This window comes from Azospirillum lipoferum 4B (assembly GCF_000283655.1).
GTDB classification, from domain to species: Bacteria; Pseudomonadota; Alphaproteobacteria; order Azospirillales; family Azospirillaceae; genus Azospirillum; species Azospirillum lipoferum_C.
Window position 1 is genome coordinate 391,752 of record NC_016587.1, and the last position, 110,499, is coordinate 502,250.

The window sequence follows — 110,499 nt, forward strand, 5'->3', positions numbered from 1 at the left end:
ACCAGTCCGCCGCACCGTATTCGGACGCCGCGCTCATGGGGCGGGGGCCGTTTCCAGGCCGACAAGGCCGATCTTCAGATAGCCGGCGCCGCGCAGGCTGTTCATGACCTCGGTCAGCGCGCCGTAATCCACCGTCTTGTCGGCGCGCAGGAAGACGCGCTGGCTCTTGTCGCCATGGGTGGCGGCGTCGAGCGCTGCGCCCAGCGACTCCCTGGTGGTCTGGGTGTCGCCCAGCGACAGCGTCTTGTCGGCCTGGATGGTCAGGAACAGCGGCTTGTCCGGCCGCGGCGTCGGCATTGCCGTGGACGCCGGAAGGTCCACCGGCACGTCCACCGTCGCCAGTGGTGCGGCCACCATGAAGATGATCAGAAGGACGAGAACGACGTCGATGAAAGGCGTGACGTTGATCTCATGCGTTTCGGTCAGTTCGTCGTCGTTGCTGCCGGAGCCGAGGCGCGCACCCATCGCCGTTACTCCGCCGCGCGGGAATTGCCGTGGGCCGGCGCGGCATGGGCTTGTGCCCGCGGCAGCGCATGGCGGTCGATGTCGCGGCTCAGCAGGCGCAGCACAGCCGCAGACGCGTCGGTCAGCTGGGCCTTGTGGCCGCCGATGGCGCGGGTGCAGGCATTGTAGACCACCACCGCCGGAATGGCGGCGACGAGGCCGATGGCGGTCGCCAGCAGTGCCTCGGCGATGCCCGGCGCCACCACGGCGAGGTTGGTGGTCTGCGCCTTCGAGATGCCGATGAAGCTGGTCATGATGCCCCACACCGTGCCGAACAGGCCGATGAAGGGGCCGGTCGACCCGATGGTGGCGAGGATGCCGGTGCCGCGCGCCATGCGCCGGCCGGCCGCCGCCTCGATCCGCTCCAGCCGCGAGGCGGCGCGGTCCATCAGCCCGTCGCGCGACGGCGCATCGGCCGACAGGTGGGTCTCGGCGATCACCGCGCGGACCAGCGCCGCCGCCGTGCCCTGGCTGAAACCGACCCGCTCCGCCGCCTGGGACAGCGACCGCGCCTCCTCCAGCATCGCCAGGGCGCCGCGCGCCTTGCGCTTGGCCGAGGACAGCTCGACCGCCTTGGCGATGGCGATGGTCCAGGTGACGACGGAGGCGAGCGCCAGACCCACCATCACCGCCTGCACCACCGGGCTGGCGGTGACGAACATGCCCCAGGGCGACAGGTCGTGCGGAAGAGTGGCCAGGGCTGCGGCCGCATCCGCGGCGCTCTGGGCGGCGGGAGCCACGCCCTGTACCGCACCTTGCACCGCCTCCGGCACCGCCGGCGCGACGGTGGCGGGTGCGGCAGCCTCCTGCGCACGGGCGGCGGCGCCGGCCATCAGCGTCCCGGCGCCGGCAAGGACGGCAGCCAGAACAGGACGGTGGCGAAACGATGTCGGCATGGCGGTCCAACTCCCCTCGACGCGTGTCCGGCACGCGCGATGCAAAAACCCGATGACACTCCAGAGCAAAGCCCCCACCGCGGTTATAGTGCGAATGAGTCGCACTCGCACGGAAAATCGACCTCCGCCGCACGCCATCGGGTCATTTTTTGTGGGGATTTCAAACAGCTTGCGCGCCGTTCCGTTTGCCTTGCGAACTGTTCAAAGGCCATAAACGGTGCAGACTGGATGCTGCGACTAAGTCTCAGTACCACCAAACCGTCGCCCTGTCGCGGGAAAATCGCGAACTTTTCAATCGGCGGGACCGGCTGAAATAAACCGGAACCGCGCAACAATCGGGCGGCGCTCCGGGTTGAACCCTCGGTCGATACCATCCCGGGGAGGAAGCCGATGGACCGCGTTTCGGTTGTGGAGGAAAAGGGCAGCTTCCGGCTGGTCGCCTGCGACGGCCGTTTCGCCGTGGTGGAGGCGCGGGCCGGACAGGTCTTCGGTATGCCGCAGGACCGCGACGGCGGTCGCGATGGTGCCGCCGACAGCCCCGAGGGCATCGAATCGGTTGCACAATGGACCGGCGAGGACGAGGCACGGGCGCTGTTGCGCGATTTGTCCCAGCGCGGCGACGGACTGGCCCGCCGCATCTGGTAGGGCCGAAATGGGGTGATCCGCCAAGCTCCCGGCTGCGTAGGAGAGTGCGCAAAGCTGCGGAGCGCACCATGCATGGCGAGGGAAACGGCCAGGAGGCCGATCCGAATGGCGGGCTGCCATTGACCTGGATCACCGGCGCCAGCAGCGGCATCGGCCGGGCGCTGGCGATCCATCTCGCCAACGCCGGCGAACGGGTGGCGCTGTCCGCCCGCAACGCCGAGGAACTGGCCGCGACCGCCCAATTGTCGGTGGATCGCATGCGGATCTTCCCGCTGGACGTCACCGACCGCAAGGCGACCGCCGCCACCGTCGCCGCCATCGAACGCTGGCTGGGCCCGATCGACCGGGCGGTGCTGAACGCCGGCACCCACACGCCGATGTCTCTGGAGGATTTCTCCGCCGACACCGCCCGCCGGCTGATGGAGGTCAACTATATGGGCGTCGTCCATGGGCTAGAGGCGCTGCTGCCGCGGATGCGCGCCCGCGGCCGTGGGCATGTGGCGGTGGTGGCCTCCGTCGCCGGATACCGCGGCCTGCCCACCGCGGCTGCCTATGGCCCGACCAAGGCGGCGCTGATCAACCTGTGCGAATCGCTGAAGCCCGACTGCGACCGCGCCGGCATCCGGCTCCAGCTGGTCTGTCCCGGTTTCGTCGACACGCCGCTGACCGCCCGCAACGGCTTCGCCATGCCGGACCTGATGCCGGTGGAGGATGCCGCGCGCGAACTGGCCGACGGGCTGGAGAGCGGCGGATTCGAAATCGCCTTCCCGAAACGCTTCATCCGCAAGCTGAAGCTGGCGCGCCTGCTGCCCTATCGGGCCTACTTCCCGCTGGTCCGCAAGGTGACGGGGGCATGATGGCGGGGAACATGACGGCAGGGATCATAATGGACGAAGCGAGAGCACGCGGGCTCGACGCCTGGGCGACCTTCTTCGAGACGCTGAGCCACGACACGCTCGACCGCCTGACCGCGCTGACGGTGCCGGAGGTGCGCTTCCGCGATCCCTTCAACGACGCCCATGGGCGCGACGCGGTGCGCGCGGCGCTGCTCCACACGCTGAACGGCTGCCGGGATTTGCGCTTCACCGTCACGCACCGGCTGCCGGCCGACGATCTGGCGATCCTGCGCTGGCGGTTCGAGGCGACGGTGACCGGCATCGGCCGGATGGACGTCATCGGTACCAGCGAGGTCCGGCAGGCTCCCGACGGCCGGGTGGCCGAGCATGTCGACCATTGGGATTCCGGCGAGCATATCTACCTGCGCCTGCCGCTGCTGGGCGCGCCGCTGCGCCTCATTCGGCGGCGGCTGGGGGCGGCACCGCCGCGTTGACGGCGCCCGGCTGGATCATCCGCCCTTCGGGCAGGAAGAACAGGCTGACGGTGCCGATCCACAATCCCCAGCGATAGACGTTGGCGCGGTTGATCAGCGCATCGCCCGGCTGCAGCCACATCCAGTCGTCGAAGCGCACGCGCCAGCGGCCGCCACCGACCTTCAGCGCCATCTCGTAGGTCCAGTTCAGCGCGTTGCCGGCCGACCGGCCGACCGCCTTGCCGATCACGTCGTCGGCCTGCCCCTCGTAAAGGCCCTCCCCGGTCCTGGCGATGCGCCAGACCCGGCGGTCGGTCTCGCCGTCGGCATAGTCGAACCGTTCGTCCAGCGTCAGCTCCCGCCCGTCCCAATGCCCGTCGATGACGACGGTGAAGCTGCGGCGCAGGGTGCCGAACCGGTCCTCGAAAAGACCCCAGGCGCGGGTGCGGCCGGCGAAATAACGCTCGATCCGCAACTCCGGCCCCGTTCCGGCGAAATCCTCGACCTTCATGGCAGGAATCCCCCCGTTCAGGGTGCGGAGCCGGGCCGGCGGAAGCGCCAGAGCCCGACATCGATGGTGCCGGCGCGGAACCCCGCCTCGCAGTAGGCGAGGTAATAGTCCCACAGCCGGCGGAACCGCGGATCGAAGCCCATGGCGGCGACCCGCGGCGCAGCCTCGTGGAACCGGCGGCGCCACTCGGCGCAGGTGCGGGCATAGGAGGCGCCGAAGGTCTCGACATGCTCCACCGCCAGCCCGGCCCGCTCCGCCTCGGCGCGCAGGGCCGACGGGCAGGGCAGCAGGCCGCCGGGGAAGATGTGGCGCTGGATGAAGTCGCATTTGCGGCGGTAGTGCGGGAAACGGGCATCGTCGATGGTGATCGCCTGCACCACCGCCGCCCCGCCGGGAACCAGCCGGTCGCGCAGGCTGGCGAAATAGCGCGGCCAATGCTCCTCCCCCACCGCCTCGATCATCTCGATGGAGACGATGCGGTCGAAGCTGCCGCCGGCATCGCGATAATCCATCAGCCGCAGGTCGACCTTGCCGGCCAGTCCGGCTTCCTCCATGCGGCGGCGGGCGAAGGACAGCTGTTCCGCCGACAGGGTGAGCCCGACGACCGAAGCGCCGCAGCGGCCGGCCAGATGCTCGGCCATGCCGCCCCAGCCGCAACCGATCTCCAGCACCCGGTCGCCGGGGCGCAGTTGCAGCAATTCGGCGACGCGGCCGATCTTGGCGTCCTGCGCGTCCTCCAGGCTCTGCCCGTCATCCTCGTAAAGGGCGGAGGAATAGGTCATGCCGGGGTCGAGCCACAGCCGGTAGAAGTCGTTGCCGAGGTCGTAATGGAAGGCGATGTTGCGGCGGCTGCCGCGGCGGGAATTGGCGCGGCTGCGGTGGAACAGCCGGTTGATCGCGGACGCCGCTAAGGTGCCCTTCAGCACGCCCTTCAGCGCCGCCTCGTTGCGGATCGCCAGTTCGATCAGGGCCGGCAGATCGCCGCTGGTCCACAGCCCATCGCCATAGGCCTCCGCCATGCCGATCCCGCCGCCCAGCAACAGCCGCCGCGCCGCCGATCCGTCGAGCAGGGCCAGATCGGCGCGGGGACCGGTCGCCCCGTCGCCGAACCGCAGCGTCCGCCCGTCCGGCAGGCGCAAGGTCAGCTCGCCGACGCGGATGCGGGCGGCCAGCCTCAGCAGCGCGCCGGTCCACAGATCGTCTCCGGTCACCAGCCGCAGCCATCGGGGTTGACGGCGAAGCGCGGGCGCAGCGATGTCGGTCATGCGGGGAAGCCTTCTCAGGAACGGTCAGAAGCGGGTCGAAGCGGTGGGGCCGGCGACGACGGTCACCGGATGCGCAGGCGCGGGCGGGCGCGGGCGGATCGCCAGCCCCTTGCGCCAGAGATGCAGCGCCTCCCAATGGATGCCGGCGACCACCTTGGCGGTCATCAGCGGGTGCCGGGCCCAGGCGCGCAGGATGGCGCCGTCGGTCAACTCCACCCGCCGCAGGGCGAGCGACGCATGCAGGACCGGCCCCGCCGCGTCGGTCTGGCGGATCGCGACGGCCAGCGGCTCCCCCTGCTCGCCCGAGGGCGGGCGGATGCGGAAGTGATAGGCGGTCTCCATGTCCATGAAGGGCGACACGTAGAACCGCTTGTCGCAGCTCTGGCGCACCAGCCCGTCCGCTCCGCGCTCCGCCGGAATGAGATAGGCGTGGCGCTGGCCGAAGGTGTTGCTGACCTCATGGATGATGGCGGCGAGCGTCCCGTCGGGCCGATGACAGAACCAGAGGCAGAGCGGGTTGAAGACGAAGCCCAGCACCCGCGGAAAGCACAGCAGCCGCACCGGCCCGCCTGCCTCGATCCCGGCCGCCGCCAGCTGCGCCCCAGCCCAGGCCTTCAAGCCCCTCTCCCCTTGTGGGAGAGGGGTTGGGGTGAGGGGGTGGAAGCTTTGATTTCCAACGGCCTGCGGCCGGCCGTACCCCTCATCCCAACCCTTCTCCCGCAAGGGGAGAAGGGCATCCGAGTCGAAGCGCTGCTGTTCGCGCGCTTCCCCACGCGAAGGGTTGCTTTCCAACGGCCCGAAATCGCCGTCATGGAAACCGGTCAGGCCGAATCGGTTGTGGGCGAACAGCCGCAGCTCGCGGTCCATCCGGGGAAGCTCGTCCAGATCGATCAGCAGGCTGAACACGCGGTAGGACAGCCTGTGGCGCACCGGCTTCACCCGGTTGTGCATCACCGTGCCGACATAAAGGCCGGAGGCGAAGCGCCGCTCTTCCCGATGGTGCTCCATCACACGGCCTCCAGCCGGGCGGCGCGGGCGGCCGGCGCAGGCGACGGGCCGAGATGGATGCGGCCGGACTCGTTCGGCACGCTCCAGGGCCGGCGCAGGCCGCCCAGCGCCTCCGCCACCGCCAGCCCCGCCTGCACGCCGTCCTCATGGAACCCGGCGCCGAAATAGGAGCCGGCGAACCAGGTCCGCCGTTGGCCCTGAAGGGTCCACAGCCGCTTCTGTGCCGCAAGCGCCTCCATCCCGAAGATGGGGTGGTCGTAGAGGACGCTGCGCAGGATGCTGCCCTCGCGCGGCGGATGCGACGGGTTCAGCGTGACGAACAGGTCGCGCTCCCGCGGCAGGAAGCCCTGCAGCCGGTTCATCCAATAGGTGACGCAGACGGCGTCGCCATCCTTGCCGCCGTCGCTCTGCCGGCTGAGGTAGTTCCAGCTCGACCACACGGCGCGGCGTTTCGGCATCAGGGCGGCATCGGTGTGCAGGATGGCGAGGTTGCGCTCGTAGCCGAAGGCGCCCAGCAGATGCCGTTCCTCCTCGCCCGCATCCTCCAGCAGGGCGAGCGCCTGATCGGCGTGGGTGGCGATCACGACATGGTCGTGGGCGCGGACGGCGCCGCGGCGGTCGCGCACCAGGACGCGCCCCTCCTCTCGGGCGATCCCCTCCACCGCACAGTTCAGGCGCAGCGCGCCGGGCATGTCCAGCAGGATGCGGTCGACATAGCTGCGGCTGCCGCCCTCCACCGTGCGCCAGAGCGGTCGGCCCTTGATCTTCAGCAGGCCATGGTTGTCGCAGAAGCGGATGAAGGCGGCGGCCGGATGGTCGCGCATCGCCTCGGCCGGGCTCGACCAGATGGCGGCGGCCATCGGCAGCAGATGGTCGCGGACGAAGGCGTCGGAATAGCCGCCGCGGTCCAGCACCTCGCCCAGCGTCAGCGTCTCCGCCAGGGGATCGGACAGCAGCGCCGGCGCCTCGCGGTAGAAGCGCAGCAGGTCGGCCAGCATCCGCCAGAAACGCGGGCGCAGCAGGTTGCTCTTCTGGGCGAACAGCGTGCCCAGCGAGCTGCCGGCATATTCCACCCGCCCGCCGTCGAGCGAGGCGGCGAAGCTCATGTCGGTGGCACGGGTCCGCACGCCCAGCCGGTCGAACAGCGCCACCAGATTGGGATAGCAGGGCTCGTTGTAGACGATGAAGCCGGTATCGACCGGGCCGGCACCGTCGGCCTCCACCGTGTTGGCATGGCCGCCCGGCCGGTCCTCCTTCTCGTAAAGCGTGACGCGGTGCGCCTTCGACAGCAGCCAGGCCGCCGACAGCCCGGCGATGCCGGCGCCGATCACGGCGATGTCGAGCGGACCCGATGGCGGAAGGGCGGGTTCGGAAAGCGGCATGGCGGACGGCCCTTCTCGGGGTCTTGGGCGTGATCGGGACCGGACCCCATTCGAAATGGGTAGCTCCGGCGCGAATGATCCAGATACGGCTGCCGGCCGCGGTTGGATCATGCCACGCTCGCGCTTTCCGGCGCTCCGGTCGAGTGGACGAAACGCGCATCGACAAATGTCTCACGGGGCGGTGATCCGAAGCGGGAGCGTTGGCGTATCCTGGCCATGATCGCACCGCTGGCCTCACTTCTCTCGCATGCCACCGGCCCGGACCGGACCAGGACCGGGCCAGCCCGGCACCTGCCTGCCCGGCCTCCCGCCCGATGTCCGGACGATGCGCTGGCGGCGCGGCTGTCGGAGGATCTGGTCGCCGTGGCCTCCGGCGACCGGGCGGCCTTCGCCCGGCTGTTCGGCCACTTCGCCCCGCGGGTGAAGGCCTACATGCTGAAGCTGGGCATGCCGGCCCAGCGGGCGGAGGATCTGGCGCAGGACACCATGCTGTCGGTGTGGCGCAAGGCCTCGCTCTACGACCCGGCGAAGGCGGAGGCGGCGACCTGGGTCTTCACCATCGCGCGCAACCTGCGCATCGACGCGCTGCGCCGCGAACGCCACCCGGAGGTGTCGGACGACGAGTTGCTGGAGCATGAGGACGACCGCCCACGCGCCGACGAGCTGCTGGACGGCGACCGCCGCGCCAGCCGCCTGCGCGGCGCGCTGGCCTCGCTGACTCCGGAACAGGCGGAGGTGGTTCAGCTGTCCTTCTTCGCCGACCTCGCCCACCCGGCAATCGCCGAACGGCTGGATGTGCCGCTGGGCACAGTGAAATCGCGCCTGCGTCTGGCCATGGCCAAGATCCGCAAGGCGCTGGGAGACGACGACCGATGACCGCCCGCCAACCCACCTCTGCCCAAGCCGTCCTGCCGAACCACCATCCCAGCGACGCTCTGCTGGTGGCATACGGAGCCGGCAGCCTTGCGGAAGGGCTGTCGCTGGCGGTCGCCGTCCATCTCGCCCACTGCCCCGACTGCCGCGCCGCCCTGGCGGAGGTGGAGGCGCTGGGCGGAGCCCTGCTGGAGGAGTTGCCGCCCTCTCCGCTCGAAAGCCTGTCGCTGTCGGCCACGCTGGCCCGCCTGGATCTGGAGGAGGCCCCCGTCAACCCGTGCAAGGCCGGACGGGCTTCCGCGCAGTGGGGCAGCCGCCGGCCGGCCCGTCCGGGGCCGCGGGACGGCACGGCTCTTCCGGCACCGCTGCGGCCCTATGTGCCCCGGGCGGCCGAACTGGACGGGCTGTCATGGCAGCGTCTGGCGCCCGGCGTCCGGCGGGTGGAACTGATGCCGCGCAGCGCGGCGGGCGGTGCCGCCCAGCTTCTGCGCATCGCCCCCGGCACCGCCCTGCCCCACCATGGCCATGGCGGGCTGGAGCTGACCGTGGTGCTGAGCGGCCATTTCGCCGATGAACTCGGCCGCTACGGTCCCGGCGATCTGGCCGAGGTCGACGGGGATACCGACCACCAGCCCATCGCCGACAGCCATCGCGACTGTATCTGCCTGATCGCGACCGATGCGCCCCTGCGCTTCACCGGGCTGATGGGGCGGCTGATGCAGCCCTTCATCGGGCTTTAGATCGGATCGCGTAAAATCGGAATCGATTTGGAGCGTGAATCCGATCGCCAAACATAAAGCTACAGCGTCGTGCGTTTCATATTAAACGCACGACGCTGTAGAGAGGCGCCCCCTCACGCCACCGCTTCCAGCGGCGTCAGGCCGCGGGTCAGCCGTTCGACCTCGCGGTCGAAGGCCGCCTGATCGGCGTCCGACAGGTCGAACTTCACATGCAGGCGGCCCTGCTCGCTGGATTTGATGCGGGCGGCGAGCGGCCGGGAAACCCCATCGATGCGCAGCACCAGCGGCGCACCGGCCGGCCGGTCGGGAGCGCCGGTCAGCATGGCGCCGCCCGATGACAGGTTGGCGACGATGGCGCGGACAGGTGGCGTGCCGGCGCTCTCGACCGTGCAGCCGATCGACACGGCGAAGCGCGGGCGCTGGCGGCGGTCGACGTCGGTGGTGGCGGTGCGGACGACACGGATCAGCACGTTGCGCAGCGTGTCGATGCCTCCGGCCACGTCGACGGCGACGGTCCGCACCTCGCCGGCGCGGTCCTGGGTGGAACTCGCCTCGGCGGACACGCGGCGGATGCGCAGCGACACCTCCTTCGCGGCCTCGCTCGTCTGGCCGACGGACCGGGCGATCTCGTGGGTCGCCGCCGCCTGCTCCTCCACCGCCGCCGCGATGGAGGAGGAGATGCCGGCGACCTCGTCGATGGTCTCCGACACCTCGCCGACGGCACCGACGGCCGACGCCGTCACCGCCTCCACCTCCGCGATCAGCGAGCCGATCTCCTCGGTGGAGCGCGCGGTCTGGCTGGCGAGGTTCTTCACCTCGTTGGCGACGACGGCGAAGCCGCGCCCGGCTTCGCCGGCCCGTGCCGCCTCGATGGTGGCGTTCAGCGCCAGCAGGTTGGTCTGGCTGGCGATGTCGCCGATCAGCCGGGCGACGGCACCGATGCGCTCCACCGAGGCCGACAACCGTTCGATGGTGGAGCGGGCGAGACCGGCACGGTCCACCGCCCGGCCGGTGACCTCGGCTGCGGTGGATACCTGCATCCCGATGTCGGCGATGGCGGCCGACAGCTCCTCCGTCGCCGCGGCGACGGCTTCGGCATTGCTCAGCGCCTGCTGGGCCGCAGCCGCGACGGTCTGGGCATTGTCGCTGACCTGCACCGCCGATTCGGCCATCGCGCCGGCATTGGTGCTCATGCGGGAGGTGCGCTCCGCCACATGGTCGACGGCGACGCGGGTCTCCTGCTCCACCTTCTCCGCCATCGCCTCCAGCGCATGGCGCCGATCCTCCTCGCCGCGGCGGCGGGTCTCCTCCTGCTCGGCACGCAGCCGGGCGTTCTCCTGCGCGCTCTGCTGGAAGACACGCACGGTGTCGGCCATGTGGCCGATCTCGTCCCGGCGTTCCGTCAGCCCGATCTCCACATCCAGGGTGCCGCCGGCAAGCGCCACCATGGCGCGCCGCAGCCGCTCCATCGGCCGGATCATCGCCGCCTCCAGGAACACCACGCAGGCGGACGCCATCACCAGGATGGTCAGGCCGGCGCCGATCAGCGTCAGGCGCAGCCCGTCCGCGGTCGCCCGCACCTGCTCGATGTCGGCGGTCAGCTCCGTCAACCGGTCGGAACTGACGGCGACCACGCTGGCGCCCAGCGCCTCCAGCCTGGCGCCCATCGTCTCGGCGACGCTGTCGAACTGTCCCATCATCGGATTGCCGGCCGCCGGCCCGCCGGCGACATAGGCCTTTGCCATGCGCTGGCCCATCTCATAGAAGGGTCCGAAGGCGGTGCGGGTCTTCTCGATCTCCGCGACCACCTGCGGAAGCTCCAGCTCGCGCGCCAGATCGGCGGCCCTGGCGGTGTGCTCCCCGAAGCGGCGGGCAAAGTCGGCCGCCTTCGCCTCGCCGTCGTCCAGGCCGTCCAGCCCGCGCGTGGCCGACAGGTCGGTCAGCCATTGCTGGGTCTGCACCACGTCGTACCGGATCTCGGCCACCAGCGATACGAGCGGTATGACCCGGCCGACCACGTCGCCGGTTTCACGCTGGACGTCGGACAGATGCTCGGTCTGCAATCCCATGTCGCGCATGGTGAGGACCGAGGACAAGCCGACCGCGGCGAACACGAACACCGCGACCGCCACAACCTTCGCCCGGATTGAAATGACGTGGAGAATATTTCCGGCAGCGACCATGATCTGGCACTTCATACGTTAAGAGTACAAACGATTTACGTCATTCAACGTATGAGCACTCTAAACCGTTTCGCCACATTCGTCACGGCAAACAATTGAAATTGCGTGAACCTTGCGCCGATCGACCGACATTACTCTCGGGTTGTTTGATATCCGCGATCGGGCAACAAAAATCCTGGCCGATTGCCTTTCGTTGCCTCAAACCATCTCGATCCGGCTTTCGGGGCTTTCCGCAGGCTGCGGGCGCGACGTCAGCGCCTCATTGGTGGCGGCGGCGACCTCCCCCAGCGCCTCGAACAGCGGGTCGTCGGGCGGGCAGGAGGCGGACGACTGCAGCCGCTGCTCCAACAGCGAGGCAAGCCGGCTCAGGCGGACGGCGCCGATGTTGGCTGCCGTCCCCTTCAGCATGTGGGCGATGCGTGGAAGCTGGGCAGGGGAATTGCCGGGTGCATCTCCCGCCGCGCCCTGCCCGGCCAGCCGGTTGGCTTCCCGGATCGCGGCGATGCTGTCATCCACCGTCTGCCGGAATGCGCTCACCGTTCTCGTCCAGGTCTCGTCGCCGATCACCGCGCGCAGGGACTCCGCCTGCCCGGCGTCGAGAAGCGGTGCGGTCCGCCACAGTTCGGCACCCGCCGGAGCCGGTGCCGGAACCGGCGACGGGCGCGTCGGCGCGGGGCCGGACTCCCACGCTTGCGCGTTCGAAGACGGCTGCTGCGGACCGGCGGCGCCGGTGCCGGATGGCTCCGTCCGGGACGCCGACACGCTGCTCAGTATCTCGAACAGGTCGGCCGAAACGATGGGCTTGGTCAGGTAGGCGGTCATGCCGGCGGCGAGATACTCGGCACGGTGGCCCGGCATGACGTTGCCGGTCAGCGCCACGATGGGCAGGCGGGATGCCGGACCGGGCATGGCACGGATATGGCGGGTGGCGGTGACTCCGTCCATCACCGGCATCTGCACGTCCATCAGCACCAGATCGAACCGGTCCTCCTCCACCAGCCGCACGGCCTGCAGACCGTCCTCCACCGCCGTCACCCGGTGGCCGCCCCGGCGCAGCATGGTGACGACGATGTCGCGGTTGATCTCGTTGTCCTCGGCCACCAGCACGCGCAGGCCGCCGGTCTCCTCCGTCCCCGGCCCGCCCTTTGGCGCCCCTTGCGGCGCCCCCTGCGGCGCCGCTTCCGGAGCGCAAGGCGCGGTCGGAACGTCGTCGCACGGGTCGGCGGCCGGTTCGCAGCACACGGTGAACCAGAAGGTGCTGCCCTTGCCCTCGGCGCTGACGACACCGATCCGCCCGCCCATCAGCGTCACCAGCTCGCGGCTGATCGCCAGCCCCAGCCCGGTTCCGCCGAAGCGCCGGGTGGTGGAGCTGTCGCCCTGGGTGAAGCGGCGGAACAGGGTCGGCTGTACATCCTCCGGAATGCCGATGCCGGTATCGGCCACATCGAACCGCAGGAAGAAACTGTGGCCGGGCACGGCCTCCCCCTCCAGCCCGACCCGCACGGCGACACCGCGGCGCTGGGTGAATTTCAGCGCGTTGCCGACCAGATTGACCAGCACCTGCCGGATGCGCCGCAGGTCGGCGCGCACGCGGTCCGGCACCGCCGGAGCCACCTCCCGCGTCAGGATCAGGCCGCGTCCGCCGGCCGTCGGTTCCAAGAGGTCGATGCAGTCGCGCATCACCGCGCGCAGTTCGAAATCCACCGGTTCGACCTCCGCCTTGCCCGCCTCCAGCTTGGACAGGTCGAGGATGTCGTCGATGATCTGCAGCAGCGCCTTGCCCGACCGGTTGGCGACGTCCAGGAGCTGGCGCTGCTCCTCGTCCAGGTTGGGGCCGTCCACCAGGGCGAGCGCGCCCAGGACACCGTTCATCGGCGTGCGGATCTCGTGGCTCATGGTGGCCAGGAACTCGCCCTTGGCGCGGTTGGCCTGGTCGGCTGCCTCCTTGGCGCGGCGCAGGCTGGCCTCGATCTCGCGCTGGGCGGTGACGTCGCGGAGCGCGCCGGTGACATAGCGGCGGTCCCCTTCCCGCCAGCCGGCCAGCGACGCCTCCAGCGGGAACTCGCTGCCGTCCTTGCGCCGCCCGGTCAGCTCCCGCACCTCCGACCGCGGGGTGTCGCCGCCGCCGTCGCGATATGTGGCCAGCAGCCCGTCATGGACCGCGCCGACCGCGGCCGGCATCAGCCGGGTCATCGGCCCCCCCAATACCTCCGCCGCCCGGTAGCCGAACAGCCGCTCCGCCGCCCGGTTGAAGGCATCGACGGTGCCGTGCTCGTCGATGGTGACGATGGGCTGGCCGACCGCCTCGAACATGGCGCGATAGCGCGCCTCGCTGGAGGCAAGCCGGTTGGCGGCCGTCTCCCGTTCTGTGATGTCGGTGGCGGAGCCGCGATAACCCTGGAATTCACCGCGCCTGTCGAAGATCGGCCGGCCGCTGACACTGAAGTAACGCGGCCCGGCCGCCGTCATCACCCGGTAGCGGAAGTTCCGGAACGGCTCCCGCCGCTCCATGACGCGGCGATGCTCCTCCCATTTGGCGGCATCCCCCGTCTCGCGCAGGGCGACATCCTCCCGCCGCAGGCCGAGGGGCAGAGAGCCGTTGGCGATATGGGGGACCAGCGGACCGGCCAGGCCGGAGAAGCGCAGATCCGCATCCATCTCCCAGAACCAGTCGGAAGCCGTCTCCGCCTGGTCGCGGAACCGCTCCTCGCTTTGGGCGAGGCGGCGGGCGAGTGCGGTGAGCCGCGCCGTCTGCCGCGTCGCCAGCAGCGCCAGCCCGATCAGGCCGACGCTGCAGACCGCGGCTCCCAGCAGATAGATCCGTTGCCGCCGCCGGGTATCGGCCATGAAGGACGCTTCGTCGAAGGCGGTCGTGACGATCAGCGGATAGGTGGATAGGGTGCGGTAGGATTGCAGGCGCAGAATGCCGTCGATCGTGCTGACGGTGCGCAGGAAGCCGGTGGGCTGGCTGCGCGCCATGGCGAGCGTCGCCGAATCGCTCACATCGCGGCCGATGATGCGGTCGTTCATCAGGGAGCGGGCGCGCAATATGCCGTCCGTGCCGATGATCGCCACGGCACCGTTCGGGCCGACGTCCAACTCCTCCAGCGAGCGGCTGAAATAGAAGGGATCCATCGACGCGACCAGCACGCCGGCGAAGCCGCCGTCCGAGCGGTCGATGCGGCGTGTCAGCTGGATCGACCATTTGCCGGACGCCCGGCCGAAAACCGGCTTTCCGATGAACAGGCCGGCGTTGGGATTGTTGGCGTGAACGCGGAAATGCTCGCGGTCGGCCAGATGGACGCGGGCGGGGGCGTCCTCCACGCTGGTGTAGGTGAGGTCGCCATGTTCGTCGATGATCGCGAGCTGGACCAGGATCGCCGAACGCTCCACCGCCTGCCGCAGCATCTGGGAAACGCCCTGGCTCCAGACATCGCCATGCTCGCGGAAGTCGTCGATCAGGAACAGCAGGATCTGGTCGGCCTCGGCGATGGTCCTGCTCGCCTGCTCGGCCACGACGCGGGCAAGATTGCCGCCGTCGCGCTCGGCCCGCTCCATGGCCTCGGCATCGTCGTAATGGACGAGCATCAGGGCCGCTGCCCACAGGCCGGCGGCGATCACCAGGGTCGCCGCCCAGATAGCGGCGATGAAGCCATGCTGCTGAAGCCGCCCCGCCATCAGCCGCGCTCTCCGCCCGCCCGGCCTTCGCCCGCCCTGCCTCCGCCCGCCCTGCCCGCGGCCAGTGCCGCCACCCCGTGCGCCAGCCGCGGCAGGTCCACCGGCGTCGGCAGCACGAGGTCGGCTGGCCCGGCAGGTCCGCACGGGGGTTCCCCGCCGTAGAGCACGCAGGGCAGATCGCCGCGCAATTCCTTGAGACGGCCGGCCAGCGCACTACCGGCGGGCAGCGCGCTCAAGCCCGGCCCGATCACCACCGCATCGAAAAAGCCGGGCTCCTCGGCGACCACGTCCAGCGCATCGCGCAGATCGTCGCAAACCGACACCTCGAAGCCCTGCTGCTCCAGACCGGTCTGGAACCGGTCGCCCGACGCCGGATCTGCCTCCACCACCAGAACCCGGAGCGCCGGATCGTTGCGCCGCTGCGATGACGGCGGAGGGTCTGCCGGCGCGGGCACCGGCCGGGAGGCAGGGACGGCGGGGATGTAGAGGCGGATGGCCGTGCCTTCGACGGGATGGGTCAGCAGGCTGAGGCCGCCATCGTGGCGCCGCGCCGTCGACAGGGCCGTCGGCCAGTCGCCATCCTCCCGCACCGGCTGGCCGCGCCGGTAGCGCGTGCGGACGGACAGCAGCGGGTCGACCAGGGCGAACAGCAGGTCATCGGCCAGCGGCGCGCCGTCGACGCGCAGTTCGAACAGCGTATGCAGGCCATCACGCGGCTGAAGCAGCCGGCGCACCTGCCAGCCGGCGCCCGCCGCGTCCTCACCCTCACCCTCACCCTCACCCTCACCCGGATCCGGGTCTCCGCCGGCACCCTCCCCGTCGAAGCCCCCCCAAGCAAGGCCGGAGGGGGCGGCACGCAGGCAGAACCGCAATTCGGTGCCGCCGCCGGCCGCGAGAACGATTTCCGCCGCCAGCCCGGCCAGCGTCCGCGCCAGCAGCCCGGCATCGCAGAGGGGATCGGGTGTGGCGGGGGCATGCCGGACAGCCAGGCCGGCCGGCGTCGCCGTCGCCGTGCGCAGAAGCTCCGCCGCCTCGTCCAGCACTCTGGCCGCCCGCTCCTGGACGACGACGGCCGGTTCCAGCCTTGCCGCCAACGCCAGACGGCGGAATTCCGGCCGGGCGCGATGAACGGCGATGAGAATTCTCTCGGCATAGTCGGCCTGGGGCGAGCCGGCCGGCAGGTCGGCGGCAAGGAAATCGGCATAGCCGGCAACGGCACCCAGCGCGTTGTTGAAGTCGTGGACGATGGTGCGGGCCAGTTCGGCACGGGCATCCATCGCCGCCATCTGCTGGGCGCGCAGCTGGGCCGACAGCCGGCGTTGCGTCTCTTGCAGCGCCTCCTCCAATTCGGCGATCCGGGCGGCGGCGCTTCCCGCCTCTCCACCCCCGCGCCCGGCCGGCGGGGAAGCGGCGGGCGACTCGGCGGATGCCGGGTGCTGCGGCTCCGCCCCTGCAGACCGGCGACGCGCCGCCCAGGCACGGAAAAGCGCCAGCCCGGCCGCCGCACCGGTGCCGGCGGCAAGCAGGGGAAGCGCCCAGGGGGCAGCGGCGCCCAGCGGGTCGAGCACGGGCAGGAGCAGCACCGCCGCGCCGGCCAGCGCGGCCAGCGCCGGCGCGACCACCGCATTGCCGGACGCCTCCCGCCCGGCAGGAGCATGGGCCGGTGGAACGGCCGGCCGTGGCAGGGAATGGTCGGATGGGCTCATCGGCGACTCGGGAGTACGGCCATTTGCGATTGCTCTCCCGCCTTGCGGCGGACCTGACCGCGGGCGGGGCAGGAAACGCGACCGGATGGAGGAAGGACTATACCAGAAGGTTTGGGATCGCGCTGCTGGGACCAGCCCTATGCGTCACTCGCCATGCGACACCCCTTAGGCGACACCCCTCAGGCGGCGCGGCCTGTCAGGACGAGGCCTCGTCCATGCTGCGCGACAGCAGTCCCGCCTGTTGGGCCCGGCGGACGGCGTCGGTGCGGTTGCGGGCACCCAGCTTGCGCAGGATGCGGCGGGTGTGCAGCTTGACCGTCACCTCCTGCAGGCTCAGATGACGGCCGATCTCCTTGTTGGTCGCCCCGGTGGCAAGCATGGACAGCACCTGCTGTTCCCGGTCGGTCAGGGGGGACGACAGCGCTCCTTCTCCCTCCGCCACGGGATCCTCGGCATCCTCCGCCTCGTCGATGTCGAGCGACAGGTCGGTCATCTGCATCAGGTCGAGCGCCACGCATTTCGGCACGAAGCTGCCGCCCTCCGCCACCAGCCGGAGGGCCTGCGCCAGGACACGGCGCGGCGTGGTCTTCGGCAGATAGGCTTCGGCACCGCAGCGCAGCACCTCCAGTGCCGTGACAGGATCCTCCGCCCCGGTCACCACCGCGACCGGTCCCTGGATCCCGGCCCGGCGGAGCACGCTGACCGGGTCGCTTCCCTCGGCACCCGGCATGCGCCAGTCCAGAACGATCAGGTCGTAACGAAGAGCCTGGGCAGGAGCACCGTCGGAAATCTGCCGCACCGCCGGCAGTTCCAACAACGAACCGATGCAGCCAACCTCGGCATCCGGCCAAGCCTGCCGGACCGACAGCTCAAGCGCATCCCGGAACAGGGGATGGTCGTCTGCCACCAGGATCTTCATCAAACAGCCTCCGCCACCCTCGGCACCCGCCCGATGAGTTATACCAGCGGCTTTGAAGTGTGACTCGTCACGGTGGATTCCCTTTTGGTCCGCCCTGTGATTCGCTGCCAGCTCTCGGAAGGAGGCGGGTATGGCGGCGATTGCGATCACGCGGCTGGAGCTGAGTTCAGCGGAGTTGCGCCAGCGGGCGGTGCGTTTTGGCGATCCGGATGTAGCGCGGCGCCTTCTCGCCCTAGCTCTGGTTTTGGAGGGGCGATCTCGCGAGGACGCCGCGCGGTCTTGCGGGATGGATCGGCAAACGTTGCGGGATTGGGTTCACCGCTACAACGCCCAAGGCGTGGCGGGGCTGCGGGATCGTAAGGCACCGGGAGCCAAGCCGAAGCTGTCGGCGGAGCAGGAAGCGGAGGTGGCGTCCTGGGTCCGCTCCGGTCCGGACCTCGCCGAGGATGGCGTGGTTCGGTGGCGGCGGTGCGATCTGGCCCGCAAGATCGAGCGCCGGTTCGGCGTGGTGCTGGCCGAGCGCAGCGTTGGCGGGCTGTTGCGCCGTCTGGGGTTCCGTCGCCTGTCGGTGCGCCCCCAGCATCCTCAGCAGGATGGCGAGGCGCTCGAGGCTCACAAAAAAACTTTGCCGCTCTGGTTGCCGGCGCCCTCCCCGACACCGCCCGCGGCAAGCCGCTGGAGCTCTGGTGGCAGGACGAAGCCCGGGTCGGCCAGCAAGGGACCCTGACCCGGGTGTGGGCCGCCAAGGGCAGCCGGCCACGCGCGCCCCGCGACCAGCGCCATAGCTGGGCCTACCTGTTCGGCGCCGTCTGCCCGAGCCGTGGCGCCGCCGCGGCCTTGGTCCTGCCCAAGGCCAACGCCGCGGCAATGACCCTGCACATGGCCGAGATCAGCGGCCAAGTGAGCGACGGCCACCATGCGGTGCTCATCCTCGACGGCGCAGGCTGGCACCAGCCGGGCGACAAGCTGGTCGTGCCCGAAAACATCAGCCTTCTGCATCTCCCGCCCTATTGCCCGGAACTCAATCCGGTCGAAAACATCTGGCAGTTCCTGCGACAGAACCACCTCAGCCATCGCGTCTTCGATTCCTATGCCGCCATCGTCGAGGCCTGCTGCGAGGCGTGGAACGCTCTCGCCCAGGCACCCGAAATCATTCGCTCAATCGCCTCACGCTCGTGGGCAGCGGTCAATGTCTAAAGCCGCTGGTATTATATCAGCATTCCCCCTTATGTAGTCCGAAATCTTAAGTTTTCGTGGCTTCCGTACATTTCACGTCGGTCACACTGGAACGACGCTCCACCGGGCCACTCCTTGCCGCCCGCGGGATAATATCCCCACTATCCCATTTCCCGATCCTGCTATCCCACACTCAACCGCCGCGGGGAGCCCGATCCGGTTATGGTGATGCTCAGCGATCCCTATCCAGCGCAGCCCGCCAATCTGGTTGCGGACGACGGAAGCGGCGACCATGGACATGACCCTTTACGAGCTCCGGGCCAAGCCCGTCACAGTGTCCGCTACCATCCTGCTGGTCGACGACGATCCCGACTTCCGCGGGATGGCCCGCATCGCCTTCACGCGCGCCGGTTACGCCGTTCACGAGGCAGAGAACGGCAACACCGCCCTGGCGATCCTGGCCAGCCGGACCGTCGATCTGGTCGTGACCGACATCATCATGCCCGAGGCCGACGGATACGAGGTGATCCTGCGGCTGAAGGAACAGCCGTCGCGCCCGCCATTGATCGCGGTCACCGGCGGCAGCCTGCGGCTGCGCATGGAGCTGCCGGGAATGGCCCGCCTGCTGGGAGCCGACGCGGCGTTCGAAAAGCCGGTCGACCTGTCGGCCTTGCTGGCGGAAGCCGGCCGGCTGATCGCCGCCCGCAAGGGGGATGCCGCCGGATGAACATCCTCATCGTCGACGACGACCGCACCAACCTGTTCATCATGGGCGCCATCGTCCGCCGTCTGGACGATGCGGAGCCCATCGCCATGGAAAACCCGCTGGACGCCATGGAGTGGCTGCGCGGGAACGAGCCGGACCTGATCCTGCTGGACCAGATGATGCCGGACATGGACGGCATGGACCTGCTGCGCCACATCCGCGATGATGCGCGGCTGGACAATGTTCCGGTGGTGATGATCACCGCCAACACGGCGGTGGACATCCGGGTGCGGGCGCTGGACGAGGGCTGCAGCGATTTCCTGACCAAGCCGATCGTGGTGCCGGAGGTGCAGGCCCGCCTGCGCAACCTGCTGGCCCTGCGCCAGAGCCGCGCCCTGCTGCGCGACCGCGCCGCCCTGCTGGCCGACGAGGTGGAACGGGTGACCGCCGCCCTCCAGCGCCAGGGGGAGGAGCTGGTCAACCGCCTGTCGCGCGCATCCGAATACCGCGACCCCGAAACCGGCGCCCATATCGAGCGGATGGCGCTCTATTCGCGCCTCGTCGCCGAAGCGGCGGGCTGCGGCGGCGCCTATGCCCAGGAGTTGATGAAGGCGGCGCCGATGCACGACATCGGTAAGATCGGCATCCCCGACATGATCCTGCTGAAGCCGGGGCGGCTGACTTCGGAGGAGTTGACGGTGATGCGCCAGCACGCCACCATCGGCCATCGCATCCTGGCCAACAGCGACATTCCGCTGCTGCGGCTGGCGGCGGAGATCGCGCTCAGCCATCACGAGAAGTTCGACGGCAGCGGCTATCCCAATGGATTGGCCGGCAGTGCCATCCCGCTGTCCGGCCGCATCGTCGCCGTCGCCGACGTGTTCGACGCGCTCACCTCCACCCGGCCCTACAAACGGTCGTGGACGCTGGAGGAGGCGCGCGGCTACATGGTCGAGCAGCGCGGCCGCCACTTCGATCCCGCCCTTCTCGACGCCTTCCTGTCGCGCTGGGACGAGGTCTGCGCCATTCACCACGAGAATGCCGACGAATTGCCGGTGCTCTGTCCGACAGAGCATTAGATCGGATCGCGTAAAATCGGAATCGGTTTGGAGCGTGAATCCGATCGCCAATCATAAGGCTACGGCGTCGTGCGTTTCATAGTAAACGCACGACGCTGTACAGCAGGGATGCGTTCCAGCCGCGGACCGCGAGCTCTCAGTTGACGATACGCCAGGAGCCGTCGGGTTGCAGGCAGGCGGTGCCATAGACCGGCTGAGACCGGCCGCCGACCATGGCGCGGCTCTGGTATTCGCGGCACTGCTGGCCGCTGCGCGAGTAATAGACCGGGCCGGCCGGATCGACGCCGATGGCGGCCGGAGGCGGGTTGTAATACTGCACCACCGGAGGCGGAGGGACATAGACCACCGGCGGCGGCGCGTAATACTGCACCACCGGCGGGGGCGGCGCGTAGTAGCGGTAGGGGTGGTAATAGCCGTGGCCGGGAAAGACCGGCCCGAAACCGAAGCCGACCGACACCGACGTGCGCGCCTGCGCCGGTCCGGGAACCACGGCGACCGCAGCGGCAGCCGCGGTCGCCAGCATCGCAGCACCCAGGGCAAACGCCACCCGCACCGTCTTCATCATCCGTCTCCCGGTCGCGACACCCGGCGGCGGCCCCGCCGCCGACATGTCCGACGAACCATCATACACCTCTCCTGCGGCGCATCACAGAGGCTGCGCGCAGGACCGGATGGGATCAGACAGGATCGATCAGATGTCGAGCGGCAGGTTGTCGGGGTCGAAACCCAGCTGTTCCACGATGGCGCGGGCAAGCGGAATGCTGGTCTCGAACCGCCATTCGGCCATGCCCGGACGGTATTCCGACACGTTGGGACGGCCGTTGGCGAAACGGCGCGGGTGCAGCTCGTACCAATAGATGTCGCCGAGCGCCACGCCCTGCTCCTTCGCATAGGCTTCGGCGATGCCCGGCCAATCGTTCACCGCCGGCTGGGGCGACCCGGCCGCCTTGGCGATGTCGGTCTGTTCCAGGAAGGCGACGATACGCTTCCCCTCGCGCTCGAAATCGGCGACCCGGATGGTGACGGGCTGCTTTCCCTCACGCTGATAGGTCCACTCGCGGTTCTTTTCGACCAAGGCCTTGTCCACGGCAAATGCTCCGGTTCACTCCAGCAAAGGCTAACCGACCGGCCCGCCTTAAGCCAACTGTTCCGTTGCCTTATCCGAACGAGCCCTCAGCCCTCGCGACCCCGTGCCCCCCGGCACGGCGGATCGAAGGTAACCAAAGCACGGCGCTTTTTCTTTGTACACGGGAATTGTAACGCCCGGCCTCCGCCGGGCGTCCTTCTTTCCTTGCGGCTCATGCCATCCGGTCAATCCGCCTCTCGGTATCCGCCTTTTCAGTATCCAAGCGCCATGCCGTCGGGGTTGCGGGGGTCGGAATAGCCATACAGTCCGTCCGCGCGCAGCTGGATGGTCTGGGTGCGGCCCATCGTCGGCTTCACCGCCACCTTGTGGCCCATCTGCTCCAGCAGCCGGATCGTGTCGGGGCTGAGGCCCTTCTCCACCCGCAGTTCGTCGGGGGTCCACTGGTGATGGACGCGCGGCAGGGCGGCGGCCTCGGCCGGGTTCATGCCGAAGTCGATGTGGTCGATCACCGTTTCCATGGTGGTGGTGATGATGCGGCTGCCGCCGGGGCTGCCGGTGACCAGCCAGGGCTTGCCGTCCTTCAGCACGATGGTCGGCGACATCGAGCTGAGCGGACGCTTGAAGGGCTGGATGGCGTTGGCCTCGCCGCCGATCAGCCCGAAGGCGTTGGGCACGCCCGGCTTGGCCGAGAAATCGTCCATCTCGTTGTTCAGCAGGATGCCGGTGCCGGCGGCGACGATGCCGCTGCCGAAATTGAGGTTCAGCGTATAGGTGGTGCTGACCACGTTGCCGCGGCTGTCCGCCACCGAATAATGGGTGGTCTGGTCGCTCTCGTAGGGCGCCGGCTTGCCGGGCTTGATGCTGCTGGCCGGGGTCGCCTTCTCCGGATCGATCTTCGCCGCCAGCTCGTCGGCATATCTGCGCGAGGTCAGGCCCTTCACCGGCACCTTGGTGAAGTCGGGATCGCCCAGATATTCGGAGCGGTCGGCATAGGCGAGCTTCATCGACTCAGCCATCAGATGGATCGACCGCGCGCTGGCCGGGCCGTACTCCTTCAGCGGCCAGCGTTCCAGCATGGTCAGCATCTGGATGATGTGCGTCCCGCCGGAGCTGGGCGGCGGCATCGACTTCACCGTATAGCCGCGATAGCTGCCGCTGACCGGCTCGCGCTCCACCACCTTGTAGGCCTTCAGATCCTCCTTGGTGATGGCGCCGCCATGCTTGGCCATCTCCGCCGCGATCTTCTCGGCGATCTCGCCCTCGTAGAAGGCTTTCGGCCCCTGGCGGGCGATCGTCTCCAGCGAGTTGGCGAGGTCGGGATTGACCAGAATCTCCCCGGCGGTCAGCGGGCGGTCGCCCTTGAAGAAGATGGCGCGGGTGGCCTCCCACTTGGCCAGATGGTCGCGTTCGACCTCCAGCAGGCCGGCCAGCTGCGGGGTGACGGTGTAGCCTTCGCGCGCCAGCCTGATCGCCGGGGCCATCACGTCGGCCAGCGTCATCGTGCCGTATGTCTCCAGCGCATGGGCCAGCCCGGCGACGGTGCCGGGAATGCCCACAGCCAGATGGGTATAGAGCGAGCGGTCGGGCACCACCTTGCCCTGCGCGTCCAGATACATGTCGCGGAAGGCCTTGGCCGGCGCCATCTCGCGGAAGTCGATGGCGACGTCCTTCCCGCTGGCCGCGTCATGGACGATCATGAAGCCGCCGCCGCCGACATTTCCGGCGTTGGGCAGCACCACCGCCAGCGCGAAGCCGACGGCGACCGCCGCATCGACCGCATTGCCGCCGCGCTTGAGGATGTCGACCCCGATCTCCGTCGCCAGCCGGTGTTCCGAGGCGACCATCCCGTTCTGCGAACGGACGGGATGGAAGATGTCATAGCCGATGTCGTAGCGGACCGACGCGGGGGCCGAGGTGCTGGCGGGCGCGGCTGCCGGGGCCTGCTGCGGCGCCTTCTGGGCAAGGACCGGCGCCGGCAGGACCAGGGGCAGGACAAGGGCCGAGCCGACGCAGAGCGCAGCCACCGCCGCGACGGAGGAACGGGACCGTAAAGCGGGGAACCACATGCGGTGAAACTCCTGAGCGGGACGACAGGTCGGGGGCTGCAGCCCGGGTCCCGCAGGATGTCACACCCGCGGCGCCCGGTCTTCACTCCGTCGCTGGTCTGCCCAACAATTCACCATCGGGGTTGATGGCGTCGCTCATCCCCGTGAATGGCCTGTGACGGCCGGTGAATGGCGTGCGACGCGGAGCGGGGCGGGGCATCGCTCCTGTCAGTAGGTCTCCGCCATCCGCGACCGGCTCATGCTGTCGGAACCGCCGTCGAGGGAGTTGTGGGAGCCGTGATGGCCAAGCGCGTCCTGGTGGCCGCCGGGCAGGCGTTCCTTCACCGGGCAGTGGCCGCTCATGCCGCGGGCGACCAGGGCGGCCCCGACCAGCCCCATGATGGCGCCCGGAATGCTGGCGCCCTTGCGCAGACCGCCCGCCGCGACGGCGAGGCCGAGGCCGGTCGAGACGATGCGCTCGCCCATGCCCATGTTGGCGTGGCCTTCGAAGACGCTGTCATAGGCATGGCGGATCGAGGATTGGGCGTTCATGGCTGCTCCGGGGGACGATGGGGGGTGGAATGCCCCTTCCAACGCGGGACATCCCCGTCTGTTCCCTCCCCTGCCGTCGTCTCGAAGCCGGCCGAAGCCGCCGCGGCGCCGGATCAGGCGCGCGCCCGCACGGCCCCCGGCAGCTTCAGCACCGACAGGGCAAGGCCGGCGAAGACCAGCAACCCGCCGGCCAGCTTGACCGCGGTGAAGGTCTCGCCCAGCAGGAGCGCGCTGGAACTCATGCCGAAGATGGGCACCAGCAGCGAGAAGGGAGCGACGAGGCTGGCCGGATAATGCCGCATCAGGAAGCCCCAGGCGGCGAAGCCGAACAGCGTCGCCCCCGCCGCGATGTAGACCAGCGAGCCGACGCCGACGACCGTCAGGGTGGTGAAGGCATGGACGATGCGCTCCGGCCCCTCCAGCGCCAGCGACATCGCCAGCAGCGGCAGCGGCGGGATCAGGCTGACCCAGACCATCAGGCTGAACAGGTCGGGCGCCTTGGCCTGCTTCATCACGATGTTGGACACGCCCCAGGCCGCCGCCGCCGCCAGCGTCAGGGCAAGGCCGAGCAGCGAGTCGCCCGCCGGCATCTCCAGCGCGATCAGGCCGACGCCGGCAAAGGCGACGACCATGCCGGCGATCTGCCGCGGCCCCGGCCGGTCGCCCAGCATCAGGGCGGCGAAGATGGCGGTGAAGAAGGCCTGCGCCTGCAGCACCAGCGAGGCGAGCCCGGCCGGCATGCCGACATCGATGCCCAGGAACAGCAGCGGGAACTTCACCACGCCCAGCATCACGCCGATGCCGATCACGAACCGCCAGGGCACCGGCGGCCCCTTCGCCCAGCCCAGCACCAGGACCGGCAGCGCCGCCAGCGCGAAGCGCAGGCAGGAAAAGAGCAGCGGCGGGAAATCGCGCAATCCGACCTTGATCGCGACGAAGTTGAAGCCCCAGACGGCGGCGACCGCCACCGCGAGCAGAATGTGGGAAGCACGCATGATGGCAGGCTAATTGGGCGCCGACCGGCCGGTCAACCGGAGGACGGGTGTTCCCGCCTACGCTAGGCCGATGGGCCGCTCAGCCGCCCCCTGGCCAGAAAGCCCTTCTCCCCTTGTGGGAGAAGGGTTGGGATGAGAGGTACAGACGGCGACAGGCCGTTGGAAACCCTGGATTTGCGCCCCCTCACCCCAACCCCTCTCCCGCAAGGGGAGAGGGGCTTTTACCTCGCTCTCCGCACGAATGGTGTTGCAATGAGGTGCGCGGGGCGCGGGGCTGACCTGCGCCGTCCCGTCAGGGATCGGCATGCAGAATCCGGCATTCGTCCGACGCGTTGATCGCCCAGGACGACCCCGACAGCACCATCGCGCCGATGTCGCCCAGGCCGCTGCTGCGGAAGCTGACGCGGCGGGCACGGGCGAGCGGTTCCAACTCCTCCAGGTAGCTCTTGGTCGGGATGGCGACATAGAGGCTGCCGTTGGGCAGGCCGCGGGCGCTCAGCGACATCCGCGATCCCTGGTCCAGGCTGGCCGTCAGGTCATAGCGTTCGCCGGGCTTCACCGTCGCTCCGCTGTCCGACGGGGTGAAGCCCGACAGGATGAAGCCCGATTCGGTCGAGGCGGTGCGGAAGGTCAGGCGCGGAGCGGCGTCCTGGCCGACCGCAATACCGCGCTCCGCAACGCAGAAGGCCTTGCCGCCGGGGGGGGTGTGGATGGTGACGGTCCAGCCCTTGCCGGCGCTGAATGGCTTGGCCGGTCCGTCCGGCAGCCCGGCGGCGGCCGGCGGCGGGGCCGGAGGAGGAGGCACCGTCTCGCAGGCGGCAAGCGCCAGCACGAGGCCGGTCAGCAGGGCCAAAGGCGTCGCCGCCCGGACGGCGCGGCGGCTCATGAAGGCCGGCCGCAGTCGGACGACGGGTGCAAGGTGCGGCCGATCCATCGCGGCGTCCTCCCCATCCCTGAACGTGATGCGGCGATCTGCATATCACGTTCGCATGCATCCGGCGACCGTCGCGGCGACCGCCCCGCCTGTGCTAGAACCGGAGGCCCTGTTGCAGCAAGCCCGCGGTTGCCATGCCCCACGCCGACTTCATCCACCTGCGCGTCCATTCCGCCTATTCGCTGTCGGAAGGTGCGATCAAGGTGAAGGAGCTGGTCAAGCTCTGCCTCAAGCAGCAGATGCCCGCCGTCGCGGTCACCGACACCGGCAACCTGTTCGGCGCGCTGGAATTCGCGCTGGCGGCATCCGATGCCGGCGTTCAGCCGATCATCGGCACCGTGCTGGGCATCACCCGCGTCGGCCCCGCCCAATTTGGTCCGGGAGGGGCCAAGCCCGGCCTGCCCGGCAAGGCGGCGGCCACCCCCGACCAGATCGTCCTGCTCTGCCAGAACGAGGAGGGCTATCGCAACCTGACGGCGCTGGTGTCCAAGGCCTTCCTCGAATCGGACCCGCTGGCCGGCCCGCAGGTGACGCTCGACGCGCTGGAGGGGCGGTCCGCCGGGCTGATCGCGCTGACCGGCGGCCCCGGCGGCTCCATCGGCCGGCTGCTGCACGAGGGACAGAAGGACTTGGCGCTCGACGTTCTGGAGCGGCTGAAGCGCCTCTTCCCCGGCCGCCTCTATGTCGAGCTGCAGCGGCACGAAGGCGGGCGCGGCCATTTCGCCACGGTCGAGAACGCCATCGAGCCGGCGCTGATCGACCTCGCCTATGCCCACGGCCTGCCGCTGGTCGCCACCAACGACTGTTATTTCGCCACCGCCGACATGTATGAGGCGCACGATGCGCTGCTCTGCATCGCCGAGGGCGCCTATCTCAGCCAGGAGGACCGCCGCCGCCTGACCCCCGACCATCGCTTCAAGTCGGCGGAGGAGATGCGGCTGCTGTTCGCCGACCTGCCGGAGGCGGTTGACAACACGGTCGCCATCGCCCGGCGCTGTTCCTTCCTGCTGAAGCCGATCAAGCCGATCCTGCCGCCCTTCGCCTGCGAAGGCGGCCGCACCGAGGATGACGAGCTGCGCGCCCAGTCGCGCGCCGGCCTGGAGATGCGGCTGGAGAAGGTCGTCTTCACGCCCGACATGACGCCGGAACAGCGCGAGGAAACCCGCAAGACCTATTTCGAGCGGCTGGAGTTCGAGCTGGACGTCATCGTCAAGATGAAGTTTCCCGGCTACTTCCTGATCGTGTCGGACTTCATCAAATGGGCGAAGAACCACGACATCCCCGTCGGTCCGGGCCGCGGTTCGGGTGCCGGCTCCGTCGTCGCCTGGGCGCTGACCATCACCGATCTCGACCCGCTGCGCTTCGGCCTGCTGTTCGAGCGGTTCCTGAACCCCGAACGCGTGTCGATGCCCGACTTCGACATCGACTTCTGCCAGGACCGCCGCGAAGAGGTCATCCGCTACGTCCAGAACAAGTACGGCTACGACCGCGTCGCCCAGATCATCACCTTCGGTAAGCTGCAGGCCCGCGCCGTGCTGCGCGACGTCGGCCGCGTCCTGCAGATGCCCTACGGGCAGGTCGACAAGATCTGCAAGATGGTGCCGAACAACCCGGCCAACCCGGTGACGCTGCAGCAGGCGCTGGACAGCGAGGAGATGCTGCGGCAGGCGCGCGACAGCGACGACACCGTCCGCCACCTGATCGACATCGCGCTGAAGCTGGAGGGCCTCTACCGCCACGCCTCGACCCACGCCGCCGGCGTGGTGATCGGCGACCGGCCTTTGCAGGAGCTGGTGCCGCTGTACCGAGACCCGCGCTCGGACATGCCCGTCACCCAGTTCAACATGAAATATGTCGAACAGGCCGGTCTGGTGAAGTTCGACTTCCTGGGATTGAAGACGCTGACCGTGCTGAAGACGGCGGTCGATTTGATCCCCGAGAAACCGGACCTGACCACCGTCCCGCTGGACGACGAGAAGAGCTATCAGCTGCTCAGCCGGGCCGAGGCGACCGGCGTGTTCCAGCTGGAAAGCTCGGGCATGCGCGACGTTCTGCGCCGGCTGAAGCCGAACCGGCTTGAGGACATCATCGCGCTGGTGTCGCTCTACCGCCCCGGCCCGATGGACAACATCCCGAAATACATCCGGGTGAAGAACGGCGAGGAAAAAGCCGACTACATGCATGACAGCCTGGAAGGCATCCTGAAGGAAACCTTCGGGATCATGATCTACCAGGAACAGGTCATGCAGATCGCCCAGGTGCTGTCCGGCTATTCGCTGGGCGGCGCCGATCTTCTGCGCCGCGCCATGGGCAAGAAGATCAAGGAGGAGATGGACAACCAGCGCAAGATCTTCTGCGACGGCGCGGAGGCGCGCGGCGTGAAGGCCGATCTGGCAAGCATGATCTTCGATCAGGTCATGAAGTTCGCCGGCTACGGCTTCAACAAGTCCCACGCCGCCGCCTATGCCCTGGTCGCCTATCACACGGCCTATCTCAAGGCGAACCACCCGGTGGAGTTCATGGCGGCGTCGATGACGCTCGACCTCGGCAACACCGACAAGCTGAACGTCTTCCGGCAGGAGCTGGCCCGCCTTCGCGTCAAGCTGCTGACGCCGGACATCAACAAATCCGACTCCATCTTCGGGGTGGAGCAGCTGCCCGACGGAACCAAGGCGGTGCGCTATGCTCTCGCCGCGGTGAAGGGCGTCGGCCTGCCCGCCATGAAGGCGGTGGTAGAGGAGCGGCGGAAGAACGGTCCGTTCAAGAGCCTGTTCGACTTCGCCCGCCGGCTGGATTTGAAGACCATCAACAAGCGCCAGCTCGAAAATCTCGCCTGCGCCGGTGCCTTCGACGGGCTGAACCCAAACCGCGCCCAGGTTCATGCCGCGCTGGAAACCATCATCCGCTACGCCCAGGCGGAGGCGGCTGAGCGCGACAGCGGCATCGGCAACCTGTTCGGCGGCGGTGGCGGCGGCCTGCCCGAACCGGATCTGCCCAAGGTCAAGGATTGGGAACCGCTGGAGAAGCTGAAGCACGAGTTCGGCGCCATCGGCTTCTACCTGTCGGCCCACCCGCTGGATGCCTATTCCGGCCCGCTCGGCCGCATGAAGGTGGTGCGCTCGGCGGAACTCCAGACCGCCGTCGCGAAGGGCGGCTCCACCCGCTACAAGATGGCGGGCATCGTCGTGTCGAAGAAGGAGAAGACCGCCAAGTCCGGCAACCGCTTCGCCTTCGTCGAGCTGTCGGACGCCACCGGCGGCTATGAGGTGACGCTGTTCTCCGAGGTGCTGGCCGCCAACCGCGACCTGCTGGAGCCCGGCCGCCCGGTGCTGATGACGGTGGACGCCCAGCTGAACGGCGAAGAGGTCCGCCTGACCTGCCAGGAGATCAAGCCGCTGGAGGAGGCCGTCGCCTCGGTCAGCGCCGGCCTGCGCGTGGTCCTGCGCGACCCCACCCCGATCGAGCATCTGCGCGCCACGCTGGACCGGCTGTCCCGCGGCAAGAGCCGGATCAACGTGCTGGTGGAGATCGACCCGCTGAAGGAGGTCGAGATCGAACTGCCCGGCAGCTACACCATCACCGCACAGAGCCGCTCGGCCCTGAAGGCTGTGCCGGGTGTGGTCGAGGTGGCGGAATTGTAAGGACCGGCGGAGGCGCCAGCGGGGCACTCACCCGCCGGCCGCTTCCTCCTCCTCCGCCTGACGGCGGCGGAAGCCGACCAGGGCGGTTTCGTCCAGCATCGCGGCATCCTTGCGCTTCTGCTTGTCGCGTTCGCGCTTCTGCCGCTCCTCCTCGGCCAGCTCGTAGCGTTTCAGCTCCTGGAAGGCTTCGGCCATCTCGTCGGTGGCGATCTCGATCTGCGCCTCGACCTGGGCCAGCGATTCGCCGAGCTTGCGGCCGCGCTCCAGCGCCGCCTGGGCGAAGTTGGAATAGGTGAAGGAGACGGAGAAATCGTCGCGCACGGTATCCTGTTCGTGCACGATCTCCTGCTTCACCTTCTCGATCTCGTTGCGCAGCCGGTCGGCCAGCGTGTGGAGTTCCGCCAGGACGCGACGCTTCTCGTCCAGTTGCAGCTTCTGCAGGCGGATGATCGTCTTCAGGCTCATTGCGGCCACTGCACCCCAAAGATTTCAGCCAGCATGGCGTAGCTGGTCTCCAGATCGGTGGCTTCGCGCTTGCCCTGCTTCAGGAAAGCCTCCAGCGCCGGCTGAAAGTGGATCGCCTCGTCCACCTGGGGGTCGGAGCCGCGGCGGTAGGCGCCGAGCCGGATCATCTCCGCCATGTTGTCGTAGGACGACAGCAGGCGCCGGGCATGGCCGACCAGCTCGTTCTCGTTCGGCGTGTTGCAGCCGGGCATGGTGCGCGACACGCTGCGCAGGATGTTGATGGCGGGATAGCGCCCGCGCTCGCCGATCTGGCGTTCCATCACGATGTGGCCGTCCAGGATGCCGCGCACGGCGTCGGCGATGGGTTCGTTGTGGTCGTCGCCGTCCACCAGCACGGTGAACAGGCCGGTGATGGTGCCCGCCCCGACCACCCCCGGCCCGGCGCGCTCCAAGAGGCGCGGCAGCTCGGCGAAGACGGTCGGCGGATAGCCCTTGGTCGTCGGCGGCTCGCCGGCCGACAGGCCGATCTCGCGCTGGGCCATGGCAAAGCGGGTGACGCTGTCCATCATGCACAGCACGTCGCGGCCCTGGTCGCGGAAATGCTCGGCCACCGCCAGCGTCATGTAGGCCGCCTGCTTGCGCATCAGCGGCGCCTCGTCCGAAGTGGCGCAGACGACGACGCTGCGGGCCAGACCCTCCTCGCCCAGATCCTCGGTGATGAATTCCTGCAATTCGCGCCCGCGCTCGCCGATCAGCCCGATCACCGCAACCTCGGCGGCGGAGAAGCGCGCCAGCATCGACATGACCGACGATTTGCCGACGCCGGAGCCGGCGAAGATGCCCATGCGCTGGCCGCGGCAGCAGGTGAGAAAGGCGTTGATGGCGCGGATGCCCAGATCCAGCTTCTCTCCCACCCGCGCGCGGGAATGGGCGTTGGGCGGGTTGTTGCGGATCGGCGTGCCGTGCGGCCCCTTGGGCAGCGGCCCCTTGCCGTCGACCGGCTCGCCCAGCGCGTTGACGACACGGCCGAGCCAGGCGTCGGTCGGGTAGATCATCGCCTGGTCGCCCGCCACCAGCGCCCGGCAGCCCAGCCCCACCCCGTCCAGCGCGCCGAAGGGCATGGCGAGCGCCCGGCCCTGGCGGAACCCGACCACCTCGCAAGGAATCCGGCGGCGGTCGCGCGTCTCCACGATGCAGCGGCCGCCGACCGACAATTCCTTCTCGATGCCGCCGACCTCGACCATCAGGCCGGACACGGCGGTGACGCGGCCATAGCGGCTGCAATCGGGAATCGAGTCGATGTCGCGGATCAGCTGGTCGAAATCGAACGGCATGGGTCGGATACCGACATCCCCAAGACGGGACGCGCTCCTATTAAGTGGTAGTTCTGTGGACGGAGGCGACGTTAACCACCATGATCGCATCTTGCGATGGAAGGATTAACGTTGTGTAAGCGCTTGGCACTGGCGTTAAGCTGAATCGTCTGTTAACTTGTGTAAACGGGATGGTTGAAATCGGTCATCAAGGATCGGGGACCATCCACGGGGTCGGGTAGCGAAAGCGCGCCATCAAACGTCGGGATATCGCCATGAGGGTTCTGCTGGTTGAAGACGATTCCTCCGTCGCCAAAAGCATCGAGCTGATGCTGAACACGGAAGGATTCATCGTCGACTCTACCGACCTGGGTGAGGACGGGCTGGAGATCGGCAAACTCTATGACTACGACATCATCATTCTCGACCTGATGCTGCCGGACATCGACGGGTACGAGGTTCTGCGCCGCCTGCGCGCCGCGCGCGTGACCACGCCGATCCTGATTCTGTCCGGCCTGACCGAGATGGACAACAAGATCAAGGGGCTGGGCTTCGGCGCCGACGATTACCTGACCAAACCGTTCGACAAGCGCGAACTGATCGCCCGCATCCAGGCCATCGTCCGCCGGTCGAAGGGCCATTCGGACAGCATCATCCGCACCGGCCGCCTGACCGTCAATCTCGACACCCGCACGGTGGAGGTCGACCAGTCGCCGCTGCACCTCACCGGCAAGGAATACGGCATCCTGGAGTTGTTGAGCCTGCGCAAGGGCACGACGCTGACCAAGGAGATGTTCCTGAACCATCTCTATGGCGGGATGGACGAGCCGGAGCTGAAGATCATCGACGTCTTCGTCTGCAAGCTGCGCAAGAAGCTGGCCGCCGCCACCCAGGGCGACAACTACATCGAAACGGTGTGGGGCCGCGGTTACGTGCTGCGCGACCCGCACGAGGAAATCTCGGAAGCGAATCCGCCGCCGCCGCCGCGCGTGCCGCAGCAGCAGGCGGCCGGCTGACCGCCAAAGAAATCGGGCGGCACCGTCGCTCTCACAATCGAACGCCCGGCCGGTCTTTCGCCTTGAAAGACCGGCCGGGCGTTCCCATGTCAGACAGGTCATTCTGCTACGGACTGCGGGACGTTCAAACGCCCCCACGCTCAGCCCCCCTTTTTTCGCCGATGCGAGCATGCCTTTGCGGGCATTCGGGGGCCGCCAATCCCACATCCAGTCTGATGCGCCGCACCGGTGGTGCGGCGCCCTTCGCGTTATGGGAGACAGACATGCCCGTCGGCACCGTCAAATGGTTCAACAGCACCAAGGGCTTCGGTTTCATTCAGCCGGAAAGCGGCGGCCCGGATGTGTTCGTTCACATCTCCGCTGTCGAACGCGCCGGGCTGCGCAGCCTGGTCGATGGCCAGAAGATTTCCTACGAGGAGCAGCGCGATCCCAAGCGCGGCAAGACCTCGGCGGAAAATCTGAAGGCGGTCTGACCGCCTGACCGCCGACCTGCGGAAAAAGGGGCATCGGGAAACCGGTGCCCTTTTTCCGTGTTGCGCATTCAGCACCGCCCATACGCCGGGCCTATGCCCCGCCGGGACCTGCCCAGAGGAGAACCGCTATGGCTTTCAAACCGAACTACAACCAGCAGCGGGCCGAGCGTAACCGGGCCAAGGAACAGAGGAAGCAGGAAAAGCTTCAGCGTCGCGAGGAAGAGGTCGCCGCCCGCCGTGCCGGCACTCAGACCGACGGCGAACAGGGTGGGCAGGACGATGCGGACGTACAGGATGACGCCGTCTCGACCGACACCGATACCAAGACCGATACCAACAATGCTTGACCGCAAGGCCGATCCCACGGCCGACTGCGACCACACGGAGGACAGGCCATGGCCCGTCAGAAGAAACAACCCGTCGAAAACGCCTTCGCACTGTTCGATGTGATCTACCAGGACGGTGCGCGCACCTCGAACCGCAAGGTGCCGACGTCCGACATCGACCAGTTCGACCGCGAGAATTCCATCCGCGCCTTCATCGAGGCACAGGACCGCAAGATCGCCGAGATGTCCGGCAACCCGCGCGGACCGATCAAGTCGATCACGCCGTCGGCGTGAAGCTGCTGTAATCGAGTGGGGGCGGCTCTCCCGCCCCCGTCGCTCCCCAACGGGCCCTCACGCCACCCTGGCGCCGGCGGCGGAGAAGCCGCCCAGGCTGTACAGGCCGCGCTGGCCTTCCACCGGCTTGAACTTGTCGGTGATGCCCAGCACCGTTTCCGCACCACCCAGATACAGAACGCCGTCCTGCGGCATCTGGCGCGAGATGGCCTCCAGAACCTTCGCCTTCGTCGGCTGGTCGAAATAGATCAGCACGTTGCGGCAGAAGACGATGTCGAACTGGCCCAGCGCCGACAGATCGCCCAGCAGGTTCCATTCGCGGAACGACACCATCTGGCGCAGCTGCTGGCTGATCTGCCACTTGTCGCCGTTCTGCTTGAAATGCTTCACCAGCATGGTGATGGGAAGGCCGCGCTGCACCTCGAACTGGGTGTAGATGCCGGACTTCGCCCGCTCCACCATTTCGGCCGAGATGTCGGTGCCGACGATCTCGATGCGCCAGCCCGCCAGCTTCGCCGCGTCGTCGTTCAGGAGCATCGACAGCGAATAGGCTTCCTGCCCCGACGAACAGGCGGCCGACCAGATGCGCAGACTGCGCTTGGCCGCCCGCGCCTCCATCAGCTTCGGCAGCACCAGCTGCTTGAACTGGTCGAAGGGCTTCTGGTCGCGGAAGAAGGACGACTCGTTGGTCGTCATCGCTTCCGTGATGTCGCGCAGCAGCGCCTCGTCCTTGCGGGTGCGGACGGTGGTCGCCAGCTCCTCCAGGCCCTTCATGTTCCACTTGCGCGCCACCGGCATCAGCCGGGATTCGAGCAGGTAGGCCTTGTCGCGGGTGAGGACCAGGCCGGAACGCTGCTTGAGCAGCGTGGAGAACATGTCGAAATCTTCGACTCTCATGCTGCCCTCGAAGCGAGCTTGCGGATGTGGGGACCGATTTCCTTGAGCGGCAGGATGGCGCTGCAGATGCCGGCTTGCGCCACGGCACCCGGCATGCCCCAGACCACGCTCGACGCCTCGTCCTGGGCGATCAGCATGCCGCCGCCGTTGACGACGTCGGTGCAGCCCTTCAGCCCGTCCTGCCCCATGCCGGTCAGGATGCAGGCCAGGATCTTGCGGCCGCCGAAGGCCTTCAGGATCGACCGCATCATCGGATCGACGGCCGGGCGGCAGAAATTCTCAGGCGGATCCTTGCTGAGCGTGATTACGTTGGCCCCGCCGCGCTGCGCCACCAGCATGTGGAAGTCGCCGGGCGCGATGTAGCAGCGGTTCTGGACGATCGGCTCGCCGTCCTTGGCCTCGCGCGCATCGATCCCGCATTGGCGGGTGATATGCTCGGCCAGGATGGTGGTGAAGGTCGCCGGCATGTGCTGGGTGATCAGGATCGGCTGGCTGACGCCGGCCTTCAGGTGCGACAGCACCTCGAACAGCGCCTGCGGACCGCCGGTGGAGCTGCCGATGGCAATCACGTCCGGCTTCACCGCCATGGTGCCGGCCGGGGCCGGGCGGGTGACGATCGGCCCGACCTCGCGCTTCAGCAGCCCGACCGGAGCCGCCGGGGTCAGCGGGCGGATTTCACCGCGCGAGCGCGACCCGGCGCGCCTGGCCGCGGCACCCAGCGCCTTGACCTTGGCGACCAGCTCGCGCTTGAAGTCCTCCGCCCCGCCGATCTCGCGGGTTGAGGTCGGCTTCGGGATGTAGTCGGCGGCACCCGCCGACAGGCAGCGGATCGACACGTCGGCCCCGCGCAGCGTCAGCGTGGAGGCCATGATGATCTTCACCTGCGGCGCCACCGCCAGCAGCTTCGGGATGGCGGTCAGCCCGTCCATCACCGGCATCTCGATGTCCAGAACGATGACGTCGATCGAGTTGCGCTGCAGCGAATTGACCGCCATCTGGCCGTCGCCCACCGAGGTGACGACGCGGATGTCAGGGTCTCCTTCCAGCGCGCGGGTCAGCAGGCCGCGGATGACGGCCGAGTCGTCCACCACCATGACCCGGACGGGATCCGGATTGGCCGGTCGCGCGGTGGTGAGGGGGCCTCTGCCAAAACTGTCCGACATATCGGCGATTCGCCTTTCAACTCGACTGGTTCAACGCGGCGGGTTCCCGAACCCGGATAGGCTGCCAACCATCCGGTTGCACTCCATCCCGGTCAAGACATGCCGTCACGGCGGGAGAGCGCGGCAGGGATCACAGCAGGCCGACTTGCGCGAACTTGGTCTGGATGATGTCGCTGTCGAACGGCTTCATGATGTATTCGTTGGCTCCGGCGGACAGCGCCTCCTGGATGTGGGCGAGGTCGTTCTCGGTGGTGCAGAAGACCACCTTGGGCTGCTCGCCCCCGCTCATCTTGCGCAGCCGGCGCAGGAACTCGATGCCGGTCATCACCGGCATGTTCCAGTCCAGCAGGATGGCATCGGGCATCTGCGCCGCGCAGGCCTCCATCGCCTGTTTGCCGTCCTCCGCCTCGGTGCAGGTGAAGTTCAGCTCTTCCAGGATCTTGCGTGCGACCTTGCGGACCACGCGGCTGTCGTCGACCACCAGGCAGGATTTCATTGCGGCAGGGCCTCAGGTCATCTGTTCGTCGGCGGAAAAGCCGGCCGGCCGGAACGGCGCCCTCCCCCGGGGAAGGCGCCGAAAGCCGTCAGGCCGTCTCGATGGTTGTGAAGTTGAGCAGACGAGGGACGTCCAGCACAACCATCAACTGGCCGTTCAGCCTATAAATTCCGGTCGATACCTCGCGCCAGCGCGGATCCAGCGTCGCCGGGTTCCGTTCGAAGTCCTCCTTGGTCAGGCTCAGCACCTCGCCGACCGAATCGACCATCAGGCTGTAGAGCTCGCCCCTCAGATCGACGACGATCGACATGCCGGGCTTGTCCTTCGGCCGGCCGGTCAGGCCGAGCCGCAGGCGGACGTCGATGGCGGTGACGATGCGGCCGCGCAGATTGAGCGATCCGGCGACCTCGGGCGGGGCCAGCGGGATACGGGTGATCCGCTGATGGCCCAGCACGTCCTGCACCTGAAGGACCGGGATGCCGAACATCTGGTCGGCGATCGTCATGGTCACAAAGTCCTGGTTGCCGGATACGACGAGATCGTCGCCCTTCGACTTCCGGACGGTGGACGGCAGCTTGGCGTTGCTCATGCGGCACCTTTCTGTTCGGTCAGCGTCTGCTGCAGCGCGAAGAGCAGCGCGTCACGGTCGAACTTGGCGACATAGTCGTTGAAGCCGGCGATCCGGCCGCGGTCGAGATCGCGGGCACTGGCGTGGCTGGACAGCGCCACCATCGGCACACGCTGCCAACGGCTGCCGTGACGCACCGCCTCGGCGAAGTCGAAGCCGCTCATGCCCGGCATCTCGATGTCGGAGACGATGACGTCGAAGTCCTCGCCCGCCTCGCAGAGCGCCAGCGCGTCGCCGGCATTCTCCACCGCCGTCACGTCGTAGCCGGCGACCGACAGCAGCGGCGTCAGCAGGTTGCGGAAGAAGGGGCTGTCGTCCACCAGCAGTACGCGCTGCAGCTTCTCCTCCTCGAACCCCTCCTGGGTGGAGGAGCCGAACCAGTCCTTGTAGGCCTGGGTCAGGAAGAAGCCGGCGTCGATCACCTCGGTCGCCTTGCCGGCGATGATGGCCGAGCCCATCAGGCCCGGACGCTCCGCGGCCAGCTGGACGTTCAGCTTCTCCTCCACGATGTCGACGATCTCGTCGACGATCAGGCCCATCGAGCGGTCGCCGTCGGCGAAGACCAGGACCGGCTGGCGGCCTTCCTTGCCCAGCATGAAGTTCGGATCGATCGGCACCAGAGGCATCAGCTTGCCGCGGTACTGGACCACCGGCAGGCCGTTCGACATCTCGACCGTGGCGAGATCGACGTCCTCCAGGCGGGCGACCAGCGACAGCGGCACCGCCTTGGGCGCGCCCTCGCCGGCGCGGAACAGCAGGAGCGCCATCTTGTCCTCCTGGCGCTGGGTCTGGACCGCGGTGGTCTCCTTGCCGGCGGCCTCGCCCATCGCCATCTCGCCGGTGGCCGACGCGATGCCGTTGGGGTCCAGGATCATGATGACCGAGCCGTCGCCCAGGATGGTGTTGCCCGAGAACATCTCGATGTGGCGCAGGATCGGCGCCACCGGCTTCACCACGATTTCCTCGGTGTCGAACACGCGGTCGACCATGATGCCGAAGGTGTAGGTGCCGACCTGGGTGACGACGATGAAAGTCTCGTCCGCCGGCTTCTTGGCATCCTCGCTGTCGTCCAGCCGCAGCAGCTGCTGAAGCGAAACCAGCGGCAGCAGGCGGTTTCGCAGGCGCAGCACCGGCGTGCCCTTCAGGCGCTCGATGGTGTGCTCGCTGTCGGATGCTGCGCGCACCAGCTCGACCACGCTGATCTGCGGGATGGCGAAGCGCTCGCCCGCACACTCCACGATCAGGGCGGAGACGATGGCCAGCGTCAGCGGGATCTTGATGACGAAGGTCGACCCCTTGCCCTGGGCCGACTTGATCTCGATGGTGCCGCCGATCTTCTCGATGTTGGTCTTCACCACGTCCATGCCGACGCCGCGGCCCGACACGTTGGTGACCTTGGCGGCGGTGGAGAAGCCCGGCTTCATGATGAACTGGATGATCTGCTGGTCGGTCATCGAGGCCAGCTCGATCTCCGACGCCATCCCGTTCTGGATCGCCTTCTGCTTGATCCGGTCGATGGCAAGGCCCTTACCGTCGTCCTGGATCTCGATGATGATGTGGCCGCCTTCGTGATAGGCGTTCAGCGTGATGCGGCCGGTCTCCGACTTGCCGGCCTTCAGGCGCTCCGCCGGGATCTCCAGGCCATGGTCGGCGCTGTTGCGCACCATGTGGGTCAGCGGGTCCTTGATCAGCTCCAGCACCTGGCGGTCCAGCTCGGTGTCGGCGCCGAGCATCTGGAGGTCGATCTTCTTGTTCAGTTCATGCGCCAGATCGCGCACCAGGCGCGGCAACTTGGCCCAGGCGTTGCCGATGGGCTGCATGCGCGTCTTCATGACGCCTTCCTGCAGCTCCGACGTCACATGGTTCAGGCGCTGCAGCGGGGCGGCGAACTCGCTCTCCTTCTGCGACCGCAGGATCTGCAGCAGCTGGTTGCGGGTCAGCACCAGCTCCGAGACCATGGTCATCAGGTTTTCGAGCAGATCCACGTTGACGCGGATGGTCTGCGCGGCGACCGCCGATTCCTTGGTCGCAGCCTCCGCGCCAGCATCGGCACCGCCCGCATTGCCGCCGGCCGAACCGGCGGAAACGGGGACGACCGGCGCCGGCACCTTGGCGGCGGCCGGCTCGGCCTCGGGAACGACGAGGTCCTGCGACGGGGCCGGCTCCTCGGCCGGCTCGGGCGCGCGGGTGGCGACCGCCGTGCTGGCCGCCGGGGCGGCGGCGGCGGGCGCGTCGTTCGGACCGGGGGTGGAGTTCCACAACGCTTCCAGCTCGTCCAGCGTCACCGGCCGTTCTTCCGCAGCGGCGACCGCAGGGGCGGTCGGCGGCGGCGGGGGCGGCGGCGGAGCGGCGGCGGCCGGAGATGGCCCGCCCAGCTTGCCCTCGGCGCACAGGTTCAGCCGTTCGATCAGCGGCAGGTCGTCGCCGGGCGGTTCCGCCTCGGTCGCCTCCAGAACCGCCAGCAGGCTCTTGATGGTGTCCAGAGCCTGCAGGATCAGCGAAACCGCTTCCGGATTGATCGTCAGCTCGCCGTCACGGAACTTGCCCAGCACGTTCTCCGACGCGTGCGCCACCTTTTCCAGGCGGGGCAGGCCGAGAAAGCCGCAGGTTCCCTTGATGGTGTGAACGAGGCGGAAGATGTTCGACAGCAGTTCCGGATTGTTGGGATTCTGCTCCAACCGGACCAACTCGACGTCGAGCACCGAGAGGTTTTCGTTGGTCTCCGTCAGAAATTCGGACAGCAGATCATCCATGTCGCATTCCCCAGGCCCAATGTTTATGGTCCGCACCGGCCTGCGGCTCGAACGGGCAGCATCGAAAGGCCGCCGGTTGCGCTCCAGTCCAGGTAGGGCGGGAGCCTGTCAAACACTGATTAAGAGAACCTTACCTCTTCCGATAGGGAGTCTTCCGGAAGCTTCCACCGATAGGATCAAGGGACCGATTGTCACAAGGAGGATCGATGACCGACGCCGAACTCGCCCAATCCGTGCGCACCGCCGTGGAAAAGCTGAACTCCGCGCTGGCTGAGGCCGCACGCCAGAATCTGGCCGTCACGCTGCGCACCACGGCCCACCAGACCACCGGCGGGGTGGAGCAGGTCGTGGTGGAAACGCGCATCTTCAAACAGCTGTAGAGAACCTCACCACTCCGCGGTGAAGACCAGCCGCTCGCTGCTTTCGGTGGCGACGGCGATGCGGAAGCCGTCGCTCTCCGCCAGCCGTCCGGCCAGATAGGCGTGGACGGTGCGGGGCGTCAGCGCCTCGGGCGTCGCCGTGCCGGCCAGGGCCGCGGCGGCATCCGCGTTCAGGGTGCCGGGGCGGCCGGCGGCGGTCACGGCGATGCGGCCGGCCGTTTCGTCGCCGTCGGCCGCGACGGAGACGAGGCCGCCATGGGTCAGCGCCTCGTCCGCCAGCAGGATGAGGTTCAGCACCAGCTTCACCACGCCGCGGCGCTGGGCCGTCATGTCGTGCGGCACCCGTTCCGGCCAGTCCAGCCGGGTGCGGCCGCCCTCGACATAGCCGGCGGCGGCGTTGCGGGCATCGCCGAATCCCTTCTGGTCGCGCCCGGCCACCCCATAGGCCAGCCGGAAAACCCGCAGCCGGCGGTCCGCCTGACCGGAGGAATGGTCGATCAGCTTCACCGCCTCGCCCAGGAAGCCGCCGGCAAACCCACCGGCCCCGCCGCCCTCCTCGTCCTCCTGCATCTCCTCGATCAGTTCCAGCCCGTTGCGGATGGCGCCGACCGGGCTGACCAGATCGTGGCACAGCTTCGACGCCAGCAGTTCCAGGACGCGGATGTCGACGCTGACGGGGTGGGAAGGCGATTCGGTCACGAGACGGTCTCCGGTGGAAAAAGGAGCGGCGACGGCGCGGTGCCGGCGATTCTATACTCTCGGGGCGCCGCCGCACAGGCGGTCGCATTTCCTATGTACATTAGACTGACGGATGGGACGCGACATGGACGATTCGCTGGTGCCCGGCGCCTGGGTGCGCCACCCGGACCGGCCCGACTGGGGGCTGGGGCAGGTGCAGTCGGCCATCCGCAACCGCATCACCGTGAATTTCGAGCATGCGGGCAAGGTGCTGATCGACAGCGACGTGATCTCGCTCTCGGTGGTCGATCCCGACGAGATCTGACACCGGCCGCGACTTCGATACCCCGATTCCGGGAAAGCGCGGATTGCGCCTTCGGGGCCGCTTTGCTTTTATGCACCGAATACGAACATGCCTTAGCCAGAAGATGGGAGACACGAGATGAAGGCCATGATCCTCGGCTTTGCCGCCGCCGCGGTGATCGCACTGGGTGCCGCCGTGGCGCTGAACTCCCTCGGCCATTCCACCGCAGAGCGTTTCTCCAGCTCCACCGTCCGGCTTTAAGAGAGCGGCGCCACCCAATTTTCTACGAAAAGGCGACTTCCGGCGCCGCGGCTCGCGGTGTAGCATCGGTCGATCCATGACCGGACACGGCGGGCCGTCGGTTGATCTCGCGTCTCAAAGGGGGAATGGGCGCCTTCGGTTTGGCGCTGATCGTCGGCTTCAATGCCATGATCGGCTTCGACCTTCTGCATGAGCGCACCGAGACCATCGCCCGCGCGCGGGAAGAGAACGGGGCGATGGCGCTGGTGCTGGAGCGCCATGCGACCGACAGCTTTTCCGGCGTGTCGAAAATCCTCGCCGGCGCGGCGGAGGTTCTGGCCGTCCGCGGCGACCGCTGGGAGCGGGGCGATGCCGACGTACACGCCCTGCTGCGCCGTCAGGCCAGCCAGTCGCCGCTGATCCGTGCCATGCTGGTGGTCGCCGCCGACGGCAGTCTGGTTCACGATACCCAGACGCTGACCCCTGCCACCCTCGACCTGTCGGACCGCGATTACCTGATGGCCCACCGCGACGGGCTGGTTGCCGGCGGGGCTGACGGGGTGTTCGTCGGCAATCCGGTGCGGGGCCGCACCTCCGGCACCTGGTTCATCGGCATGAGTCGGCGGCTGAACGCGCCCGACGGGCGATTCGCCGGCGTGGTGGTCGCGGTGCTGGAGCCGACGGCCTTCCGCGGCTTCTACCGGACGCTGGCGCTTCCAGGCGACGCGGTGGTGACGCTCTACCATGCGGACGGGCCGGTGATGGCCCGCTTCCCCGACCACGATACCCATATCGGCCGCTCGGCCCGCCATCTGCCGCTGTTCGCCCGGCTGCTGAAGGAGGCGCCGGCCGGCACCGAACTGCTGGACAGCCCGGCCGACGGGCCGCGGCGCATCCTCAGCTACCGCGCCTCGGCCGAGATGCCGCTGGTGGTGACGGTGTCGTCCTCGCGCGACATGGTGCTGGCCCCCTGGCGGTCCAAGGCCGTCATGCTGTCCGCCGCCGGCCTCGCCGGCACGCTGGTGCTCGGGCTGATGATGCTGGCCCTGCTGCGCGAGGCGGGGCGGCGCGAACGGGCGATGGCCGACCTGCAGGGCAGCGAGCGGGCGCTGCGCGACAGCCAGCAAAGGCTGATCCAGGACATCGCCGCCCGCCACCGGATCGAGGCGGAACTGATCGCCGCCAAACAGGTCTCCGACGCCGCCAACCGGGCCAAGACGCAGTTCCTGGCGAACATGAGCCACGAGCTGCGCACCCCGCTGAACGCGGTCATCGGCTTCGCGGAGGCGCTGGAAAGCGGCATCTTCGGCGTGATGACGCCCAAGCAGACCGAATATGTCGGCGACATCCGCCGCTCCGGCCAGCATCTGCTGAGCCTGATCAACGACATCCTCGACACCACCAAGATCGAATCGGGCAAATACGTCCTGCATCAGGAAGAACTGGCGGTGGAGGACCTGATCGGCGAGTGCCTGCGCCAGATGGAGCCGCTGGCGCTCGAAAAGGGCGTGACCCTGACGGCGATGCTGGACGATCCCCTGCCCATCCTGTACGCCGACGCCCGCGCGGTGCGGCAGATCCTGTTGAACCTGCTGTCCAACGCCGTGAAGTTCACGCCGCCGGGTGGCCGGATCGCGGTGGAGGCGGATCGGGCGGCGCGCAGCCTGCGCCTGCGGGTCACCGACACCGGCATCGGCATTCCCGCCGCCGAGCTGGAGCAGGTGATGGAGCCTTTCCATCAGGTCGACAACTCCCACACCCGGCGCTATGCCGGGACCGGGCTGGGGCTGCCGCTGGTCAAGTCGCTGGTGGAGATGCAGGACGGGCGGTTCGTGCTCACCAGCATGCTGGGGCGCGGCACCGCCGCCACCGTGCTGTTCCCGCCGGGGCGCCTGCGCAGCCGACCCGCCGAGCTCATGGCGCTGGAACGGACGCAGACGGTCCCCGTGTGAAGGGCCGGCGGGAGGGCTTCAGGCCCGCCGCTTTCCGACGATCACCAGCGCGATGCCACCCAGCACCGCGACGGAGGAGACCGCCAGCGTCGGCGTGATCCGCTCGCCCAGCGCCAGCACCGCGGCCAGCGCGGTGATGACCGGGACGCTCAACTGGACGGAAGCGGCACGGGCGGCGGTCAGGGCCGGCAGCGCGGCGTACCAGATCGCATAGCCCACCCCCGACGCCAGCGCTCCCGACAGGATTGCATAGAGCAGCCCGCCCGCATCCCAGCGCAGCCCGCCGCCGGTGAACGGCCCGGCCAGCGCCGACAGCAGGGCCAGCGCCGCCGCCATCGGAACGGCGCGCAGGAAATTGCCGGCGGTGGTGGCGATGGGATCGCGGCTGGCCCGCCCCAGCAGCGAATAGACGCCCCAGGCCGCACCGGCCGCCGCCATCAGCAGCGCCCCCAGCGGGTCGGGGGCCGACAGGCCCGGCGCCAGCAGCAGCGCAAGCCCGCAGAGCGCCAGAGCCAGGCCTCCCCACTGCAGCGGCACCAGCCGTTCGCCGCGGTACAGCCCGACCAGGATCATGGTGGCCTGCACCGCCCCGAACAGCAGAAGCGCCCCGGTTCCCGCGGTCATGGTCAGATAGGCGAAGGAGAAGGCCGCCGCATAGGCCAGCAGCGCCGCCGCGCCACGCCAGCTTCCCGCTCCGGGCTTCGCATGCCCGGTCGCGCGGGCGATCAGCCACAGGCTGGCGGCGCCGGAGACGATCCGCACCAGGGTGAAGCCGGCCGGGTCGATGGCGGTCTGGCTCAGCGCCAGCCGGCACAGGATGGAGTTGGCGGCGAAGGCCAGCATCGCCAGCAGGGTCAACAGCGCCGCCTGCCTCAGCCCGGGGATCGCCGCCGGAACCGCCGGTGCGGCGGCGGCCCGCCCCGCCCCCAGCTTATCGCTCGCCACCATGATTGTTTCCTCTGCAAACACCTGGGGCAGCTAGCCGGAAGGCTGCCGCGCTGTCAAACCCGCAGCCGGCTTCGCCCCGTCCGACTTTGGTCGGACAGGGATGGCGGGTCAGGAGGACGGCCCGTCCAAAACGAACTGCAGCAGGTAGGTGCGCTGGAGCGAGCTGAAATTGTTGTCGGAGAGCAGGTAGACCAGCGTTTCGCCCGCCGGTCCTGGGCGCGTGGCGATGCCTTCGAAATTGTCGTTCACCAGGGGCGATTCCAGCCGGGCGAGTTCCTCCCCCGCGACGACGGCGCCGGCCCTCAGCTGTTGCGGCGCCACCCGGACCAGACGCGACGACCAGCCGCCCAGCAGCGACACCCGCCGTTCCAGCACCAGAACGCCGCCGTCGGGCAGCGGGGCGACGCCGGTCGGCCGATAGCGGGGTGCCGCGCGGTAGGTGAGAGGCTGCCAGTCCGCCGCACTGCGCGGCACGGCCTCCTTCGGCGAGCCCATACCCGAGATCCAGGCGCGGCGCTCCTGCCGGCCGTCGTCCCCACCCTCCTCCAGGACCAGAAGCCGGCCGTCGGGAAGACGGGTCAGCGCCTCCAGCCCGCCATTCTCCGGGCCGTCCTTCGCCTCCGGCGGCAAGGGGATCGGCGTTGGCGTGCCTTCCGGTCCATGGTCGCCGGCGGAATAGCGCAGGATGCGGTGGTCGCGCTCCAGCAAGACCAGCCAGCTGCCGTCGGCCAGACGCGTCAGATCCTCCCCATCGGTGCGGTGCTTGCGGCGGGAAACCCCCTCCTCCACCGGCAGCGGGCGGGCGCCGACCTCGGCGACCCCGGCCAGGCGCCCTGCGGCGTCGGTCCGCAGCCGGCCGTCCACCACCAGCCCGGTGTCGCCGACGGCGACGAAGCGCTCGCCGGCCGGGTCGACCCACAGGCCGGACAGGCCGCCGACCCGATCCCCCCCGGCGATCTCAAGGCCGCCCAGGAATCGCAGCGGCCCGACCGCCGCCTTCTCCGGCCGGCCGCGGTCGAGCGGCACCTCCCTGGCGGTGACGATTTCAGCGCCGGCGGAGCCGCCGGCGGCCCCGACCACAGCGGCGCAGCCGCCCGACAGGGCCGTCAGCAGCAGGCCCCACACCATCATCTTTCGCATCGTCATGCCGCCACTCTTGCCAGTGCAACCGAGGGATACAACCTATCTTTCGGCAGGCCCCGCCCGCTCCCATCCGCATGCCCATCCGGGACCGGCCGGTTGCGGAACGGCCGTCACGATGCTTCGGTCTTAACGGTTAGGCGCGGCGGGTTACTCCCTCAGAACCGGTGGGGCCTGCCGGACAAGCGCTTAGATTGACGACTGTTTTCGACGATGCTTACCTGCCGATGACCGAGCCGAGTCCGTCCCCATGCCGATGCTCCCGCGGTCCCAGGCCGCCTATTCTCCTCCGGACCAGCCGGGCGACGGTGTCGCGTCGGGGGCGTCCCCGGCCGACCGGCTGACGGCGCGCATCCAGGAGCTGGAAGCCGAGCTTCGGGAACTCCAGCATCGCGCCAAGAACAGCCTGCAGTTGGTGATCAGCCTGCTGAAGCTGCAGGCCGGCCGCATCCGCGACCCCGACGCCCGCGCCGCCTACGAACAGACCATGGTGCGCATCGAGGCGCTGGCGATCCTCTATCGCCAGCTGCATGAGAGCGGTGCCGGCACCCATGTCGACCTCGGCCGCTATGTCACCGCCCTGTGCGAGGCGGTGCGCGAAGGCACGCCGGGCGCTCTGTCCCGCGTGCCGGTGACGGTGGACTCCGACCCGATCCAGATCGGCCTGTACGAGGCGATGCCGCTCGGCCTGATCATTGCGGAGTTGGTGACCAGCTGCCTGCACCACGCCTTCCCCGACGACGGCTGGATCCGCATCACCGCGCGCCAGCAGGGCGACAGCGGCCGCGCCCGCCTGACGGTGGAGGACAACGGCCGCGCCCTGCCCGCCGGCTTCGACACCACCGCCGAGGACGGCCTGATGCTGGCCGAGGCGCTGGCCGGCCAGCTGGGCGACACGCTGTCCACCGACAGCGACGCCGCCGGCACGACCGCCAGCGTCAGCTTCCCGGTCTGAGTTGGTCTCCCACCGCCTCAGTGGCGGTGCCCGTCGCCGTGATGGTGGCCGTCGTGATGCTCATGCGGGTGTTCCGGCTCGGGTGCCGGTTGCAGCGTGCCGGCGAACCAGCCGCGGATGGCGCGGACCGGATCGGTTTCCGTCGTCGTCACCGGTTCGATGCCGCGGCGCTTCATGTGCGCGACGAATCCGGCGCCGGACGATCCGGTGACGACCACCCGCACCGCGTCGATCGGGTGCGGCCGGCCGTCGCCGCAGAGATGCAGGACCTCCTCCTCCGCCAGTTCGATCCGGCCGGTCTCGACCGGGTCGGCCCCGGCCTCCGCCTCATAGACCAGGAAGCGGCGGGTGCGGCCGCCATGGGTGGCGATGGTCTCGAAATCCTTGGTGCCGACGGCGATCTTCATGGCATGCGGTTCCCTTGCGATGGTGCCCGGCGACCGCTCGGTCCTGCCACGCTTCCGCTTGCCGCGCACTGAGGGAGGTCAATCGGCGGGCGCGCCCGGCCCGATACCCGACCGCCTTGCTTGACTTTCAGCACCGATTTTGTACTATATGCCTGCCTGCTCCGCCGGAGAGGCCTGGGCTCGCCGTTTTGGGAGTCCTGCACCGGTCATATCGCTTTGCACGAGGATGTGACATGAGCACCGCCATCGCCCTCCGTTCGCCCGATTCCGGCGAATCGCTGTCCCGCTACATCAACGACACGCACCGTTACCCGGTCCTGACGGCCGAGGACGAATACATGCTGGCCAAGGCCTGGACCGAGCATGGCGACGTCGATGCGGCGCACAAGCTGGTGACCAGCCATCTCCGTCTCGTCGTCAAGATCGCCGGCGGCTATCGCGGCTACGGCCTGCCGCTGTCCGACCTGATCGCCGAGGGCAATCTCGGCCTGATGACCGCCGTCAAGAAATTCGAGCCGGAACGCGGCTTCCGCCTGTCCACCTACGCGATGTGGTGGATCAAGGCCTCGATCCAGGATTACATCCTGCGGTCCTGGAGCCTCGTGAAGATCGGCACCACCGCAGCGCAGAAGAAGCTGTTCTTCAGCCTCGGCCGCCTGAAGCGGAAGCTGGGCGAGTACGGCAGCGGCGACCTGCAGCCCGACAGCGTGACCCGCATCGCCACCGACCTGTCGGTGCCGGAAGACGACGTCGTCGCCATGAACCGCCGCCTGTCGGCGCCGATGGCTTCGCTCAATGCCCCGATGAGCGCCGATGGCGATTCGGCCGAATGGCAGGATCTGCTGGCCGACGAGCGTCCGTCGGTGGAGGAGTCGCTGGTCGAGCGCGGCGAGGCCCGCCAACGCAGCGCCCTGCTGCACCAGGCGATGAGCGTGCTGAACGACCGAGAGCGCGACATCCTGACCAGCCGCCGCCTGTCGGACAGCCCGCTGACCCTGGAAGACCTGTCGGTCCGCTACGGCGTCAGCCGCGAGCGCATCCGCCAGATCGAGGAACGCGCCTTCGAAAAGGTCGCCCGCCAAACTCGCGTCCTGGCCGCCGCCGTGGCCTGAACGGGGCCGGTGCGCCCCTCGAAAGCCATGACCTCCTCTTGCAGGAAACCGCCCCTCGGCAACGAGGCGGCGGCTTTCGGCCTGACTGCGTGTCCGGTGGAACGTGCGCCGGGATATCCTGCGCCAGGATATCCTGCGCCAGGATTCCGGGACGGCGCCGTGTAACCCCTCCATCGACGCCGGCGGTCTCCGCCGGCCATTGCGGAGGCGGCCATGTCGACGACCATTTCGCGGACCTCGAAGATCGAGATCATCAAGGACGCCCTGACCCTGTATGAGGGCAACAAGATCAGCCGCTGGCAGGTGATCAACCGGCTGGTCCATCTCGGCCTGTCCGCCGACGACGCCAACATCATCGCCGACCATGGCAGCATCCCGCCCCACATCCTGAGCGGGCTTGGGGTCATGCGCAGATGAGCGCACCCGCCGCCCCGGACGACACCGCCCCTGAGGATGCCATGGCAACGGCCCTGCGCCTGCACCGCACCGGGCGCTGGGCGCAGGCGGTCGCGGTCTATGACAGGCTGCTGGGCGATCCGCGGCTGGAGCCCGCGCGGGCTGCGCACGCCTATGCCAACCGTGGGGCGGCGCTGCGCCGGCTCGGCCGGCCCGACGAGGCGGTGGCGTCCTGCATCGAGGCGGTGCTGCGCCGCCCCGATCTGGCGGAGGCCTATGCCAACATCGGCGCGATCCTGCAGGAGAACGGCCATCCCCTGGCGGCGCTCGACGCCTGCAGTCGGGCGGGCGCGCTGTCGCCCGGCCTCTACACCGGCTATCTGGCGATGGCCAATGCCCACCAGGACTGCGGCGACCATGCCCGCGCCCTGACGCTGCTGCAACGTGCCGCCACCCTTGCCCCGGCAATGCCCAGCGTGCGCTACAATCTGGCGGAGGCACTGCTGCTTCACGGCCGGTTCGCGGAGGGCTGGCTGGCCTACGAGGCGCGCTGGCAGGCGCAGGAGCTGGCCCTGACCCGGCCCGCCTGCCCCAAACCCGAATGGACCGCACAGGACATCGCCGGCAAGACCCTGCTGGTGGTGGAAGAGCAGGGGTTCGGCGATACCCTGCAATTCATCCGCCTGATCCCGCTGGTGAAGGCACGCGGCGCGCGGCGGGTGGTGGTGCGATGCCGGGCGCCGCTGGCCCGGCTGCTGGCGGGGATGGAGGGCGTCGATGCGGTGGTGACAGCCCTGCCCCAGCCGGACAGCTATGATTTCTGGGTTCCGCTGATGTCGCTGATGCAGCGGCTGGGGGTGGCGCCGGACCGCATTCAGGCAACCGCGCCCTATCTGCGCCCACCGCAGGAGGCGGTCGCCCATTGGGCCGGAACCTTGCCGGCAACGGGAGGGTTGAGGGCCGGTCTGGTCTGGGCCGGCGACCCGCGGCTGGGCCATGCCGCCGCCAGCCGCACCGATTCCCGCCGCAGCCTGCCCCTCGCCCGGCTCGCCCCGCTGCTGGCGGTGGAGGGCGTGTCCTGGGTCAGTCTGCAGAAAGGGCCGGCGGCGGCGCAGCTTGGACAGGTCAACGGCGCGGCCATCTTCGATCCGATGGCGGAAGTCACCGACTTCGCCGACACCGCGGCCATCGTCCGGCAGCTCGACCTCGTGATCGGGGTGGACACCGCCGTCGTCCATCTCGCCGGAGCCTTGGGCGTGCCGGTGTGGGTGCTGTCGCGCTTCAGCGGCTGCTGGCGCTGGCAGCTCGACCGCGACGACAGCCCCTGGTATCCGACCCTGCGGCTGTTCCGGCAGGACCGCCCCGGCGATTGGGCGCCGGCGGTGGAGCGGGTGCGCGAAGAGCTGTTGCACGCGGTGCGGCTCTCTCGCCATGATCGCCGTCCGGCCTGACGCCGGGGAACCGCCGAGGAGACCAGGATGCCCAGCTATCCCGCCGCCTATCAGGCCAGCAAAGGATCTGCGCTCGACGTCGACCGCGCGTTCTACGGGCGCATCGGGTCGCAGACCGATGGGCGGGAACTGGTGGACAGTTTCGTGGTGCCGATCCGCTCCGGCCGCGCCTGGACGGTGCCGGCGGGCCATGTCTTCCGCATCGTCACCGTCGAGGGGCCGCAGGTCGCCGACCTGAACATCTGGAACCGTCACAACCCGCGCGAATGCTTCTGGGCCTCGCGCACGCGGCAGCTCCAGCAGGCGCATGTCAGCAATTTCGACCGGCTGTGGTCGACGCTGCCCTATCTGCGGCCGCTGGCAACGATCACCCATGACACGCTGGCGGATTACGGCATCGACGAGTATGGCGGCCGGGTCCACGACCTGCTGGGCACGCGTTGCGATCCCTACGTCAACCGCATGCTGACGGGCGAGGATTTCCACCACCACTGCCATTCCAACCTGACCCGCGCCGTCGCCCCCTACGGCCTGACCGAGTTCGACGTGCATGACGTGCTGAACGTCTTCCAGGTCACCGGGCTGAACGCCGAGGACAAGTATTTCATGAAGGCCTGCCCGGCCAAGAAGGGCGACTTCCTGGAATTCTTCGCCGAGATCGACCTGCTCTGCGCCCTGTCGACCTGCCCCGGCGGCGACCTCAGCGTGCCGCTGTGGGGACCGGACGCCCGCGACCCGCTGGAGGTCTGCCGCCCGCTGGGCGTCGAGGTCTACCGGCTGGACCCGGCTTTGCTGGAAGGCTGGTCGTCGCCGGAGGTCGCGGCCTATCGCGGCAACCACGGCATGACGCTGCCGACGCCGTCCTGGGAGAAAGACCCGGCCTGACCTGAGGGGGCTCGATGCCGACGATCCTGCTCACCGGGTTCGAGCCTTTCGGCGGCGAGGCGGTCAACCCGTCCTGGGAAGCGGTGCGGCGGCTCGACGGCTGGGAGTGCCGTGGCCACCGTGTCGCCGCCCGCCTGATGCCCTGCGTCTTCGGCGCGTCGCTCGACGCGCTCGACCGTGCGGTGGCAGAAACCGACCCGGTGGCCCTGCTCGCCGTCGGGCAGGCGCAGAGCCGGGCGGAGTTGTCGCTGGAACGGGTGGCCGTCAACCTGGACGACGCCCGCATTCCCGACACTGCCGGCAACCGGCCGGTCGACGCGCCTGTGGTGGCGGGCGGCCCGGCCGCCTATTTCGCCAGCCTGCCGGTGAAGGCCATCGCCGCCGCCCTGCGCGACGCCGGCATTCCCGCCGGCCTGTCGCACAGCGCCGGCAGCTTCGTTTGCAACCATCTGTTCTACGGCGCCTGCCATCTGCGGGCGGTGCGGCGCCCGGCCCTGCGCGTCGGCTTCCTGCACATCCCGCTGGCCCCCGAGCAGGCGGTGCGCCACCCCGGCGTTCCATCGATGGCGATAGAGCAGGTGGTCGCCGGCCTGCGCATCGCGGTGGAGACCATCCTGACGACGGCGGAGGACCGGCACGAGCCGGCGGGAACGCTGGAATAGCGCCCTACCCCACCTCGGTCAGCAGCCACTCCTTGAAGCGGCGGACGCGGCGCGCCCGCTCGGCTCCCGGCGCGTGGGCGATCAGGTAGCAGCCGCGCGGGCGCAGGGTCTCCGGCATCGGCTGGACCAGCCGGCCCGACGCCACGTCGTCGCCCACCAGGAAGACCGGCAGCAGTGCCACCCCCATGCCGGCCGACGCCGCTTCGATGATCATGAAGAAATGCTCGAAGGCCAGCGAGAGCGCTGCCTCCGGCAGGGTCAGTCCGAAGGCGGAGAGATAGACGCGCCAGGAATCGGGTCGGGTGGTGTGCTGCAGCAGCCGGTGCTGCGCCAGATCGGCCGGTCGGCGCAGCGGCGGCCCCTGCTCCAGCAGCGACGGCGCGCAGAAGACGCCCATCGTCTCCGGCATCAGCGTCGCCATCTCCGCCCCCGGCCAGTCCTCCACGCCATAGCGGATGGCGACGTCGATGCGCTCCTTGGCGAAATCGACGCGATGCTCGCCGATGCCGACCTCGACCTGGATGTCGGGATTTTCCGCCTGGAAGCGCTTCAGCCGCGGGATCAGCCAGCGCTGGGTCAGGGTGGGCAGCGCGCTGACCCGCAGAACCCCGCCATCCTGCGCGCGGGCCGCCCTGGCCGCCGCCGCGATGCGGTCGAGCGCCGCCGACGCCTCGCCATAGAAGGCGGCCCCGGTCGGCGTCAATTCGATGCCGCGGCCGACGCGCCGGATCAGCTCCACGCCCAGATCGGCCTGCAGGGTCTGCATCATGCGGCTGACGGCGCCCTGGGTCACCGCCAGTTCGTCGGCCGCCTTGGTGAAGCTGAGATGGCGGGCCACCGCGACGAAGCTGCGGACGGCGTTGAGCGACGGCAGGACGCGGTCTGGCATAGGGCGAACCGACTCATGAGTTGAACTCATAAATCTCCGCCCGAGAACTCGTTTGTCAAGTCCGGAGGGATCGGGTCTGCTGGGGACACCAACAGCCAAGTGCCAAACGGTCCCGAAAGGCCACGCCCCCAATGACGACGCTGACGCCCTTCCACATCGCCTTCCCGGTCGACGATCTGGCCGCCGCCCGCCATTTCTACGGCACCGTGCTCGGTTGCCCGGAGGGGCGCAGCAGCGACGAGTGGATCGACTTCGACCTGTTCGGACACCAGATCGTCGCCCATCTGAAGCCGCGCGACCCCAACGCCGCCCCGGCCCACCGCAATCCGGTGGACGGCCACGACGTGCCGGTGCCGCATTTCGGCGTCGTGCTGCAGCCCGCCGATTGGGACGCGCTGGCCGAAAAGCTGAAGGCCGCCGGGGTGACGTTCGTGATCGAGCCCTACACCCGCTTCAAGGGGCAGGTGGGCGAACAATCCACCATGTTCTTCCTCGACCCCGCCGGCAACGCGCTGGAGTTCAAGGCCTTCGCCGACATGTCGCAGCTGTTCGCGAAGTAAAGGGCAAAGCAAACGGGAAGAACCCTCCCCCGGGATGGCGGGGGAGGGTCAGGTGAGCGCAATGGACAGGCGGGTTACTGGTTCGCCGCGGCCGCGACCGCGCCGGCCCCGGCCAGCTCGCCGCCGATGCCGTTGTTCAGCGCCCAGATGGCGGCCTGGGTGCGGTTCGATGCGTTGATCTTGCGCAGCAGGCTCTTCAGGTGAACCTTCACGGTGGCTTCCGTGATGTTCAGGTGGTTGGCGATCATCTTGTTGCTGTCGCCGTTCAGCAGGCAGCGCAGGATCTGCACCTCGCGCTGCGACAGGCCCTTGCGCGACACCGGCATCTCGGTGCCGTTGCCGTTGACGCGGCCGGAGATCAGCAGAGCCGCCAGATGGGTCGGGAACACCTTCTCGCCCATCATCACCAGCTTCAGCGACTGGGCGAGCGCGTCGGACGACAGATCCTTCATCAGATAGCCGTCGGCACCGGCCTCCAGCGCGTTGGCGAGGCGGCGGGTGCAGAGATCGCTGGTCAGGATGACCATGCGGGTGTCCGGCAGCAGGGCGCGCAGGCGGCGCATCCCTTCCGCTTCCTCGTCACCGCCATTCTGCAGGTCGAGGAGAAGGAGCTGCGGCTTCAGGCCGTTCTCGACCGACCCCAGCGCCTCGCGCAGGTTTCCCGCCTCGGCCAGGATCTGGAAGGGCGAATCGTCAAGGAGGCGCTTCAGCCCCTCGCGAAACAGCTTATTCGAGTCGATAAGAAAAGCGCGCACTGTGTCCATTGTCCGCTCCCGCAATTTTGAACCGAGCATCATCAGGTGATGGCCGATGGTGTGGCCGGTGGTGGCCGCTGCACGAAGGAAGATCCCGACGCATTGGCGACTGACCGATTACCCCTCGGCAGCTTCGGCAGGCCGTTATTTAGGGGGAGGTTACCCCCGTGTCGCGTCCTACGGTACCACTCTCCGGAGTTAAAAGAAGAACGCATTGGGCATATGCGCAAAGCCTCTCCAAGATTTCCGGATCCAAAGATATCACAGCAGCGAACATTGCAGTGTTCGAAGGCGTTAACTGTTCCGTTAACCACCACTTATTTGCGTCTGGCTGCGCCTCATAAGCGATCCATGCCGCAGTTTTCTCACACGAAGTTGAAGTCATGGCCTCTGCCGTGGTGATGCCGACGGATGACCCGAAGGGAGGCCCCCTCCATTCGATATAGGGAACAATCCCGCCATCGTCGTACGGCTTGACCCTGCCCGGTCAGGCATGCGCTTTTCCATGCCGCCGCCCCGATGGCGGGGATGGGCCGAAGACGATGTTGAGCAAGGTCGGAACTGGAATGGGCTGGCAGATCATCGCCGCCGCGGTGGCGGGCTATCTGGCACTTCTGGGGCGCAGCGCCTGGAAACAGGGGGAGTTCCGCCAGTTCCTGCGCAGCCTCGCCATCGTCGCCATCCTCTGCGCCCTGCTGGCCGGCACGGTCGCCGTGGCGATGATGCTGGACAGGCCATAGACGCAGGCGGCGCGCGCCCCCGGACACAGTCGACCCCGTGCAAAGGAAAAGGGCGCCGGCGGTTTCCCGCCGGCGCCCCTGATCTTCGCCCGCAGCCGGATCAGCTGAGCGGGATCGCCACGAAGCGCAGGTCGCCCTTGCGGTCGACCAGGAGCAGGACGGACTTCTTGCTCTGCTCCTTGGCCTTCTGGACCTTGGCGGTGACGTCCTCCGGCTTGCGGACCTCTTCCTGCCCGACTTCTAGGATGACGTCGCCGGCGCGCAGACCCTTCTCGGCGGCGGTGGAGCTTCCGGCAACCTCGGTGATGACCACGCCCTTCAGGTCGGGCTTGATCTCGAACTGCTGGCGCAGTTCCGGGGTGATGACGGTCAGCTTCATGCCGAGCGATTCCGTCGGCTTCTGGGCCGGGGCCTTGTCCTTCGGCTGCTGCTTCTCGTCCGGGTTGGCGGCGAGCAGGCCCTGCTCCTCCGCGGCTTCCAGTTCGCCGACCTTGACCTGCACGGTCTGCGCCTTGCCCTTGCGCCAGACCTCGACCGGGACGGCCCGGTCGATGGAGGTTTCGGCGACGACGCGCGGCAGGCGCCGCATCTCGTCGATCTCTTTGCCGTCGAACTTCGTCACCACGTCGCCGGCCTGGATGCCGGCCTTGGCGGCCGGGCCGTCAGGGGTGACGGAGGCGACCAGCGCACCCTTGTGGCCGGGCAGGCCGAGGCTCTCGGCGATTTCCGGCGTCACCGCCTGGATGCGCACGCCCAGCCAGCCGCGGCGGGTCTTGCCGAATTCCTTCAGCTGCGCCACCACCTGCTTGGCCAGGTTGGACGGAATGGCGAAGCCGATGCCGACCGACCCGCCCGACGGCGAGAAGATCGCGGTGTTGATGCCGATGACCTCGCCGTTCAGGTTGAACATCGGGCCGCCGGAATTGCCGCGGTTGATCGAGGCGTCGGTCTGCAGGAAGTCGTCATAGGGACCGGCATCGATGTTGCGCTGGCGCGCAGAGATGATGCCGGCGGTGACCGAACCGCCCAGGCCGAACGGGTTGCCGATCGCCAGCACCCAATCGCCGACGCGCATGGCGTCGCTGTCGCCGAAGGGCACGGCGACCAGCGGGTGGCTGGTCTTGATCTTCAGCAGCGCAAGGTCGGTCTTGCTGTCCTTGCCGACCAGCTCCGCCTTGATGTTGGTGTCGTCCTGCAGGATGACGGTGATCTCGTCGGCGTCCTGAACGACGTGGTTGTTGGTGACCACATAGCCGTTCTTGGCGTCGATGACGAAGCCGGAGCCCAGCGAGGTCGCCTTGCGCTGCGGCTGGTCCTGCTGCTGCTGACGGTCGAAGAAGTCCCGGAAGAAATCCTCGAAGGGCGAGCCCGGCGGGAATTGCGGGATCTCCGGCCGCGGCCCCTGCGGACGCTGCGGCGCGCTCTGGCTGGTGGAGATGTTGACGACCGCCGGCAGCAGCTTTTCCGCCAGATCGGCGAAGCTGCCGGGCGCGTTGCGGTTGGGCGTCGCCGCCTGGGCCTGGGCCGGTGCGGCGCCGGCGAAGGCGCCGATGACGGCGCCGCCGCCGATGACCGACGTCATGCCCCAGACGATGGCGGCGACCAGCGGCCGGACGCCCGCCTTACGCGGCCGGGCCCCGGCCACGGCACCCCGCGCGGCGGGTTCGAATTTGGGTATACGAATCAACGTGGTCTCCCTACCAGACGTCCGGCCGGTTCCATGGACGGGAGCGGCCGCCCAGTTCTGGGCCATATATGTGTTGGTCCAAGAGTATGGCCGCAAGATGGCGTGCCGGTCCAGTCGGCACCAGCGGAAATCACAGGCCCGCCGATTTCCTCCCACGGCTGCCGCGCCCCTCGAGGCCGGCAAAGCAACGGCCGGATCGGGGAAACCCCCAACCCGGCCGCTTGCTGCGTCGTCTGCGGACCTTCGGCCTTACTGCGCCGGAGCGGCGGCAGCGGCAGGCGGAGCCGCCTGAGGAGCCGCTTGGGGAGCCGCCTGCGCGGCGGCCGGGCCGCCTCCCGCCTGCGGCCCCGGGCCGCTGAAGTAGCGGAAGAACTCGCCGTTCGGCGACAGCACCATGGTGGTGTCGTTGCCGTTCAGCGACTTCCGGTATGCCTCCAGCGAGCGGTAGAAGCCGTAGAAGCCGGGGTCCTGCGACGTCGCCTCGGCGATCAGCTTCAGCGCGGTGTTGTCGCCTTCGCCTCGCAGGATCTGCGCGTCGCGCTGGGCCTCGGCGATGATGACCGTGCGTTCGCGTTCGGCGCGCGACTTGATCTGCTGCGACTGCTCCTGGCCCTGGGCGCGCGCCTCGGACGCCTCGCGTTCGCGTTCGGAGCGCATGCGGGCGAAGATCGACTGGCTGGTCTCCTCCGGCAGGTCGGCGCGGCGGATGCGGACGTCGACGATCTCGATGCCGAAGCGCTTGGCCTCGTCGTTCACCTGCGACTTGATATCGGTCATGATGCGGGCGCGCTCGTCCGACAGGACCGACAGGACCGTGACGTTGCCGAGCACGCGGCGCAGCGCCGAGTTGACGATGGAGTTCAGGCGCGTCTCCGCCACCGCCTCGGTCCCGGCGGTCTGGTAGAAGCGCAGCGGGTCCTGGATGCGGTAGCGGGCGAAGGCGTCGACGTCCAGGCGCTTCTGGTCGGCCAGGATGACCTGCTCCACCGGCGGATCGAGGTCGAGCACGCGGCGGTCGAGGAGCCGGACCTCCTGGATGAAGGGGATCTTGGCCTGCAGGCCGGGCTCCTGGATCATCCGGCGCGGTTCGCCGAACTGCAGGACCAGCGCCTGCTGGGCCTCGTTGACGGTGAACAGGGACGACGAGGCGACGATGCCGAGGGCGACGATGCCGATGCCGGCGATGGCGAGGGTGCGGTTCATGATGCGATCCTCCTCACTGGCCGGACAGTTGCTGGGTCTGCGGCAGCGACGACAGCGGCTGGGGCTGCGTCTGCGTGCCGGGCCGCGGCCCGCCCTGGTTGCCGCCGGAACTGGCCGGCGGAGCCTGGCGAGGCGCCTGCTGCGGAACCGGCGTGGCGTTCGGGGCCAGCTGGTTCAGCGGCAGGTAGGGCACGACGTTCTGCGCCGACCCGTCCACGATGATCTTGTTCCGGCCGCGGAAGATCTCCTCCATCGTCTCCAGATACATGCGCCGGGCGGTGACGTCCTTGTTCAGCGCATAGGCCTCGTAGACCTTGCGGAAGCGCTCGGCGTCACCCTGCGCCAGGCTGACCACCTGCTCGCGATAGGCCGACGCCTCCTGCACCAGACGTTCCGCCTCGCCGCGGGCGCGCGGGATGATGTCGTTGCGGTAGGCTTCCGCCTCGTTGCGGGCGCGTTCGCGGTCGGCGCGGGCGCGCTGCACGTCGTTGAAGGCGTCGATGACCGGCTGCGGCGGATCGGCCTTCTGCAGCTGGACCTGGGTGATCTCGATGCCCGCCTGATATTCGTCCAGCATGGTCTGGAGGAGTTGGCGGGTCGAGGTTTCGATCTGCTGGCGGGCCTCGGTCAGGGCGGGCTGCAGGTCGGTGCGGCCGATGACCTCGCGCATGGCGCTCTCGGCGGCCTTCTTCACCGTCACTTCCGGCTCGCGGATCTTGAACAGGAAGTTGCCGGCGTCCTTGATGACCCAGAACACCGTGAAATCGATGTCGATGATGTTCTCGTCGCCGGTCAGCATCAGCGACTCGTCCGGCACGTCGCGGTCGTTGCGCCCACCGCCCGCGGAGGAGCGGTAGCCGACCTCGATCCGGTTGACGCGCGTCACCTTCGGCAGCAGCACCGTCTCGATCGGCGACGGCAGGCGATAGCGCAGGCCGGGCTGTTCGGTGCGCGTCCATTCGCCGAAGCGCAGGACCACGCCCTGCTCGTCCGCCTCGACGCGGTAGATGCCGCTGGCGAGCCAGATCAGCGCGAGCACGCCCACGACCAGAGCCACGCCGCGCCCGCTGCCGAAGCCGCCGGGCATGGCGCGGCGCAGGCGGTCCTGGCTCCGGCGCAGGAGATCCTCAAGGTCGGGAGGCTGCGGGCCGCCGCCGCCGCCGCCATTTCCCCCACCTTGGGGCCGGCCCCACGGGTTGCCCGGGCCGTTGTTGCCCGGCGGGGGACCCCAGGGACCGCCGCCGCCGCCCCCACCTTGATTGTTCCACGGCATCCCAGTGAGTCCCCCTTACTTCGTGATTCGTCCCATGATGTGAAAGCGCAGTGGCATGGCCCCGCGCCTCCCTTTACCGATGTCCTCCGTCGGTCCTATAGTCCCCCATACCCTTCGGCGAGGATTCCACCAACGGATATCCGCCAATATCGGGAAGATAGCGGAGTTTTCAACCATGGCGCAGATCAGCGAAGCTCAAGTCATGCAGGCGCTGAAGTCCGTCGTCGACCCGGACCGGGGTGGCGACATCGTCAGCTTGGGCATGTTGTCGGGCCTCGTGGTGCGTGACGGCCATGTCGCCTTCTCCATCGAAGTCGACCCCAAGCGCGGCGCCCAGGCGGAGCCGCTGCGCCACGCCGCCGAGAAGGCGGTGGACGCCCTGCCCGGCGTGCTGTCGGTCACCGCCGTGCTGACCGCCCACCGCGCAGCGCCCCAGGCCGCACCGCAGCAAGGCCATTCGCATGGCGGGCATTCGCACGGGCATTCCCATGGCGCCGCAGCGCAGGGCGACCCGCAGAAGCCGCTGGTCCCCGGCGTGAAGGCCATCGTCGCCGTCGCCTCGGGCAAGGGCGGCGTCGGCAAATCGACCACCTCGGCCAACCTCGCGCTGGCGCTGGCCGCCAACGGGCTGAAGGTCGGGCTGCTCGACGCCGACATCTACGGCCCGTCGATGCCGCGCATGATGGGCATCGCCGGCCGGCCCAACAGCCCCGACGGCAAGCGCCTGGAGCCGATGGAGAATTACGGCGTCAAGGTGATGTCGATGGGCTTCCTGGTGGCCGAGGACACGCCGATGATCTGGCGCGGGCCGATGGTGATGAGCGCGCTGCAGCAGATGCTGCGCGACGTCAACTGGGGCACGCTCGACATCCTGGTGGTGGACATGCCGCCGGGCACCGGCGACGCCCAGCTGACCATGGCCCAGCAGGTGCCGCTGGCCGGCGCGGTGATCGTCTCCACCCCGCAGGACATCGCGTTGCTGGACGCCCGCAAGGGGCTGAACATGTTCCGCCGCGTCGATGTGCCGGTGTTGGGCATCATCGAGAACATGAGCTATTTCTGCTGCCCCAACTGCGGCCACCGCACCGAGATCTTCAGCCACGGCGGCGCCCGCAAGGAAGCCGACGACCTGGGCATGGAGTTCCTGGGCGAGATCCCGCTGCACCTGTCGATCCGCGAGACCTCCGACCAGGGCCAGCCGATCGTGGTGTCGCAGCCGGAGTCCGAGCACGCCCAGTCCTACCGCCGCATCGCCACCCGCCTGTGGGAAAAGATCGGCGGCGGCACCGGCGGCCGCGCCGCGCCGCGGATTGTGGTGCAGTGAGGGAAGCGGGGGTGCTTCACCGGGTGCCCCCTCCCCATCCCTCCCCCGCCTCCCGGCGGTGGAGGGGGTAGGACGCTTGTTAAAGTAGTTTAACGCGGAGCGGCGGCAGCCCCCTCTCCCGCGTTAGGCGGGGGAGGGTTGGGGTGGGGCAATCGAAGCCGACCCTCACCCATACCGCCGCAGCGCCTCCACCGTCAGCCCCAGGCCGACGGAGCCGAAGATGTTGCCTTCCACCACCCGCGCGTCCGGCGCCTCGGCCAGGATCGCCGCGCGCACCTGCGGCAGCAGGGTGGAGCCGCCGGTCAGGAACACCGCGTCGATGCGGTCGGCGGTCACGCCCGCATCGGCCAGACAGTCGCGGATGCGCGAGCCGATGCGCGCGGCGAGCGAGCCGGTGGCGCGGTTCAGCGCCTCCCGGTCCACCGCCAGCGCCAGATCGCCGTCGCCCCAATCCAGTGCCAGTTCCGCCGCCGCGCGGTCGGACAGCGCGATCTTGGTGCGCTCCACCGCCATCGCCAGCGCGTGGCCCTGGCGGTGCTCGACGACGCCGATCAGGCGCTCGATCTTCTCGGGCTCGGCGGAATCGCGCTGCAGCCGCTCCAGCTCGGCCATCGCCTTGGCGGTGTAGAGGAAGTTGATCTTCGACCAGGTCGCCAGATCGAAATAGATGCTGCGCGGGGCCAGCAGCCCGGCGCGCTTCATGGCGCTGCCCAGCCCAAGCTCCGGCATCGCGGTGGCTAGGCTGAGGTCGCGGTCGAAATCGGTGCCGCCGACGCGGATGCCGTCGTTGGCCAGGATGTCGCCGGCCCGGTCGGCCTTGCCGCGCCGCTCCGGCCCGATGCGCACGACCGAGAAGTCCGACGTGCCGCCGCCGATATCGGCGATCAGCGCCAGTTCCTCTCCCGCCACCTGCTGCTCGTAATCGAGCGCGGCGGCGATGGGTTCGAACTGGAAGGAGACGTTGCGGAAGCCGGCGGCCCGCGCGATCTGGCCGAGCGTCTCCTCCGCCGCGGCATCGCCGGCCGGGTCGCCGTCGACGAAATGGACCGGGCGCCCGACCACCACATCGCCCAACTCTCCGCCCAGCGCCTGCTCGGCGCGCGCCTTCACCAGATCGAGGAAGGTGCCGATCACCGCGCGGAAGCTGATGCGGCCCTTGCGCAGCGCGGTGTCGGCGTCGATCAGGTCGGTGCCGAGCATCGACTTGATTGAGCGCATCAGCCGCCCTTCCACCCCCGACACATAGGCGTCGATGGCCTCCTGGCCGATGGTGGTCCGGTCATGCTCGAAATCGAAGAACACCGCCGTCGGCAGGGTGGTGCGCACGCCGTCCAGCGCCAGAAGCCGGAAGCCGCCGGCGTCCTGCACGCCCAGCGTCGTGTTCGAGGTGCCGAAATCGAGTCCGCACGCCGTCATGTCCCGCCTCCTGCCCGGATGACCGCTGCGGCCACCCGCCGCACCGGAAAAGGGGCGAGCGTATAACGGCTCCCAGCCACCGGATCAAGGCCGCAGAATCAGGGCCACAAAATCAGGGCGGGCCGGATCAAGCGCGCTGCCGGGCCATCGGAGGAGGCGTCCGATGCGGCATCACCAGACGTGCCGCGTCCGCCCGTTGCCCAGCGGCCGGCTGGCCAGCACCACCGGCAGCAGGAACAGCGTCAGGTTGGTCCAGGAGAAGGGGCGGCGCGGCGGCTTCGGTTCGATCCAGCCGCCGCTGGCGCCCTGATATTCCGGCATCGCGGTCATCACGCCGCCCGATGTGGCGGGAGCGGAGCGGTTCTGGAACATGTCCCGCTCGATGGTGTGGGCGAGCGCCCGCTCGGTCAGCTGCGGGGCCATGGCGTTGCTGACCGCGGCGATGCGGCCCTCGGTGCCGACGAAGCGTTCTCGCTCGGGGTTGCGGGCCAGCGCCAGGATGGCGGCGGCGACCTCCTCCGGCGGGTGGATGGGGTTCAGCGGCTTCACCGCCCGGCCGGTGTAGTTGGCGGCATGCTGCCACAGCGGCGTGTCGATGGAGGCCGGCATGACCATGCAGACATGGATGCCGGGCTCGTCCACCAGCTCCTGCCGCAGCGATTCGGAGAAGCCGCGCACGGCGAACTTCGCCGCGGTGTAGGGCGTGGCATAGCGCTGGCCGATGTTGGACACCATCGACGCGGTGTTGATGACGATCCCCTCGCCGCGGTCGAGGAAATGGGGCAGCACGGCGCGGCAGCCATGAACGGTGCCGAAGAAATCGGTGCGCACCACCTGCTCGAACACCTCGTCGGGGATGTCCTCGAACCGGCCGAAGGCGATGACGCCGGCATTGTTCACCCAGATGTCGATGCCGCCGAAGGCCTCGATGGCGCGGTCGGCCAGATGCTGCATGGCCCGCCGGTCGGTGACGTCGGTCGGCACCACCATCGCCCGGCCGCCGGCCTCCACGCACTCCTCCGCCACCTCGTGCAAGGCCGCCATCCGCCGGGCGGCCAGGATCACCGCCGCACCCTGGCGCGCGAATTCCAGCGCGGTCGCCCGCCCGATGCCGCTGGACGCGCCCGTGATGACCACCACCTTGTCGTCAAGACGCTTCACCATGACCGCAATCCTTTCGTCGAAATCCCGTCTTTGGGCCGTACAACAGCGCAGGCCACGGAAAATCTCGGGGTCTGGAGAAGCGGACACGAACCCGCTACAGTCACAGGCGGAGTAAGGATTTCGTCCTCAACCATCGTGGAGCGGGCGCGGTGCCGGCGAGAGAGCTTGACGTTAAGGGGCTGCATTGCCCGTTGCCAATCCTGCGCACCCGGGCGCTGCTCGACCGCATGGAACCGGGGGAGGAGCTGGTGGTCCAGGCGACCGATCCGGCCTCGGTCATCGATTTCAAGCATTTCTGCAACACGACCGACAACGCGCTGCTGTCGCACGAGACCCAGCCGGACGAGGTCCACAAGACCGTCTTCGTCTACCGCATCCGCCGGGGCGGCTGAGGCATCCGTCCTTCCCCTCCCCGCCGTACCGCGAAAGGTTCCACCCCGATGCCGCTTCTCCCCGCCTCCCCGCCGCCCCTGCGTCCCGGCGCCGTGATCCACGGCCCCGGTTCGTACGGGGTCGACGCGCTGCTGGACGGCTTCACGGCGGAGCTGAAGCGGCGCGGCTTCCGCGTCGGCGGGCTGGTGCAGCGCAACCACGGGCCGGGCGACGACTGCGCGGAGCGGATGGAGCTGGTCGACGTCGCGACCGGCCGCGCCTATGACATCACCCAGCGGCTGGGCCGGGAATCGCAGTCCTGCCGCGTCGATCCGACCGGCGTGGCGGAAGCCAGCCAGGCCATCCGCGACGCCGTCGCCTCGAACGTCGACCTGCTGGTGGTCAACAAGTTCGCCGGGCTGGAATCGCATGGCGACGGTCTGTCGGACGAGATGCTGACAGCCATCGCGGAGGGCATCCCGCTGCTGACCAGCGTCGGCAGCCGCTATCTCAACGAATGGCAGGCCGCGACCGGCGGCTTCTGCGACCTGCTGTCGCCGACCGCCGACGCGCTGTGGCGCTGGTGGGGGCCGCAGCGGATGTACCCGGATCTGGTGCAGGGCGTCGCCGATGCCGAGGTCCGCCGCGTCATCACCGGCGACAAGTGGGTCCTGGTGGAAACCGGCGAGGGGCTGGGCGTCGCCGCCCGGCAGGCCCCCGCGGCGGACGACGATCCCGGACGCTGGGCCGGCCGGTCCTTGCGCGATCTGGCGGCCATGGCCGCGCGCTCCTGGGATCCGCTGGAGATTTCGGTGGGCGTCGCGGCGCTGAACGCCCATTACAACCGTCCCGATGTGGCAGGCGTCCCCGGCAACGGGCTGGACCTGTTCGCGTCGGTGGAAGGACGCGTCGTGGTGGTCGGCGGTTTCCCGCAGGTCGCCCGCCGGATGCCGCGCGCCCAGGTGATCGACATGACCCCGCAGGAGGGCGAGCACCCGGAGGCCGCCTGCGACTGGCTTCTGCCGGGTGCGGAGGCGGTGGCCGTCACCGCGTCGGCCTTCGCCAACCGCACCCTGCCCCGCCTGCTGCGGGTGTCGGCCGGGGCAAGGGTGGCGATGATCGGTCCCGGCACGCCGCTGACCCCGCGCCTGTTCGACTATGGCGTGGACGTGCTGGCCGGCTTCGTCGCCACCGACCGCGAGGCGGTGGTCCGCACCATCGCCGGCGGCGGCGGCTCGCGCGATTTTCATCCCCATGGCCGGATGGTCACGCTGCACCGGCCACCCCACTCTTAACAGAACAAGAATACCGGAGGAGTAGAGACCCCATGGCCGATCTGGACCACCAGACCCGCATCGAACTGGAAGCCGCGGCCTTCCGCGGTCTGGTCGAGCATCTGCGCAAGCGCACCGACGTGCAGAACATCGACCTGATGAATCTCGCCGGCTTCTGCCGCAACTGCCTGTCGAAATGGTATGCGGCGGCGGCCAAGGAGCGCGGCGTCGCGCTGTCCGACGAGGACGCCCGCATCGCCGTCTACGGCATGCCCTATTCCGAATGGAAGCAGAAGCACCAGAAGGACGCCACCCCCGAACAGCAGCAGAAATTCGAGGACACCAAGCCGCTGCACGCGGAGATCAGCGGGCACCGGTAAGGCGCGGCCGCAGGAAGGCGCCCCCTCCTTTCCCTGCCAAAGGCGCTTGGAGGTGTAGATATCTTCAAGCCTAGCCAAGCTTTTGGAATTGCAAGAACTTTGCGTCATCCCCGCGAAGGCGGGGATCCAGGAAACTCTGCGGTTAAGCCGCTGAGAGAGCTGGATTCCCGCCTTCGCGGGAATGACGGCCAAAGAAGTTCGTTCTTCAGGCGCTGATCGAAAAGGGCTGCACCACCGCCTGGAACTCCGCCATCGCCTCGCAGGCCTCGGAATGCGCGGCAAGTGCCGGCCAGCGGGTCCGGTCGAAGACGGCGGCATGCGCTTCGCCGACGAAGCGCAGGGCACAGCCGGCGGCGATGTCGGCATGGCCGATCCGCTCGCCGAACCACCAGGGCCCAGCCGCGGCGGCACGGTCGGCCTCCAGAACGTCGAGGACGGCGCCGATCTGGCCGGTGCAGCGCTCCACCCACACATCCGACCGTTCCTTGTGCAGGACCCGTTCATAGACGAGGCTGACCGCCTTGTCGGCCAGCCCGGTCGCCAGCGCACAGAGCTTCAGCGCCCGGCGCCGCTCCGCACCCTGGCTGGCGATCAGCGCGCGGTCCGGCCCGGCGGCCTCGTCGAGATGGTCGAGGATGGCACCGCTCTCGATCAGCACCTCCCCGTCGTCCAGCACCAGCGTCGGCACGCGCTTCAACGGGTTGAAGCGCGCAAGCTCCGCCGCGTCGGAGAAGACCGACCAGGGCCGGTGCTCATAGGCCATGCCGTAGAGCCGCAGAGCGACGGCGACGCGGCGGACGAAGGGCGAGTCATACTGTCCGATCAGGATCATCGACGGTTCCCCAGGAGGATGCTGGACCACGCCACATATCCTAAACCGGATCGTTCCCGCAGGCGCATTCTTATGGCGCGGTTCAGTCCCGCGCCACGATGGGGGTCAGCTTGTAACGGGCGGCAATGGTCTCCAGCCGTCCGTCGGCCTTGATGGCGGCGACGAAGGCGTTGACCCGCTCCAGCCACGCCGCGTCGCCGGGCGCCACCGCATAGGCGTAGGGCGTCGGCTGGACCGGCGTGTCGGGCACGATCAGCCGCGCCCAGGGATGGAAGGCCAGCATGCGCTGGCCATAGGGATAGTCGGTCAGGAAGGCATCGGCGCGGCCGGCCTGCACCTCCTCCTCGCGCTCCTGCGGGCGGGTGACGGCGACGATGCGGGCGGACTTCATCGCGCTGCGGGCGTAGCCGTCCATATAGGTGTCCTTCTGCACCACCACGACATTGCCGCCACGGTCCAGATCCTCCCAGCGGCGGATGGTGTCGTTGGTCTGGGTGGTCACCGCATAGATGCCGCTGCGCAGATAGGGCTGGCTGAAGGCCACGCGCTGGGCCCGCGCCGGGGTGGCGCCGATGGCGAACATGCCGATGTCGCAGCGGTCGGCCAGCAGATCGTCGATGAAGCGGGGAAAGCTGCTTTCCACCACCGTCAACTGCACGCCGAGATCGGCGGCGAAGGCCTGCGCCAGTTCGGCGTCCAGCCCCTCCAGCGCGCCGGTCCGCGGATTCCGGAACGAGATCGCGTAGTAATCAGGCCAGGAGCAGACACGAAGTTGCTTCTGTGCTGCAATTTTCTGAAGTCTCCCGTCCTGCGCCATCGCCGGAACGGTGTTGCCCACAGCCAGAAGGGACAGAATTGTGCAGCAGACAGCCCAAAGAAACTGCGTCGCCATGTCACACCTTTCGTTAACCGCTCGACCCTGTTCTTCGTCGCAGCGGCGCGATGCCATGCGGCCGGAGCGGCATCTTAGCATCGACCGGTTGCAAACGGCAGTGGATGCTTGGCGTATGGTCCGCGCACCTGCTATTGTCGCGAGAGCCAACGTCGGCCAGGCACCGGGCCGGGTGCGAACGACCATGCCTGCCCGACCCAACCCGTTCGACCACACCTGACCGTCCGGAACGCAAGCCCTGTCCTCGCCACCAGCAAAAGCGGATCTGAAGGGTCTTTTCCAGAAGCGCGGCGGCATCATCGCCTTTGCCCTTCTGGCCGTCTTCGCCCTGCTGGTCAACCAGGGACAGCAGCTGATCACCGCGCGCAAGGCGGCGCTCGAAACCGCGGAGGTCAATCTCGCCAGCCTCGCCGCGGCGCTGGAGGTGTCGACCACCCGCACGGTGCAGTCGGTGGACGTCACGCTCTCGGCGATCGTCGATTCCCTGTCCGACGCCAGCTGGACGGGCGAGGATGGCCGGCCCGGCCCCGATCTGGCGGCGCTTCTGACCGACCGGCTGCGGCGGTCGCCGCACCTGCGGGGGCTGACCCTGCTCGACCGCACCGGCCGCATCCTGGTCACGACGGAGGGCGCGCATCCCGCCGACACCTACCTGACGGAGCTGGACGCCTTCCGCCTGCAGGCCGCCGGCAAGGGCAACGGGCTGGCGATCGGCGATCCCCGGCCGGGCCGCGGCCTGCTGGACCGTGCGGCGGGGGCCGAACGGTCCGGACGCTGGCTTCTGCCGATGAGCCGCGCGTTGCGCGATGCCGACGGCATGCTGCAGGCGGTGGTGGTCGCCACCGTCAATCCCGACTATTTCCAGGGGCTGTACCGCGCGGTCCAGGGCGGCGACGCGACCGGGGTGGCCGACCGCATCGCGCTCTACCGCTATGACGGCACGCTGCTGACCGTCCAGCCGCAGGCGGGGGAGGAGATCGGCCGCTCCTTCGCCGCGACGCCGCTGTTCCGCGAGCGCCTGCCCCAGGCGGAATATGGCGTGTTCCGCCATTCCGGCACCGATATCGGCGCCGGCCCCGAGACGCGCATCGTCGCCTACCGGACCACCCCGGTCTGGCCGCTGGTGCTGACGGTCAGCGTGCGGCAGACCGCCGTGCTCGCCGTCTGGCGCGACGATCTGTGGATGGCGACCCTGCTGTCGGGCGGCATGACCCTGCTGCTCGGGCTGTTCGGCCTGCTGCTGGCGCGGTCGCTGGCCGCCCAGCGCCGGCAGGGGGAGGAGCTGGAGGAGGCGAACGCCCGCCTGTCGGCCATCGTCGACACCGCGGCGGAGGGCATCGTCACCGCCCGGCCGGACGGGGTGATCGAAGCCGCCAATCCGGCCGCGCACGCCATCTTCCGCTGCCCGGCGGGCGGGCTGGTCGGCCGGCCGGTGACCGACCTGCTGCCGGCGGACAAGCGCGAGGCCACCGCCCGCACCCTGTCGGAGATCGCGCGCGGCCACCGCCCCATGGACACCGCGATCCGCGGGGAAACCGTCGCGCTCCGGGCGACGCCGGACGGCGAGGAAAGCTTCCCGCTGGCCTACTCCATGGCCCTGGTGAAGACCGCGGCCGGACCGCTCTACGCCGCCATCCTGCGCGACCTGACGGAGGAGAAACGGCTGGAGTACACGCTGCGCGACGCCAAGGAGCGGGCGGAGGACGGGCAGCGCATCAAGATGGAATTCCTCGCGACGATGAGTCACGAGATCCGCACGCCGATGAACGGGGTGATCGGCATGGCCGGGCTGCTGCTCGACACGCCGATGGAGGCGGAACAGCGCAACTATGCCGAAACCATCCGCGATTCCGCCGAATCGCTGCTGGTCATCATTAACGACATCCTGGATTTCTCGAAGATCGACGCCGGCCGCCTGGATCTGGAGGTCGGCGAGTTCGAACTGGTGCCGATGGTGGAAAGCGTGGCGGAGATCCTGGCGCCGCGCGCCGTGGCCAAGGGGCTGGACCTGGCCAGCTTCGTGCCGCCCGGCCTGCGCGGCACCCTGCTGGGCGATGCCGGGCGGTTGCGCCAGATCCTGCTGAACCTCGCCGGCAATGCGGTGAAGTTCACCGACAGCGGCAGCGTCACCATCCTGCTGAGCGAGGAGCCGGCCGACCCGGACCAGCCGGCGGAGGACGGCGTCCGCGTCCGCTTCGAAGTGCGCGACACCGGCATCGGCATCCCGGAGGAGGAGCGCCCCCGCCTGTTCGCCATGTTCACCCAGATCGACTCGTCCCCCGCGCGGCGTCATGGCGGCACCGGCCTGGGGCTGGCGATCTGCAAGCGGCTGGTGGAGCTGATGGGCGGCCGCATCGGGGTGGAGAGCCAGCCGGGCGCCGGCAGCACCTTCTGGGTATCGATCCCGCTGAAGCGCGGCGCCGGCAGCGCCCATCCCCCGACTCCCGCCGGCAATTGGGCCGGGCGCCGCCTGCTGCTGGTCGACGACATCGCGGTCAACCGCGACCTGCTGACCCGGCAGCTGGACGGCTTCGGCATCGTGACCGAGACCGCGGAGAATGGCGAACAGGCGCTGGACCGGCTGGTCGCCGCCGCCCATGCGGGCCATCCGTTCGACGCCGCGATCCTCGACCACCGCATGCCGGGCCTGACCGGGCCGGAGGTGGCGCAGCGCATCCGCGCCAATCCGGCGCTGGCGGGACTCCGTCTGGCGCTGGCCTCGTCCCAAAGGCTGGAAGGGCAGGAGCCGGAACGGGCGCCGGTCGACACCCATCTGCCGAAGCCGATCCGCTTCAGCACGCTCTGCCAGTGCCTCGCCCGCCTGCTGGAGCCGCAATCGGGGCCGAGCCGGTCAGGGCCGGAGGCACATCAGGCGAATCCGGCGCCGGACTGGCCGGCACCCGCGCGGGCCGGCAACGTCGTCCCGCTTCCCGCCCGGACGCCGGCCGGTCCGGCGGCGCAGCCCGGCGGAAAGCCGCGGGTGCGCGTGCTGGTGGCGGAGGACAATCCGGTCAACCAGCAGCTGACGCTGGCGCTGCTGCGCCGGGCCGGCCACAGCGCGGAGGCGGTGTCCAACGGCGAGGAGGCGGTGGAGGCGGTGTCCGCCCGCCGCTACGATCTGGTGCTGATGGACGTCCAGATGCCGGTGATGGACGGGCTGGAGGCGACGCGGCGCATCCGCCGGCTGTCCGGCCCGGCCACCCGCATTCCCATCGTGGCGCTGACCGCCAACGCGATGCAGGGCGACGCCACCATCTGCCTGGAAGCCGGCATGGACGATTATCTGTCCAAGCCGATCAATGCCCGCAAGCTGCTGGACACCATCGCCCGCTTCGCGAAGCCGGCCGGCGAGGAAGATGGCGATCCCGGCGGCGATCCGGGCGGCGATCCCGGGGGCCAGCCACCCGCTCCGCCGGCCGGGCCGGAACCGGCCACCGTCAACGCGGAGAAGATCGACGAGCTGCGCGACGCCCTGGGCAAGGACGGCTTCGCCCTGCTGCTGCAGACCTTCTTCAACGACAGCCCCACGCATCTCAACCTGCTGCTCGGTGCCATCGACCGCCGCGACTGCGCCGGCATCGAGCGGGAGGCGCATATCCTGAAGGGCTCCGCCGCCAATGTCGGCTTCGACCGGCTGGCCGCCACCGCCCACATTCTGGTCGCCGCCGCCCGCCACTGCGACCGGCACGCGCTGACCCCCGCCGCCGGCCTGCGTGTCGCGGAGGAGCTGGAGGCCGCCCGCCTGGCGGCGGCGGCGCTGGAGGCCCAGGCCGGCTGACCTGCGATTCACGCAGATCGGGAATCACGCTGCGGCGCAATGCCGCGGTGATTGTGCGGCAGGGGCGGATTCGGTAAAATGCCGCGGATTTCACCCCCCTCCCTGTTGCGAACCGCTGGAGCCAAGCAGACCATGGCCGATGCCGTCACCGCTCTGGTCGTCGATGACGAGGAAATGACCCGCGCCATCGTCGCCGGGTATCTGGCCCGCATCGGCTACCGGACGCTGGAGGCGGCGACCACGGCGCAAGCCTGGGAGATCCTGTCGGCCAACGGGGCGGCGATCCATGTGGTGCTGCTCGACCGCCGCCTGTCCGACGGCGACGGGCTTGAGCTGTACGAACGGATGAAGGGCGTGCCGGAGCTGGCCGACATCCCCGTCATCGTGCAGACCATCTCCGACAGCAGTGCGGAGATCGCGGCGGCGATCCGCGCCGGGGTGTTCTATTACCTGATCAAGCCCTATGACGGCGCGCTGCTGCGGTCCGTCGTCCGCGCGGCGGAGGAGACGACCGGCCGGCTGAAGAGCCTGCAGGGCGACCTGAGGTCGCGGTCCGACGCCATCGCGTTGCTGCGCGACGCGCGTTTCCGCTTCCGCACCCCGCAGGAGGCACAGAATCTCGCCATTGCCCTGTCGTCGGTCGCCTCCACCGGGCACAGCCTGACCTTCGGCCTGTCGGAAATCCTGGTGAACGCCGTGGAACACGGCAATCTCGGCATCGGATTCGAGGCGAAGGGCCGGCTGAAGGCCAGCGGCATGCTGGCCCGCGAGATCGAAGCCCGGCTGGCGTCGTCGGAGCATCGCGACAAATACGCCACCCTGCATGTGGAGCGCAGCGACAGCCGCGTCATCTTCACCGTCACCGACATGGGTCCGGGATTCGACTTCAACCGCTATCTGTCGGTCGACGCCTCCCAATCGCACGCCACCCATGGCCGCGGCATCGCGCTGGCCCGCATGGTCGGGTTCGACCAGCTGACCTTCGTCGGCACCGGCAACCGGGTGGTGGGGATCGTCAATCTGGACCGGGTATAGCCTTCGGGTTTCTACATTCCCGGCTCGAACACCGCCACGCGGTTGCGGCCGAGATGCTTTGCCCGGTAGAGCGCGAGGTCGGCGCGGTGGATCGCCCGCTCCAGCGTGTCCGTCGCCCCCTCCAGCCCGGCGATGCCGATGCTGGCGGTCAGGCGGAAGGTGCCGTCCGGCGCCTCGATCGGCATGCGGGCGAGGTGGCGGCGCACCCGTTCGGCCACCACCCGGCTTTCGTCGGCGGTGGCGCCGGGCAGGACCACCACGAACTCCTCCCCACCCAGCCGGCCCAGCAGGTCGTATTCCCGCAGGATCGCCTGGCAGCCGGCGGCGACCATGCGCAGCGCGTCGTCGCCGGTGGCATGGCCGAAGGTGTCGTTGATCCGCTTGAAATGGTCGACATCCAGCACGAAGACCGACAGCGGCTCGTGAAAGCGATGGGCGCGGGCCAGCTGGGAGCGGGCCAGCTCCATGAAGGAACGGCGGTTGTAGATGCCGGTCAGCGGATCGCGCGACGCCATGTCGCGCAGCGCCTCTTCCATGCTGCGGCGTTCGGTATAGTCGTAGATCCAGGCCAGATTGACCGGCACGCCCTGGATCACCGCCTGATTGACGGTGAACAGCGTCCAGAAGGGCGACCCGTCGGCCCGCTTGAACTGGACCTCCATGTTGGTGACCCCGCCGCCGCCGCGCAGGCGTTCCAGGACGCGCAGGCGCTGGTGGCTGTCCAGGTAATAGTCGCGGGCGCGGCTGCCGATCAGCTTTTCCCGCGGCAGGCCGATCAGTTCGGCGAAGCGGGTGTTGACGAAGACGATCCGCCCGTCGTCGCGGCGGGAAACGGAGACGCCGATCGGGCTCTGCTCCAGGATCGCTTCCAGCCGCTCCTCGTTCGGGCGGGTCTCCGTCAGCTGGTGGATGGCGCCGACGATGCCAATCGGATTGCCGCCCTGGTCGCGGAAGGCGGTCTTGGTCAGATTGACCATGCGCATCGCGCCCTCCGCCGTGCGGACCGGCGCCTCATAGCGGACGCTGCCCTCCCGCTCCATCACCGCACGGTCCTGGCCGACATGCTCCCTCGCCATGTCGGGGCTGGTCAGCGCGAAAGCGGTCCGCCGCAGCATGTCCGCCCTGCCGATGCCGGTGAGGCGCGCGAAAGCGTCGTTGACCGCGATGTACTGGCCGTCGGCATCCTTGACGAACAGCGGCACCGGGGCCGCCTCCAGCAGGGCGTCGACCATCGGCATCCCGGCGGGGCCGGGGTGCCAGGAGGAGTGGGAGGAGGAGGGGGTGCCGCCGCCCGCCGCCGGCTCCTGCCGGCAGAGGGCATCGACATCCGTCACCGTCAGCATCCGCAGCGTATCCGCGTCCTGACCGTCGGCGCCCTTACCGTCGGCGTCCGCGGACGGGTCCGCGGGCAGGGGCGTTTCCGCCACCGTCACCCAGCGGACGGCGCCGTCGGTGCGACGCGCCGGCCATGCCTGCGGCAGGCTGCGGTCCAGGTCGAACTCGCACAGGCTCCGCCCCGGCAGCCCGTCCGGTTCGCAGCCGAGCAGCCCGTGCAGCGTTGGGTTGGCGTAGCGGATCATCCCCGATGCCGTGGCGATGCAAACCCCCACCGGCAAACGGTCGTAGGCCGACCATGCGGAATCCCGCAGGTCCTGCACGCCACGGTCGGAGATCATTGCCATGCCATTCGAAACCAGCATGGCACACAGTGTCCCATAGAATTTCGTTTCCCTGCAATGCCGGCGCGGCCCATAGGGGTCGAAGTGCTCCGCCTGGACTTCTAAGAACAGTTGAGTGTATAAAATTTTCGGCGATTGTTCAAGGTGCTGACTTTTTTCTCGGTTGCACCGTCCCAACCTTGTCCCCGCCTTGCTTCCAGGACCCATGGCCGTCGAGTGCGACGCTAAGCCGCTGCCAGCCCTCCTCCGGTCCGGGCAACCCGAAGCGCAGCCAGTCCGGCCGAAATTCGAAGCGGCGCACCAGGATCCCGGACTCCCCCAGCATACGATAGAGGTCGGGCGCCCGCCGATCCTCGACGAGGCAGAACAGCGTGGTGCCGCCGACCACCGTCAGGCCGGCGCCGGACAGCAGGCGGCGCAGCCGCGCCATCGCATCCTCCAGCCTGCCGCGCGTCCCTGCGATCCAGTCGCCGTCGCCGAGCGCCGCCGTGGCGATGGACAGGCCGGGGCCGGACACCGCCCAGGGGCCGACGGCATCGCGCAAGACCGCCGCCAGCCCCGCCGGCGCCAGCGCGATCCCCAGCCGCAAGCCCGCCAGCCCGAAGAACTTCCCGAAGGAGCGCAGGACCACCAGCCCCGGCCGGCCGGCAAAGCGGGCGACGCTCTGCTCCGGCTCCATGTCGGCGAAGGCCTCGTCCACCACCAGCCAGCCGCCGCGCGCCGCCTGCGCCTCTGCCAGCTCCAGCAGCCGTTCGGGCGGCAGGAGCCGGCCATCGGGGTTGTTGGGGTTGACAACTATCAGGACATCCGGGGCCAGGACATCCGGCGCATCCGCGGCCGGGAGGTCCGTGCCCCCCATGCTGCGCACCTCATGACCGGCCAACGCCCAGCAGCGGGCATGCTCGGCATAGGTCGGCTCGATGACCGCCACCCGGCGGGGCGGCAGCAGGCGCGGCAGCAGCTGGATCAGCGCCTGCGAGCCGGAGGCGGCGGCCACCAGTTCCGCCGATGGCGCGCCGTAGCAGGCGGCGGCGGCCGCGCGCAGCGCCTCCTCCTCCGCCCGGCCGGGCAGGCGGGTCCAGGCCTGCGGCGGGACCGGGGGCAGCGGATAGGGCCAGGGGTTGATGCCGGTGGACAGGTCGACCCAGGGCTCGGGCGCCGCCGGGAAGGCGGCACGCGCCCCGTCCAGGTCGCCGCCATGCAGCAGCCTGCCGCCCTTCCCCGCCCCTCCCCCGCCCACCACGCGCGGCTTGGTCGCCGTGCCGTCTTCGGCCATGATCGCGCCTCCTTCACGTCCACCCTCGCGCGGCCAGCCGGCCGCCCCATCCGCTGGAACGTCCCGCCCGTGCCGCTTCATCCCTTCCTGCTCGCCGCCGCGCTCGTGATCGAGGCGGTGGCCGGCTATCCGGACCCACTCTATACCCGCATCCGCCATCCGGTGGTGTGGATCGGTGCGCTTATCGCGCAGCTCGACGGCGCACTCAACCGCCAGGACGACGGTTTCGGCCGGCGCAAGGCGTTCGGCGTTCTGGCGCTGGCGGTGCTGCTGCTGACGGTGGGCGGCGTGGCGGTGGCGGTGGCCTGGGCCTGCCGGTTGCTGCCCTTCGGCTGGCTGGTCGAGGCGGCGCTCGCCTCCACCCTGCTGGCCCAGCGCAGCCTGCACGACCATGTGGCGGCGGTCGCCGACGGCTTCCGCAGCGGCGGGCTGGAGGGGGCGCGCAAGGCGGTGTCGATGATCGTCGGCCGCAACCCCGCCACGCTGGACGAGCCGGCGGTCGCCCGCGCCGCCATCGAAAGCCTTGCGGAAAACTTCTCCGACGGGGTGGTGGCGCCGGCCTTCTGGCTGCTGGTGGGGGGCCTGCCGGGACTGGCGCTCTACAAGGCGATCAACACCGCCGACAGCATGATCGGCCACCGCACGCCACGGCATGAGGCCTTCGGCTGGGCGGCGGCGCGGCTGGACGATCTGGTCAATTTGCCGGGATCCCGCCTGACCGCCCTGCTGCTGGTCGGGGCCGCCTGGATGATGGAGGGGGCCGACCCGCGGCAGGCGTGGCGGTCCGTGCGGCAGGACGCCCACCGCCACCGCTCCCCCAATGCCGGCTGGCCAGAGGCGGCGATGGCCGGCGCGCTCGACCTGCGGCTGGGCGGCCCGCGCGTCTATGGCGCCACCCGCATCGAGGATGTCTGGCTCGGCGCCGGCCGCACCGCCGCAACCCCGTCCGACATCGGCCGCGCGCTGGCGCTCTACCGTCGAGCCTGCGGTCTGCTGATCGGCGGGGCGCTGGTGCTGGCGCTGCTGGGCTGATCCGTCAGCGGCGCGCCGCCCGCCGCACCATCAGGGAAATCCGGCGCGCGACGCGGCGCAGCCCGCGCAGCAGGCGGCGGGCGGCGCGGACGGGGGCGGTCTCCTTCAGCCAGGCCAGCCATGCGGTCACCCGGCCGTAGCCGCGGGCGAACCAGCCGATGGTCAGCAGCTTCGGCTTGGCGATGTGGAACAGCCGCTCCACCAGGGTGATCTTCACCAGTTCCGCCCCGGCGATCACGGCGACGCCGGCCAGCGGCCGCCCGGTGGCGAACAGCCACGCCCCGACCGGCTTCGCCGGCTCCAGCAAGGCCAGCGGCACCAGGACGAGCAGCAGCGACGGGTAGGGTCCCAGCCCGGCGATCCAGGCGCCGATCCGGCGGCCGATGCGCGCGAAGACCGGAATCTGCGCGATCCGGCGCAGGACCGGCCGCACCACCCAATAGGCCAGCGCATCCAGAAGGAAGTACGCCAATGCCGCCAGCGTCCCCACCGGACGCAGCAGGCGGCCCGCCGCCGAGCGGGAACGGAGGCGCGAAGGGGCCGGCCGTTCGGGAGAATCATGGCCGTTCGGCTGCCCGGAAGAGGAAGGCTTGATCATCCGTCGTATCCCGCCATACGGCGTAGGTCGCAGTCTACCACCAAGGCGAGCCTTTCGTTCGTAGGAAGGGACTGGCACTGTCCCCTCAATTGTCTCCGCACATATGCAAACGATATCGCTACAAACCCGATCGATCCGCACAACCCGCAACGATCCCCGTGCCCGGCCATTACGATCCACTGCTCGTCGCCTTATCCTACGTCATCGCCGTGTTCGGCGGTTACGTCGCCCTCGATTTGGCGAATCATGCCCGCATCGGCGAGGGCAGTGTCCGGAATGACCGCCGCGGCGACGTGCGGCGGCTTGCCGGCGCGGCGTTGGCGCTGGGCGCCGGGATCTGGTCGATGCATTTCATCGGCATGCTGGCCTACCGCAGCGATGTGCCGATCGGCTACGACGCCGGGCTGACGGCGCTGTCCTTCCTGCTGGCGGTCGCCGTATCGGGTGCCGGGCTGTTCGCCGTGGCCTGCAACCGGCCGCGCCGCTTCACCCTCGGCATTGCCGGAACACTCACCGGTCTCGGCATCGTCGGCATGCACTATGTGGGAATGGCGGGCATGCGCATGGACATGGAGCTGTCCTACGACCTCCTTCTGGTCGCCGTCTCCGTCGCCATCGCCATCGTCGCCTCGACCGTGGCCTTGTGGCTGGCCTTCCGCACCCGGCGCCCGCTGCAGCGCGCCGCCGGTGCCATCCTGCTGGGATTGGGCGTGGTGGCGATGCATTATACCGGCATGGCCGCCGCGGGCATGGAGCCGGTGACGGAGCTGGGCGCCGCCGCACCGGCCCCGGCGCCCGCCCACCGCACTGCACACCAACCGGGAGTGGCCGCCACGGACCAGGGAATCGCACTGTCCCCCACCCTTCTCGCCGTCCTGACCGGGCTCGGGACGCTGCTGCTGCTGTGCCTCGCCCTGCTGTCCTCCCTGCTCGACCGCCGGCAGCAGGCGGACCGCACGGCGGAGCAGGAGGCGCGCTACCGTGCAATCGTCGACACCGCGGTCGATCCCATCATCCTGATCGACGACCACGGCACCGTGCAGTCCTTCAACCATGCCGCGGAGAAGACCTTCGGCTACCGCGCCGACGAGGTGATCGGCCGCAACGTCAACATGCTGATGCCGGAGCCCTACCGCACCGCCCATGACGGCTATCTCGACCGCTACCACCGCACGGGAGAGCGGCGGATCGTCGGCATCGGCCGCGAGGTGGAAGGGCTGCGCAAGGACGGAACCACCTTCCCGCTCGACCTGTCGGTGGGCGAATGGCATGTCGGCAAGCGGCGCATGTACACCGGGATCATGCGCGACATCACCGCCCGCAAGGCGGCGGAGGAGGCGATCCTGCGCGCCCGCGACGAGGCGGAGGCCGCGCGGATCGAGGCGGTGCACGCCCGCGACGACGCCCAGCGCGCCGACCGCGCCAAGACGAAGTTCCTGGCCGCCGCCAGCCACGACCTGCGCCAGCCGCTGCAATCGCTGTTCTTCTTCGCCCACGCGTTATCGGACAAGCTGGAGGATCACCCGACCGCCCCGCTTCTGGCCAGCATGACCGAATCGCTGACCGGCCTGCGGGTGATGCTGGACAGCCTGCTGGACGTCTCGCGCCTGGATGCCGGGGTGGTGAAGCCCAGCGTCACCGAATTCGCGCTCGGCCCGCTGCTGGACCGGCTGGCGGAGGAATACCGCATCCGCGCCGGCGAATCCGGCCTGACGCTGCGCCATGTCCCGACCTCGGCCTGGACCAGCAGCGATCCCGCCCTGCTGGAGCGCATCCTGCGCAACCTGATCGAGAACGCCATCCGCTACACCGAGCGGGGTGAAATCCTGATCGGCTGCCTGCATCGGGGCGGCGGGCTGCGGCTGGCCGTGCTGGACCAGGGCATCGGCATTCCCGCCGACAAGACAGAGGACATCTTCCTGGAGTTCACCCAGCTGGCCAACCCGGAGCGCGACCGGCGCAAGGGCCTCGGCCTCGGCCTCGCCATCGTGCGGCGGCTGGCCGGGCTGCTGGAGCACGAGGTGACCGTGCACTCCACGCCCGGGCGGGGCAGCGGTTTCTTCCTCGACCTGCCGACGGCGGTGCCGCGCCCGATCCCGAAGCCGGTGCGCCTGCCGGTGGAGCCGGCGCGGGCGAAGGGCCTGATCGTGGTGGTCGACGACGACACCATCATCCTGCTGAGCATGCGCGCGATGCTGGAGGAATGGGGATACGACGTGGTCGCCGCGGTGTCGGCCGACGAGGCGATCCAATCGCTGCTGAATCTGGGACGCCAGCCGGCGATGATCGTCGCCGATTACCGCCTGCGCGAAGGCCGGACCGGCGTGGAGGCGATCCGCGACATCTACGGCGTCTGCGGCGTGCGCGTTCCCGCCGTGGTGCTGACCGGCGACACCGACCCCGCCCGCATCGCCGAGGTCCAGCGCAGCGGCCACCGCCTGGTCCACAAGCCGGTGTCCGCCCCCATGCTGCGGGAAATCCTGACTTCCGCAGCCTGAGGGAGCCGCCGGAGGAGACCGCCCGAGGGTTCAGATCCGAAAAAGCGGCCGACTCCACCCATGCAACCCTGGACGCACAGACGGTCGGGAACTAGCATCCGCCACCCGCCCGTGCCCCTGGCGACCCCCGCCCGTCGCCGCCCCATTCTCTCTCACGGACCGTGATGCTGCGCCGTTCCCTGATCCGCGCCGGCGAGACCTGCGCTTTCCACCTCCGCGCCGCCCTGGCGCGGGCGCTGTCCCGCTCCGCTTCGCCGCCTGCTGCGCCTCCCCCCGCCGGCTATCCGCCGCACCCGACTCAGCAGGGGCCGGTCCAGTATCCGGGCACGCCCTATCCCGGCGCGCCCTATCCGCAGCAGCCCGCCCCGCCCCCCTATGCCGGCCAGCCGGTCTACGGCACGCAGCCTCCCTATGCCCCGCCTCCGCCGAACCGTCCGCGCTTCCGGCTGCCGCGCGGACGCTGGGGCAAGGTCGCGGCGGTCGCCGGCGTTCTGGTGCTGCTGCCGCCGGTGGCTCTGCTCGGCACCTATCTGTGGATGCGGGCGCAGCAGCCGCAGACCAGCGGCACCGTCGCCATCCCCGGCAGCGGCGCCCCGGCGGAGATCGTCCGCGACGACCGGGGCGTCGTCCACATCTTCGCCGCGACCGAGCGCGACGCCTACCGCGCGCTGGGCTATGCCCACGCACAGGACCGGCTGTGGCAGATGGAGACGATGCGCCGGGCCGGCGCCGGCCGGCTGGCCGAGCTGATCGGTGTGAAGTACGGCGACTTCGCGCTGCGCACCGACCGGCTGATGCGCACGCTGGGGATCCGCCGCTCGGCCGAGGCGATGGCCGCCACCCTGTCGCCCGATGCCCGCGCCGCCTTCGACGCCTATGCCGAGGGCGTTAACGCCTATCTCGAAACGCGCTCCGAAGCGCTGCCGCTCGAATTCCAGCTTCTGCGCCACACGCCGGAGCCCTGGACCGTCACCGACAGCCTGGTCTGGGCGAAACTGATGGCGCTGCAGCTGTCCGCCAACTACCGCGACGAGCTGTTCCGTTCCCGCGTGCTGGAGCGGCTGTCGCCGCAGCAGATCGACGACCTGTTCCCGTCCGAGGCTCCGGGATCGCCCACCACGCTGGCCGGCGAGCTGCGCGGCATGGACATGCGGGACATGGTGCGCCGCACCCTGGCGGCCCTGCCGCAGATGGGCTTCGACACCGCGTCGAACGAATGGGTGCTGACCGGCGCGCGCACCACCACCGGCAAGCCGATCCTCGCCAACGATCCGCATCTCGGGCTGGAGGCGCCGATCCTCTGGTATCTCGCCCGCATCGTGACGCCGGGCTTCACCAGCGCCGGGGCCACCGTGCCGGGCGTGCCGCTGACCATCCTCGGCCACAACGGCAAGGTCGCCTGGGGCTTCACCACCACCCACAGCGACACCCAGGACCTGTTCGTCGAAAAGCCCGACCCGCAGGACCCGAGCCGCTATCTGACCCCCGACGGCAGCGAGCCCTTCGAGACGCGGGCCGAGACCATCGCCATCGCCGGCGAGGCATCGCAGACGCTGACCGTGCGCAGCACGCGCCACGGCCCCGTCATCTCCGACCTGGACGCCCCGCCGGCAGACAGCTCCGGGGGCGGCTCAGCAGGCCCGGTGCTGGCGCTGTCCTTCCCCGGCCTCGCCGACGACGACACCAGTGCCGAGGCGCTCTACCGCCTGAACCATGCCGCGACGGCGGAAGCGGCGCGCGACGCCCTGCGCCTGCATGTCGCCCCGCAACAGAACGTCGTCTATGCCGACGTGACCGGCGAGGTCGGCTTCATCACCCCCGGCCGGGTGCCGATCCGCCGCAAGGGCGACGGGAGCGTGCCGGTTCCGGGCTGGACCGGCGAGTATGACTGGACCGGTTTCCTGCCCTATTACGCGCTGCCGCAGGCGGTGAACCCGCCGTCGGGCCAGTTCGTCAACGCCAACAACGCGGTGGTCGGGCGCGACTATCCCTACCGCCTCGCCACCGAATGGCCGGACCCGTCGCGCGCCAGGCGCATCGTCGAGATGCTGGGTGCCGGACGCCATTCCGTCGAGGATGTGGCGCGCCAGCAGATGGACATCGTCTCGCTGCCCGCCCGCGATTTCCTGCCGGAGCTGCTGAAATACCCGACGCCTCCGGGCCTTGCCAGCGACGCCGCGGCGCTGCTGCGCAGCTGGGACGGCCGGATGGACCGCGAGCGGCCGGAACCGCTGATCTTCACCATGTGGCTGCGGGAGCTGGTCCGGGCGGTCTTCGCCGACGAACTCGGCTCCGATTTCGCCGCCTACTGGGATCTGCGGCCGGAGGCGCTGCGCCGCGTCATCCACGACCGGCCGGAGTGGTGCGACGACGTCACCACCCCGCAGAAGGAAAGCTGTGCCGACATGATCGGCCGGTCGCTGGAGACCGCGGTGGCGGCGCTGGCCGAGCGCCATGGCTCCAACCCGAAGAGCTGGCGCTGGGGTGACGACCACAAGGCCGATCTCTCCCACCGGATGCTGAGCCGCCTGCCGCTGATCGGCGGGATGGCGGATGTGTCGGTGGAGACCGACGGCGACTTCTTCACCGTCAACCGCGGATCGACGACCATCCGCAGCGCCACGAATCCGTTCCGCCATGTCCATGGCGCCGGGTTCCGCGCGGTCTACGATCTGGCCGACCTGGACAATTCCCGCTTCGTGATCGCCACCGGGCAGTCCGGCAACATCTGGTCCCGCCATTGGGGCGATCTGGTGGAGATGTGGCGCGACGGAGGCGCGTTGCGTCTGGCCGGCGACCGTGGCACGCTGATCTCGGCAGGGGCGGAGGTGCTGACACTCACACCACGCAACACCGGGACAACCAACAAATGACCATAACTCTGGAGGACGTGCGCGCCGCCGCGGCGCGCATCGCGGGGCACCTGCCCCGGACGCCCACGGTAGAGGCGCCCCGCCTGGGGGACATGGCGGGATGCCGGCTGCATGTGAAGCTGGAGAACCTGCACGCCACCAGTTCCTTCAAGGAGCGTGGCGCGCTGAACAAGCTGCTGTCGCTGGGCGAGGCGGAGCGCCGCGCGGGCGTCATCGCCATGTCCGCCGGCAACCATGCCCAGGCGGTGGCCTGCCACGCCACGCGGCTCGGCATCCGTTCCACCATCGTCATGCCCGCCTTCACCCCCTTCACCAAGGTGGAGCGCACCGAGAATCTCGGCGCCACCGTCGAGCTGCATGGCGAAACGCTGAGCGAGGCCGCCGCCTTCGCCCATGACCTCGCCGCACGCGACGGGCTGACCTTCGTCCATCCCTATGACGACCCTCTGGTGGCCGCCGGCCAGGGCACCGCGGCGCTGGAACTGCTGGAGGATGTGCCTGACCTCGACGTGCTGGTGATCCCCATCGGCGGCGGCGGGCTGATCGCCGGCATGGCGACGGCGGCCAAGGCACTGCGGCCGGACCTGGAGATCGTCGGCGTCCAGTGCAGCCTCTACCCCGCGGTGCGGCAGGCGCTGGCCGGACAGCCGATCACCTGCGGCGGCGCCACGGTGGCGGAAGGCATCGCGGTGAAGGCGCCCGGCGCCCTGACCCTGCCGATCATCCGCGCCCTGGTCGGCGAGGTGGTGGAGGTGGGCGAGGCGCGGCTGGAGGAAGCGGTCTACCGCCTCGCCACCGTGCAGAAGCAGGTCGCCGAAGGGGCCGGTGCGGCGGCACTCGCCGCCGTGCTGGAGCAGCCGGAACGCTACCGCGACCGAAAGGTCGGCATCGTGCTGTCGGGCGGCAACATCGACTCCCGCATCATGGCCCAGGTTCTGATGCGCGGGCTGGTCTATGAGGGCCGCATCGTCCGCCTGCGCATCGGCATCACCGACGCCCCCGGCGCGCTGGCCCGCGTCACCCGCCTGCTGGGCGAGGCCGGCGCCAACATCGTCGAGGTCCATCACCAGCGCCTGTTCCACAATGTGCCGGTGAAGATGGCGGAGGTCGACGTGGTCCTGGAAACCCGCAACCAGACCCATGTCGAGACCCTGATCGCCCGCATGAAGGACGCCGGCTACCCGACCAGCCTGATGGTCGAGGTGGGGTGACGGCAAACCCTCTCCCTCGATGGGAGAGGGCGATTCACACATCTCAGCGTCACTTAAGACGTTGAAATAAAGCAATTTTGTCGGCCGTCATTCCCGCGAAGGCGGGAATCCAGCCACATCCACCGCTGATCCGCGGAGTTTCCTGGATCCCCGCATTCGCGGGGATGACGCAAAGTTCCTTTTGTCTCAGAAGCTGAGCGATGCCTGGAATTGTGTGAATGCCCTCTCCCGCGACGGGAGAGGGTCTTTTCCCGCCACTGCCTGAAAATTGACCAGCCGGACAGACTCGGCCCGAAAATTGTGCGCCTGCCGGAACAGCGCCCGGTCCGCAGATTGTCCGTCCCGTCAGTTCCTGTCCCATCAGACAGGTTTTCCCGCAGTGAAAACAACGTTCTGCCACGCGATGCCAGCCCCATCGGCCGGGCTGGCTCGCTTCTTGCTCCAGTCCCCTGCGAGAGACGCCAACGCGAAGGGACGAACGCCGTGCCAGCCGCCCAGCCCGCACCGCTCACTCTGGTTCCGCCGGCCGCCGAACCGGCGCCGCGCACCATCGTCGACATCCGCAACCTGACCCTGACCTATCAGGCCGCCGACCATCCGGTCTACGCGCTGAGCGACGTCAGCCTGTCGATTGCCAAGGGCGACTTCATCTCGCTGATCGGCCCCAGCGGCTGCGGCAAGACCACGCTGATGCGGGTGGTCGCCGACCTGGAGCAGCCGACCTCCGGCGAGGTGACGGTCAACGGCATGACGCCGGAACAGGCACGGCTGAAGCGGGCCTACGGCTATGTCTTCCAGGCCCCGGCGCTCTATCCATGGCGCACGGTCGAGCGCAACGTCACGCTGCCGCTGGAGATCATGGGGCTGCCCAAGGCCGAACGGCAGCAGCGCGCCCGCGAGCAGTTGGGCCTCGTCGGGCTGTCGGGCTTCGAGCGCAAGTTCCCCTGGCAGCTGTCCGGCGGCATGCAGCAGCGGGTGTCCATCGCCCGCGCGCTCGCCTTCAACCCCGACCTGCTTTTGATGGACGAGCCGTTCGGCGCACTGGACGAGATCACCCGCGACCATCTGAACCTCCAGCTCACCCGCCTGTGGCTGAGCACCCGCAAGACCTGCATCTTCGTCACCCACTCCATCGCCGAGGCAGTGTTCCTCTCCACCCGCATCGTGGTGATGAGCCCGCGCCCCGGCCGCATCCTCGACGTCATCGACTGCGACGGCGAGCTGCCGCGCGAGCGCACGCTGGACATCCGCGAAAGCCCGGAGTTCCAGCGCATCGCCCACCGCGTCCGCGAAGGGCTGATGGAGGGCCACAGCTATGACGACTAAAACCACCCTTCCGGTCGCCGCGATGGCGCTGGCGGTTCTGGTGCTGTGGTATGCGGGTGCCGTCTGGCTGAACGCGCCGATGGCGACGGATGCGCTGACCCGCGCCGGCCAAAGCTGGACCACCGCCGACCTGATCCGCGCCACGCTGGCGATGAAGCGGCCGATCCTGCCGACGCCGGATCAGGTGGCGGTCGACCTCTACAAATCCTTGACCGGCCATCCGGTGACCAGCATCCGCAACCTGCTCTACCACACCGGCGTCACCGCCGGGGCGGCGCTGGCCGGCTTCGGCATGGGGGTGGTTCTGGGGGTGGCTTTGGCGGCGGGGATCGTCCAGGCGCGCACGCTGGAATCGAGCCTGCTGCCCTGGGTCATCGCCTCCCAGACCGTGCCGATCCTGGCCATCGCGCCGATGATCGTCGTCATCCTCGGCAACATGGGCTTCACCGGACTGCTGCCCAAAGCGATCATCGCCATGTATCTGTGCTTCTTCCCGATCACCATCGGCATGGTGAAGGGGCTGCGCTCCGCCGATCCGCTGACGCTGGACCTGATGCGGACCTACAGCGCCGGGACGGCCCAGACCTTCCGCCTGCTGCGCCTGCCGGCCTCCCTGCCCTACCTGTTCACCAGCCTGAAGATCGCGGTCGCCGCCAGCGTCGTCGGCGCCATCGTCGCCGAGTTGCCGACCGGCGGGCAGGCGGGCTTGGGCGCGCGGCTGCTGTCCGGCTCCTATTATGGCCAGACCGTGCAGATCTGGAGCGCCCTGGTGATGGCAGCATTGCTGAGCGTCACGCTGGTCGCCGCGGTGGGCCTCGCCGAACGGGCGCTGGTGCCGGGCGGCCGCGGAGGTGCGCGATGAAGCGTCCCACCATGGCGCCCTGGCCGCTCGTCATGCTGGCCGCCCCGCTGCTGCCCTTCGCCGGCCTGGACGGCACCACCCTGTTCCTGCCGCAGCTTCCCATCGCACTGGCTCTGTTCGCCGTGACCGTTGCGACGATCCTCGGCCGCCGCCTGCCCGGTTCCACACTGGGCGAGGCCCTGCTCCTGCTGGCCGGGGTTGCTGCCGCCTATGCCGCGCCGCTGGTGCTGCTGACGCAGGGCTATGGCCTCGCCCAGGCCGGCGGCTTGTGGGTCTATCTGGCCGGCGCCACCCTGCTGCTGTGGCGGGTGCTGGCGCTGCTGGCGGAGGCCAGCGGTCCGGCGCGGCTAGCCGGCCCCGCCCTGTTCGGACTGGCGCTGGTGATGCTGTGGGAGATCCTGACCCGCGGCTTTCAGGTCCCGACCATCCTGTTGCCGCCGCCCAGCGCGGTGCTGGCCGCCTTCGCCGTCCATGCCGCCGATCTGTGGGACGATTTCCGCCAGACGGTGCTGATCTCCGTCCTGCGCGGCTATCTGATCGGCTGCGGCGCCGGCTTTCTCGTGGCGATCCTGGCCGACCGGGTGCCTTTCCTGGCGCGCGGGCTGCTGCCGCTCGGCAGCCTCGCCAGCGCGGTGCCGGTGGTGGGAATCGCGCCGATCATGGTGATGTGGTTCGGCTTCGACTGGCAGTCCAAGGCCGCCGTGATCGTGGTGATGACCTTCTTCCCCATGCTGATCAACACGCTGGCCGGGCTGCAGAGCGCCGAGCGCATTCAACTGGACCTGATGCGGTCCTACGGCGCCGGTTACTGGCGCACGCTGGCGATGCTGCGGCTTCCCTGCGCCTTGCCCTTTTTGTTCAACGGACTGAAGATCAACTCAACCTTGGCCCTAATCGGAGCCATCGTCGCCGAGTTCTTCGGGACGCCGGTGGTGGGGATGGGCTTCCGCATCTCCACCCAGGTCGCCCGGATGAATCTGGACGTGGTGTGGGCGACCATCGCCGTCGCCGCGCTCACCGGATCGCTGCTCTACGGCGCCTTGGCGCTGGCCGAGCGGCGCGTCACCGCCTGGCACCCGTCTTTGCGCAAACGCTGACCGCCTTCCTTCAAGCCGAACCAAACCCCAGCCAGAAGAGGATCGACCGCGATGAAGACCCTTGCCTCCGCCGTCCTGCTCGCCGCCACCGCGCTCACCGGCCTCGCCGGCTGGGGTGCGCCGGCCGCCGCCGCCGATGCGCTGACCTTGCAGCTGAAATGGGTCACCCAGGCCCAGTTCGCCGGCTATTACGTCGCGGCCGCCAAGGGCTTCTACAAGGACGCCGGACTGGACGTCACCATCAAGGCCGGCGGCCCCGACATCAACCCGACCCAGATCATCGCCGCCGGCGGCGCCGACGTGATCGTCGACTGGATGCCATCGGCGCTCGCCAGCCGGGAAAAGGGCGTGCCGCTGGTCAACATCGCCCAGATGTTCCAGAAGTCGGGCATGATGCTGACCTGCCGCAAGGACGCCAACATCAAGGATCCGAAGGACTTCAAGGGCAACACGCTGGGCGTCTGGTTCTCCGGCAACGAATATCCGTTCCTGTCCTGGATGAGCAAGCTGGGCTATTCCACCTCCGGCTCCAGCCCCGACGTCAAGGTGCTGAAGCAGGGCTTCAACGTCGATCCGCTGCTGCAGAAGCAGGCGGCCTGCATCTCCACCATGACCTACAACGAATATTGGCAGCTGATCGAAGCCGGCATGAAGGCCGACGAGCTGACCGTCTTCAAATACCAGGACCAGGGCGTCGCGACGCTGGAGGACGGGCTCTACGCCACCGAGAAGTCGCTGTCCGATCCCAAGATCGTCGAAAAGCTGGCGAAATTCGTCAAGGCCTCGGCCAAGGGCTGGGAGTATGCCGCCAAGAACCAGGCGGAGGCGGTGAAGATCGTGCTGGAGAACGACACCACCGGCGCCCAGACCGAGGAACACCAGACCACCATGATGCAGGAGGTCGCCAAGCTGATCGAGGGCGGCGCCAAGGGCACCGGCTATCTCGACCCGGCCGACTTCAACCGCACGGTGGACATCCTGATGTCGGGCGCCTCGGCGCCGGTGATCTCCAAGAAGCCGGAGGGCGCCTTCAGCCACGCGGTGTTCGACGCGGCGGCCAAGCTGTAAGGCTGCCAAAGGCCGGAAAGAAGGGGTGGTCCGCCACCCCTTCTGCTTTTCAGTCCCCCTATTCACAAGACAGACGTGCATTTCTGCCGGTAAAAGACTTTCCGCACGGGGAGCGCAAGAGATATATTAGTAAGCACGGCGTCACGCCGCTGACATGAACGGATCGAACATGGATTCCAACGCGGCCGATATGAATCTGGCGGATGCGACCGCACCGGCGCGCCGCCGCCGCCGCCGGCCCGCCAGCGCCACCGCAAGGCCGGCCCATCGCGGCGCCACCGTGTCGGGCACCATCTACCGCGATCTGCGCGACGACATCGTCTCATTGCGCCGCAAGCCGGGCGAACCGCTGATCGAAAAGGAAGTGGCCGATACCTATGGCGTCAGCCGCACGCCCGTTCGCGAGGCGATGCTGAAGCTGGCCGACGAAGGGCTGTTGGAGGTGTTCCCGCAATCCGGCACCTTCGTCGCCCGCATCCCCTTGAGCGCCCTGCCCGAAGCCATCGCCATCCGCCGCGCGCTGGAAGAGGCGACGGTGCGCTATGCCGCAGAGCAGGCGACCGGCAGCCAGGTGGCCCGCCTGCGCGCCAATCTGGAGCTGCAGCGGGAGATGCAGGAGGCCGGCAATTTCGACGGCTTCCACGATGCCGACGAGGATTTCCACGCGCTGCTGGCGGAGATATCGGGCTATCCCGGCTTCTGGACGCTGACCCAGCAGGTGAAGCGGCAGGTCGACCGCTACCGCCATCTGACGCTGCCGGTCGCCGGCCGGATGGAAAAGGCCCTTGCCGAACACAGCGCCGTGGTCGAGGCGATCGCCGCCCGCGACCCGGACCGTGCCGTCGCCGAGCTGCGCCGCCACCTGACCGACCTTCAGCTGGGCATCGCCGACGTTCAGCGGACCAATCCGCACTATTTCACCAGCTGACTGCGGCGGGGGCGGCAGGCCGCCCTCACACCGTCCGCGTCTCGTAGTCGGTGAAGCTCGCCTTGCGCGGGATGTAACCGCTGGCGAAATGGGACGAGGACACGATCATGTCGGCGGTGGCCTCGTTGCAGGCCATCGGGATGTTGTACAGCGTGGCAAGGCGGGTCAGCGCCTTCACGTCCACGTCATGCGGCTGGGCGGTCATCGGATCGACGAAGAAGACCAGCAGGTCGATCCGCCCCTCCGCGATCATCGCGCCGATCTGCTGGTCGCCGCCGAGCGGGCCGCTCTTCAGCGGGGTCACGTCGAGAGTGGGGTGGGCGGCGCGCACCTTCTGGCCGGTGGTGCCGGTCGCCCAGAAGGCGTTCCCGTCCAGCGTGGCGATGTTGGCGCCGATCCAGGCGATGAGATCCGCCTTGCGGGCGTCATGGGCGACAAGGGCGATGCGCTTGCGCGGCTGCTGGGCGGTCATGGATTTGGTCTCCGGAGAATGCCGCTCTACTGATATATTAGATTGGCCGCAGGCGCAACGCGGGGGCCGCGTCCGGCCAAGCTCCATTGCGTTTGGGTTAGGAGCGGCGGCTTTCCGTTGCGGATGCCCTTCTCCCCTTGCGGGGCGGGATCGGCCAAACGCCAACGGCGTTTTGCCGACCCGCGGGTTGGGATGAGGGGTGCTGCGGCCGTAGGCCGTTGGAAATACTAGATTTGCGTCCCCTCACCCCAACCCCTCTCCCACAAGGGGAGAGGGGCTTTGTCTGTGAACAAAATCCGTATGCGATAGCCCTGTCCAACCGGCCGGCACGGCATTCCCGCGATTTTGTCGCGCATTCTCCGCCGGGTGAAATGTCCGACCCTCCATCATTAGAGCTTGCCCGTTTTACTAGTATATTAGTATGATCGAGACAGACTCGCCGGATCGCCGGCCATCCCGAATTCGAAGGACCCGACCGACATGAAAATCTCCGTCCGCCACGCTTCCCACCCCGATGCGGTGCGCAGCTTCGATTCCGAGACGCTGCGCGACCATTTCCTGGTCCCGACCCTGTTCGAGGCGGACGAGACCGTCTTCACCTACAGCCATGTCGACCGTTTCGTCGTCGGCGGCGCCATGCCGGTCGCCGGGCCGGTCAAGCTGGTGTCGTCCAAGGAGATCGGCTCGCCCAACTTCCTCGACCGGCGCGAGCTGGGCGTGGTCAATGTCGGCGGCCCCGGCCGCGTCACCGTCGACGGCGCGGTGTATGAACTGGCGCCGCGCGACGCCCTCTATGTCGCGATGGGCAGCAAGGACGTCACCTTCGAAAGCCTGGACCGCAGCGAGCCGGCCAAATTCTACCTGAACAGCACGCCGGCCCATGCGCGGTTCGAGACGATGAAGATCTCCATCGGGCAGGCCAAGGCCGTGCATCTGGGCGACCCGGCCCAGTCGAACGAGCGCACCATCTACCAGATGATCCACCCGGACGTGGTGCGCACGGCGCAGCTGGTGCTTGGCATGACCGTGCTGAAGCCGAACAACATGTGGAACACGATGCCGTGCCACACCCATGACCGGCGCTGCGAGGTCTATTTCTACTTCGACCTGCCGGAGGATGCCCGCGTCTTCCACCTGATGGGCGAGCCGGAGCAGACCCGCCACATCGTCGTCGCCAACGAGCAGGCCGTGATCTCCCCGCCCTGGTCGATCCATTCCGGCGTCGGCACCCGCAACTACACCTTCATCTGGGCGATGGGCGGCGACAACCAGGACTTCACCGACATGGACTTCGTTGCCATGGACCGCCTGCGCTGAGGCCGGAGGCAGCCATGACCGGATCCATGAGCAAGCCCTTCGATCTGTCCGGCCGGACGGCGCTGGTCACCGGCGCCAACACCGGCATCGGCCAGGCCATCGCCGTGGCGCTGGCCGAGGCCGGCGCCGACGTGGCGGTGGCCGGCCGCACCCCGCCGGTGGAAACGCAGGAGATGGTGGAGCGCGCCGGCCGGCGCTTCGTCGCCATCTCCGCCGACTTCACCAGCATCGAACCGGTCCCCCGCATCATGGAAGAGGCGGTCGCAGGGCTGGGCCATGTCGACATCCTGGTCAACAATGCCGGCATCATCCGGCGCGCCGATTCCATCGACTTCAGCGAAGCCGACTGGGACGACGTGATGAACGTCAACATCAAGTCGGTGTTCTTCCTCTGCCAGGCCTTCGCCCGCCATGTCTTCGCGCGCCGGGCAGCGGGTGGGAACTCGGGTGAGGACGCCAAGGGCAAGATCATCAACATCGCCTCGATGCTGTCCTTCCAGGGCGGCATCCGGGTGCCGTCCTACACGGCCTCCAAAAGCGGCATCGCCGGCGTCACCAAGCTTCTGGCCTGCGAATGGGCGGGCAAGGGCATCAACGTGAACGCCATCGCTCCGGGCTATGTCGAGACCAACAACACCACGGCTCTGCGCGCCGACGAGACGCGCAATGCCGAGATCCTGGCGCGCATCCCGGCCGGGCGCTGGAGCGTGCCATCCGACATGGCCGGTCCGGCGGTGTTCCTGGCCTCCGACGCCTCGGACTATGTCCACGGCATCACCCTGCCGGTCGATGGCGGCTGGCTGGCGCGCTGACGGGAACCAACCCCCGCTGCCGCGCCCGTCCGGGGCGGCGGCGGGACCTCAGGGGAAGAAGGAAGAAGACCAATGACCACCGACGTGTTCGTGACCGCGGACGATATCCCGTGGCAGGATCTGGGCGACGGGGTGCGGCGCAAGATCCTTGGCTACAACGACGCCATGATGATGGTTCGGGTGGAGTTCGAGGCCGGCGCCATCGGCGCGCAGCACCGCCACCCGCATGTCCAGTGCGCCGTGGTGGAGAAGGGCTCCTTCGACGTCACCATCGACGGCCGCACCAAGCGGCTGAACACCGGCGACGGCTATATGGTGCCGTCCAACGTGCTGCATGGCGTGGTTGCCCTGGAGCCGGGCGTGCTGCTCGACATCTTCACGCCGATCCGCGAGGATTTCCTGGGCGAGCCGGTGGCCTATGCCGCCGCGGCGGACGCGCCTTCGGCCTGACCGGGCTCGGCTGTCGATCCCGATGGAGGGAGACGGCGAAGGCTTGCCATCAGCCTTCGGCGCCTCCATCAGCGTCGGCACGCTTCGATCCCCGTGGGCCAATCGTTCGATGGCCGCTTGAAACCTGCTGCCGTGCAATGGCCTTGAGCTTGTGGCCAACCTCGACGATGGCATCCAGGGCCGGCACCAGTTCCTGGCCGAGCGGCGTAAGGGCGTACTCCACCGAAGGCGGCGTCGTCGGCTGGATGCTGCGGGTGATGACACCGCGGTTTTCCAGTTCACGAAGCCGTTGCGACAGGACCTTGGCCGAAATCGGCGGGATGTCGAGGCGCAATTCGTTGAATCGCCGTGGACCGGCGCGCAGGTGCCAGATCACGTTCGGCGCCCAGGCTCCGGCGATGACCGCCATGCACTCGGTCAGAGCGCAAGTCTGCGGCGGAGGCGCGCTCCGGTTCTTTCTGACTTTCAAACTCATGAGAACGATCAGGTTACTGCAGGGAAACCTGAATACGAAGTAACCGATGGAAACTTGGTTGGCAAGGGTAACTTCGCTCAATAGAGTCCGGCCATCCCCACAACCAAGGAAGTTTCCATGCGGCTCTACTTCAAGCCCGGCGCCTGTTCGCTGTCGTCGCGGATAGCGCTCGTCGAGATCGGACTGGCCTATGATGCCATCCGGGTCGACACCGAAACCGGCCTGACCGAAGCCGGGGACGCCTATCGCACCGTCAATCCCAAGGGCTATGTGCCGGCTCTTGAACTGGAGGACGGCTCCGTTCTGACCGAGAACCCGGCGATCCTTCAATTCCTCGCCGATACCCATCCCCAAGCGTCTCTCGCGCCGGCCTGCGGCACCATGGAGCGTGCGCGTCTGCAGGAATGGCTCAACTTCACCTCGTCCGAGCTGCACAAGGCATTCAGCCCCTATTTCAGCGGACATCCGCTCGGAGAGGCGGAAAAGGAGCAGGTCGAAGGCCGCCTGGCCTGGCGGGTGGGGGATGTGGAGCGCGGCCTTGCCGACGGCAGGGACTTCATCCTCGGCAACGGCTTTACCGTGGCGGATGCCTATCTGTTCGTCGTCCTGAACTGGTCGGGTTTCATCGGGTTCGATCTCGCCCGCTGGCCGCATGTGGCGGCCTATGTGGCGCGCATCGCCACCCGGCCGTCCGTTCGCGATGCCATGCGTCAGGAAGGGCTGATTGCCGACGAGGCCGCAGAATGACCCGGACCCTGAACGACATCGGCGACCTCCTCCAGGACTATTTCGACGCACTTTACTTCTGCGACGTCGACAAGCTTCAGAGTGTCTTTCACCCGAGGGCGATCTATGCGACCGCCGACGAGACGCCGCTGCTCTATCGCACCATGGAAGACTATGTGCCGGTCGTCGCCGCCCGCCAGTCGCCGGCCTCGCGCAACGAGGCTCGGCGCGACCATATCGACGCCATCGATCTGGCCGGCGAAAACACCGCGGTCGCCCGCGTGCGCTGTTCGATAGGCCAGCGCGATTTCGTCGATTTCCTCACCCTGGTGCGCACGGATGGCCGGTGGCGGATCATCGCCAAGGTCTTTCAGATCATCGAACGCCAGCCATAGGGAGCGACAGATATGCCGTATGTTAACATCAAGATCACGCGCGAAGGCGCGACGCCGGAACAGAAGGCCGAGCTTATCAGGGGCGTGACCGACCTTCTGGTGGACGTGCTGGACAAGACCCCTGCGACCACCTTCGTCGTCATCGACGAGGTCGATATGGAGGATTGGGGGGTCGGCGGTCTTCCTGTCGCGGAGTACCGGAAAACCCTCGGCACGTGATCGTGGGCTCCCGGCGAGCCCGGGCCTCGGAGACCGCGGTAGACCGGCCCTCCCTCGAGCCGGCCCTTAAACCGGGTCTCCCGGCGCGGTGAAATAGCGCGGATAGTCGCGGCGGATGTCGGCGACCGAGATCTGCAGATCGTCCAGATGCTCGTCCAGCGCCCTGATGGCGGCTGCCGGATCGTTGGCCGCGATGGCGTCGACGATGGCGGTATGCTCGGCGATCACCTCGGCGACACGGCCGAGGACCGGCAGGGTCAGCAGGCGGTAACGGTCGATCTGCACCTTGGTCTGCTGGATCAGCGTCCAGAATCCGGGATAGCCGGCGATCTCCGCGACCAGAGCGTGGAACGCCTCGTCGGCCTGATGGAAGCCGGGGAAATCGGCGGCCTCCTGCATCTCTTTCTGCAACTCCAGATTGGCTCGCAGCGCTGCGATCTGGCTGCGCGTGGCACGCGCCGCGGCATAGCGCACCGTCGCCTCTTCCAGCGCCTTGCGGATGGCGAAGGCTTCCGGCAGGCCGTCCAGCGGGATACGCGCCACGAAGGTGCCGGATTGCGGGAAGATCTCGATTAGCCCCTCGTCGGCCAGCTTCAGCACCGCTTCGCGCACCGGCGTGCGGCTGACGCCGTAGGTTTCGGCGATCTGCTTTTCGGCGATGGCGTCGCCCGGCTTGCGCTTCAGCGAGACGATCTCGCCCCGCAGGTCGCGGTAGATGCGCGACGCCACCGTCGCGGCACGGCGCGGCGGGCGGACCGTCGCGGCCGGCACCGCAGCACGTCGGGCGGTTGCAGGGGCCAGGCCGCCTTCATCGTCTGTCGTCGCGACCTTCTTCACCGATGACTCCATTCCGGCAGGCATGTAACGGGGCGGCAGTCTTCCGCCCATGGGACGTTCCTCATGTCCTGCAATCTACCCGCCCCTCTTCACCAAGGTCAAACCCGTCGCCAGCATCATGCCCGGCCTTCTGCACGGATCGGGTGCGGCGACTGGGCGCAGGCCTTGCGGGCATCCACACCCCGCCACGGGAAGGATTGGGCTTGCAATCATATCTGATATATTAATATTATACGACCAGCCGGTAGGGACGGTCCCCCGCACGGACCCCGCCTTTCTCCCCACCCTGCTTTTGTCACTCTCTTGCAGCGCAGAGGCTTCCGATGCTTCACCCCGACCGTCTGTTCCCGAGCGACCCGACGCAGCGCGCCATCGCGCGGCGCCTCTACGGCGAAGTCAGCGCCCTGCCGATCATCAGCCCGCACGGCCACACCGATCCGTCCTGGTTCGCGAAGGACGAGGCGTTCCCCGACCCGGCGAGCCTGTTCGTCAAGCCCGACCATTATGCCTTCCGCATGCTCTACAGCCAGGGAATTCCGCTGGAGCAGCTGGGCGTACCGCGCAAGGACGGCGGGGAGACCTCGTCCGACAATCGCGCCATCTGGCGCCTGCTGGCCTCCAACTGGCACCTGTTCCGCGGCACACCGACGTCGATGTGGCTGACCCACGCCTTCGAGACGGTGTTCGGCGTCACCGAGCGTCTGAGCGCCGCCAGCGCCGACCGCATCTATGACCGCATCGAAGAGTGCCTGCACAAGCCGGAATTCCGTCCGCGCGCCCTGTTCGAGCGCTTCAACCTCGAAGTGCTGGCGACCACCGAATCGCCGCTCGACACGCTGGAGCACCATAAGGCGATCCGCGAGAGCGGCTGGAAGGGCCGGGTCATCACCGCCTTCCGTCCCGACCCGGTCGTCGATCCGGAGTTCGAGGGCTTCCGCGACAACCTCGCCGAACTGGCCCGCATCACCGGCAAGGACACCGCGACCTGGGACGGCTATCTCGCCGCCCTCGCCGACCGCCGCCTCTATTTCAAGAGCTTCGGCGCCACCTCGACCGACCACGGCCACCCGACGGCGGCGACCGCCGATCTGGCTCCCGCCGAAGCCGCCAAGCTGTTCGACATCGTCCGCCGCGGCGGCGCGACGGCCGAGGAGGCCGAGCTGTTCCGCGCCCAGATGCTGACGGAAATGGCGCGGATGAGCCTGGAGGACGGTCTGGTCATGCAGATCCACCCCGGCTCATTCCGCAACCACAACACCATGCTGTTCCAGCGCTTCGGCCGCGACAAGGGCGCCGACATTCCCAGCGGGACCGAATATGTCCGGGCGCTGAAGCCGCTGCTCGACCGCTTCGGCAACGAGCGCGACCTGACCATCATCCTGTTCACGCTGGACGAGGACAGCTATTCCCGCGAGCTGGCGCCGCTGGCCGGCCATTACCCGGCTCTGCGCGTCGGCCCGGCCTGGTGGTTCCACGACAGCCCCGAGGGCATGCGCCGTTACCGCGAGATGATCACGGAGACCGCCGGCTTCTACAACACCGTCGGCTTCAACGACGACACCCGCGCCTTCTGCTCGATCCCGGCCCGCCACGACGTGTCGCGCCGCGTCGACTGCAGCTTCCTCGCCCGGCTGGTGGCCGAACACCGGATGGAGGAGGACGAGGCGGCGGATCTGGCGGTCGACCTCGCCTACCGCCTCGCCAAGAACGCCTACAAGCTGTGATTGGTTGAGCTGTGATTGGTTGAGCTTTACGACCAGCGAAGCCCCTCTCCCTTGATGGGAGAGGGGTTGGGGTGAGGGTGGCGCCGGCCACTGCCGGCCGGAACCCCGCTCCCGCCCCTATCGGGCGGGCCGCACCCCTCACCCCAACCCCTCTCCCGCAAGGGGAGAGGGGCCTGCAAGTCTCCTCAAGGACCTCCTCCATGGCATCGCTGACCATCCGCCTGCACCCCGCCGACAACGTCGTCGTCGCCGGCGCCGACCTGGAGCCCGGCACGAGCCTGCCCGGCACCGAAGTCGCGACCACCGGGCCGGTGCCGGCCGGGCACAAGGTCGCGGTGCGCGCCATCGCGCCGGGCGAGCCGGTGCGCAAGTACAATCAGGTCATCGGCTTCGCCACCGCGGCGATCCAGCCGGGCGACCATGTCCACGTCCACAACATGGGCATGGGCAGCGATTTCGAGCGCGATTACGCCTTCGGCGCCGACGTCCACCCGGTGGACATGATCCCGGAGGCCGAGCGCGCCACCTTCCAGGGCATCCTTCGCCCGGATGGCCGCGTCGCCACCCGCAACTACATCGGCGTGCTGACCTCGGTGAACTGCTCCGCCACCGCGGCGCGGATGATCGCCGACCATTTCCGTGGCTCCGCGCTCGCCGCCTACCCCAACATCGACGGCGTCGTCGCCCTGACCCACGGCTACGGCTGCGGCATGGCCGGCAGCGGCGAGGTGATGGACACGCTGCGCCGGACCATCGCCGGCTACGCCCGCCACCCGAACTTCGCCGCGGTGATCCTGCTGGGCCTCGGCTGCGAGGTGAACCAGATCGACAAGCTGATGGAGGCCACCGGGCTTGAGGCCGGCGCCCGCGTCATCCCCATCGGCATCCAGGACATGGGCGGCACCGCCGCGGCGGCCCGTGAGGGCATCCGCCGGATCGAGGCTCTGCTGCCGGAGATCGACGACGTCAAGCGCCAGACCCTGCCGGCCAGCCACCTGACGCTGGCTCTGCAATGCGGCGGCTCCGACGGCTATTCGGGCATCACCGCCAACCCGGCGCTGGGCTATGCCGTCGACATGCTGGTCCGCAACGGCGGCACCGCGGTGCTGAGCGAGACGCCGGAGGTCTATGGCGCCGAGCATCTGCTGACCCGCCGCGCCGTCCGCCGCGAGGTGGGCGAGGCGCTGGTCGAGCGCATCGGCTGGTGGGAGGAATACACCAGCCGCACCGGCGGCGAGATGAACAACAACCCGTCGCCCGGCAACAAGAAGGGCGGCCTGACCACCATCCTGGAAAAGTCGCTGGGCGCGGTCGCCAAGGGCGGCACCACCCCGATGACCGCCGTCTACCGCTATGCCGAGCCGATCACCGACAAGGGCTTCGTCTTCATGGACACGCCCGGCTACGACCCGGTGTCGGCGACGGGGCAGGTGGCGGGCGGCGCCAATGTGCTGTGCTTCACCACCGGCCGCGGCTCGGTCTTCGGCTGCAAACCGACGCCCAGCCTGAAGCTGGCGACCAACAGCACGCTGTTCCGCCGGATGCCGGACGACATGGACATCGATTGCGGCGCCATCGCCACCGGCGACGCCACCATCGAGGAGGTCGGCCGCGCGATCTTCCAGCTGGTTCTCGACACCGCCTCGGGCCGCAAGACCAAGAGCGAGGAACTCGGCGTCGGCGCCGATGAATTCGCTCCTTGGCAGATGGGAGCGGTCATGTAAAGGGTCCGCCCCCTTTTCCATGACCGATGACGAGCCGGCGCCATGCCAGACAACACCACCCCGCGCACCGATGCCGAAGCCGGTCCCGAACCGGTGAACGCCCCGCAGCCCCCGATCCAACCGGCAGGACCGTGCGCGAAGGGCACGGAGCCGATGCGGGCGATCCTGCTGGTGGTGCTTGGCGTGGCCTGCCTGTCCTGCTCGGACGTGACCGCGAAGTATCTCGCCCGGACCCTGCCGCCGGCCGAGATCGTCTGGATGCGCTATGTCGTCTTCTCCGCGCTTGTGATGCCGCTCGCCCTGCGCGGCGGCTCCTTGCGGGTGCTAAAGACGACGCGGCCAGGGCTGCAGATCCTGCGCGGCCTGGGCATGCTGGGCTCGGCCCTGTTCTTCATCATGGCGATGCAGCATCTGCCGCTGGCCGAGGCCGCGGCGATCAGCTTCGTCTCGCCCGTCTTCGTCACCGTGCTGTCGATCCTGCTGCTGAAGGAGACGGTCGGCATCCGCCGCTGGGCGGCGCTGCTGGTGGGGCTGGCCGGTGTCGTCATCGTCATCCGGCCGGGTGCGGACGGCTTCAACCCCGCCACGCTGCTGCCGGTCCTGACCGCCTTCAGCTGGGCGCTGGGTCTGGTGGCGACGCGCAAGATGACGGTGCGGGAAAATCCGCTGACCACCATGGTGTGGAGCGCACTCACCGGCCTGATCCTGCTGACGGCGCTGCTTCCCCTGCATGCGGTGTGGCCGACGCCGTGGGAGATGTTTCTCGGCGCCTTCATCGGGCTGATCTACACGGCCGCGCAATGGCTGCTGATCCTGGCCTACCGCCAGGGCGAGGCATCGGTGCTGGCGCCCTTCACCTATGTCCAGCTGATCTGGTCGACCGCGCTGGGTTTCCTCGTCTTCGGCGCGGTGCCCGACCATTGGACCTTCGTCGGCACCGGCGTGATCATCGCCAGCGGCCTCTACACCGCGCACCGCGAACGGATGCGGGCGAGAGAACGCCGCTTGGCGGCATGAAATAGGATTTGCCGGGGCGATCCCCGGCTTGTGGAGAAGAAACATGACCGACACGCCCAACCGCGTCGCCGCGCTCGGCGAATGCATGATCGAGATGTTCCGGCGGCCGGACGGGTCGCTGACCATGGGGTTCGGCGGCGACACGCTGAACACCGCGGTCTATCTGGCGCGTCTGGGCACGCCGGTCGACTATGTCACCGCTCTCGGCGACGACAGCATCAGCGACGGCATGGTGGCCGCCTGGGCGGCGGAAGGTGTCGGCACCGGGCATGTCCTGCGGGTGCCGAACCGCCTGCCCGGCCTCTACCTGATCGAGACCGATGCCAGCGGCGAGCGCCGCTTCCTCTACTGGCGCGACAAGGCCCCGGCGCGCGAGCTGTTCGCCCTGCCCCAGACGCCGGAACTGTCCAAGGCGCTGGAGGGTTACGGCATCGTCTATCTGTCCGGCATCAGCATCGCCATCCTGGGCGAAGAGGGCCGCGAGCGCCTGTTCGAGCTGCTGCAGCGGGTGCGGGCGCGCGGCGGCAAGGTCGCCTTCGACACCAACTGGCGCCCGCGCCTGTGGCCGGACATCGGGACCGCCCGCACCGCCTTCGACCGCATGCTGCGGCTGACCGACATCGCGCTGCCGGGCGTCACCGACCTGCGCGACCTCTATGGCGACGCCGATGCCGACGCCGTGCTGGCCCGCGTCCGCGACGCCGGAGTCGGCGAGATCGTCCTGAAGCTGGAGCAGCCCGGCTGCGTGGTGATCGAGAATGGCGAGGCCGTCGAGGTGCCGGCCCAGAAGGTCGCCACGGTGGTCGACACCACGGCGGCCGGCGACAGCTTCAGCGCCGGCTATCTGGCATCCCGCCTGCGCGGCGAAGGCCCGGTCGACGCCGCCCGCGCCGCCCACAGGCTGGCCGCCGCCGTCATCCAGCACCGCGGCGCCATCATCCCGCGCGAGGCGATGCCGGCCTGACCGCGCAGGAGAAAGGGGACGGTGACCGTCCCCTTTGCGTTCCTATTTCTGCTGATCCTTGCGCGAAGCGCCCATGCCGCCGGTGGCGTCGGGCAGCGGGGTGTGCCCGGTGTTGCCGGTACGGTGCTGCGGATCGTCGCCGGCCCGCGGCGTGTTGCCGGTGGACATGGCGTCGACGGCGCGCCTGGTCTGCTCGCCGCCCTTTCGCCCGTCCTGCTCGTAGCCGGACAGATCGCCGGCGGCCGTGTCCTTGGCCTGATCGATCACGTCCCGCATCCGCTCATTGTCGCCCTGGGCCTGATCCTGCCCGCTGCCCTCGTTCTGGCCCTGCTCCTGATGGTTCTTGTCGCTCATGGCGCTTCCTTTCGTTGGCGTGGTGATGGCGCCGGCCGGCTGACCGGCCGCGTCGCCCCTCCCTTCAACAACCGGAGCGGAGCCGCAAAGTGCGCTGCGCAAAAGCGGTAGGACGCGACCTCTACCGCAAGGCCACCCCTTCATGGGCCAGCAGCCAGCGCTTGCGCTCCACCCCGCCGCCATAGCCGGTCAGCGCCCCGCCGGAGCCGATCACCCGGTGGCAGGGCACCACGATGCTGACCGGGTTGGCGCCATTGGCATGCCCCGCCGCCCGCACCGCCGCCGGACGTCCGGCCAGCGCCGCCAGTTCGCGGTAGCTGACGGTGCCGCCGCAGGGAATCCCGCGGAGTGCCGCCCACACCGCACGTTGGAACGGCGTTCCGCCGGTGCGCACCGGCAGCCGGTCGATGATGGCGAGGTCGCCCGCGAAATAGGCATCCATCGCCCGCGTCAGCCCGCCCGGATCGTCTGACGGCCGCAATTCGTAGCCGCCGGGATGGTGCAGTCGCAGCAAGCGGTGCAGCCGGTCCTCGTGGTCGGCCCAGTCGATGGCGCGCAGGGCGCCTTCGTCGTCCGCGATGACGATCAACTCGCCGATGGGAGTGGCCGTGCGGTCGATCAGGAGGCTGGACGAAGCGGGCATGACGGCACCCCATATCCCTGCTGCATAGGCGCGCTGCCGAAATTGAAGGCAGCGCCGTCGCAACGCAACCCTTTGATAGGGCGCAATTTCCTGTATTCATCCTCCGCGCTTTCCATGCGTTTCTTGCGTTCCGCCGCCAAAAGAGGCGCCAAAAGGCCGAGTTGCGTGCAATCCGCATGGCTGGCATGATCGGACCATGCCTGTCCATACCGTCAGTTCTTGACCGAACAGTCAGCTTTTCCGCCGCCCGTGCCCCTTGGCTATGCTGGTTGGTTCTCTTGGCACGCGGGTTGCTGACGCTTCGGTAGACACGCCGCTCCGCGACCGAAGGGAAGCCATCCGCCATGACCCTGATCGCTACGCTTGCCACCACCCCAAGGCCCGACGCGGACCAGCCGCCTTCGCCCTATGCCGACCTGACCCCGGCGATGACGCCGGTGCAGGCGCTGGCCGAGTCGAACCGCTGCCTGTTCTGCTACGATGCCCCCTGCATCAAGGCCTGCCCGACCGGGATCGACATTCCGGCCTTCATCCGCTCCATCGCCACCGGCAACCTGAAGGGCGCCGCGACGACGATCCTGTCGGAGAACATCATGGGCGGCACCTGCGGCCGCGTCTGCCCGACCGAGACCCTGTGCGAACAGTCTTGCGTCCGCAACCGGGCGGAGGACCGCCCCGTCGCCATCGGCCGGCTGCAGCGCCATGCCACCGACCGCCTGATAGATGGCGAGCCCACCCACCCCTTCGCCCGCACCACCGCGACCGGCAAGCGCGTGGCGGTGGTGGGCGCCGGCCCGGCCGGCCTGTCCTGCGCCCACCGCCTCGCCACGCTGGGCCATGAGGTGACGGTGTTCGAGGCCAAGGCCAAGTCCGGCGGCCTCAACGAATACGGCCTCGCCCCCTACAAGATGGCCGACGATTTCGCCCAGCGCGAGGTCGCCTTCATCCTTGGCGTCGGCGGCATCAGCGTGGAGCATGGCCGCAAGCTGGGCGCCGACCTGTCGCTCGACAGCCTGCGCACCGACTTCGACGCGGTGTTCCTGGGCGTCGGCCTGGGGTCCAACAACCGCCTCGGCATCCCCGGCGAGGAGCGTGCGGGCGTGGAGGACGCCACCGCCTTCATCGAGCGCGTGCGTCAGGCTCTCCCCGGCCAGCCGCCGGCCGTCGGCCGCAGCGTCGTGGTGATCGGCGGCGGCAACACCGCGGTTGACGCCGCCATCCAGGCCAAGCGCCTGGGTGCGGAGGACGTGACCCTGGTCTATCGCCGCGGCCGTGCCCAGATGGGCGCCACCGCCTGGGAGCAGGAGCTGGCGCAGACCGAGGGCGTCGTGCTGAAGACCTTCGCCGCGCCCAAAGAGATCGGCGAGACCACCATCACCTTCGAACGCACCCGGCTGAATGACGGCAAACTGTCCGGCACCGGCGAGACCTTCACTCTCCAGGCCGATATGGTGCTGAAGGCAGTGGGCCAGAAACTGTCGGCCGACGCGCTCGACGGGCTGCAAATCGCCGGCGGCAAGATCGCCATCGACGCCACCTACCGCACCACGCTGCCCAAGGTCTGGGCCGGCGGCGATTGCGTCGCGACGGGCGAGGATCTGACGGTCCAGTCCGTGCAGGACGGCAAACTCGCCGCACTCGCCATCCACAGCCACCTGACCGCCTGAGGAAAGGGAGCCAAATCACCATGGCCGATCTTCGCAGCACCATCGCCGGCATCCGCTCCCCCAACCCCTTCTGGCTGGCCTCCGCCCCGCCGACCGACAAGCTGACCAACGTCGTCCGCGCCTTCAAGGCGGGTTGGGGCGGTGTCGTCTGGAAGACGCTGGGCGAGGACCCGCCGGTGGTCAACGTCTCCAGCCGCTACGGCGCGCATCTCGACACCGACCGCCGGATGATCGGGCTGAACAACATCGAGCTGATCTCCGACCGGCCGCTCGACGTCAACCTGCAGGAGATCATCCAGGTCAAGCGCGACTGGCCCGACCGCGCCATGGTCGTCTCGCTGATGGCGACCATGACCGAAACGGCCTGGGCCGGCCTCGCCCGCCGCATCGCCGAGACCGGGGCGGCCGATGGGCTGGAACTCAATCTCGGCTGCCCGCACGGCATGTGCGAGCGCGGCATGGGCTCCGCCATCGGGCAGGTGCCGGAGATGGTGGAGCAGGTCACGCGCTGGGTGAAGAACGCCGTCAATCTGCCGGTGATCGTCAAGCTGACCCCCAACATCACCAACATCCTGTGGTCGGCCGAAGCGGCCAGGCGCGGCGGCGCCGACGCGGTGTCGCTGATCAACACGGTCAATTCCATCGTCGCGGTCGATCTCGACGCCATGGCGCCGACCCCCGTGGTCGACGGCAAGGGCAGCCATGGTGGCTATTGCGGCCCGGCGGTGAAGCCCATCGCGCTGAACATGGTGGCGGAGATCGCCCGCAATCCGGAGACGCGAGGCCTTCCGGTCAGCGGCATCGGTGGCGTGACGACATGGCGCGACGCGGCGGAGTTCCTGGCGCTGGGCGCCACCAACGTCCAGGTCTGCACCGCCGCCATGACCTACGGCTTCAAGATCGTCGAGGACATGATCGGCGGCCTGTCCAACTGGATGGACGAGAAGGGATACCGGACGCTGGACGAGCTGAGCGGCCGCGCGGTGCGCAACGTCGTCAACTGGAACGACCTGAACATGAACTTCTCGACCAAGGCGGTGATCGACCCCGCCTTGTGCATCGACTGCGGCCGCTGCCACATCGTCTGCGAGGACACCTCGCACCAGGCGATCCGCATCGACGCCGGGGAAGGCCGCCGCGTCTTCACCGTGGTCGACGAGGAGTGCGTGGGCTGCAACCTGTGCAGCCACATCTGCCCGGTGCCGGACTGCATCACCATGGTGCCGGAGCAGACCGACCTGCCTTACGTCACCTGGCCCAACGACGCCCGCAACCCGATGCGCGTCCCCGAAGCCGCCGCCAAATAAACGACGTTCAGGAGAGAGCAACATGTCCACCCCGCAGAATGTCGCCGTGAACGGCTCGCGCCTGTGGCAGAGCCTGATGGACATGGCGCAGATCGGCGCCACGCCCAAGGGCGGCGTGTGCCGGCTGGCGCTGACCGACCTCGACAAACAGGGCCGCGACCTGTTCGTGCGCTGGTGCGAGGAGGCCGGCTGCACGGTGTCGGTCGACCGGATGGGCAACATCTTCGCCCGCCGCCCCGGCCGCGACGACAGCCTGCCCCCGGTCATCATGGGCAGCCACCTGGACAGCCAGCCGACCGGCGGCAAGTATGACGGCGTCTATGGCGTGCTGGCCGGGCTGGAGGTGGTGCGCAGCCTGAACGACATGAACTATGTCACCGAGGCCCCGGTGGAGGTCGCGGTCTGGACCAACGAGGAAGGCTCGCGCTTTGCCCCGGCCATGGTGTCGTCCGGCGTCTTCGCCGGGGTGTTCGATCTCGACTATGGCCTCTCGCGCGCCGACCTCGACGGCAAGACGATGGGCGAGGAGCTGGCCCGCATCGGCTATGCCGGCGACCGGGAGGTCGGGGGCCGCAAGGTCGGCGCCTATTTCGAGGCGCATATCGAGCAGGGTCCGATCCTGGAGATCGAGGGCAAGACCATCGGCGTCGTCACCGACTGCCAGGGCCAGCGCTGGTACGAGATCACCTTCACCGGTCAGGAGGCCCATGCCGGCCCGACCCCGATGGTCCGCCGCAAGGACGCCCTGCTCGGAGCGGCCCGCGTCGTCGATGCGGTGAACCGCATCGGCATGAAATACGGCCCGCTGGCCTGCGCCACGGTGGGGCTGATGCAGATCCACCCCAACAGCCGCAACGTCATCCCCGGCCGCGTCTTCTTCACCGTCGATTTCCGCCACCCGGACGACACCATCCTCGCCGCCATGGACGGCGAGCTGCGCGCCGAGGTGGAGCGCATCGCCGGAGAGATCGGGCTGGAGAGCGATTTCCAGCAGATCTGGTACTACGCCCCGATCAAGTTCGACGAGAGCTGCGTCGCCGCCGTCCGCAAGGGGGTGGAACGCACCGGCCACAGCTTCCGCGACATCGTGTCGGGCGCTGGCCACGACGCCTGTTACCTGTCCAAGGTCGCGCCGACCGGCATGGTCTTCATCCCCTGCATCGACGGCATCAGCCACAACGAGGTCGAGGAGACGACCCCGGAATGGTCGACCGCCGGCTGCGAGGTGCTGCTCCACGCCGTGCTCGACCGCGCCGATGCCATGGCCGAGCAGGTGAAAGCCCCTGCGTGATACGCTCCCTCTCCCGGGACGGGAGAGGGCACCTCAACAGCAATGGCGAAGGCGATGACGCGAGCGGCTGCCGATACAGCGGACTCCACCCAGCCCCAGGGCCGCATCCGGCGTGAGAATGTCGAGCGCATCCTGAAGGCGGCCGAGCGCGTCTTCGCCGAGGCCGGTTTCGCCGGCGCCACCATGGCCGACATCGCCGAGCGGGCCGGACTGCCCAAGGCCAACCTGCATTACTATTTCGGCACCAAGGACGATCTCTACCGCGCGGTGCTGGACAACATCCTGCGGATGTGGCTGGCCCCCATCGCCTCCTTCACCCCCGACGCCGATCCGGCGGAGACGCTGACCGCCTATGTCACCGCCAAGATGGAGGCGTCGCGCACCCGTCCGCACGCTTCCAAGGTCTTCGCCAACGAGATCCTGCATGGTGGGACCCAGGTCGAACGCTTTCTGGCGGAGGACCTGAAATCGCTGGTCGACGCCAAGGCCGCCGTCATCGACGGCTGGGTCGCCGCCGGCCGCATGGCGCCGGTGGATGCCCGCCAATTCCTGTTCATGATCTGGGCGGTGACCCAGCATTACGCCGATTTCGACATCCAGATCCGCAAGGTGCTGGGCCGCCGGACCCTGACCCGCCAGGACTTCGCCGCCATGACGGCGGAGGTGCTGCGCATGGTCCTGCGCGCCGCCGGGCTACCGGAACCGCATGTCGCCGAACCACAAACAGCTGAAACGCCCATCGACTCCGCCCAACCAATCCTTTGAGGGAGCGCCCGAGCATGTCCACCATCCTGATCCGCGGCGGCACCGTCGTCACCGCCGAGCACACGCGCCGCGCCGATGTCCTCTGCCAGGACGGCATCATCACCGCGGTGGGCGACATGCTGGACGCGCCGGCAGGGGCCGAAATGGTTGATGCCGGCGGCTGCTACGTCATGCCCGGCGGCATCGACCCGCACACCCACATGGAACTGCCCTTCATGGGCACGGTGACGACGGAGGATTTCTTCAGCGGCACCGCCGCCGGCTTCGCCGGGGGGACGACGATGATCATCGACTTCGTCATCCCCAACCCGAAGCAGAGCCTGATGGAGGCCTATCATACGTGGCGCGGCTGGGCGGAGAAGGCGGCCGGCGACTACAGCTTTCACGTCGCCGTGACGTGGTGGGACGAGAGCGTGCGGCAGGACATGGGCACGCTGGTGGCCGAGCACGGGGTGAACAGCTTCAAGCACTTCATGGCCTACAAGAACGCCATCATGGCCGACGACGAAACGCTGGTGAACAGCTTCCAGCGCTGTCTGGAGCTGGGTGCCATCCCGACCGTTCATGCCGAGAATGGCGAGCTGGTCTTCCAGCTGCAGAAGAAGCTGCTAGCCCAGGGCCTGACCGGACCGGAGGCCCACCCCCTCTCTCGCCCGCCGGAGGTGGAGGGCGAGGCCGCCAACCGCGCCATCCAGGTCGCCAAGGTGTTCGGCGTGCCGGTCTACATCGTCCATGTCTCGGCCAAGGAGGCTCTGGAGGCCATCGAGCGCGGCCAGAACGGCGGCCAGCGCGTGTTCGGCGAGGTGCTGGCCGGCCATCTGCTGATCGACGACAGCGTCTACCGCAGCCCCGACTGGGACTTCGCCGCCGGCCATGTCATGAGCCCGCCCTTCCGCCCCAGGGAGCATCAGGACGCCCTGTGGCGCGGCCTCCAGGCGGGGCACCTGCACACCACCGCCACCGACCATTGCTGTTTCTGTGCGGAGCAGAAGGCGATGGGCCGCAACGACTTCACCAAGATTCCGAACGGCACCGCCGGCATTGAGGACCGCATGACCGCGCTGTGGACCCACGGCGTCAACACCGGCCGGCTGACGATGAACGAGTTCGTCGCCGTCACCTCGGCCAACGCCGCCAAGATCTTCAACCTCTACCCGCGCAAGGGCTCGGTCAGCGTCGGGGCGGACGCCGATCTGGTGGTGTGGGACCCGAAGGCGACCAAGACCATTTCGGCCAAGACCCAGATGCAGAAGGTCGGCCTGAACATCTTCGAAGGCATGACCGTCACCGGCACCCCGGCCTATACGCTGAGCCAGGGCCGCATCGTCCATGCGCTGGGCGAGAGCCGCGCCGTCCGCGGTGCCGGCCGCTACGTCAACCGCCCCGCCTTCCCGCCGGTCTACGAAGCGGTGGCGAAGCGCAACGCCCTGAACGTCCCGGTGGCGGTGGAGCGGTAAGCCGGCCTCACCCGGCCTTCGCCAGAAGCGGGCCGACCCAGCGGGCCAGGAAGGCATCCTCCGGCGCTGCCGCCAGCGCCGGCCTTGCCGCCAGCAGCAATTGCAGCAGGGCGGTGTGCAGCTCGGTGCAGGCGGACAAATCCACCCGCGGCGCTGCCGCCGTCTCCAGCCATTCGGCGAGCGGCAGCGCCTCTTCCGCCGTGCAGGCGGCCTCGAACCGGGCGAGGTTGGAGTCGAACCGGACCGGCATCACAGCAGCTCCCGCAGATCGAGCACCAGGATCAGGCGGCCGTCGCCCAGCACGGCGGTTCCGGCATAGCCGCGCAGGCCGCGCAACACGCCGGTCATCGGGCGCAGCACCACATCGGCGCGCTCGCCGACATCGTCGACCGCCACCGCGACCGGGCCGTCGCTCAATTCGGCAAGCACCACACAGTCGGTCTCGCGGGCGCGCACATCCTCCGGCTGGCCCAGCAGGCGGCGCAGGCGGACCAGCGGCACCACCCGGTCGCGCAGCACCACGCTTTCCGCCCGCTTGACCGCGCGGATGGCGGCGCGCGGCACCCGCTGGATGCCGCCGACCAGCGCGACGGGAATGCCGTAGAGGGCGCCCGCCGCCTCCACCACCACGACGCGGGTGATGCTGAGCGTCAGCGGCAGCGACAGCCGCACCCGCGTTCCGGTTCCGGGGGTGGAGGCGATCTCCACCCGGCCGCCGGCCCGTTCGACCGCCGCGCGCACCGCATCCATGCCGACGCCGCGGCCCGACAGGTCGGAAACGATGCCGGCGGTGCTGAAGCCGGGGGCGAAGACCAGCCGCACCGCGTCTACGTCGGACAGCGCCGCGGCGGCGTCGGGCGCCAACAGCCCCTTGGCGACGGCGGCGCGGCGCATCGCCGCCGGGTCGATGCCGGCGCCGTCGTCCGAAACCTCCACCACCACCCCGCTCTTGTCCTGGAAGGCGCGGACCCGCAACGTGCCGCCGGGCGGCTTGCCGGCGGCAATGCGGCGGTCCGGCGGCTCGATGCCGTGGTCCAGGGCGTTGCGCACCAGATGCAGCAGCGGCTCGCCCAGCACGTCGAGGATGTCCTTGTCGGCCTCGGTCTCGGCCCCTTCCAGCACCAAATCCACAGTCTTGTCCAGCCGGCGGGCGGTGTCGCGCACCAGACGGGGCAGCGGATCGAAGACGCGGGCCAGCGGCAGCAGCCGCAACCGCAGCGCCGCATGGTGCAGGTCACCGACCAGCGCGTCCAGCCGGGCGGAAAAGCCCTTCAGGTCGCGCCGCAACTCCGTCGCCAGTTCACCGCCTTCGGCACGGCGCAGCAGCGGCCCCAGCTGCCCCTTGACCACCGACAGCTCACCGACCAGGGCCATCAGCGCGTCCATCCGCTCCGGTTCGACCCGCAAGGCGCGTCGCGCGGCGAGAATGGCGGCGGGCGGCGCCTCGGGCACCGGGAGACGTGCCGGCCCTTCGGCGAGGAAGCGGTGCAGCGTGCCGGCATCGGCACAGGCGGCCTCGATCATGCGCCGGTCGGCCGGGCGCCCGAGCGACGCCAGGATCGCAGCCACCGCCCGCGCCACCGCGGCCCGGCGGGAGTCGCGCTCCACGGCGCTGCCGGGCAACTCCAGGATCCGCCCCTGCTCCTCCAGCATGCGCGCCGCCAGCGAGTCCGGCCGCGCCACGGCGATGGGAATCACGGCAGGCTTCAGCGTGACGGCGGCGATGTGCACCTGATCCGGCACGCTGCGGAAGGCCGGCCGCACCGCCTCCACATCGGCGCCGCTCAGTGCGTGGAAGCGCAGGACGCAGCGGTAGGGGTCCATCTCCGCCGGTGCCGGCAGCGGTTCGGCCGGCTCGATGCGCAGCAGCCGCAGGTCGGGCACCCGGCGGAACAGCGCCAGCGGGTCGTCGCCGGTGAAGAAGCACTCGGGATCGGGCCGGTAGCCGATGGCGGTCAGCCGGCCATCGCCCGCCGCCTGCCTCTCCTCCGCCGTCAGCGCCGCCAGCCAGGGGAAAGCCTCCCCCTCCCCACCGGCCGCGCCAGAGTCCTCCGCCGCCCCGTCCCCGGCAAGCCCGCGGACCAGCGCGTCGGCCGCGGCCGGCGCGTCGTCGGGCAGCGCGCCGGCAGTCTCCAGCGCCGCCACCCAGCGGGCGCACTGGTCGAGCACGCGGAACAGCCGGTCGGCCAATTCCGGCGTCATGCCGCGCCGGCCGTCGCGCAGCAGCGACAGCGTGTCCTCCCCGGCATGGACCAGCCGGGTGAAGGGCGCCATGTCGAACAGGGCGCTCGCTCCCTTCAGCGTGTGGAAGGCGCGGAACAGCTCGTCCACCGACGCGCGGTCGGCCGGGTCGCGCTCCAGCGCCAGCAGCGCGCCGCCCGCGGTCTCCAGCAGGTCCTGCGCCTCGACGATGAACTGGTCGAACAGCTCGCTCACGGCGCCCCCTCCGGTCCAGGCGGACGGCCGGTCAGCAGGCGTGCCGCCTCCACCAGCATTTCCGGCCGCGGCGGCTTCACGATGTACCAGTTGGCGCCGGCCAGCAGCGCCTGTTCGCGATCGCTGTCCTTGGATTCGGTGCTGATCATGACGGCGGGCACGTCGCGCAGGACCGGGTCGCGGCGCAGGACGCGCAGCATGGTGTAGCCGTCCATCTTGCGCATGTTGACGTCGACGATCACCAGATCGGGCGGCACGGCCATCGCCCGTTCCAGCCCCTCGATGCCGTTCACCGCCTCGTCCACCACGAAGCCGTCGGCCTCCAGCACGCGGCGGCTGAAGGCGCGCACGGTCACGGCATCGTCCACCACCAGGATGCGCGGCCCATCCGTCATAACGCACCTCCGTCCACTGGCTTCTGGTAGAGGATCGCGTCGGGGAAGCGGCGCGGGACGTACAGCGAGGACATGCGGCTCATGCTTTCGGAATGGCCGAGGCAGACGAAGCCGCCCGGCGCCAGGGCATCGTAGAACATGCTCGCCGCCTCCCGCCGGCCAAGATCGTCGAAATAGATCAGCAGGTTGCGGCAGAAGATCACGTCGATCCCGCGGAATCCACGCACCTGCTGCGGATCGGCGATGTTGACCAGCGAGAAATCGACGGACTCCCGCAAATCCTCGATGATCCGCCAGCGCGGCCCCCCTGCCTCGGCCGTCCCCCGCATGGGCTGGAAATACTTGGCGCGCAGATGGGCCGGCAGCCCCTGCAGGGCGCGCTCGTCATAGATGCCCGCGCGCGCCCGCTCCAGCACGGCGCTGTCGATGTCCGACGCCAGCAGCTCGATCTCGTAATCGTCAACGCGGCCCCAGTTCTCCAGCAGCATGATGGCGATGGAATAGGGCTCCTCCCCGGTGGCGCAGCCGGCCGACCAGATGCGCAGCCGCGAGCCCTTCGGCCTGTCCCGCACCAGCTCGTCGAGGACCGAGTTCACCAGACAGTCGAACTGGTACTTCTCGCGGAAGAAATAGGTCTCGTTCACCGTCATCAGGTTGACGAGCCGCTGCAGCTCCTCCCCCGACGCCTGGAAGCGCAGCAGGTTCAGGTAGGCGCGCAGGCCCGTCGCCCCGACCGCCTGCATGCGGGCGGCGATGCGGCGGTCGACGAAATAGCGCTTGGCCTCGGTGAAGGACAGGCCGGTGCGATCCCGCAGGAAATCGCACAGGGTCGCATAATCCTCCGGCGACAGGCCGTCCGCTTCGCTCTCCCCCACGCGCTCACCCACCCCGGAAGCTGGAGCGGGCGGCGTCGACGGCGAAGGCGACGAAGGGATCGTCGGGGAAGCGCCGGGCCAGGGTTTCCAGGCTGGACAGCGCCTCCGGACTGCCGGCCTCGGCCAGCGCCTCCACCGCGGCGAGGCCGACATTGACGTCGGCGTCGCGCTCCATCACCGCCGCCAGCCAGTCGGCCCGGCCGGAATGGGCAAGCCCGCCCAGCCCATGCACCGCGAAGATGCGCAGGTCCGGGTCGGCATGGCCGAGCAGCGGCAGCAGGGCCGGGGCGGCGACCTCCGCCGGCATCTGCTGCAGGCTTTCCAGCGCGGCGTTGCGCAGGGCGGCGTCCTCGCGGTCGAGGAAGGGGATCAGCGCCGCCGCCGCCTCGCCGGTCGCGATGCGGGCGAGCGCGGTCAGGATCGCCTCCCGCACGCCGGCATCCTTCTCCGTCTCCAGCCGGCGGGCGAGCGCCGCGACGGCCCCCGGAGGCGCTGCATGGCCCAGGCCATGGGCAGCATCGCGGCGCACCGAAGCGTCGGCATCCTCCAGCGCCGCCAGCGGATCGGCCAACGGATCTGCCAGCGGATCGGCTTTAGCGTCGGGCGCCGCAGGAGCGGTTGGCGCGGCGCCGGCCTTCTTCCTCACCAGTCCCATGGCGTCCTCCCTAATGCCCGCCGGCCCGCCGCTGGGCGGGCATCAGCCAGCGGACCAGCTGGCCGGCGATGCGGTCCGACGGCAGCACGATGCCGGCGCCGCCACGCCGGATCAAATCCTGCGGCATGCCGAAGACGACGGCGCTGTCCTCCGACTCCGCGATGGTCCGTCCACCGCGGGCGTGCAGCTCCGCCATCGACTCGGCGCCGTCATTGCCCATTCCGGTCAGCAGCACCCCGACCAACCGGTCCGGCGGCAGCAGCCGCAGGGCGCTGGCCACCAGCCGGTCGGCATTGGGGTGCCAGGGCCGTTCGGGCGCCGCGGGCACGCAG

At 69.0% G+C, this 110,499-nt stretch carries 106 protein-coding genes (2 of these 106 running past the window's edge); 55 read left to right on the forward strand and 51 right to left on the reverse strand.

The annotated features are described in order from the left end of the window. The 3 genes in view from AZOLI_RS26030 to exbB are tightly spaced (at most 5 nt apart) and all read right to left on the reverse strand, a layout consistent with a single transcriptional unit that may run on beyond the window. Positions 1-37, reverse strand: the 5' portion of a protein-coding gene (locus AZOLI_RS26030) for an energy transducer TonB family protein (RefSeq protein ID WP_014189636.1). 851 nt of this gene lie to the left of the window's left edge; only the first 37 of its 888 coding nucleotides appear in the window; the start codon lies at positions 35-37; its stop codon lies off the left edge, out of view. Then, on the reverse strand, positions 34-465 hold the full coding sequence (exbD, locus tag AZOLI_RS26035; protein ID WP_014189637.1) for a TonB system transport protein ExbD: 432 nt from the start codon (positions 463-465) through the stop codon (positions 34-36). Before exbD ends, AZOLI_RS26030 begins: the two co-directional genes overlap by 4 nt. Positions 466-470: 5 nt before the next feature. Then, complete coding sequence (gene exbB / locus AZOLI_RS26040) at positions 471-1,337, reverse strand: tonB-system energizer ExbB (RefSeq protein ID WP_014189638.1); 867 nt, start codon at positions 1,335-1,337, stop codon at positions 471-473. Between the two features lie 453 nt (positions 1,338-1,790). Between exbB and AZOLI_RS26045 the strand changes: the two genes are divergently transcribed. From AZOLI_RS26045 to AZOLI_RS26055, 3 genes are all read left to right on the forward strand, one after another. Next, a complete protein-coding gene (locus tag AZOLI_RS26045) occupies positions 1,791-2,045 on the forward strand; it encodes a hypothetical protein (RefSeq protein WP_014189640.1) in 255 nt (84 codons plus the stop codon). Between the two features lie 68 nt (positions 2,046-2,113). Next, on the forward strand, positions 2,114-2,902 hold the full coding sequence (locus AZOLI_RS26050; protein WP_014189641.1) for an SDR family NAD(P)-dependent oxidoreductase: 789 nt from the start codon (positions 2,114-2,116) through the stop codon (positions 2,900-2,902). A gap of 29 nt (positions 2,903-2,931) precedes the next feature. Next, positions 2,932-3,375, forward strand: a complete 444-nt coding sequence (locus tag AZOLI_RS26055) for a nuclear transport factor 2 family protein (RefSeq protein WP_244442652.1) — start codon at positions 2,932-2,934, stop codon at positions 3,373-3,375. Here the strand turns inward: AZOLI_RS26055 and AZOLI_RS26060 are convergent. From AZOLI_RS26060 to AZOLI_RS26075, 4 genes are read right to left on the reverse strand one after another with little or no spacing between them, the layout of a single operon-like run. After that, on the reverse strand, positions 3,338-3,865 hold the full coding sequence (locus AZOLI_RS26060) for a DUF3833 domain-containing protein (RefSeq protein ID WP_014189643.1): 528 nt from the start codon (positions 3,863-3,865) through the stop codon (positions 3,338-3,340). The two genes, AZOLI_RS26055 and AZOLI_RS26060, sit on opposite strands and share 38 nt — an antisense overlap. Positions 3,866-3,882: 17 nt before the next feature. After that, positions 3,883-5,130: an SAM-dependent methyltransferase gene (locus AZOLI_RS26065; RefSeq protein WP_014189644.1), complete on the reverse strand. Its 1,248-nt coding sequence runs from the start codon at positions 5,128-5,130 to the stop codon at positions 3,883-3,885. A 24-nt stretch (positions 5,131-5,154) separates the two neighbouring features. Then, positions 5,155-6,138 carry a DUF1365 domain-containing protein gene (locus AZOLI_RS26070; protein ID WP_014189645.1) on the reverse strand — a complete coding sequence of 328 codons (984 nt, stop codon included), beginning with the start codon at positions 6,136-6,138 and terminating at the stop codon, positions 5,155-5,157. Then, on the reverse strand, positions 6,138-7,520 hold the full coding sequence (locus AZOLI_RS26075) for an NAD(P)/FAD-dependent oxidoreductase (protein ID WP_014189646.1): 1,383 nt from the start codon (positions 7,518-7,520) through the stop codon (positions 6,138-6,140). Before AZOLI_RS26075 ends, AZOLI_RS26070 begins: the two co-directional genes overlap by 1 nt. Positions 7,521-7,736: 216 nt before the next feature. On the opposite strand from AZOLI_RS26075, the gene AZOLI_RS26080 reads away from it, so the two are divergent. Next, on the forward strand, positions 7,737-8,396 hold the full coding sequence (locus AZOLI_RS26080) for a sigma-70 family RNA polymerase sigma factor (RefSeq protein ID WP_014189647.1): 660 nt from the start codon (positions 7,737-7,739) through the stop codon (positions 8,394-8,396). Continuing rightward, a complete protein-coding gene (locus tag AZOLI_RS26085; protein ID WP_014189648.1) occupies positions 8,393-9,133 on the forward strand; it encodes a ChrR family anti-sigma-E factor in 741 nt (246 codons plus the stop codon). The genes AZOLI_RS26080 and AZOLI_RS26085 overlap by 4 nt, the downstream gene beginning before the upstream one ends. A 113-nt stretch (positions 9,134-9,246) precedes the next feature. Here AZOLI_RS26085 and AZOLI_RS26090 read toward each other — a convergent pair whose 3' ends face one another. The 4 genes from AZOLI_RS26090 to AZOLI_RS26105 form a co-directional block, all read right to left on the reverse strand. Further along, the gene (locus AZOLI_RS26090) at positions 9,247-11,316 is read right to left on the reverse strand and encodes a methyl-accepting chemotaxis protein (protein WP_244442653.1); all 2,070 of its coding nucleotides are present in this window, start codon (positions 11,314-11,316) and stop codon (positions 9,247-9,249) included. Between the two features lie 198 nt (positions 11,317-11,514). Beyond that, positions 11,515-14,994 carry a PAS domain S-box protein gene (locus AZOLI_RS26095; RefSeq protein WP_014189651.1) on the reverse strand — a complete coding sequence of 1,160 codons (3,480 nt, stop codon included), beginning with the start codon at positions 14,992-14,994 and terminating at the stop codon, positions 11,515-11,517. Continuing rightward, positions 14,994-16,700, reverse strand: a complete 1,707-nt coding sequence (locus tag AZOLI_RS26100) for a hypothetical protein (protein WP_014189652.1) — start codon at positions 16,698-16,700, stop codon at positions 14,994-14,996. The genes AZOLI_RS26095 and AZOLI_RS26100 overlap by 1 nt, the downstream gene beginning before the upstream one ends. Before the next feature lie 196 nt (positions 16,701-16,896). Further along, a complete protein-coding gene (locus AZOLI_RS26105; protein ID WP_014189653.1) occupies positions 16,897-17,619 on the reverse strand; it encodes a LuxR C-terminal-related transcriptional regulator in 723 nt (240 codons plus the stop codon). A gap of 130 nt (positions 17,620-17,749) precedes the next feature. On the opposite strand from AZOLI_RS26105, the gene AZOLI_RS31820 reads away from it, so the two are divergent. The 3 genes from AZOLI_RS31820 to AZOLI_RS26125 all read left to right on the forward strand — a co-directional run bounded on the left by AZOLI_RS31820 (position 17,750) and on the right by AZOLI_RS26125 (position 20,580). Next, positions 17,750-18,816, forward strand: a protein-coding gene (locus AZOLI_RS31820) for an IS630-like element ISAli3 family transposase (RefSeq protein WP_076611116.1) whose coding sequence is annotated in 2 segments (ribosomal slippage) — positions 17,750-18,236 and positions 18,236-18,816 — 1,068 coding nt in all. Because the reading frame shifts where the segments join, the coding sequence is not laid out codon by codon here. A gap of 271 nt (positions 18,817-19,087) precedes the next feature. Beyond that, positions 19,088-19,522, forward strand: coding sequence for a response regulator (locus tag AZOLI_RS26120; protein ID WP_014189654.1), 435 nt, complete (start codon positions 19,088-19,090; stop codon positions 19,520-19,522). Then, positions 19,519-20,580: an HD domain-containing phosphohydrolase gene (locus tag AZOLI_RS26125; protein ID WP_014189655.1), complete on the forward strand. Its 1,062-nt coding sequence runs from the start codon at positions 19,519-19,521 to the stop codon at positions 20,578-20,580. Before AZOLI_RS26120 ends, AZOLI_RS26125 begins: the two co-directional genes overlap by 4 nt. A gap of 136 nt (positions 20,581-20,716) precedes the next feature. On the opposite strand, the gene AZOLI_RS26130 is transcribed toward AZOLI_RS26125, so the two are convergent. The 6 genes from AZOLI_RS26130 to AZOLI_RS26155 all read right to left on the reverse strand — a co-directional run bounded on the left by AZOLI_RS26130 (position 20,717) and on the right by AZOLI_RS26155 (position 26,193). Next, positions 20,717-21,145, reverse strand: a complete 429-nt coding sequence (locus AZOLI_RS26130) for a hypothetical protein (RefSeq protein ID WP_167331757.1) — start codon at positions 21,143-21,145, stop codon at positions 20,717-20,719. 126 nt (positions 21,146-21,271) lie between these two features. Continuing rightward, on the reverse strand, positions 21,272-21,667 hold the full coding sequence (locus AZOLI_RS26135; protein WP_014189657.1) for a hypothetical protein: 396 nt from the start codon (positions 21,665-21,667) through the stop codon (positions 21,272-21,274). Positions 21,668-21,918: 251 nt separating this feature from the next. After that, a complete protein-coding gene (gene ggt / locus AZOLI_RS26140; protein WP_014189658.1) occupies positions 21,919-23,733 on the reverse strand; it encodes a gamma-glutamyltransferase in 1,815 nt (604 codons plus the stop codon). Between the two features lie 207 nt (positions 23,734-23,940). Next, positions 23,941-24,264, reverse strand: a complete 324-nt coding sequence (locus tag AZOLI_RS26145; RefSeq protein WP_014189659.1) for a YgaP family membrane protein — start codon at positions 24,262-24,264, stop codon at positions 23,941-23,943. Positions 24,265-24,377: 113 nt separating this feature from the next. Beyond that, positions 24,378-25,259: an EamA family transporter gene (locus tag AZOLI_RS26150; RefSeq protein WP_014189660.1), complete on the reverse strand. Its 882-nt coding sequence runs from the start codon at positions 25,257-25,259 to the stop codon at positions 24,378-24,380. A gap of 292 nt (positions 25,260-25,551) precedes the next feature. Beyond that, positions 25,552-26,193 carry a hypothetical protein gene (locus tag AZOLI_RS26155; protein WP_014189661.1) on the reverse strand — a complete coding sequence of 214 codons (642 nt, stop codon included), beginning with the start codon at positions 26,191-26,193 and terminating at the stop codon, positions 25,552-25,554. Positions 26,194-26,327: 134 nt separating this feature from the next. Here AZOLI_RS26155 and dnaE point away from each other — a divergent pair, with 134 nt between their 5' ends. Then, positions 26,328-29,834 (forward strand): DNA polymerase III subunit alpha, encoded by a 3,507-nt coding sequence (gene dnaE, locus AZOLI_RS26160; RefSeq protein WP_014189662.1) that lies wholly within the window; start codon positions 26,328-26,330, stop codon positions 29,832-29,834. 27 nt (positions 29,835-29,861) lie between these two features. Here dnaE and AZOLI_RS26165 read toward each other — a convergent pair whose 3' ends face one another. Both AZOLI_RS26165 and fliI read right to left on the reverse strand, forming a co-directional pair. Beyond that, a complete protein-coding gene (locus AZOLI_RS26165; protein WP_014189663.1) occupies positions 29,862-30,299 on the reverse strand; it encodes a flagellar export protein FliJ in 438 nt (145 codons plus the stop codon). Further along, positions 30,296-31,633, reverse strand: coding sequence for a flagellar protein export ATPase FliI (gene fliI, locus AZOLI_RS26170; RefSeq protein ID WP_014189664.1), 1,338 nt, complete (start codon positions 31,631-31,633; stop codon positions 30,296-30,298). The genes AZOLI_RS26165 and fliI overlap by 4 nt, the downstream gene beginning before the upstream one ends. A gap of 254 nt (positions 31,634-31,887) precedes the next feature. Here fliI and ctrA point away from each other — a divergent pair, with 254 nt between their 5' ends. From ctrA to AZOLI_RS26190, 4 genes are all read left to right on the forward strand, one after another. Continuing rightward, positions 31,888-32,628 carry a response regulator transcription factor CtrA gene (gene ctrA, locus AZOLI_RS26175; RefSeq protein WP_014189665.1) on the forward strand — a complete coding sequence of 247 codons (741 nt, stop codon included), beginning with the start codon at positions 31,888-31,890 and terminating at the stop codon, positions 32,626-32,628. 263 nt (positions 32,629-32,891) lie between these two features. Next, positions 32,892-33,101, forward strand: a complete 210-nt coding sequence (locus AZOLI_RS26180) for a cold-shock protein (RefSeq protein WP_012977930.1) — start codon at positions 32,892-32,894, stop codon at positions 33,099-33,101. Positions 33,102-33,229: 128 nt separating this feature from the next. Further along, the gene (locus AZOLI_RS32750) at positions 33,230-33,448 is read left to right on the forward strand and encodes a hypothetical protein (RefSeq protein ID WP_044553201.1); all 219 of its coding nucleotides are present in this window, start codon (positions 33,230-33,232) and stop codon (positions 33,446-33,448) included. Positions 33,449-33,496: 48 nt separating this feature from the next. Then, positions 33,497-33,721 (forward strand): hypothetical protein, encoded by a 225-nt coding sequence (locus AZOLI_RS26190; RefSeq protein WP_014189667.1) that lies wholly within the window; start codon positions 33,497-33,499, stop codon positions 33,719-33,721. A gap of 57 nt (positions 33,722-33,778) precedes the next feature. On the opposite strand, the gene AZOLI_RS26195 is transcribed toward AZOLI_RS26190, so the two are convergent. From AZOLI_RS26195 to AZOLI_RS26215, 5 genes are all read right to left on the reverse strand, one after another. Next, positions 33,779-34,618, reverse strand: coding sequence for a CheR family methyltransferase (locus AZOLI_RS26195; protein ID WP_014189668.1), 840 nt, complete (start codon positions 34,616-34,618; stop codon positions 33,779-33,781). Beyond that, positions 34,615-35,781: a protein-glutamate methylesterase/protein-glutamine glutaminase gene (locus AZOLI_RS26200; protein WP_044553204.1), complete on the reverse strand. Its 1,167-nt coding sequence runs from the start codon at positions 35,779-35,781 to the stop codon at positions 34,615-34,617. The genes AZOLI_RS26195 and AZOLI_RS26200 overlap by 4 nt, the downstream gene beginning before the upstream one ends. 130 nt (positions 35,782-35,911) lie before the next feature. Then, a complete protein-coding gene (locus AZOLI_RS26205) occupies positions 35,912-36,277 on the reverse strand; it encodes a response regulator (protein WP_014189670.1) in 366 nt (121 codons plus the stop codon). 88 nt (positions 36,278-36,365) lie between these two features. After that, positions 36,366-36,866, reverse strand: a complete 501-nt coding sequence (locus AZOLI_RS26210; RefSeq protein WP_014189671.1) for a chemotaxis protein CheW — start codon at positions 36,864-36,866, stop codon at positions 36,366-36,368. Further along, the gene (locus AZOLI_RS26215) at positions 36,863-39,658 is read right to left on the reverse strand and encodes a hybrid sensor histidine kinase/response regulator (RefSeq protein WP_014189672.1); all 2,796 of its coding nucleotides are present in this window, start codon (positions 39,656-39,658) and stop codon (positions 36,863-36,865) included. Before AZOLI_RS26215 ends, AZOLI_RS26210 begins: the two co-directional genes overlap by 4 nt. 206 nt (positions 39,659-39,864) lie before the next feature. Between AZOLI_RS26215 and AZOLI_RS32755 the strand changes: the two genes are divergently transcribed. Then, positions 39,865-40,038 (forward strand): hypothetical protein, encoded by a 174-nt coding sequence (locus AZOLI_RS32755; RefSeq protein ID WP_014189673.1) that lies wholly within the window; start codon positions 39,865-39,867, stop codon positions 40,036-40,038. 6 nt (positions 40,039-40,044) lie between these two features. Here the strand turns inward: AZOLI_RS32755 and AZOLI_RS26220 are convergent, their stop codons facing one another. Then, positions 40,045-40,737: a histidine phosphotransferase family protein gene (locus AZOLI_RS26220; protein WP_014189674.1), complete on the reverse strand. Its 693-nt coding sequence runs from the start codon at positions 40,735-40,737 to the stop codon at positions 40,045-40,047. Positions 40,738-40,861: 124 nt separating this feature from the next. On the opposite strand from AZOLI_RS26220, the gene AZOLI_RS26225 reads away from it, so the two are divergent. The 3 genes from AZOLI_RS26225 to AZOLI_RS26230 all read left to right on the forward strand — a co-directional run bounded on the left by AZOLI_RS26225 (position 40,862) and on the right by AZOLI_RS26230 (position 43,212). Next, positions 40,862-41,041 carry a DUF3553 domain-containing protein gene (locus AZOLI_RS26225; RefSeq protein WP_014189675.1) on the forward strand — a complete coding sequence of 60 codons (180 nt, stop codon included), beginning with the start codon at positions 40,862-40,864 and terminating at the stop codon, positions 41,039-41,041. Positions 41,042-41,158: 117 nt separating this feature from the next. Continuing rightward, positions 41,159-41,281 carry a hypothetical protein gene (locus AZOLI_RS33690; RefSeq protein WP_014189676.1) on the forward strand — a complete coding sequence of 41 codons (123 nt, stop codon included), beginning with the start codon at positions 41,159-41,161 and terminating at the stop codon, positions 41,279-41,281. A 125-nt stretch (positions 41,282-41,406) separates the two neighbouring features. Further along, positions 41,407-43,212: a sensor histidine kinase gene (locus AZOLI_RS26230; RefSeq protein WP_014189677.1), complete on the forward strand. Its 1,806-nt coding sequence runs from the start codon at positions 41,407-41,409 to the stop codon at positions 43,210-43,212. An 18-nt stretch (positions 43,213-43,230) separates the two neighbouring features. Here the strand turns inward: AZOLI_RS26230 and AZOLI_RS26235 are convergent, their stop codons facing one another. Together AZOLI_RS26235 and AZOLI_RS26240 are read right to left on the reverse strand one after the other, a co-directional pair. Further along, positions 43,231-44,160, reverse strand: a complete 930-nt coding sequence (locus AZOLI_RS26235) for a DMT family transporter (RefSeq protein ID WP_014189678.1) — start codon at positions 44,158-44,160, stop codon at positions 43,231-43,233. 108 nt (positions 44,161-44,268) lie between these two features. Then, positions 44,269-45,306, reverse strand: a complete 1,038-nt coding sequence (locus tag AZOLI_RS26240; protein ID WP_014189679.1) for an esterase-like activity of phytase family protein — start codon at positions 45,304-45,306, stop codon at positions 44,269-44,271. 244 nt (positions 45,307-45,550) lie between these two features. On the opposite strand from AZOLI_RS26240, the gene AZOLI_RS26245 reads away from it, so the two are divergent. Continuing rightward, on the forward strand, positions 45,551-46,255 hold the full coding sequence (locus AZOLI_RS26245; protein WP_014189680.1) for a sensor histidine kinase: 705 nt from the start codon (positions 45,551-45,553) through the stop codon (positions 46,253-46,255). Positions 46,256-46,272: 17 nt separating this feature from the next. Here the strand turns inward: AZOLI_RS26245 and AZOLI_RS26250 are convergent, their stop codons facing one another. Then, positions 46,273-46,662 (reverse strand): NifB/NifX family molybdenum-iron cluster-binding protein, encoded by a 390-nt coding sequence (locus tag AZOLI_RS26250; RefSeq protein ID WP_014189681.1) that lies wholly within the window; start codon positions 46,660-46,662, stop codon positions 46,273-46,275. Positions 46,663-46,895: 233 nt separating this feature from the next. Between AZOLI_RS26250 and rpoH the strand changes: the two genes are divergently transcribed. The 5 genes from rpoH (at position 46,896) to pcp (ending at position 51,168) form a co-directional block, all read left to right on the forward strand. Continuing rightward, complete coding sequence (rpoH, locus tag AZOLI_RS26255) at positions 46,896-47,774, forward strand: RNA polymerase sigma factor RpoH (protein ID WP_014189682.1); 879 nt, start codon at positions 46,896-46,898, stop codon at positions 47,772-47,774. Between the two features lie 213 nt (positions 47,775-47,987). Further along, positions 47,988-48,191, forward strand: coding sequence for a hypothetical protein (locus AZOLI_RS26260; RefSeq protein ID WP_014189683.1), 204 nt, complete (start codon positions 47,988-47,990; stop codon positions 48,189-48,191). Beyond that, entirely contained in the window at positions 48,188-49,621 is a 1,434-nt protein-coding gene (locus tag AZOLI_RS26265) for a tetratricopeptide repeat protein (RefSeq protein WP_014189684.1), read from the forward strand. The genes AZOLI_RS26260 and AZOLI_RS26265 overlap by 4 nt, the downstream gene beginning before the upstream one ends. A gap of 27 nt (positions 49,622-49,648) precedes the next feature. Further along, on the forward strand, positions 49,649-50,506 hold the full coding sequence (locus tag AZOLI_RS26270; protein WP_014189685.1) for an urea carboxylase-associated family protein: 858 nt from the start codon (positions 49,649-49,651) through the stop codon (positions 50,504-50,506). A gap of 14 nt (positions 50,507-50,520) precedes the next feature. Beyond that, positions 50,521-51,168, forward strand: a complete 648-nt coding sequence (pcp, locus tag AZOLI_RS26275) for a pyroglutamyl-peptidase I (protein ID WP_014189686.1) — start codon at positions 50,521-50,523, stop codon at positions 51,166-51,168. A gap of 4 nt (positions 51,169-51,172) precedes the next feature. Here the strand turns inward: pcp and AZOLI_RS26280 are convergent, their stop codons facing one another. Then, the gene (locus AZOLI_RS26280) at positions 51,173-52,057 is read right to left on the reverse strand and encodes a LysR substrate-binding domain-containing protein (protein ID WP_014189687.1); all 885 of its coding nucleotides are present in this window, start codon (positions 52,055-52,057) and stop codon (positions 51,173-51,175) included. A 131-nt stretch (positions 52,058-52,188) separates the two neighbouring features. Here AZOLI_RS26280 and AZOLI_RS26285 point away from each other — a divergent pair, with 131 nt between their 5' ends. After that, on the forward strand, positions 52,189-52,617 hold the full coding sequence (locus tag AZOLI_RS26285; protein ID WP_014189688.1) for a VOC family protein: 429 nt from the start codon (positions 52,189-52,191) through the stop codon (positions 52,615-52,617). A gap of 74 nt (positions 52,618-52,691) precedes the next feature. Here AZOLI_RS26285 and AZOLI_RS26290 read toward each other — a convergent pair whose 3' ends face one another. Continuing rightward, positions 52,692-53,381, reverse strand: a complete 690-nt coding sequence (locus tag AZOLI_RS26290; RefSeq protein WP_014189689.1) for a LuxR C-terminal-related transcriptional regulator — start codon at positions 53,379-53,381, stop codon at positions 52,692-52,694. A 533-nt stretch (positions 53,382-53,914) separates the two neighbouring features. Here AZOLI_RS26290 and AZOLI_RS32760 point away from each other — a divergent pair. Continuing rightward, on the forward strand, positions 53,915-54,112 hold the full coding sequence (locus AZOLI_RS32760; protein WP_162488413.1) for a hypothetical protein: 198 nt from the start codon (positions 53,915-53,917) through the stop codon (positions 54,110-54,112). A gap of 100 nt (positions 54,113-54,212) precedes the next feature. On the opposite strand, the gene AZOLI_RS26295 is transcribed toward AZOLI_RS32760, so the two are convergent. The 3 genes from AZOLI_RS26295 to hflK form a co-directional block, all read right to left on the reverse strand. Beyond that, positions 54,213-55,694 (reverse strand): Do family serine endopeptidase, encoded by a 1,482-nt coding sequence (locus AZOLI_RS26295; RefSeq protein WP_044553386.1) that lies wholly within the window; start codon positions 55,692-55,694, stop codon positions 54,213-54,215. A gap of 354 nt (positions 55,695-56,048) precedes the next feature. Further along, on the reverse strand, positions 56,049-57,002 hold the full coding sequence (gene hflC / locus AZOLI_RS26300) for a protease modulator HflC (protein WP_014189692.1): 954 nt from the start codon (positions 57,000-57,002) through the stop codon (positions 56,049-56,051). 13 nt (positions 57,003-57,015) lie between these two features. Beyond that, the gene (gene hflK, locus AZOLI_RS26305; RefSeq protein ID WP_044553208.1) at positions 57,016-58,275 is read right to left on the reverse strand and encodes an FtsH protease activity modulator HflK; all 1,260 of its coding nucleotides are present in this window, start codon (positions 58,273-58,275) and stop codon (positions 57,016-57,018) included. Positions 58,276-58,450: 175 nt separating this feature from the next. Between hflK and apbC the strand changes: the two genes are divergently transcribed. Beyond that, positions 58,451-59,599, forward strand: coding sequence for an iron-sulfur cluster carrier protein ApbC (gene apbC, locus AZOLI_RS26310; RefSeq protein WP_014189694.1), 1,149 nt, complete (start codon positions 58,451-58,453; stop codon positions 59,597-59,599). A 165-nt stretch (positions 59,600-59,764) separates the two neighbouring features. On the opposite strand, the gene AZOLI_RS26315 is transcribed toward apbC, so the two are convergent. Both AZOLI_RS26315 and AZOLI_RS26320 read right to left on the reverse strand, forming a co-directional pair. Further along, the gene (locus AZOLI_RS26315; RefSeq protein WP_014189695.1) at positions 59,765-61,015 is read right to left on the reverse strand and encodes an Hsp70 family protein; all 1,251 of its coding nucleotides are present in this window, start codon (positions 61,013-61,015) and stop codon (positions 59,765-59,767) included. Positions 61,016-61,186: 171 nt separating this feature from the next. Continuing rightward, positions 61,187-62,179 carry an SDR family oxidoreductase gene (locus AZOLI_RS26320; protein WP_014189696.1) on the reverse strand — a complete coding sequence of 331 codons (993 nt, stop codon included), beginning with the start codon at positions 62,177-62,179 and terminating at the stop codon, positions 61,187-61,189. A 149-nt stretch (positions 62,180-62,328) separates the two neighbouring features. Between AZOLI_RS26320 and AZOLI_RS26325 the strand changes: the two genes are divergently transcribed. The 3 genes from AZOLI_RS26325 to AZOLI_RS26335 are packed head-to-tail and all read left to right on the forward strand — an operon-like array spanning position 62,329 to position 64,205. Then, positions 62,329-62,571: a sulfurtransferase TusA family protein gene (locus AZOLI_RS26325; RefSeq protein ID WP_044553212.1), complete on the forward strand. Its 243-nt coding sequence runs from the start codon at positions 62,329-62,331 to the stop codon at positions 62,569-62,571. 48 nt (positions 62,572-62,619) lie between these two features. Then, a complete protein-coding gene (locus AZOLI_RS26330; RefSeq protein WP_014189698.1) occupies positions 62,620-63,846 on the forward strand; it encodes a DUF2478 domain-containing protein in 1,227 nt (408 codons plus the stop codon). A 32-nt stretch (positions 63,847-63,878) separates the two neighbouring features. After that, entirely contained in the window at positions 63,879-64,205 is a 327-nt protein-coding gene (locus AZOLI_RS26335; protein WP_014189699.1) for a DUF1244 domain-containing protein, read from the forward strand. A gap of 205 nt (positions 64,206-64,410) precedes the next feature. Here AZOLI_RS26335 and AZOLI_RS26340 read toward each other — a convergent pair whose 3' ends face one another. Together AZOLI_RS26340 and AZOLI_RS26345 are read right to left on the reverse strand one after the other, a co-directional pair. Further along, entirely contained in the window at positions 64,411-65,037 is a 627-nt protein-coding gene (locus AZOLI_RS26340; RefSeq protein WP_014189700.1) for a glutathione S-transferase family protein, read from the reverse strand. Between the two features lie 82 nt (positions 65,038-65,119). Continuing rightward, positions 65,120-65,929: a substrate-binding periplasmic protein gene (locus AZOLI_RS26345; protein WP_044553216.1), complete on the reverse strand. Its 810-nt coding sequence runs from the start codon at positions 65,927-65,929 to the stop codon at positions 65,120-65,122. 424 nt (positions 65,930-66,353) lie between these two features. Here AZOLI_RS26345 and AZOLI_RS26350 point away from each other — a divergent pair, with 424 nt between their 5' ends. Beyond that, a complete protein-coding gene (locus AZOLI_RS26350; protein ID WP_014189703.1) occupies positions 66,354-69,707 on the forward strand; it encodes a response regulator in 3,354 nt (1,117 codons plus the stop codon). A 132-nt stretch (positions 69,708-69,839) separates the two neighbouring features. Beyond that, complete coding sequence (locus AZOLI_RS26355) at positions 69,840-70,742, forward strand: ATP-binding response regulator (protein ID WP_014189704.1); 903 nt, start codon at positions 69,840-69,842, stop codon at positions 70,740-70,742. A gap of 11 nt (positions 70,743-70,753) precedes the next feature. Here AZOLI_RS26355 and AZOLI_RS26360 read toward each other — a convergent pair whose 3' ends face one another. Both AZOLI_RS26360 and cobD read right to left on the reverse strand, forming a co-directional pair. After that, complete coding sequence (locus tag AZOLI_RS26360) at positions 70,754-72,442, reverse strand: diguanylate cyclase (RefSeq protein ID WP_014189705.1); 1,689 nt, start codon at positions 72,440-72,442, stop codon at positions 70,754-70,756. Positions 72,443-72,560: 118 nt separating this feature from the next. Further along, positions 72,561-73,697: a threonine-phosphate decarboxylase CobD gene (cobD, locus tag AZOLI_RS26365; RefSeq protein WP_014189706.1), complete on the reverse strand. Its 1,137-nt coding sequence runs from the start codon at positions 73,695-73,697 to the stop codon at positions 72,561-72,563. Between the two features lie 69 nt (positions 73,698-73,766). On the opposite strand from cobD, the gene cbiB reads away from it, so the two are divergent. Next, on the forward strand, positions 73,767-74,729 hold the full coding sequence (gene cbiB / locus AZOLI_RS26370) for an adenosylcobinamide-phosphate synthase CbiB (RefSeq protein ID WP_014189707.1): 963 nt from the start codon (positions 73,767-73,769) through the stop codon (positions 74,727-74,729). A gap of 4 nt (positions 74,730-74,733) precedes the next feature. On the opposite strand, the gene AZOLI_RS26375 is transcribed toward cbiB, so the two are convergent. Beyond that, positions 74,734-75,327 (reverse strand): hypothetical protein, encoded by a 594-nt coding sequence (locus AZOLI_RS26375; protein WP_014189708.1) that lies wholly within the window; start codon positions 75,325-75,327, stop codon positions 74,734-74,736. A gap of 158 nt (positions 75,328-75,485) precedes the next feature. Between AZOLI_RS26375 and AZOLI_RS26380 the strand changes: the two genes are divergently transcribed. The 8 genes from AZOLI_RS26380 to AZOLI_RS26415 all read left to right on the forward strand — a co-directional run bounded on the left by AZOLI_RS26380 (position 75,486) and on the right by AZOLI_RS26415 (position 87,190). Then, positions 75,486-77,825, forward strand: a complete 2,340-nt coding sequence (locus AZOLI_RS26380) for a hybrid sensor histidine kinase/response regulator (RefSeq protein WP_014189709.1) — start codon at positions 75,486-75,488, stop codon at positions 77,823-77,825. Positions 77,826-77,989: 164 nt separating this feature from the next. After that, positions 77,990-80,698, forward strand: a complete 2,709-nt coding sequence (locus AZOLI_RS26385) for a penicillin acylase family protein (RefSeq protein ID WP_014189710.1) — start codon at positions 77,990-77,992, stop codon at positions 80,696-80,698. Beyond that, positions 80,695-81,909: a threonine ammonia-lyase gene (locus AZOLI_RS26390; protein WP_014189711.1), complete on the forward strand. Its 1,215-nt coding sequence runs from the start codon at positions 80,695-80,697 to the stop codon at positions 81,907-81,909. Before AZOLI_RS26385 ends, AZOLI_RS26390 begins: the two co-directional genes overlap by 4 nt. 513 nt (positions 81,910-82,422) lie before the next feature. After that, a complete protein-coding gene (locus AZOLI_RS26395) occupies positions 82,423-83,235 on the forward strand; it encodes an ABC transporter ATP-binding protein (protein ID WP_044553391.1) in 813 nt (270 codons plus the stop codon). Next, positions 83,225-84,097, forward strand: coding sequence for an ABC transporter permease (locus tag AZOLI_RS26400; protein WP_044553219.1), 873 nt, complete (start codon positions 83,225-83,227; stop codon positions 84,095-84,097). The genes AZOLI_RS26395 and AZOLI_RS26400 overlap by 11 nt, the downstream gene beginning before the upstream one ends. Next, positions 84,094-85,194 (forward strand): ABC transporter permease, encoded by a 1,101-nt coding sequence (locus tag AZOLI_RS26405; RefSeq protein WP_014189714.1) that lies wholly within the window; start codon positions 84,094-84,096, stop codon positions 85,192-85,194. Before AZOLI_RS26400 ends, AZOLI_RS26405 begins: the two co-directional genes overlap by 4 nt. 51 nt (positions 85,195-85,245) lie before the next feature. Beyond that, on the forward strand, positions 85,246-86,262 hold the full coding sequence (locus AZOLI_RS26410; RefSeq protein WP_014189715.1) for an ABC transporter substrate-binding protein: 1,017 nt from the start codon (positions 85,246-85,248) through the stop codon (positions 86,260-86,262). Between the two features lie 169 nt (positions 86,263-86,431). Then, positions 86,432-87,190 (forward strand): GntR family transcriptional regulator, encoded by a 759-nt coding sequence (locus AZOLI_RS26415; RefSeq protein WP_014189716.1) that lies wholly within the window; start codon positions 86,432-86,434, stop codon positions 87,188-87,190. A 25-nt stretch (positions 87,191-87,215) separates the two neighbouring features. Here AZOLI_RS26415 and AZOLI_RS26420 read toward each other — a convergent pair whose 3' ends face one another. Beyond that, positions 87,216-87,662 (reverse strand): methylglyoxal synthase, encoded by a 447-nt coding sequence (locus tag AZOLI_RS26420; RefSeq protein ID WP_014189717.1) that lies wholly within the window; start codon positions 87,660-87,662, stop codon positions 87,216-87,218. Between the two features lie 480 nt (positions 87,663-88,142). Between AZOLI_RS26420 and kduI the strand changes: the two genes are divergently transcribed. The 3 genes from kduI (at position 88,143) to AZOLI_RS26435 (ending at position 90,241) form a co-directional block, all read left to right on the forward strand. After that, positions 88,143-88,979, forward strand: a complete 837-nt coding sequence (gene kduI, locus AZOLI_RS26425) for a 5-dehydro-4-deoxy-D-glucuronate isomerase (protein WP_014189718.1) — start codon at positions 88,143-88,145, stop codon at positions 88,977-88,979. A gap of 26 nt (positions 88,980-89,005) precedes the next feature. Continuing rightward, entirely contained in the window at positions 89,006-89,791 is a 786-nt protein-coding gene (gene kduD / locus AZOLI_RS26430; protein WP_044553393.1) for a 2-dehydro-3-deoxy-D-gluconate 5-dehydrogenase KduD, read from the forward strand. A gap of 72 nt (positions 89,792-89,863) precedes the next feature. Then, entirely contained in the window at positions 89,864-90,241 is a 378-nt protein-coding gene (locus AZOLI_RS26435; RefSeq protein WP_014189720.1) for a cupin domain-containing protein, read from the forward strand. A 49-nt stretch (positions 90,242-90,290) separates the two neighbouring features. Here AZOLI_RS26435 and AZOLI_RS26440 read toward each other — a convergent pair whose 3' ends face one another. After that, on the reverse strand, positions 90,291-90,716 hold the full coding sequence (locus AZOLI_RS26440) for a winged helix-turn-helix transcriptional regulator (RefSeq protein WP_014189721.1): 426 nt from the start codon (positions 90,714-90,716) through the stop codon (positions 90,291-90,293). Positions 90,717-90,833: 117 nt separating this feature from the next. Between AZOLI_RS26440 and gstA the strand changes: the two genes are divergently transcribed. The 3 genes from gstA to AZOLI_RS26455 are packed head-to-tail and all read left to right on the forward strand — an operon-like array spanning position 90,834 to position 92,056. Continuing rightward, positions 90,834-91,463 (forward strand): glutathione transferase GstA, encoded by a 630-nt coding sequence (gene gstA, locus AZOLI_RS26445; RefSeq protein WP_014189722.1) that lies wholly within the window; start codon positions 90,834-90,836, stop codon positions 91,461-91,463. Next, a complete protein-coding gene (locus tag AZOLI_RS26450) occupies positions 91,460-91,837 on the forward strand; it encodes a nuclear transport factor 2 family protein (protein ID WP_014189723.1) in 378 nt (125 codons plus the stop codon). Before gstA ends, AZOLI_RS26450 begins: the two co-directional genes overlap by 4 nt. 12 nt (positions 91,838-91,849) lie before the next feature. Further along, a complete protein-coding gene (locus AZOLI_RS26455) occupies positions 91,850-92,056 on the forward strand; it encodes a tautomerase family protein (RefSeq protein ID WP_014189724.1) in 207 nt (68 codons plus the stop codon). A 66-nt stretch (positions 92,057-92,122) separates the two neighbouring features. Here AZOLI_RS26455 and AZOLI_RS26460 read toward each other — a convergent pair whose 3' ends face one another. Continuing rightward, the gene (locus AZOLI_RS26460; RefSeq protein ID WP_044553223.1) at positions 92,123-92,905 is read right to left on the reverse strand and encodes a GntR family transcriptional regulator; all 783 of its coding nucleotides are present in this window, start codon (positions 92,903-92,905) and stop codon (positions 92,123-92,125) included. Positions 92,906-93,216: 311 nt separating this feature from the next. Between AZOLI_RS26460 and uxaC the strand changes: the two genes are divergently transcribed. The 4 genes from uxaC to AZOLI_RS26480 all read left to right on the forward strand — a co-directional run bounded on the left by uxaC (position 93,217) and on the right by AZOLI_RS26480 (position 98,322). Beyond that, positions 93,217-94,617, forward strand: a complete 1,401-nt coding sequence (gene uxaC, locus AZOLI_RS26465) for a glucuronate isomerase (RefSeq protein WP_014189726.1) — start codon at positions 93,217-93,219, stop codon at positions 94,615-94,617. A 200-nt stretch (positions 94,618-94,817) separates the two neighbouring features. Then, a complete protein-coding gene (locus AZOLI_RS26470) occupies positions 94,818-96,341 on the forward strand; it encodes a UxaA family hydrolase (protein WP_014189727.1) in 1,524 nt (507 codons plus the stop codon). A 42-nt stretch (positions 96,342-96,383) separates the two neighbouring features. After that, positions 96,384-97,358, forward strand: coding sequence for a DMT family transporter (locus AZOLI_RS26475; protein ID WP_014189728.1), 975 nt, complete (start codon positions 96,384-96,386; stop codon positions 97,356-97,358). A 43-nt stretch (positions 97,359-97,401) separates the two neighbouring features. After that, on the forward strand, positions 97,402-98,322 hold the full coding sequence (locus tag AZOLI_RS26480; RefSeq protein WP_014189729.1) for a sugar kinase: 921 nt from the start codon (positions 97,402-97,404) through the stop codon (positions 98,320-98,322). Positions 98,323-98,364: 42 nt separating this feature from the next. Here AZOLI_RS26480 and AZOLI_RS26485 read toward each other — a convergent pair whose 3' ends face one another. Together AZOLI_RS26485 and ogt are read right to left on the reverse strand one after the other, a co-directional pair. After that, positions 98,365-98,676 carry a hypothetical protein gene (locus tag AZOLI_RS26485; RefSeq protein WP_014189730.1) on the reverse strand — a complete coding sequence of 104 codons (312 nt, stop codon included), beginning with the start codon at positions 98,674-98,676 and terminating at the stop codon, positions 98,365-98,367. A 121-nt stretch (positions 98,677-98,797) separates the two neighbouring features. After that, complete coding sequence (ogt, locus tag AZOLI_RS26490) at positions 98,798-99,319, reverse strand: methylated-DNA--[protein]-cysteine S-methyltransferase (RefSeq protein ID WP_014189731.1); 522 nt, start codon at positions 99,317-99,319, stop codon at positions 98,798-98,800. 344 nt (positions 99,320-99,663) lie between these two features. Here ogt and AZOLI_RS26495 point away from each other — a divergent pair, with 344 nt between their 5' ends. From AZOLI_RS26495 to hydA, 5 genes are read left to right on the forward strand one after another with little or no spacing between them, the layout of a single operon-like run. Then, the gene (locus AZOLI_RS26495; protein WP_014189732.1) at positions 99,664-100,986 is read left to right on the forward strand and encodes an NAD(P)-dependent oxidoreductase; all 1,323 of its coding nucleotides are present in this window, start codon (positions 99,664-99,666) and stop codon (positions 100,984-100,986) included. 20 nt (positions 100,987-101,006) lie between these two features. Then, positions 101,007-102,293 (forward strand): NAD-dependent dihydropyrimidine dehydrogenase subunit PreA, encoded by a 1,287-nt coding sequence (gene preA / locus AZOLI_RS26500; protein WP_014189733.1) that lies wholly within the window; start codon positions 101,007-101,009, stop codon positions 102,291-102,293. Between the two features lie 22 nt (positions 102,294-102,315). After that, entirely contained in the window at positions 102,316-103,584 is a 1,269-nt protein-coding gene (locus AZOLI_RS26505; RefSeq protein ID WP_014189734.1) for a Zn-dependent hydrolase, read from the forward strand. A gap of 54 nt (positions 103,585-103,638) precedes the next feature. Next, positions 103,639-104,349: a TetR/AcrR family transcriptional regulator gene (locus tag AZOLI_RS26510; RefSeq protein WP_244442654.1), complete on the forward strand. Its 711-nt coding sequence runs from the start codon at positions 103,639-103,641 to the stop codon at positions 104,347-104,349. A 14-nt stretch (positions 104,350-104,363) separates the two neighbouring features. After that, positions 104,364-105,806 carry a dihydropyrimidinase gene (gene hydA / locus AZOLI_RS26515; RefSeq protein ID WP_014189736.1) on the forward strand — a complete coding sequence of 481 codons (1,443 nt, stop codon included), beginning with the start codon at positions 104,364-104,366 and terminating at the stop codon, positions 105,804-105,806. Positions 105,807-105,813: 7 nt separating this feature from the next. On the opposite strand, the gene AZOLI_RS26520 is transcribed toward hydA, so the two are convergent. The 6 genes in view from AZOLI_RS26520 to cheB are tightly spaced (at most 10 nt apart) and all read right to left on the reverse strand, a layout consistent with a single transcriptional unit that may run on beyond the window. After that, the gene (locus AZOLI_RS26520; RefSeq protein WP_014189737.1) at positions 105,814-106,056 is read right to left on the reverse strand and encodes a hypothetical protein; all 243 of its coding nucleotides are present in this window, start codon (positions 106,054-106,056) and stop codon (positions 105,814-105,816) included. After that, positions 106,056-108,242: a chemotaxis protein CheA gene (locus tag AZOLI_RS26525; protein WP_014189738.1), complete on the reverse strand. Its 2,187-nt coding sequence runs from the start codon at positions 108,240-108,242 to the stop codon at positions 106,056-106,058. Before AZOLI_RS26525 ends, AZOLI_RS26520 begins: the two co-directional genes overlap by 1 nt. Then, positions 108,239-108,637, reverse strand: a complete 399-nt coding sequence (locus AZOLI_RS26530; protein ID WP_014189739.1) for a response regulator — start codon at positions 108,635-108,637, stop codon at positions 108,239-108,241. Before AZOLI_RS26530 ends, AZOLI_RS26525 begins: the two co-directional genes overlap by 4 nt. After that, positions 108,634-109,512 (reverse strand): CheR family methyltransferase, encoded by an 879-nt coding sequence (locus AZOLI_RS26535; RefSeq protein WP_162488440.1) that lies wholly within the window; start codon positions 109,510-109,512, stop codon positions 108,634-108,636. The genes AZOLI_RS26530 and AZOLI_RS26535 overlap by 4 nt, the downstream gene beginning before the upstream one ends. 4 nt (positions 109,513-109,516) lie before the next feature. Further along, positions 109,517-110,167, reverse strand: a complete 651-nt coding sequence (locus AZOLI_RS26540) for a HEAT repeat domain-containing protein (protein ID WP_014189741.1) — start codon at positions 110,165-110,167, stop codon at positions 109,517-109,519. Positions 110,168-110,177: 10 nt separating this feature from the next. Then, positions 110,178-110,499: the end of a chemotaxis-specific protein-glutamate methyltransferase CheB gene (cheB, locus tag AZOLI_RS26545; RefSeq protein ID WP_162488471.1), read on the reverse strand. 788 nt of this gene lie beyond the right edge of the window; the window shows 322 of its 1,110 coding nt (coding positions 789-1,110); its start codon lies beyond the right edge, outside the window — the gene reads right to left on this strand; it ends in the stop codon at positions 110,178-110,180.

What these genes read in the sequence shown, in the direction of transcription:
- exbD (WP_014189637.1), bottom strand. Translation starts at nt 465, where the DNA reads ATGGGTGCGCGCCTCGGCTCCGGCAGCAACGACGACGAACTGACCGAA.
- exbB (WP_014189638.1), bottom strand. Translation starts at nt 1,337, where the DNA reads ATGGCCGGCGCCGCCGCCCGTGCGCAGGAGGCTGCCGCACCCGCCACC.
- AZOLI_RS26045 (WP_014189640.1), top strand. Translation starts at nt 1,791, where the DNA reads ATGGACCGCGTTTCGGTTGTGGAGGAAAAGGGCAGCTTCCGGCTGGTC.
- AZOLI_RS26050 (WP_014189641.1), top strand. Translation starts at nt 2,114, where the DNA reads ATGCATGGCGAGGGAAACGGCCAGGAGGCCGATCCGAATGGCGGGCTG.
- AZOLI_RS26055 (WP_244442652.1), top strand. Translation starts at nt 2,932, where the DNA reads ATGGACGAAGCGAGAGCACGCGGGCTCGACGCCTGGGCGACCTTCTTC.
- AZOLI_RS26060 (WP_014189643.1), bottom strand. Translation starts at nt 3,865, where the DNA reads ATGAAGGTCGAGGATTTCGCCGGAACGGGGCCGGAGTTGCGGATCGAG.
- AZOLI_RS26065 (WP_014189644.1), bottom strand. Translation starts at nt 5,130, where the DNA reads ATGACCGACATCGCTGCGCCCGCGCTTCGCCGTCAACCCCGATGGCTG.
- AZOLI_RS26070 (WP_014189645.1), bottom strand. Translation starts at nt 6,138, where the DNA reads ATGGAGCACCATCGGGAAGAGCGGCGCTTCGCCTCCGGCCTTTATGTC.
- AZOLI_RS26075 (WP_014189646.1), bottom strand. Translation starts at nt 7,520, where the DNA reads ATGCCGCTTTCCGAACCCGCCCTTCCGCCATCGGGTCCGCTCGACATC.
- AZOLI_RS26080 (WP_014189647.1), top strand. Translation starts at nt 7,737, where the DNA reads ATGATCGCACCGCTGGCCTCACTTCTCTCGCATGCCACCGGCCCGGAC.
- AZOLI_RS26085 (WP_014189648.1), top strand. Translation starts at nt 8,393, where the DNA reads ATGACCGCCCGCCAACCCACCTCTGCCCAAGCCGTCCTGCCGAACCAC.
- AZOLI_RS26090 (WP_244442653.1), bottom strand. Translation starts at nt 11,316, where the DNA reads ATGGTCGCTGCCGGAAATATTCTCCACGTCATTTCAATCCGGGCGAAG.
- AZOLI_RS26095 (WP_014189651.1), bottom strand. Translation starts at nt 14,994, where the DNA reads ATGGCGGGGCGGCTTCAGCAGCATGGCTTCATCGCCGCTATCTGGGCG.
- AZOLI_RS26100 (WP_014189652.1), bottom strand. Translation starts at nt 16,700, where the DNA reads ATGAGCCCATCCGACCATTCCCTGCCACGGCCGGCCGTTCCACCGGCC.
- AZOLI_RS26105 (WP_014189653.1), bottom strand. Translation starts at nt 17,619, where the DNA reads ATGAAGATCCTGGTGGCAGACGACCATCCCCTGTTCCGGGATGCGCTT.
- AZOLI_RS26120 (WP_014189654.1), top strand. Translation starts at nt 19,088, where the DNA reads ATGGACATGACCCTTTACGAGCTCCGGGCCAAGCCCGTCACAGTGTCC.
- AZOLI_RS26125 (WP_014189655.1), top strand. Translation starts at nt 19,519, where the DNA reads ATGAACATCCTCATCGTCGACGACGACCGCACCAACCTGTTCATCATG.
- AZOLI_RS26130 (WP_167331757.1), bottom strand. Translation starts at nt 21,145, where the DNA reads ATGATGAAGACGGTGCGGGTGGCGTTTGCCCTGGGTGCTGCGATGCTG.
- ggt (WP_014189658.1), bottom strand. Translation starts at nt 23,733, where the DNA reads ATGTGGTTCCCCGCTTTACGGTCCCGTTCCTCCGTCGCGGCGGTGGCT.
- AZOLI_RS26145 (WP_014189659.1), bottom strand. Translation starts at nt 24,264, where the DNA reads ATGAACGCCCAATCCTCGATCCGCCATGCCTATGACAGCGTCTTCGAA.
- AZOLI_RS26150 (WP_014189660.1), bottom strand. Translation starts at nt 25,259, where the DNA reads ATGCGTGCTTCCCACATTCTGCTCGCGGTGGCGGTCGCCGCCGTCTGG.
- AZOLI_RS26155 (WP_014189661.1), bottom strand. Translation starts at nt 26,193, where the DNA reads ATGGATCGGCCGCACCTTGCACCCGTCGTCCGACTGCGGCCGGCCTTC.
- dnaE (WP_014189662.1), top strand. Translation starts at nt 26,328, where the DNA reads ATGCCCCACGCCGACTTCATCCACCTGCGCGTCCATTCCGCCTATTCG.
- AZOLI_RS26165 (WP_014189663.1), bottom strand. Translation starts at nt 30,299, where the DNA reads ATGAGCCTGAAGACGATCATCCGCCTGCAGAAGCTGCAACTGGACGAG.
- fliI (WP_014189664.1), bottom strand. Translation starts at nt 31,633, where the DNA reads ATGCCGTTCGATTTCGACCAGCTGATCCGCGACATCGACTCGATTCCC.
- ctrA (WP_014189665.1), top strand. Translation starts at nt 31,888, where the DNA reads ATGAGGGTTCTGCTGGTTGAAGACGATTCCTCCGTCGCCAAAAGCATC.
- AZOLI_RS26180 (WP_012977930.1), top strand. Translation starts at nt 32,892, where the DNA reads ATGCCCGTCGGCACCGTCAAATGGTTCAACAGCACCAAGGGCTTCGGT.
- AZOLI_RS32750 (WP_044553201.1), top strand. Translation starts at nt 33,230, where the DNA reads ATGGCTTTCAAACCGAACTACAACCAGCAGCGGGCCGAGCGTAACCGG.
- AZOLI_RS26190 (WP_014189667.1), top strand. Translation starts at nt 33,497, where the DNA reads ATGGCCCGTCAGAAGAAACAACCCGTCGAAAACGCCTTCGCACTGTTC.
- AZOLI_RS26195 (WP_014189668.1), bottom strand. Translation starts at nt 34,618, where the DNA reads ATGAGAGTCGAAGATTTCGACATGTTCTCCACGCTGCTCAAGCAGCGT.
- AZOLI_RS26200 (WP_044553204.1), bottom strand. Translation starts at nt 35,781, where the DNA reads ATGTCGGACAGTTTTGGCAGAGGCCCCCTCACCACCGCGCGACCGGCC.
- AZOLI_RS26205 (WP_014189670.1), bottom strand. Translation starts at nt 36,277, where the DNA reads ATGAAATCCTGCCTGGTGGTCGACGACAGCCGCGTGGTCCGCAAGGTC.
- AZOLI_RS26210 (WP_014189671.1), bottom strand. Translation starts at nt 36,866, where the DNA reads ATGAGCAACGCCAAGCTGCCGTCCACCGTCCGGAAGTCGAAGGGCGAC.
- AZOLI_RS26215 (WP_014189672.1), bottom strand. Translation starts at nt 39,658, where the DNA reads ATGGATGATCTGCTGTCCGAATTTCTGACGGAGACCAACGAAAACCTC.
- AZOLI_RS32755 (WP_014189673.1), top strand. Translation starts at nt 39,865, where the DNA reads ATGACCGACGCCGAACTCGCCCAATCCGTGCGCACCGCCGTGGAAAAG.
- AZOLI_RS26225 (WP_014189675.1), top strand. Translation starts at nt 40,862, where the DNA reads ATGGACGATTCGCTGGTGCCCGGCGCCTGGGTGCGCCACCCGGACCGG.
- AZOLI_RS33690 (WP_014189676.1), top strand. Translation starts at nt 41,159, where the DNA reads ATGAAGGCCATGATCCTCGGCTTTGCCGCCGCCGCGGTGATCGCACTG.
- AZOLI_RS26230 (WP_014189677.1), top strand. Translation starts at nt 41,407, where the DNA reads ATGGGCGCCTTCGGTTTGGCGCTGATCGTCGGCTTCAATGCCATGATC.
- AZOLI_RS26235 (WP_014189678.1), bottom strand. Translation starts at nt 44,160, where the DNA reads ATGGTGGCGAGCGATAAGCTGGGGGCGGGGCGGGCCGCCGCCGCACCG.
- AZOLI_RS26240 (WP_014189679.1), bottom strand. Translation starts at nt 45,306, where the DNA reads ATGACGATGCGAAAGATGATGGTGTGGGGCCTGCTGCTGACGGCCCTG.
- AZOLI_RS26245 (WP_014189680.1), top strand. Translation starts at nt 45,551, where the DNA reads ATGCCGATGCTCCCGCGGTCCCAGGCCGCCTATTCTCCTCCGGACCAG.
- AZOLI_RS26250 (WP_014189681.1), bottom strand. Translation starts at nt 46,662, where the DNA reads ATGAAGATCGCCGTCGGCACCAAGGATTTCGAGACCATCGCCACCCAT.
- rpoH (WP_014189682.1), top strand. Translation starts at nt 46,896, where the DNA reads ATGAGCACCGCCATCGCCCTCCGTTCGCCCGATTCCGGCGAATCGCTG.
- AZOLI_RS26260 (WP_014189683.1), top strand. Translation starts at nt 47,988, where the DNA reads ATGTCGACGACCATTTCGCGGACCTCGAAGATCGAGATCATCAAGGAC.
- AZOLI_RS26265 (WP_014189684.1), top strand. Translation starts at nt 48,188, where the DNA reads ATGAGCGCACCCGCCGCCCCGGACGACACCGCCCCTGAGGATGCCATG.
- AZOLI_RS26270 (WP_014189685.1), top strand. Translation starts at nt 49,649, where the DNA reads ATGCCCAGCTATCCCGCCGCCTATCAGGCCAGCAAAGGATCTGCGCTC.
- pcp (WP_014189686.1), top strand. Translation starts at nt 50,521, where the DNA reads ATGCCGACGATCCTGCTCACCGGGTTCGAGCCTTTCGGCGGCGAGGCG.
- AZOLI_RS26280 (WP_014189687.1), bottom strand. Translation starts at nt 52,057, where the DNA reads ATGCCAGACCGCGTCCTGCCGTCGCTCAACGCCGTCCGCAGCTTCGTC.
- AZOLI_RS26285 (WP_014189688.1), top strand. Translation starts at nt 52,189, where the DNA reads ATGACGACGCTGACGCCCTTCCACATCGCCTTCCCGGTCGACGATCTG.
- AZOLI_RS26290 (WP_014189689.1), bottom strand. Translation starts at nt 53,381, where the DNA reads ATGGACACAGTGCGCGCTTTTCTTATCGACTCGAATAAGCTGTTTCGC.
- AZOLI_RS32760 (WP_162488413.1), top strand. Translation starts at nt 53,915, where the DNA reads ATGTTGAGCAAGGTCGGAACTGGAATGGGCTGGCAGATCATCGCCGCC.
- AZOLI_RS26295 (WP_044553386.1), bottom strand. Translation starts at nt 55,694, where the DNA reads ATGACGTCGGTCATCGGCGGCGGCGCCGTCATCGGCGCCTTCGCCGGC.
- hflC (WP_014189692.1), bottom strand. Translation starts at nt 57,002, where the DNA reads ATGAACCGCACCCTCGCCATCGCCGGCATCGGCATCGTCGCCCTCGGC.
- hflK (WP_044553208.1), bottom strand. Translation starts at nt 58,275, where the DNA reads ATGCCGTGGAACAATCAAGGTGGGGGCGGCGGCGGCGGTCCCTGGGGT.
- apbC (WP_014189694.1), top strand. Translation starts at nt 58,451, where the DNA reads ATGGCGCAGATCAGCGAAGCTCAAGTCATGCAGGCGCTGAAGTCCGTC.
- AZOLI_RS26315 (WP_014189695.1), bottom strand. Translation starts at nt 61,015, where the DNA reads ATGACGGCGTGCGGACTCGATTTCGGCACCTCGAACACGACGCTGGGC.
- AZOLI_RS26320 (WP_014189696.1), bottom strand. Translation starts at nt 62,179, where the DNA reads ATGGTGAAGCGTCTTGACGACAAGGTGGTGGTCATCACGGGCGCGTCC.
- AZOLI_RS26330 (WP_014189698.1), top strand. Translation starts at nt 62,620, where the DNA reads ATGCCGCTTCTCCCCGCCTCCCCGCCGCCCCTGCGTCCCGGCGCCGTG.
- AZOLI_RS26335 (WP_014189699.1), top strand. Translation starts at nt 63,879, where the DNA reads ATGGCCGATCTGGACCACCAGACCCGCATCGAACTGGAAGCCGCGGCC.
- AZOLI_RS26340 (WP_014189700.1), bottom strand. Translation starts at nt 65,037, where the DNA reads ATGATCCTGATCGGACAGTATGACTCGCCCTTCGTCCGCCGCGTCGCC.
- AZOLI_RS26345 (WP_044553216.1), bottom strand. Translation starts at nt 65,929, where the DNA reads ATGGCGACGCAGTTTCTTTGGGCTGTCTGCTGCACAATTCTGTCCCTT.
- AZOLI_RS26355 (WP_014189704.1), top strand. Translation starts at nt 69,840, where the DNA reads ATGGCCGATGCCGTCACCGCTCTGGTCGTCGATGACGAGGAAATGACC.
- AZOLI_RS26360 (WP_014189705.1), bottom strand. Translation starts at nt 72,442, where the DNA reads ATGCTGGTTTCGAATGGCATGGCAATGATCTCCGACCGTGGCGTGCAG.
- cobD (WP_014189706.1), bottom strand. Translation starts at nt 73,697, where the DNA reads ATGGCCGAAGACGGCACGGCGACCAAGCCGCGCGTGGTGGGCGGGGGA.
- AZOLI_RS26375 (WP_014189708.1), bottom strand. Translation starts at nt 75,327, where the DNA reads ATGATCAAGCCTTCCTCTTCCGGGCAGCCGAACGGCCATGATTCTCCC.
- AZOLI_RS26385 (WP_014189710.1), top strand. Translation starts at nt 77,990, where the DNA reads ATGCTGCGCCGTTCCCTGATCCGCGCCGGCGAGACCTGCGCTTTCCAC.
- AZOLI_RS26390 (WP_014189711.1), top strand. Translation starts at nt 80,695, where the DNA reads ATGACCATAACTCTGGAGGACGTGCGCGCCGCCGCGGCGCGCATCGCG.
- AZOLI_RS26400 (WP_044553219.1), top strand. Translation starts at nt 83,225, where the DNA reads ATGACGACTAAAACCACCCTTCCGGTCGCCGCGATGGCGCTGGCGGTT.
- AZOLI_RS26405 (WP_014189714.1), top strand. Translation starts at nt 84,094, where the DNA reads ATGAAGCGTCCCACCATGGCGCCCTGGCCGCTCGTCATGCTGGCCGCC.
- AZOLI_RS26410 (WP_014189715.1), top strand. Translation starts at nt 85,246, where the DNA reads ATGAAGACCCTTGCCTCCGCCGTCCTGCTCGCCGCCACCGCGCTCACC.
- AZOLI_RS26415 (WP_014189716.1), top strand. Translation starts at nt 86,432, where the DNA reads ATGGATTCCAACGCGGCCGATATGAATCTGGCGGATGCGACCGCACCG.
- AZOLI_RS26420 (WP_014189717.1), bottom strand. Translation starts at nt 87,662, where the DNA reads ATGACCGCCCAGCAGCCGCGCAAGCGCATCGCCCTTGTCGCCCATGAC.
- kduI (WP_014189718.1), top strand. Translation starts at nt 88,143, where the DNA reads ATGAAAATCTCCGTCCGCCACGCTTCCCACCCCGATGCGGTGCGCAGC.
- kduD (WP_044553393.1), top strand. Translation starts at nt 89,006, where the DNA reads ATGAGCAAGCCCTTCGATCTGTCCGGCCGGACGGCGCTGGTCACCGGC.
- AZOLI_RS26435 (WP_014189720.1), top strand. Translation starts at nt 89,864, where the DNA reads ATGACCACCGACGTGTTCGTGACCGCGGACGATATCCCGTGGCAGGAT.
- AZOLI_RS26440 (WP_014189721.1), bottom strand. Translation starts at nt 90,716, where the DNA reads ATGAGTTTGAAAGTCAGAAAGAACCGGAGCGCGCCTCCGCCGCAGACT.
- gstA (WP_014189722.1), top strand. Translation starts at nt 90,834, where the DNA reads ATGCGGCTCTACTTCAAGCCCGGCGCCTGTTCGCTGTCGTCGCGGATA.
- AZOLI_RS26450 (WP_014189723.1), top strand. Translation starts at nt 91,460, where the DNA reads ATGACCCGGACCCTGAACGACATCGGCGACCTCCTCCAGGACTATTTC.
- AZOLI_RS26455 (WP_014189724.1), top strand. Translation starts at nt 91,850, where the DNA reads ATGCCGTATGTTAACATCAAGATCACGCGCGAAGGCGCGACGCCGGAA.
- AZOLI_RS26460 (WP_044553223.1), bottom strand. Translation starts at nt 92,905, where the DNA reads ATGGAGTCATCGGTGAAGAAGGTCGCGACGACAGACGATGAAGGCGGC.
- uxaC (WP_014189726.1), top strand. Translation starts at nt 93,217, where the DNA reads ATGCTTCACCCCGACCGTCTGTTCCCGAGCGACCCGACGCAGCGCGCC.
- AZOLI_RS26470 (WP_014189727.1), top strand. Translation starts at nt 94,818, where the DNA reads ATGGCATCGCTGACCATCCGCCTGCACCCCGCCGACAACGTCGTCGTC.
- AZOLI_RS26475 (WP_014189728.1), top strand. Translation starts at nt 96,384, where the DNA reads ATGCCAGACAACACCACCCCGCGCACCGATGCCGAAGCCGGTCCCGAA.
- AZOLI_RS26480 (WP_014189729.1), top strand. Translation starts at nt 97,402, where the DNA reads ATGACCGACACGCCCAACCGCGTCGCCGCGCTCGGCGAATGCATGATC.
- AZOLI_RS26485 (WP_014189730.1), bottom strand. Translation starts at nt 98,676, where the DNA reads ATGAGCGACAAGAACCATCAGGAGCAGGGCCAGAACGAGGGCAGCGGG.
- ogt (WP_014189731.1), bottom strand. Translation starts at nt 99,319, where the DNA reads ATGCCCGCTTCGTCCAGCCTCCTGATCGACCGCACGGCCACTCCCATC.
- AZOLI_RS26495 (WP_014189732.1), top strand. Translation starts at nt 99,664, where the DNA reads ATGACCCTGATCGCTACGCTTGCCACCACCCCAAGGCCCGACGCGGAC.
- preA (WP_014189733.1), top strand. Translation starts at nt 101,007, where the DNA reads ATGGCCGATCTTCGCAGCACCATCGCCGGCATCCGCTCCCCCAACCCC.
- AZOLI_RS26505 (WP_014189734.1), top strand. Translation starts at nt 102,316, where the DNA reads ATGTCCACCCCGCAGAATGTCGCCGTGAACGGCTCGCGCCTGTGGCAG.
- AZOLI_RS26510 (WP_244442654.1), top strand. Translation starts at nt 103,639, where the DNA reads ATGACGCGAGCGGCTGCCGATACAGCGGACTCCACCCAGCCCCAGGGC.
- hydA (WP_014189736.1), top strand. Translation starts at nt 104,364, where the DNA reads ATGTCCACCATCCTGATCCGCGGCGGCACCGTCGTCACCGCCGAGCAC.
- AZOLI_RS26520 (WP_014189737.1), bottom strand. Translation starts at nt 106,056, where the DNA reads ATGCCGGTCCGGTTCGACTCCAACCTCGCCCGGTTCGAGGCCGCCTGC.
- AZOLI_RS26530 (WP_014189739.1), bottom strand. Translation starts at nt 108,637, where the DNA reads ATGACGGATGGGCCGCGCATCCTGGTGGTGGACGATGCCGTGACCGTG.
- AZOLI_RS26540 (WP_014189741.1), bottom strand. Translation starts at nt 110,167, where the DNA reads ATGGGACTGGTGAGGAAGAAGGCCGGCGCCGCGCCAACCGCTCCTGCG.